This window comes from Clostridium mobile, assembly GCF_018918285.1.
GTDB classification, from domain to species: Bacteria; Bacillota; Clostridia; order Clostridiales; family Clostridiaceae; genus Clostridium_AW; species Clostridium_AW mobile.
Map to the genome: position 1 here is coordinate 345,248 of NZ_JAHLQF010000003.1, position 115,343 is coordinate 460,590.

The 115,343-nt window shown below is 30.9% G+C and carries 104 protein-coding genes, 21 tRNA genes and 3 riboswitches (2 of these 128 running past the window's edge); of the genes, 105 read left to right on the forward strand and 20 right to left on the reverse strand.

Going from position 1 to position 115,343, the window contains the following annotated elements; translation table 11 throughout:
• The 8 genes from KQI86_RS13360 to KQI86_RS13395 all read left to right on the forward strand — a co-directional run.
• Positions 1 to 415, forward strand: partial view of a 3-hydroxybutyryl-CoA dehydrogenase gene (locus tag KQI86_RS13360; RefSeq protein WP_216439879.1) — the final stretch only. Its footprint begins 434 nt before the window's first position; the window shows 415 of its 849 coding nt (coding positions 435–849); its start codon lies off the left edge, out of view; the stop codon is at positions 413 to 415.
• Positions 416 to 496: 81 nt separating this feature from the next.
• A complete protein-coding gene (locus KQI86_RS13365; RefSeq protein ID WP_246582809.1) occupies positions 497 to 1,522 on the forward strand; it encodes a sigma-54 interaction domain-containing protein in 1,026 nt (341 codons plus the stop codon).
• A 265-nt stretch (positions 1,523 to 1,787) separates the two neighbouring features.
• Entirely contained in the window at positions 1,788 to 2,957 is a 1,170-nt protein-coding gene (locus tag KQI86_RS13370; protein ID WP_216439880.1) for an iron-containing alcohol dehydrogenase, read from the forward strand.
• 186 nt (positions 2,958 to 3,143) lie between these two features.
• Entirely contained in the window at positions 3,144 to 4,037 is an 894-nt protein-coding gene (locus KQI86_RS13375; RefSeq protein ID WP_216439881.1) for a sulfide/dihydroorotate dehydrogenase-like FAD/NAD-binding protein, read from the forward strand.
• Positions 4,037 to 5,428 (forward strand): NADPH-dependent glutamate synthase, encoded by a 1,392-nt coding sequence (gene gltA / locus KQI86_RS13380; RefSeq protein WP_216439882.1) that lies wholly within the window; start codon positions 4,037 to 4,039, stop codon positions 5,426 to 5,428. Before KQI86_RS13375 ends, gltA begins: the two co-directional genes overlap by 1 nt.
• Before the next feature lie 62 nt (positions 5,429 to 5,490).
• Positions 5,491 to 6,381 (forward strand): DNA-3-methyladenine glycosylase family protein, encoded by an 891-nt coding sequence (locus KQI86_RS13385; protein ID WP_216439883.1) that lies wholly within the window; start codon positions 5,491 to 5,493, stop codon positions 6,379 to 6,381.
• Positions 6,382 to 6,562: 181 nt separating this feature from the next.
• Positions 6,563 to 8,050, forward strand: coding sequence for a 4Fe-4S dicluster domain-containing protein (locus tag KQI86_RS13390; RefSeq protein WP_216439884.1), 1,488 nt, complete (start codon positions 6,563 to 6,565; stop codon positions 8,048 to 8,050).
• Positions 8,051 to 8,258: 208 nt separating this feature from the next.
• On the forward strand, positions 8,259 to 8,960 hold the full coding sequence (locus KQI86_RS13395; protein WP_216439885.1) for a TVP38/TMEM64 family protein: 702 nt from the start codon (positions 8,259 to 8,261) through the stop codon (positions 8,958 to 8,960).
• On the opposite strand, the gene KQI86_RS13400 is transcribed toward KQI86_RS13395, so the two are convergent.
• The gene (locus KQI86_RS13400) at positions 8,957 to 9,583 is read right to left on the reverse strand and encodes a TIGR01906 family membrane protein (RefSeq protein ID WP_246582810.1); all 627 of its coding nucleotides are present in this window, start codon (positions 9,581 to 9,583) and stop codon (positions 8,957 to 8,959) included. The genes KQI86_RS13395 and KQI86_RS13400 overlap by 4 nt on opposite strands.
• Before the next feature lie 338 nt (positions 9,584 to 9,921).
• On the opposite strand from KQI86_RS13400, the gene groES reads away from it, so the two are divergent.
• Positions 9,922 to 10,206 carry a co-chaperone GroES gene (gene groES, locus KQI86_RS13405; RefSeq protein ID WP_216439886.1) on the forward strand — a complete coding sequence of 95 codons (285 nt, stop codon included), beginning with the start codon at positions 9,922 to 9,924 and terminating at the stop codon, positions 10,204 to 10,206.
• Between the two features lie 33 nt (positions 10,207 to 10,239).
• Positions 10,240 to 11,871 (forward strand): chaperonin GroEL, encoded by a 1,632-nt coding sequence (gene groL / locus KQI86_RS13410; protein ID WP_216439887.1) that lies wholly within the window; start codon positions 10,240 to 10,242, stop codon positions 11,869 to 11,871.
• A gap of 120 nt (positions 11,872 to 11,991) precedes the next feature.
• Here the strand turns inward: groL and KQI86_RS13415 are convergent, their stop codons facing one another.
• Positions 11,992 to 12,729, reverse strand: coding sequence for a tRNA lysidine(34) synthetase (locus KQI86_RS13415; RefSeq protein WP_216439888.1), 738 nt, complete (start codon positions 12,727 to 12,729; stop codon positions 11,992 to 11,994).
• A 140-nt stretch (positions 12,730 to 12,869) separates the two neighbouring features.
• A riboswitch (cyclic di-GMP riboswitch) is annotated at positions 12,870 to 12,955 on the forward strand.
• Between the two features lie 70 nt (positions 12,956 to 13,025).
• Here KQI86_RS13415 and KQI86_RS13420 point away from each other — a divergent pair.
• The 13 genes from KQI86_RS13420 to guaA all read left to right on the forward strand — a co-directional run bounded on the left by KQI86_RS13420 (position 13,026) and on the right by guaA (position 26,122).
• Positions 13,026 to 13,517 carry a prepilin-type N-terminal cleavage/methylation domain-containing protein gene (locus KQI86_RS13420; protein WP_343216173.1) on the forward strand — a complete coding sequence of 164 codons (492 nt, stop codon included), beginning with the start codon at positions 13,026 to 13,028 and terminating at the stop codon, positions 13,515 to 13,517.
• Positions 13,518 to 13,532: 15 nt separating this feature from the next.
• Complete coding sequence (locus tag KQI86_RS13425) at positions 13,533 to 14,036, forward strand: prepilin-type N-terminal cleavage/methylation domain-containing protein (RefSeq protein WP_216439890.1); 504 nt, start codon at positions 13,533 to 13,535, stop codon at positions 14,034 to 14,036.
• 18 nt (positions 14,037 to 14,054) lie between these two features.
• Positions 14,055 to 14,684 (forward strand): prepilin-type N-terminal cleavage/methylation domain-containing protein, encoded by a 630-nt coding sequence (locus KQI86_RS13430; RefSeq protein ID WP_246582811.1) that lies wholly within the window; start codon positions 14,055 to 14,057, stop codon positions 14,682 to 14,684.
• 109 nt (positions 14,685 to 14,793) lie between these two features.
• Complete coding sequence (locus KQI86_RS13435; protein ID WP_216439892.1) at positions 14,794 to 15,249, forward strand: type IV pilus modification PilV family protein; 456 nt, start codon at positions 14,794 to 14,796, stop codon at positions 15,247 to 15,249.
• A gap of 15 nt (positions 15,250 to 15,264) precedes the next feature.
• Positions 15,265 to 15,681 carry a hypothetical protein gene (locus KQI86_RS13440; protein ID WP_216439893.1) on the forward strand — a complete coding sequence of 139 codons (417 nt, stop codon included), beginning with the start codon at positions 15,265 to 15,267 and terminating at the stop codon, positions 15,679 to 15,681.
• Positions 15,682 to 15,702: 21 nt separating this feature from the next.
• Positions 15,703 to 16,944: a prepilin-type N-terminal cleavage/methylation domain-containing protein gene (locus tag KQI86_RS13445; RefSeq protein ID WP_216439894.1), complete on the forward strand. Its 1,242-nt coding sequence runs from the start codon at positions 15,703 to 15,705 to the stop codon at positions 16,942 to 16,944.
• Between the two features lie 18 nt (positions 16,945 to 16,962).
• Positions 16,963 to 18,639 carry a GspE/PulE family protein gene (locus KQI86_RS13450; protein WP_216439895.1) on the forward strand — a complete coding sequence of 559 codons (1,677 nt, stop codon included), beginning with the start codon at positions 16,963 to 16,965 and terminating at the stop codon, positions 18,637 to 18,639.
• A gap of 14 nt (positions 18,640 to 18,653) precedes the next feature.
• The gene (locus KQI86_RS13455; RefSeq protein WP_216439896.1) at positions 18,654 to 19,844 is read left to right on the forward strand and encodes a type II secretion system F family protein; all 1,191 of its coding nucleotides are present in this window, start codon (positions 18,654 to 18,656) and stop codon (positions 19,842 to 19,844) included.
• A gap of 22 nt (positions 19,845 to 19,866) precedes the next feature.
• The gene (locus tag KQI86_RS13460) at positions 19,867 to 21,291 is read left to right on the forward strand and encodes a type IV pilus biogenesis protein PilM (RefSeq protein ID WP_216439897.1); all 1,425 of its coding nucleotides are present in this window, start codon (positions 19,867 to 19,869) and stop codon (positions 21,289 to 21,291) included.
• Between the two features lie 19 nt (positions 21,292 to 21,310).
• The gene (locus KQI86_RS13465) at positions 21,311 to 22,042 is read left to right on the forward strand and encodes a hypothetical protein (RefSeq protein ID WP_216439898.1); all 732 of its coding nucleotides are present in this window, start codon (positions 21,311 to 21,313) and stop codon (positions 22,040 to 22,042) included.
• A 17-nt stretch (positions 22,043 to 22,059) separates the two neighbouring features.
• Positions 22,060 to 22,842 carry a prepilin peptidase gene (locus KQI86_RS13470; RefSeq protein WP_343216181.1) on the forward strand — a complete coding sequence of 261 codons (783 nt, stop codon included), beginning with the start codon at positions 22,060 to 22,062 and terminating at the stop codon, positions 22,840 to 22,842.
• A gap of 74 nt (positions 22,843 to 22,916) precedes the next feature.
• Positions 22,917 to 23,014, forward strand: a riboswitch (purine riboswitch).
• Positions 23,015 to 23,119: 105 nt separating this feature from the next.
• A complete protein-coding gene (gene guaB, locus KQI86_RS13475) occupies positions 23,120 to 24,574 on the forward strand; it encodes an IMP dehydrogenase (protein WP_216439899.1) in 1,455 nt (484 codons plus the stop codon).
• 15 nt (positions 24,575 to 24,589) lie between these two features.
• On the forward strand, positions 24,590 to 26,122 hold the full coding sequence (guaA, locus tag KQI86_RS13480) for a glutamine-hydrolyzing GMP synthase (RefSeq protein ID WP_216439900.1): 1,533 nt from the start codon (positions 24,590 to 24,592) through the stop codon (positions 26,120 to 26,122).
• 55 nt (positions 26,123 to 26,177) lie between these two features.
• Here the strand turns inward: guaA and KQI86_RS13485 are convergent, their stop codons facing one another.
• Positions 26,178 to 27,119 carry a LysR family transcriptional regulator gene (locus KQI86_RS13485; protein WP_216439901.1) on the reverse strand — a complete coding sequence of 314 codons (942 nt, stop codon included), beginning with the start codon at positions 27,117 to 27,119 and terminating at the stop codon, positions 26,178 to 26,180.
• Between the two features lie 221 nt (positions 27,120 to 27,340).
• On the opposite strand from KQI86_RS13485, the gene glsA reads away from it, so the two are divergent.
• Together glsA and KQI86_RS13495 are read left to right on the forward strand one after the other, a co-directional pair.
• Positions 27,341 to 28,273, forward strand: a complete 933-nt coding sequence (gene glsA / locus KQI86_RS13490) for a glutaminase A (RefSeq protein ID WP_425514385.1) — start codon at positions 27,341 to 27,343, stop codon at positions 28,271 to 28,273.
• A gap of 113 nt (positions 28,274 to 28,386) precedes the next feature.
• Positions 28,387 to 29,790 (forward strand): alanine/glycine:cation symporter family protein, encoded by a 1,404-nt coding sequence (locus KQI86_RS13495; protein ID WP_216439903.1) that lies wholly within the window; start codon positions 28,387 to 28,389, stop codon positions 29,788 to 29,790.
• A 90-nt stretch (positions 29,791 to 29,880) separates the two neighbouring features.
• Here the strand turns inward: KQI86_RS13495 and KQI86_RS13500 are convergent, their stop codons facing one another.
• Positions 29,881 to 30,453, reverse strand: coding sequence for a GNAT family N-acetyltransferase (locus tag KQI86_RS13500; RefSeq protein ID WP_216439904.1), 573 nt, complete (start codon positions 30,451 to 30,453; stop codon positions 29,881 to 29,883).
• 272 nt (positions 30,454 to 30,725) lie between these two features.
• Here KQI86_RS13500 and KQI86_RS13505 point away from each other — a divergent pair, with 272 nt between their 5' ends.
• The 16 genes from KQI86_RS13505 (at position 30,726) to gatB (ending at position 50,321) form a co-directional block, all read left to right on the forward strand.
• Positions 30,726 to 31,343 (forward strand): hypothetical protein, encoded by a 618-nt coding sequence (locus KQI86_RS13505; protein WP_216439905.1) that lies wholly within the window; start codon positions 30,726 to 30,728, stop codon positions 31,341 to 31,343.
• Between the two features lie 371 nt (positions 31,344 to 31,714).
• Entirely contained in the window at positions 31,715 to 33,061 is a 1,347-nt protein-coding gene (locus KQI86_RS13510; protein ID WP_216439906.1) for a glucose-6-phosphate isomerase, read from the forward strand.
• A gap of 12 nt (positions 33,062 to 33,073) precedes the next feature.
• A complete protein-coding gene (locus tag KQI86_RS13515; RefSeq protein WP_216439907.1) occupies positions 33,074 to 33,508 on the forward strand; it encodes a YaiI/YqxD family protein in 435 nt (144 codons plus the stop codon).
• Positions 33,509 to 33,706: 198 nt separating this feature from the next.
• Positions 33,707 to 35,710 (forward strand): triple tyrosine motif-containing protein, encoded by a 2,004-nt coding sequence (locus tag KQI86_RS13520; RefSeq protein ID WP_216439908.1) that lies wholly within the window; start codon positions 33,707 to 33,709, stop codon positions 35,708 to 35,710.
• A 98-nt stretch (positions 35,711 to 35,808) separates the two neighbouring features.
• The gene (locus tag KQI86_RS13525) at positions 35,809 to 36,384 is read left to right on the forward strand and encodes a lytic transglycosylase domain-containing protein (RefSeq protein ID WP_246582840.1); all 576 of its coding nucleotides are present in this window, start codon (positions 35,809 to 35,811) and stop codon (positions 36,382 to 36,384) included.
• Between the two features lie 75 nt (positions 36,385 to 36,459).
• Positions 36,460 to 37,179 (forward strand): pseudouridine synthase, encoded by a 720-nt coding sequence (locus KQI86_RS13530; RefSeq protein WP_216439909.1) that lies wholly within the window; start codon positions 36,460 to 36,462, stop codon positions 37,177 to 37,179.
• A gap of 314 nt (positions 37,180 to 37,493) precedes the next feature.
• Positions 37,494 to 37,802 (forward strand): YerC/YecD family TrpR-related protein, encoded by a 309-nt coding sequence (locus KQI86_RS13535; protein WP_216439910.1) that lies wholly within the window; start codon positions 37,494 to 37,496, stop codon positions 37,800 to 37,802.
• 192 nt (positions 37,803 to 37,994) lie between these two features.
• Positions 37,995 to 39,323, forward strand: coding sequence for an amidohydrolase (locus KQI86_RS13540; RefSeq protein ID WP_216439911.1), 1,329 nt, complete (start codon positions 37,995 to 37,997; stop codon positions 39,321 to 39,323).
• A 45-nt stretch (positions 39,324 to 39,368) separates the two neighbouring features.
• On the forward strand, positions 39,369 to 40,892 hold the full coding sequence (locus KQI86_RS13545; protein WP_216439912.1) for an AbgT family transporter: 1,524 nt from the start codon (positions 39,369 to 39,371) through the stop codon (positions 40,890 to 40,892).
• Between the two features lie 92 nt (positions 40,893 to 40,984).
• A complete protein-coding gene (locus tag KQI86_RS13550; protein WP_216439913.1) occupies positions 40,985 to 42,169 on the forward strand; it encodes a M20 metallopeptidase family protein in 1,185 nt (394 codons plus the stop codon).
• Positions 42,170 to 42,365: 196 nt separating this feature from the next.
• Entirely contained in the window at positions 42,366 to 44,603 is a 2,238-nt protein-coding gene (gene pcrA / locus KQI86_RS13555) for a DNA helicase PcrA (protein ID WP_216439914.1), read from the forward strand.
• Positions 44,604 to 44,646: 43 nt separating this feature from the next.
• Positions 44,647 to 46,638, forward strand: coding sequence for an NAD-dependent DNA ligase LigA (gene ligA / locus KQI86_RS13560; protein WP_216440238.1), 1,992 nt, complete (start codon positions 44,647 to 44,649; stop codon positions 46,636 to 46,638).
• A 32-nt stretch (positions 46,639 to 46,670) separates the two neighbouring features.
• Positions 46,671 to 46,934: a hypothetical protein gene (locus KQI86_RS13565; protein WP_216439915.1), complete on the forward strand. Its 264-nt coding sequence runs from the start codon at positions 46,671 to 46,673 to the stop codon at positions 46,932 to 46,934.
• 143 nt (positions 46,935 to 47,077) lie between these two features.
• Positions 47,078 to 47,371: an Asp-tRNA(Asn)/Glu-tRNA(Gln) amidotransferase subunit GatC gene (gatC, locus tag KQI86_RS13570; protein WP_216439916.1), complete on the forward strand. Its 294-nt coding sequence runs from the start codon at positions 47,078 to 47,080 to the stop codon at positions 47,369 to 47,371.
• 27 nt (positions 47,372 to 47,398) lie between these two features.
• Positions 47,399 to 48,856, forward strand: a complete 1,458-nt coding sequence (gene gatA, locus KQI86_RS13575) for an Asp-tRNA(Asn)/Glu-tRNA(Gln) amidotransferase subunit GatA (protein ID WP_216439917.1) — start codon at positions 47,399 to 47,401, stop codon at positions 48,854 to 48,856.
• Positions 48,857 to 48,890: 34 nt separating this feature from the next.
• Positions 48,891 to 50,321: an Asp-tRNA(Asn)/Glu-tRNA(Gln) amidotransferase subunit GatB gene (gatB, locus tag KQI86_RS13580; protein WP_216439918.1), complete on the forward strand. Its 1,431-nt coding sequence runs from the start codon at positions 48,891 to 48,893 to the stop codon at positions 50,319 to 50,321.
• 37 nt (positions 50,322 to 50,358) lie between these two features.
• Here gatB and KQI86_RS13585 read toward each other — a convergent pair whose 3' ends face one another.
• Positions 50,359 to 50,580 (reverse strand): hypothetical protein, encoded by a 222-nt coding sequence (locus KQI86_RS13585; RefSeq protein WP_216439919.1) that lies wholly within the window; start codon positions 50,578 to 50,580, stop codon positions 50,359 to 50,361.
• 169 nt (positions 50,581 to 50,749) lie between these two features.
• Between KQI86_RS13585 and KQI86_RS13590 the strand changes: the two genes are divergently transcribed.
• Positions 50,750 to 52,249: a peptide ABC transporter substrate-binding protein gene (locus KQI86_RS13590; RefSeq protein WP_216439920.1), complete on the forward strand. Its 1,500-nt coding sequence runs from the start codon at positions 50,750 to 50,752 to the stop codon at positions 52,247 to 52,249.
• 10 nt (positions 52,250 to 52,259) lie between these two features.
• Here the strand turns inward: KQI86_RS13590 and KQI86_RS13595 are convergent, their stop codons facing one another.
• Together KQI86_RS13595 and KQI86_RS13600 are read right to left on the reverse strand one after the other, a co-directional pair.
• Positions 52,260 to 52,418, reverse strand: coding sequence for a hydroxymyristoyl-ACP dehydratase (locus tag KQI86_RS13595; RefSeq protein WP_216439921.1), 159 nt, complete (start codon positions 52,416 to 52,418; stop codon positions 52,260 to 52,262).
• A gap of 100 nt (positions 52,419 to 52,518) precedes the next feature.
• Positions 52,519 to 53,913: a hypothetical protein gene (locus tag KQI86_RS13600; protein WP_216439922.1), complete on the reverse strand. Its 1,395-nt coding sequence runs from the start codon at positions 53,911 to 53,913 to the stop codon at positions 52,519 to 52,521.
• Between the two features lie 153 nt (positions 53,914 to 54,066).
• On the opposite strand from KQI86_RS13600, the gene KQI86_RS13605 reads away from it, so the two are divergent.
• From KQI86_RS13605 to KQI86_RS13840, 48 genes are all read left to right on the forward strand, one after another.
• Entirely contained in the window at positions 54,067 to 54,672 is a 606-nt protein-coding gene (locus tag KQI86_RS13605) for an XTP/dITP diphosphatase (RefSeq protein ID WP_216439923.1), read from the forward strand.
• Positions 54,673 to 54,674: 2 nt separating this feature from the next.
• On the forward strand, positions 54,675 to 55,148 hold the full coding sequence (locus KQI86_RS13610) for a metallophosphoesterase family protein (protein ID WP_216439924.1): 474 nt from the start codon (positions 54,675 to 54,677) through the stop codon (positions 55,146 to 55,148).
• A 105-nt stretch (positions 55,149 to 55,253) separates the two neighbouring features.
• A tRNA-Pro gene (locus tag KQI86_RS13615) sits at positions 55,254 to 55,329 on the forward strand.
• 6 nt (positions 55,330 to 55,335) lie between these two features.
• Positions 55,336 to 55,409: transfer RNA gene (locus KQI86_RS13620), tRNA-Gly, on the forward strand.
• A 5-nt stretch (positions 55,410 to 55,414) separates the two neighbouring features.
• Positions 55,415 to 55,491, forward strand: a tRNA-Arg gene (locus KQI86_RS13625).
• Between the two features lie 10 nt (positions 55,492 to 55,501).
• Positions 55,502 to 55,577: transfer RNA gene (locus tag KQI86_RS13630), tRNA-His, on the forward strand.
• Positions 55,578 to 55,588: 11 nt separating this feature from the next.
• A tRNA-Gln gene (locus KQI86_RS13635) sits at positions 55,589 to 55,663 on the forward strand.
• Between the two features lie 6 nt (positions 55,664 to 55,669).
• Positions 55,670 to 55,745: transfer RNA gene (locus KQI86_RS13640), tRNA-Lys, on the forward strand.
• A gap of 26 nt (positions 55,746 to 55,771) precedes the next feature.
• Positions 55,772 to 55,855, forward strand: a tRNA-Leu gene (locus KQI86_RS13645).
• A 35-nt stretch (positions 55,856 to 55,890) separates the two neighbouring features.
• Positions 55,891 to 55,965: transfer RNA gene (locus tag KQI86_RS13650), tRNA-Gly, on the forward strand.
• A gap of 5 nt (positions 55,966 to 55,970) precedes the next feature.
• Positions 55,971 to 56,044: transfer RNA gene (locus KQI86_RS13655), tRNA-Gly, on the forward strand.
• A 4-nt stretch (positions 56,045 to 56,048) separates the two neighbouring features.
• Positions 56,049 to 56,125, forward strand: a tRNA-Arg gene (locus KQI86_RS13660).
• 6 nt (positions 56,126 to 56,131) lie between these two features.
• Positions 56,132 to 56,207, forward strand: a tRNA-Lys gene (locus KQI86_RS13665).
• Between the two features lie 27 nt (positions 56,208 to 56,234).
• Positions 56,235 to 56,310: transfer RNA gene (locus KQI86_RS13670), tRNA-Pro, on the forward strand.
• A 6-nt stretch (positions 56,311 to 56,316) separates the two neighbouring features.
• Positions 56,317 to 56,390: transfer RNA gene (locus KQI86_RS13675), tRNA-Gly, on the forward strand.
• A 4-nt stretch (positions 56,391 to 56,394) separates the two neighbouring features.
• Positions 56,395 to 56,471 (forward strand) — tRNA-Arg (locus tag KQI86_RS13680).
• 6 nt (positions 56,472 to 56,477) lie between these two features.
• A tRNA-Lys gene (locus KQI86_RS13685) sits at positions 56,478 to 56,553 on the forward strand.
• Positions 56,554 to 56,559: 6 nt separating this feature from the next.
• Positions 56,560 to 56,635, forward strand: a tRNA-His gene (locus KQI86_RS13690).
• Positions 56,636 to 56,643: 8 nt separating this feature from the next.
• Positions 56,644 to 56,719 (forward strand) — tRNA-Lys (locus tag KQI86_RS13695).
• 25 nt (positions 56,720 to 56,744) lie between these two features.
• Positions 56,745 to 56,828 (forward strand) — tRNA-Leu (locus KQI86_RS13700).
• Between the two features lie 13 nt (positions 56,829 to 56,841).
• Positions 56,842 to 56,916: transfer RNA gene (locus KQI86_RS13705), tRNA-Gly, on the forward strand.
• 5 nt (positions 56,917 to 56,921) lie between these two features.
• A tRNA-Gly gene (locus tag KQI86_RS13710) sits at positions 56,922 to 56,995 on the forward strand.
• 28 nt (positions 56,996 to 57,023) lie between these two features.
• Positions 57,024 to 57,100 (forward strand) — tRNA-Arg (locus KQI86_RS13715).
• 343 nt (positions 57,101 to 57,443) lie between these two features.
• A riboswitch (purine riboswitch) is annotated at positions 57,444 to 57,545 on the forward strand.
• Positions 57,546 to 57,647: 102 nt separating this feature from the next.
• On the forward strand, positions 57,648 to 58,220 hold the full coding sequence (locus KQI86_RS13720; RefSeq protein WP_216439925.1) for a xanthine phosphoribosyltransferase: 573 nt from the start codon (positions 57,648 to 57,650) through the stop codon (positions 58,218 to 58,220).
• Positions 58,221 to 58,257: 37 nt separating this feature from the next.
• Positions 58,258 to 59,364 (forward strand): BMP family ABC transporter substrate-binding protein, encoded by a 1,107-nt coding sequence (locus KQI86_RS13725; protein WP_216439926.1) that lies wholly within the window; start codon positions 58,258 to 58,260, stop codon positions 59,362 to 59,364.
• Between the two features lie 41 nt (positions 59,365 to 59,405).
• Complete coding sequence (locus KQI86_RS13730) at positions 59,406 to 60,911, forward strand: ABC transporter ATP-binding protein (RefSeq protein WP_425514379.1); 1,506 nt, start codon at positions 59,406 to 59,408, stop codon at positions 60,909 to 60,911.
• Positions 60,904 to 61,980 carry an ABC transporter permease gene (locus tag KQI86_RS13735; RefSeq protein ID WP_216439928.1) on the forward strand — a complete coding sequence of 359 codons (1,077 nt, stop codon included), beginning with the start codon at positions 60,904 to 60,906 and terminating at the stop codon, positions 61,978 to 61,980. The genes KQI86_RS13730 and KQI86_RS13735 overlap by 8 nt, the downstream gene beginning before the upstream one ends.
• 1 nt (position 61,981) lies before the next feature.
• The gene (locus tag KQI86_RS13740) at positions 61,982 to 62,917 is read left to right on the forward strand and encodes an ABC transporter permease (protein ID WP_216439929.1); all 936 of its coding nucleotides are present in this window, start codon (positions 61,982 to 61,984) and stop codon (positions 62,915 to 62,917) included.
• 227 nt (positions 62,918 to 63,144) lie between these two features.
• Positions 63,145 to 64,068 carry an aspartate carbamoyltransferase gene (gene pyrB / locus KQI86_RS13745; RefSeq protein WP_216439930.1) on the forward strand — a complete coding sequence of 308 codons (924 nt, stop codon included), beginning with the start codon at positions 63,145 to 63,147 and terminating at the stop codon, positions 64,066 to 64,068.
• The gene (locus tag KQI86_RS13750) at positions 64,068 to 64,514 is read left to right on the forward strand and encodes an aspartate carbamoyltransferase regulatory subunit (protein WP_216439931.1); all 447 of its coding nucleotides are present in this window, start codon (positions 64,068 to 64,070) and stop codon (positions 64,512 to 64,514) included. The genes pyrB and KQI86_RS13750 overlap by 1 nt, the downstream gene beginning before the upstream one ends.
• The gene (locus KQI86_RS13755; RefSeq protein WP_216439932.1) at positions 64,502 to 65,704 is read left to right on the forward strand and encodes a dihydroorotase; all 1,203 of its coding nucleotides are present in this window, start codon (positions 64,502 to 64,504) and stop codon (positions 65,702 to 65,704) included. The genes KQI86_RS13750 and KQI86_RS13755 overlap by 13 nt, the downstream gene beginning before the upstream one ends.
• Positions 65,701 to 66,567 carry an orotidine-5'-phosphate decarboxylase gene (gene pyrF, locus KQI86_RS13760; protein ID WP_216439933.1) on the forward strand — a complete coding sequence of 289 codons (867 nt, stop codon included), beginning with the start codon at positions 65,701 to 65,703 and terminating at the stop codon, positions 66,565 to 66,567. Before KQI86_RS13755 ends, pyrF begins: the two co-directional genes overlap by 4 nt.
• A 20-nt stretch (positions 66,568 to 66,587) precedes the next feature.
• Complete coding sequence (locus KQI86_RS13765; protein ID WP_216439934.1) at positions 66,588 to 67,316, forward strand: dihydroorotate dehydrogenase electron transfer subunit; 729 nt, start codon at positions 66,588 to 66,590, stop codon at positions 67,314 to 67,316.
• A gap of 1 nt (position 67,317) precedes the next feature.
• Positions 67,318 to 68,211, forward strand: coding sequence for a dihydroorotate dehydrogenase (locus tag KQI86_RS13770; RefSeq protein WP_216439935.1), 894 nt, complete (start codon positions 67,318 to 67,320; stop codon positions 68,209 to 68,211).
• A gap of 12 nt (positions 68,212 to 68,223) precedes the next feature.
• Positions 68,224 to 68,796, forward strand: coding sequence for an orotate phosphoribosyltransferase (gene pyrE / locus KQI86_RS13775; RefSeq protein ID WP_216439936.1), 573 nt, complete (start codon positions 68,224 to 68,226; stop codon positions 68,794 to 68,796).
• A 98-nt stretch (positions 68,797 to 68,894) separates the two neighbouring features.
• Entirely contained in the window at positions 68,895 to 69,980 is a 1,086-nt protein-coding gene (gene carA, locus KQI86_RS13780; RefSeq protein WP_216439937.1) for a glutamine-hydrolyzing carbamoyl-phosphate synthase small subunit, read from the forward strand.
• A 12-nt stretch (positions 69,981 to 69,992) separates the two neighbouring features.
• The gene (gene carB, locus KQI86_RS13785) at positions 69,993 to 73,184 is read left to right on the forward strand and encodes a carbamoyl-phosphate synthase (glutamine-hydrolyzing) large subunit (RefSeq protein WP_216439938.1); all 3,192 of its coding nucleotides are present in this window, start codon (positions 69,993 to 69,995) and stop codon (positions 73,182 to 73,184) included.
• 143 nt (positions 73,185 to 73,327) lie between these two features.
• Positions 73,328 to 74,116 (forward strand): hypothetical protein, encoded by a 789-nt coding sequence (locus tag KQI86_RS13790; RefSeq protein ID WP_216439939.1) that lies wholly within the window; start codon positions 73,328 to 73,330, stop codon positions 74,114 to 74,116.
• Between the two features lie 235 nt (positions 74,117 to 74,351).
• Positions 74,352 to 75,644 carry a trigger factor gene (gene tig, locus KQI86_RS13795; protein ID WP_216439940.1) on the forward strand — a complete coding sequence of 431 codons (1,293 nt, stop codon included), beginning with the start codon at positions 74,352 to 74,354 and terminating at the stop codon, positions 75,642 to 75,644.
• A gap of 142 nt (positions 75,645 to 75,786) precedes the next feature.
• Entirely contained in the window at positions 75,787 to 76,371 is a 585-nt protein-coding gene (gene clpP / locus KQI86_RS13800) for an ATP-dependent Clp endopeptidase proteolytic subunit ClpP (protein ID WP_216439941.1), read from the forward strand.
• Between the two features lie 21 nt (positions 76,372 to 76,392).
• On the forward strand, positions 76,393 to 77,682 hold the full coding sequence (gene clpX, locus KQI86_RS13805) for an ATP-dependent Clp protease ATP-binding subunit ClpX (protein ID WP_216439942.1): 1,290 nt from the start codon (positions 76,393 to 76,395) through the stop codon (positions 77,680 to 77,682).
• Positions 77,683 to 77,795: 113 nt separating this feature from the next.
• Positions 77,796 to 79,478: an ATP-dependent protease LonB gene (gene lonB / locus KQI86_RS13810; RefSeq protein ID WP_216439943.1), complete on the forward strand. Its 1,683-nt coding sequence runs from the start codon at positions 77,796 to 77,798 to the stop codon at positions 79,476 to 79,478.
• A 175-nt stretch (positions 79,479 to 79,653) separates the two neighbouring features.
• On the forward strand, positions 79,654 to 81,969 hold the full coding sequence (gene lon, locus KQI86_RS13815; protein ID WP_216439944.1) for an endopeptidase La: 2,316 nt from the start codon (positions 79,654 to 79,656) through the stop codon (positions 81,967 to 81,969).
• Positions 81,970 to 81,985: 16 nt separating this feature from the next.
• A complete protein-coding gene (yihA, locus tag KQI86_RS13820; RefSeq protein WP_216439945.1) occupies positions 81,986 to 82,567 on the forward strand; it encodes a ribosome biogenesis GTP-binding protein YihA/YsxC in 582 nt (193 codons plus the stop codon).
• Positions 82,568 to 82,943: 376 nt separating this feature from the next.
• Positions 82,944 to 83,345, forward strand: coding sequence for a CPBP family intramembrane glutamic endopeptidase (locus KQI86_RS20215; RefSeq protein WP_246582813.1), 402 nt, complete (start codon positions 82,944 to 82,946; stop codon positions 83,343 to 83,345).
• Positions 83,346 to 83,487: 142 nt separating this feature from the next.
• On the forward strand, positions 83,488 to 84,093 hold the full coding sequence (locus KQI86_RS13830) for a hypothetical protein (protein WP_216439946.1): 606 nt from the start codon (positions 83,488 to 83,490) through the stop codon (positions 84,091 to 84,093).
• Between the two features lie 42 nt (positions 84,094 to 84,135).
• A complete protein-coding gene (locus KQI86_RS13835) occupies positions 84,136 to 84,417 on the forward strand; it encodes a hypothetical protein (RefSeq protein ID WP_216439947.1) in 282 nt (93 codons plus the stop codon).
• 69 nt (positions 84,418 to 84,486) lie between these two features.
• The gene (locus KQI86_RS13840; protein WP_216439948.1) at positions 84,487 to 84,912 is read left to right on the forward strand and encodes a hypothetical protein; all 426 of its coding nucleotides are present in this window, start codon (positions 84,487 to 84,489) and stop codon (positions 84,910 to 84,912) included.
• 32 nt (positions 84,913 to 84,944) lie between these two features.
• On the opposite strand, the gene KQI86_RS13845 is transcribed toward KQI86_RS13840, so the two are convergent.
• Positions 84,945 to 85,295 (reverse strand): bactofilin family protein, encoded by a 351-nt coding sequence (locus tag KQI86_RS13845; protein ID WP_216439949.1) that lies wholly within the window; start codon positions 85,293 to 85,295, stop codon positions 84,945 to 84,947.
• Positions 85,296 to 85,443: 148 nt separating this feature from the next.
• On the opposite strand from KQI86_RS13845, the gene KQI86_RS13850 reads away from it, so the two are divergent.
• Together KQI86_RS13850 and KQI86_RS13855 are read left to right on the forward strand one after the other, a co-directional pair.
• Positions 85,444 to 86,415, forward strand: coding sequence for a helix-turn-helix transcriptional regulator (locus KQI86_RS13850; RefSeq protein ID WP_216439950.1), 972 nt, complete (start codon positions 85,444 to 85,446; stop codon positions 86,413 to 86,415).
• Positions 86,416 to 86,643: 228 nt separating this feature from the next.
• The gene (locus KQI86_RS13855) at positions 86,644 to 87,894 is read left to right on the forward strand and encodes an ABC transporter substrate-binding protein (protein ID WP_216439951.1); all 1,251 of its coding nucleotides are present in this window, start codon (positions 86,644 to 86,646) and stop codon (positions 87,892 to 87,894) included.
• Between the two features lie 20 nt (positions 87,895 to 87,914).
• Here KQI86_RS13855 and perR read toward each other — a convergent pair whose 3' ends face one another.
• The 3 genes from perR to KQI86_RS13870 form a co-directional block, all read right to left on the reverse strand.
• A complete protein-coding gene (gene perR / locus KQI86_RS13860; protein ID WP_216439952.1) occupies positions 87,915 to 88,325 on the reverse strand; it encodes a transcriptional regulator PerR in 411 nt (136 codons plus the stop codon).
• 97 nt (positions 88,326 to 88,422) lie between these two features.
• Positions 88,423 to 89,214 (reverse strand): metal ABC transporter permease, encoded by a 792-nt coding sequence (locus KQI86_RS13865; protein ID WP_216439953.1) that lies wholly within the window; start codon positions 89,212 to 89,214, stop codon positions 88,423 to 88,425.
• Between the two features lie 30 nt (positions 89,215 to 89,244).
• The gene (locus KQI86_RS13870) at positions 89,245 to 89,880 is read right to left on the reverse strand and encodes a metal ABC transporter ATP-binding protein (protein ID WP_216439954.1); all 636 of its coding nucleotides are present in this window, start codon (positions 89,878 to 89,880) and stop codon (positions 89,245 to 89,247) included.
• 169 nt (positions 89,881 to 90,049) lie between these two features.
• Between KQI86_RS13870 and KQI86_RS13875 the strand changes: the two genes are divergently transcribed.
• The 9 genes from KQI86_RS13875 to KQI86_RS13915 all read left to right on the forward strand — a co-directional run bounded on the left by KQI86_RS13875 (position 90,050) and on the right by KQI86_RS13915 (position 98,533).
• Positions 90,050 to 90,970 carry a metal ABC transporter substrate-binding protein gene (locus KQI86_RS13875; RefSeq protein WP_216439955.1) on the forward strand — a complete coding sequence of 307 codons (921 nt, stop codon included), beginning with the start codon at positions 90,050 to 90,052 and terminating at the stop codon, positions 90,968 to 90,970.
• Positions 90,971 to 91,041: 71 nt separating this feature from the next.
• On the forward strand, positions 91,042 to 91,446 hold the full coding sequence (locus KQI86_RS13880; RefSeq protein WP_216439956.1) for an HNH endonuclease signature motif containing protein: 405 nt from the start codon (positions 91,042 to 91,044) through the stop codon (positions 91,444 to 91,446).
• Between the two features lie 177 nt (positions 91,447 to 91,623).
• Positions 91,624 to 92,601, forward strand: coding sequence for a tocopherol cyclase family protein (locus tag KQI86_RS13885; protein ID WP_216439957.1), 978 nt, complete (start codon positions 91,624 to 91,626; stop codon positions 92,599 to 92,601).
• A 49-nt stretch (positions 92,602 to 92,650) separates the two neighbouring features.
• A complete protein-coding gene (locus tag KQI86_RS13890; protein WP_216439958.1) occupies positions 92,651 to 92,797 on the forward strand; it encodes a small, acid-soluble spore protein, alpha/beta type in 147 nt (48 codons plus the stop codon).
• Between the two features lie 155 nt (positions 92,798 to 92,952).
• Entirely contained in the window at positions 92,953 to 94,428 is a 1,476-nt protein-coding gene (gene thrC / locus KQI86_RS13895) for a threonine synthase (protein ID WP_216439959.1), read from the forward strand.
• A 9-nt stretch (positions 94,429 to 94,437) separates the two neighbouring features.
• Entirely contained in the window at positions 94,438 to 95,301 is an 864-nt protein-coding gene (thrB, locus tag KQI86_RS13900) for a homoserine kinase (RefSeq protein WP_216439960.1), read from the forward strand.
• Between the two features lie 26 nt (positions 95,302 to 95,327).
• Complete coding sequence (locus tag KQI86_RS13905; protein WP_216439961.1) at positions 95,328 to 96,644, forward strand: aspartate kinase; 1,317 nt, start codon at positions 95,328 to 95,330, stop codon at positions 96,642 to 96,644.
• A gap of 21 nt (positions 96,645 to 96,665) precedes the next feature.
• Positions 96,666 to 97,961, forward strand: a complete 1,296-nt coding sequence (locus KQI86_RS13910; protein ID WP_216439962.1) for a homoserine dehydrogenase — start codon at positions 96,666 to 96,668, stop codon at positions 97,959 to 97,961.
• A gap of 77 nt (positions 97,962 to 98,038) precedes the next feature.
• Positions 98,039 to 98,533 (forward strand): metallophosphoesterase family protein, encoded by a 495-nt coding sequence (locus KQI86_RS13915; protein WP_216439963.1) that lies wholly within the window; start codon positions 98,039 to 98,041, stop codon positions 98,531 to 98,533.
• Positions 98,534 to 98,874: 341 nt separating this feature from the next.
• Here KQI86_RS13915 and KQI86_RS13920 read toward each other — a convergent pair whose 3' ends face one another.
• The gene (locus KQI86_RS13920; RefSeq protein WP_216439964.1) at positions 98,875 to 99,450 is read right to left on the reverse strand and encodes a flavin reductase family protein; all 576 of its coding nucleotides are present in this window, start codon (positions 99,448 to 99,450) and stop codon (positions 98,875 to 98,877) included.
• 106 nt (positions 99,451 to 99,556) lie between these two features.
• Entirely contained in the window at positions 99,557 to 100,057 is a 501-nt protein-coding gene (locus tag KQI86_RS13925; RefSeq protein ID WP_216439965.1) for a QueT transporter family protein, read from the reverse strand.
• A gap of 191 nt (positions 100,058 to 100,248) precedes the next feature.
• Between KQI86_RS13925 and KQI86_RS13930 the strand changes: the two genes are divergently transcribed.
• From KQI86_RS13930 to KQI86_RS13940, 3 genes are read left to right on the forward strand one after another with little or no spacing between them, the layout of a single operon-like run.
• Complete coding sequence (locus KQI86_RS13930) at positions 100,249 to 101,481, forward strand: M16 family metallopeptidase (protein ID WP_216439966.1); 1,233 nt, start codon at positions 100,249 to 100,251, stop codon at positions 101,479 to 101,481.
• A gap of 15 nt (positions 101,482 to 101,496) precedes the next feature.
• Positions 101,497 to 102,150, forward strand: coding sequence for a recombination regulator RecX (recX, locus tag KQI86_RS13935; protein WP_216440240.1), 654 nt, complete (start codon positions 101,497 to 101,499; stop codon positions 102,148 to 102,150).
• 9 nt (positions 102,151 to 102,159) lie between these two features.
• A complete protein-coding gene (locus KQI86_RS13940) occupies positions 102,160 to 103,320 on the forward strand; it encodes a transglutaminase-like domain-containing protein (RefSeq protein ID WP_216439967.1) in 1,161 nt (386 codons plus the stop codon).
• Positions 103,321 to 103,348: 28 nt separating this feature from the next.
• Here the strand turns inward: KQI86_RS13940 and KQI86_RS13945 are convergent, their stop codons facing one another.
• The 3 genes from KQI86_RS13945 to KQI86_RS13955 all read right to left on the reverse strand — a co-directional run bounded on the left by KQI86_RS13945 (position 103,349) and on the right by KQI86_RS13955 (position 105,403).
• Complete coding sequence (locus KQI86_RS13945; protein WP_216439968.1) at positions 103,349 to 103,714, reverse strand: tetratricopeptide repeat protein; 366 nt, start codon at positions 103,712 to 103,714, stop codon at positions 103,349 to 103,351.
• A gap of 160 nt (positions 103,715 to 103,874) precedes the next feature.
• Positions 103,875 to 104,672, reverse strand: coding sequence for an ABC transporter permease (locus KQI86_RS13950; protein ID WP_216439969.1), 798 nt, complete (start codon positions 104,670 to 104,672; stop codon positions 103,875 to 103,877).
• Positions 104,669 to 105,403 (reverse strand): ABC transporter ATP-binding protein, encoded by a 735-nt coding sequence (locus KQI86_RS13955; RefSeq protein WP_216440241.1) that lies wholly within the window; start codon positions 105,401 to 105,403, stop codon positions 104,669 to 104,671. Before KQI86_RS13955 ends, KQI86_RS13950 begins: the two co-directional genes overlap by 4 nt.
• A 395-nt stretch (positions 105,404 to 105,798) precedes the next feature.
• Here KQI86_RS13955 and KQI86_RS13960 point away from each other — a divergent pair, with 395 nt between their 5' ends.
• Positions 105,799 to 110,103: a 2-hydroxyacyl-CoA dehydratase gene (locus KQI86_RS13960; protein WP_216439970.1), complete on the forward strand. Its 4,305-nt coding sequence runs from the start codon at positions 105,799 to 105,801 to the stop codon at positions 110,101 to 110,103.
• A 47-nt stretch (positions 110,104 to 110,150) separates the two neighbouring features.
• Here the strand turns inward: KQI86_RS13960 and gltS (KQI86_RS13965) are convergent, their stop codons facing one another.
• The 4 genes from gltS (KQI86_RS13965) to KQI86_RS13980 all read right to left on the reverse strand — a co-directional run.
• Positions 110,151 to 111,344 (reverse strand): sodium/glutamate symporter, encoded by a 1,194-nt coding sequence (gltS, locus tag KQI86_RS13965; RefSeq protein WP_216439971.1) that lies wholly within the window; start codon positions 111,342 to 111,344, stop codon positions 110,151 to 110,153.
• Between the two features lie 425 nt (positions 111,345 to 111,769).
• The gene (gltS, locus tag KQI86_RS13970; protein ID WP_216439972.1) at positions 111,770 to 112,966 is read right to left on the reverse strand and encodes a sodium/glutamate symporter; all 1,197 of its coding nucleotides are present in this window, start codon (positions 112,964 to 112,966) and stop codon (positions 111,770 to 111,772) included.
• A gap of 656 nt (positions 112,967 to 113,622) precedes the next feature.
• Entirely contained in the window at positions 113,623 to 114,819 is a 1,197-nt protein-coding gene (gene gltS / locus KQI86_RS13975) for a sodium/glutamate symporter (RefSeq protein WP_216439973.1), read from the reverse strand.
• Positions 114,820 to 115,109: 290 nt separating this feature from the next.
• A protein-coding gene (locus KQI86_RS13980) for an ABC transporter substrate-binding protein (RefSeq protein WP_216439974.1) crosses the window boundary here: on the reverse strand, positions 115,110 to 115,343 show its final stretch. Its footprint extends 780 nt past the window's final position; 234 of the gene's 1,014 nt are visible here — the last part of the coding sequence; its start codon lies off the right edge, out of view; its stop codon occupies positions 115,110 to 115,112.

Below are 115,343 nucleotides of genomic sequence, written 5' to 3' on the forward strand. Positions count from 1 at the left end.
GATGAAACTGGTAGAAATCATAAGAGGTATGGCTACATCACAAGAAACTTATGATGCAGTTAAAGAAGTTTCAGTAGCAATTGGAAAGGATCCAGTTGAAGTTGCAGAAGCTCCAGGATTTGTTGTAAATAGAATATTAATTCCAATGATAAATGAAGCTGTTGGAATTTATGCAGAAGGAATAGCTTCACCAGAAGACATTGATAAAGCTATGATGCTTGGTGCTAACCACCCAATGGGACCTTTAGCATTAGGTGATCTTATAGGATTAGATGTATGTCTTGCTATAATGGATGTATTATATAGCGAAACTGGTGATTCAAAATATAGAGCTCACTCATTATTAAGAAAATATGTAAGAGCTGGTTGGTTAGGAAGAAAAACTGGAAGAGGATTCCATAACTACGCTAAATAGTTATGATAAAAAGCCATTGGATATCCAATGGCTTTTTAGGTATATAATTATTTATAATACCTTTTATAGGTGGTGATTGACTTGTCTTGTACTGGGGATTTATTAGAAAAAAATTTATTTGATATAGATATGAGCAATTCCATTTATACTGCCAGGTATACTTTTAAAGATATAATTGGGAAAAGTAATGCTATAAAAAAACTTATTAAACGAGGTAAAGAAATTGCAAATAGTCCATCAACTATATTAATACAAGGGGAGAGCGGCACTGGAAAAGAAGTATTAGCGCAAGCTATTCATAATTATAGTCATAGAAAGAATTATCCATTTATCGCCGTAAATTGTGGTGCTATTCCTAGTAATTTAATAGAGAGTGAGTTGTTTGGATATGAAGAAGGCGCTTTCACAGGAGGCAAAAGGGGTGGGCATGTAGGAAAATTTCAAGTGGCTAATGGCGGTACTATATTCTTAGATGAAATAGGTGATATGCCTTTAGATATGCAAGTTGGGCTACTTAGAGTATTACAAGAAGGTTATATAACTAGAATAGGAAGCAATGTGCCTACAGCTATAAGCGTTAGAGTAATAGCAGCTACAAATAAGGATTTAAAAGAAGAGGTATCTAAAAATAGATTTAGAGAAGATTTATACTATAGATTAAATGTTATACCTATGCGTATACCAACTCTTAGAGAAAGAAGAGAGGATATAAAAATTCTTATAAAACATTTTATCAAGATTAAAGCTAATAAATTAGATAAACCTATTCCTAAGATAGAAGAAAAAATGTATTACGATATTATTAATTATGAGTGGCCGGGGAATATAAGAGAGCTAGAGAATTATATAGAGAACATAGTTAATTTTAATGGAGAAAGCACTATAGAACTTAAAGTAGAAAATAATCAATATCATTATGATATTGAAAAAAATATAGTTAAAGAAGATGAAATGTATGTATGCTCCTTAGAGCAATTGGAGATAAAAGCAATATTGGCATGCAAGCATAAATATGGAAAAAATGTATCAAAAATATCAAGAAAATTAGGGATAAGTAGAAATACACTATATAATAAAATGAAAAAGTATAGTATAAGCTTAGAATGATGTATGTGAAAAAAATTTAACAAAGTTTATTAAAGAAATAGGACTTTTCAACAAATTTGAAGTGCTGAAAAATTTAACAGTGTTAAATTTTTTCACATATTAATATAAATAACTGCTCAAAAAGACAACAGTAAATTTAGGTATAAATCGAAAAAATCTGAAAGTATTGAATATAAGTCCTTTCAGTTGTGGCATGGAATTTGCTATATATAATAATGTTAAAAAAATATCAAAGTAGATACTTTAATATATAGGAGGAAGAAAAATGTATAGATTTACAATTCCAAGAGATATTTATTATGGAAGGGACTCATTGGAAGTATTAAAGAGTATTAAAGGTAAAAAGGCTGTCATAGTAGTAGGTGGCGGTTCAATGAAAAGATTTGGATTTTTAGATAAAGTAGAAGCTTACTTAAAAGAAGCTAAAATAGAAACCAAATTAATAGAGGGGGTTGAACCAGATCCATCCGTTGAAACAGTTATGAAGGGCGCACAAATCATGACAGAATTTCAGCCTGATTGGATCGTATCAATAGGTGGAGGATCTCCCATTGATGCAGCTAAAGCTATGTGGTTGTTTTATGAACATCCAGAATTAACTTTCAAAGAAGCTGCTGAAAAAGTATTAAGTTTACCAGAGCTTAGAAATAAAGCTAAATTTATAGCTATTCCATCAACTAGTGGTACAGCAACAGAAGTTACAGCATTTTCTGTAATAACAGATTATAAAGCAGAAATAAAGTATCCTTTAGCAGACTTTAATTTAACTCCTGATATTGCAATTGTTGATCCTGAGCTAGCAGAGACTATGCCTCCTAAACTTACTGCTCATACAGGAATGGATGCATTGACTCATGCAGTAGAAGCTTATGTAGCAGGATTAAGATCAAACTTTACAGATCCTCTTGCAATACACGCAATTGCAATGGTAAAAGATTATATTCTAAAATCATATGAAGGCGATAAGGAAGCAAGAGAAAGAATGCATGAGGCGCAGTGTCTAGCGGGAATGGCTTTCTCAAATGCTCTACTTGGAATTACTCATAGTATGGCTCATAAAATAGGAGCGGTTTTCCACATACCTCATGGATGTGCAAATGCTATTTTCTCTCCATATGTTATAGATTTTAATAAGAAAGTATGTAAAGATAGATATGCAACTATTGCTAGATACTTAGGATTAAGTGGAAATAATGATGATGAATTGGTGGATTCATTAACTGATATGATAAGGGAATTAAATAAGGCTATGGATATTCCTTTAACTTTAAAGGAATACGGTATAAAGGAAGAAGAGTTTAAACAGAAAGTTAAATTTATGTCTCATAATGCGGTATTAGATGCTTGTACTTCTTCTAACCCAAGAAAAATCTCAGAAGAAGAGATGGAAAACATGTATACTTATGCCTACAATGGCAAAAAAATAGACTTTTAAAACTAATGTGAACCTAAATAAAAACTCTCTTAATTAAATTTATTAAGAGAGTTTTTATTTAGATTTTAAATTCATGCATATTAGATATGTTAAAATAAATAAATAAAGTTGATAAAGGATATAAAAGTCTTATATAATCAATATTATAATTATCAAAATAATTTTAAAGAATTTGGAGGAGAAATTATGTACGAAATTTTAAAAAAGGAACTATTAGCTCCAAATATTTATAAGATGGTTGTTAAAGTACCTAGAGTGGCAAAGGCAGCTAAGCCGGGCCAATTTGTTATAGTAAGAGTTGATGAAAAAAGTGAAAGAATTCCACTTACAATTTGTGATTATGATAAAGATGAAGAAACGGTTACAATAGTATTTCAAACCTTAGGTGCTTCAACTATTAAGATGAGCAAGCTTGAAGTAGGAGATTATTTTAGAGATTTTGCAGGGCCATTAGGAAATCCATCTGAATTTATATATGAATCTATAGAAGAGCTAAAGAATAAAAATATAATTTTTATAGCAGGAGGGGTTGGTACTGCGCCAATTTATCCTCAAATAAAATGGTTAAACTCTAGAGGAATAAATGTGGATGTGATTATTGGTAGCAAAAATAAAGAGCTATTAATTATGGAAGAGGAAATTAAAAAAGAAGCATCTAATTTATATGTAGCAACAGATGACGGATCATATGGTTACAAAGGGTTAGTTACTGATCTTTTAAAAGATTTAATAGATAAAGAAAATAAAAAGTATGACTTAGTTATAGCTATAGGCCCTATGATAATGATGAAGTTTATAACTAAGCTTACTAAAGAATATGATATAAAAACAGTGGTTAGTTTAAACACTCTTATGGTAGATGGTACAGGTATGTGTGGAGCATGCAGAGTAACTGTAGGAGGAGAAACTAAATTTGCTTGTGTAGATGGTCCTGAATTTGATGGGCATCTTGTGGAATTTGATGAAGCTTTAAGAAGGCAGAGTATGTATAAAGGTGAAGAAAAGAAAAAGCTTTTAGTAGAAAAGCAAAAAGAAGAAGGGCACGTTTGTCGTATAGGATTAGGAGGGGAGGAAAAGTAATGGCTAACTTAAAGAGAACAGCAGTAGGAGAACAAAAGGCTGATGAGAGAGTAAAGAATTTCACTGAAGTATGTTTAGGATATAGTGAAGAAGAGGCAGTTAAAGAAGCGGAGAGATGTCTTAATTGTAAAAATCCATTATGTGTTCCTAAGTGCCCTGTAGCTATTAATATCCCGGAATTTATCCAATGCATTAAGAAAAAAGATTTTAAAAGAGCTGCAGAAATAATAAATGAATCTAGTTCCCTTCCAGCGGTTTGTGGAAGAGTTTGTCCTCAAGAAACTCAATGCGAAGGAAAATGTATTTTAGGTATAAAAGGTGAACCAGTAGCTATTGGTAAGCTAGAAAGATTCATTGGAGATTGGTCAAGAATTAATAACATAGATTTATCTGTTAAAAGAGATAAAAAACATGAAAAAGTGGCTGTAATAGGAAGTGGTCCTGCAGGACTTGCCTGTGCTGGTGATTTAGCTAAGATGGGATATGCTGTAACTATATTTGAAGCCTTACATGAACCAGGAGGAGTTTTAGTATATGGTATACCAGAATTTAGACTTCCAAAGGACACTGTGGTTAAACATGAAATAGATAATGTAAAAAAACTTGGAGTAGAAATAGAAACAGACGTTGTAATAGGAAAAACATTAACTATAGATGAACTTTTAGAGGAAGAAGGTTATAGTGCAGTATTTATTGGCTCAGGAGCAGGTCTTCCTAAGTTTATGGGCATACCAGGGGAAAATTTAAATGGTGTGTTTTCTGCAAATGAATTCTTGACTAGAAGCAATTTAATGAAGGCATTTAGAGAGGATTATGATACTCCAATTAGAACAGGCAATAAGGTTGCTGTAGTAGGTGGAGGAAATGTTGCTATGGATGCGGCTAGAACTGCAAGAAGACTAGGTGCAGAAGTACACATAGTATATAGAAGATCAGAAGATGAGTTGCCAGCGAGAGTAGAAGAAGTTCACCATGCTAAAGAAGAAGGAATAATTTTTGATATCCTCACCAATCCATTGGAGATAATTGGAGATGAATCCGGATGGGTAAAAGCAATAAAGTGTGTGAAAATGGAATTAGGTGAGCCAGATAGTTCAGGAAGAAGAAGACCAGTAGAAATTAAAGGATCAGAATTTGTAATGGAAATGGATACTGTTATAATGGCTCTAGGTACTTCTCCTAATCCATTAATAGCATCTACTACTGAAGGATTAAATATAAACAAATGGGGATGTTTAGAGGTAGATGAAAGCACTTGTCAAACTCCAAGAAAAGAGATATTTGCCGGGGGAGATGCGGTTACAGGAGCAGCTACTGTAATACTTGCCATGGAAGCAGGAAAAAAAGCGGCTAAGGGAATAGATGAATATTTAAAAGGAAAGAATAAATAGTAAAGTTGCGAGGCAATTTAATAAAAATTGCTTCGCAATTTTTTAAAAAGGAGGAATTTAAAATGGATTTTGAATACGTAGAAGAAACTGAAATAGAAAGTATACCCACAGTTGTGGTGAAAAATGTAGATAATTTTGAATTAGCTCATATTTTTGAATGTGGACAGTGCTTTAGATGGAATAAGACTGAAAGAGGTAGTTATATTGGAGTAGCCTTCGGTAAAGTTATTGAAGTAGAAAAAAATGGCGATGATGTATTGATATATAATACAAATGAAAAAGAGTTCAAGGACATCTGGGTAGAGTATTTTGATTTATATAGAGATTATTCAGAAATAAAGACTATTCTTAAAAAAGATAGTTTGTTAGAGAAATCTGTTATATTCGGAAATGGAATAAGACTATTACAGCAAGAACCTTTCGAAATAATAATTTCTTTTATTATTTCAGCAAACAACAGAATACCTATGATAAAAAGAGCGATAGATAATATAAGTAGAGAATGGGGAGAAACAGTAGAATACAAGGGCAAGACCTATTATACCTTTCCTACTATAGAAAAATTAAAGGATGCCACTGAAAAGGAATTGGAGCTTTGTGGAACAGGATTCAGAGCTAAGTACATAGCAGATACGGTAAATAGATTATACAATAAGGAATTTGATATAGATTATATTAAAGAAAAAAATGATGATGATTGCCACAAAGAGTTACAGAATTTTATGGGAGTAGGCCCTAAAGTAGCGGACTGTATAATGTTATTTTCTATGGGAAAATATTCAGCATTTCCAGTAGATGTTTGGGTTAAGAGAGCTATGCAGCACTTTTATTTGGCACCAGATTTATCATTGAAAAAGATTAGAGATTTTGGAAGAGATAAATTTGGAGAGTTATCAGGTTTTGCTCAACAATATCTTTTTTATTACGCAAGAGAAAATAATATATTAGTTTAAGAATGGGACTAATTTTATGCAAATGGAAGATAATTTGAGTTCTTTAAAGCTGACGTATAAATTTATGAGTATATAACTAAAAATGTGTATTAATTTTTTATGAGTTTCTGTTATAATGTATATGATAAGTTTTTAACAAATGCGATTAGTAATTTGTTTATATATTAGGAGGAGTTATAAAATGATAACTTTTGAAACTCAGTTAAAAAAATTAAAATATTTAGTATTAAAAGAAGTAGCCAAAATGACATTAGAACACAGATTAAATAAAGAAGAACTAGAGAGAATGCCTTTTGAAATAATAAATAAAGACAAAGCTGAATATAGATGTTGTGTATATAAAGAAAGAGCAATAGTTTACGAGAGAGCAAAACTTGCAATGGGTTGTTTACCTAATGGACAAATTGCCGAAGAACTTGTGAATGTTGAAGATGAGGATCAAATTGTATATATAATTGACCCCGCTTGTGATAAATGTCCTATAAATAGGTTTGTAGTGACAGAAGCATGTAGAGGATGTATACAACATAGGTGTGTTGAGGTTTGTCCAGCAGGAGCTATAACTAGAGCGGCAGGAAGAGCATATATCAATCATGAAACTTGTAAAGAATGCGGCTTGTGTAAAGAAGTTTGTCCATATAACGCAGTAGCTGAAGTAATGAGACCTTGCAGAAGGGTATGCCCTACAGGAGCTTTAAAAAGGAATGTAGATGACAATAAGGCAGAAATAAACAAGGAAGAATGTATTAATTGTGGTGCTTGTATGTCTGCATGTCCATTTGGAGCTATATCAGACAAAAGCTTCATTGTAGATGTTACTCGCGCTCTTATGGATAATAAAAAAATATATGCAATTGTTGCTCCAGCCATTGCAGGACAGTTTGGGCCAGAAGTAAAAGTAGAACAGATAAAAGAAGCTTTCAAGAAAATAGGATTTAAAGATATGATAGAGGTTGCTTGTGGAGCAGATGCAGTATCTGTTCATGAAGGCAATGAATTAATTGAAAGACTTAAAAATGGAGACAAATTTATGACTAATTCCTGTTGCCCTGGTTTCTTTAACTATATAGAAAAAAAATTCCCGGATTTAGTAGATAAAATATCAGGAACAGTATCCCCTATGGTAGCTACAGGAAGAATGATTAAGAAAATGGACGAAGATGCTGTAGTTGTTTTTATAGGACCTTGTACAGCTAAGAAAAATGAGGTTAAGAGAGCTAGTATAAAAGATGCTGTAGATTATGTTATGACTTTTGAAGAGATTGTAGCCCTTATGGGAGCTTATGACACATGGCCATCAGAGTGTGAAGGAATAGAAGTAAATGACGGATCAGTTTTTGGAAGAGGATTTGCACAAGGTGGAGGAGTGACTTCAGCTATACAAAATTATGTAAAAGGCTTAGGAACTGATTTAGAACTAAAACCAGTTAGAGCCAGTGGAGCAGATGAAGTAAAGAGAACTATGATTATGGCTAAGGTTGGAAGACTATCTGGTAACTTTATCGAAGGAATGATGTGTGAAGGTGGATGTATAGGTGGTCCAGCAACTATGGCACCAATGGTGAAAGTTAAATCTCAATTAGCTAAGTTCAGTAAGGAATCTGATAAAAAGGATGTAGTTGCAAACAATATGTTAGAAAAATTTGAAGGTGTAAATTTAGAAAGATAATTAAATTATAAAAAGCAAAGCTTTCAGCCCTATGAGTTGAAGACTTTGCTTTTTATATTATAGATTTCATCATTTTTATAATGTACAACGGTAGAAATATAATATTAATGTAGAATTAAGGAATTTTTATGTTCTTTTGAGTTACAATATTTAATATATAGTAAAATAACAGTTGGAAAAATAAATTTGTGATTAAGGATGTATAAAAATGGGGAAATTTGATATAAGAGATTATAAATCAGAAATAGTATTGGGAATTTTATTATTATTATTTGCTTGGATTGGGTATGAATATTATTACCAATATCGCTATTTGGTTAAAAATCCAAGGGAATTAAAAGAAATTATAATGTCTTATGGCAAGTATGGAATTTTAGTATTTATTTTGATGCAAATCATTCAGGTAATAGTTTTTTTTATACCAGGGGAAATAGTTCAAATTGCAGGAGGATACATTTATGGTACAATTTACGGAAGCTTAATATCTTTAGTAGGAATATGTTTGGGAGGATTAATTTCTTATAGTATAGCAAGGGTATATGGCAAACCTTTTGTTTATAAGATAATATCAAAAAAACAGGTTAAACATTTCCACAAGATATTGAGTTTAGGTAGCATAAACTATATAGTATTTCTGCTTTATTTAATACCAGGCATACCTAAAGATGCCTTAGGGTACATATGTGGTATTTCTAGTATTAGCTTTAAAAATTTTGCATTATATTCTACATTAGCAAGGATACCAGGCATTATTGTATCAGCTTATTTTGGGGCTAATATTGGGGAGAGAAATACTACTATATTAATTTTAATAGCTATATCTATGAGCGCATTATTTATAATAGGGGTTTTAAAAGGTGAGAAGATAATAAAAGATATATTAAAAAAAGATGAGAACCAGATAATTTAAATCTGGTTCTTTCTGTATAGTAAATGGCTAATAAAACTAAATATTATTATAAAGATATTTATTAAAATGCCACAATGCATGAAGAAATCTTGAGGGAGCATATTTATAACAGGATCTTTAACGGGATCAAATATCCAATAATCATTGCTAAAAAATAGTTTATGAAATATAACAAAAACCTTATCAAAATTTATTAAAAATGTAATAAGTAAAATTATAGGTATGCTTATTAGAACTATGCTTGTATATTTAAAAGCCGTATAAACTTTGTTCTTTTTACAATAATATAAAGCTATAATTGAGATTATGCTGCTAATAAAAAATAAGTAATCTAATTTTACGAATATATTTTTAACCTCTTCAAAATGTACGGCACCTTCTTGAGATGAAGGGAGGTTTGGTATTTTAAAATCTTCTTTATTGTGAGAGTTAATATATTTTATTAAATAATTATAATCTTCCTTAATATTTTCTATGGAAAAGCCAGAATTCTCTACTATATTTAAATGTTTAATATCAAAATAATAAAGGGATTTAAAATTAACAGTAAGTTTTATAGAGGAAGTTATAAAGAATAATGAAATAAATATGGTAAAAAACACATCTATAAATTTTTTCTTCATGATAATCTCCTTTGTTTTCGCTGGGTATTTATTATCTTAAGTTATAAAAATATATCTATTTTTAATTATAATGCTTTATAATATATTGTAAATATGAAGTTTTAAGATACTTTAAAGGGAAGATGAGAAAAAAATAGGAATAGGGTAAAAAACAAAGATATGTATGAATATTTTGCCATAATCGTGATATAATACAAAATAGCTTCGATTATTAAAGTTGATATTATAAATGGTATTATTTATTATTATAATTGTATTAGCACTCATAGTTGGTGAGTGCTAACAAAGAAAGTTTTAAATTTCATTATTATATATAAAAACATTAAGGAGGGGTTTAAATGAGAGTTAGACCACTTGGTGACAGAGTTGTTATTAAAAGAATTGAAGTTGAGGAAACTACTAAAAGTGGAATAGTTCTTCCAGGAAGTGCAAAGGAAAAACCACAAGAAGCTGAGGTTGTTGCAGTTGGACCAGGAGGAATGATCAACGGAAAAGAAGTTGTAATGGAAGTAAAAGTAGGAGACAGAGTACTGTTTTCCAAATATGCAGGAAATGAAGTAAAGATTGACGGAATTGAATATACAATATTAAAACAGGATGAAATTCTAGCTGTTCTAGAATAATTCCTAATTAATAGTATTAAGGAGGTTGTGTAAATGGCAAAGAACATATTATTTGGCGAAGAAGCAAGAAGATCTATGCAAAGAGGTGTAGATAAACTTGCTGATACAGTTAAGGTTACACTTGGACCAAAAGGAAGAAACGTTGTTTTAGATAAAAAGTTTGGATCACCATTAATAACAAATGATGGTGTTACTATAGCAAGAGAAATTGAGCTTGAAGATGCTTATGAAAATATGGGAGCTCAATTAGTAAAAGAAGTTGCTACAAAAACTAATGATGTAGCAGGAGATGGAACAACTACAGCTACATTACTTGCACAGGCTATAATAAGAGAAGGATTAAAGAATGTAACAGCAGGAGCTAATCCAATGCTTGTTAGACGTGGAATACAGATGGCTGTAAATAAAGCTGTAGAAGAAATCCAAAAGATTTCAAGACAGGTAGAAGGAAAAGAAGATATAGCAAGAGTTGCAGCTATTTCAGCTGGTGACGAAGAAATAGGTCAGTTAATAGCTGGTGCTATGGAAAAAGTGGGTAACGAAGGTGTTATCACAATCGAAGAATCAAAGAGTATGAAAACTGAATTAGATGTTGTTGAAGGAATGCAGTTCGACAGAGGATATGTAAGTGCATATATGTCCACTGATGGAGAAAAAATGGAAGCTAATTTAGATGAACCATATATATTAATTACAGATAAGAAGATAACAAATATACAAGAAATTCTTCCAGTTCTTGAGCAAATAGTTCAACAAGGAAGAAAGTTATTAATCATATGTGAGGATGTTGAAGGAGAAGCATTAGCTACTTTAGTTGTTAACAAATTAAGAGGAACATTTACTTGCGTAGCAGTTAAAGCTCCAGGATTTGGAGACAGAAGAAAAGAAATGCTTCAAGATATAGCTATTTTAACTGGTGGAGAAGTAGTATCTGAAGAATTAGGAAGAGAATTAAAAGATGTTACAATTGAAATGTTAGGTTCAGCTGAATCAGTTAAGGTAACTAAAGAAACTACTACTGTAGTTAATGGAAGAGGAAATAAAGAAGATATAAAAAATAGAGTAGATCAGATAAAAGCTCAAATAGAAGAAACAACTTCTGAATTTGATAAAGAAAAATTACAGGAAAGACTTGCAAAACTTGCTGGTGGAGTAGCTGTAGTTAAGGTTGGAGCTGCTACTGAAACTGAATTAAAAGAAAATAAATTAAGAATAGAAGACGCATTAGCAGCTACAAAAGCAGCTGTTGAAGAAGGAATAGTTCCAGGTGGTGGAACAGCTTTTGTTGATGTAATCAGCAAAGTTGAAGAACTAGATTCAGAAGTACATGACATAAAAGTTGGAATAGATATAATAAGAAAAGCTCTAGAAGAGCCAGTAAGACAGATAGCTTACAATGCAGGAGCAGAAGGTTCAGTTATAATTGAAAAAGTAAGAGAAAGCGAAGTAGGAACAGGATACGATGCATTAAATGAAAAGTATGTTAACATGATAAAAGCTGGTATAGTTGACCCAACTAAGGTTACAAGATCAGCATTACAAAATGCCGCATCCATTGCTGCAACATTCTTAACAACAGAAGCAGCAGTAGTAGATATTCCAGAAAAGAACAGTAATCCAATGCCAGCACCAGGAATGGGAATGGGAATGGACGGAATGTACTAAAAAATGCCTTGCATTTTTAGTTAAAAGTTAAGAGTTAAAAAATTAAGAATAAAGGAAGGAATTTCAGATTCACTGAAATTCCTTTCATTTTTCACTCTTTACTAAAAAATGCAGAGCATTTTATTTTTGTTTCCATATATTTTTAAAATCTACATTTGTTAATGATGTTAATAACTTTTTTTGGGCATCTGGATAACTTTCTTCTAATTTTATAAGAAGATTTTTCATTTCTTCCCTAGTAGTCTTTTTATCCACAGGGCATAAGCTTTTAATTACAGGAAGATTATTTTCCCTTACAAATTTTTCTATAAAATCTTCTCTTATATAGATTAAAGGTCTAATTATATTTATTTCTCTATCTTCAAAATGTATATTTGGGTGAAAAGTTCCTAATTTACCTACCTTTAAAACATTCATAAATAGGGTTTCTATAACATCGTCACTATTATGACCTAGTGCTAATTTATTTATTTTATTAGCTCCAGCAACTCTAATCAAAGCACCTTTCCTTAAAGTTGAACATAAGGAACAGGGATTTTTTTCTTTTCTATCATTAAAAACTACTTCTGCAATATTGGTTTTTTCTATAATCAATGGTATATGATTTTCCTCGCAAAAGGACTGCAATGGAGAAAAATCCATGCCTAAGTCCATGTCTATATTTATTCCTATTATGGAGAAGTCTTTAATGGCAGTAAGCTGAATAAGTTTTAGTACGAAAAGTAAAAATATACTATCTTTACCTCCAGAGAGACCTACACCAACCCTATCACCAGATTCTATCATATTATAAGTAGCTATGGCTTCTCTTACATTTCTAAGAAACATCCTATTAAATTTTCTTTCGAAATTTATCATATTTAATGCCCCCTAATTGTATTATTAGTTATGTAGAATATTATTAAATATATTACAAATTTATTAGTTTGTCTATATGTCTATATTTCTATATTGTACAAGTTGGAAAAAACTGATAGAATTGTAATTGAATAATATTAATTATTTAGGGGAACTTTGAAGTACACATCTAAATTGGGCATCTATGGTGTGTATGGAGTTAGTGATGCAACCCACCCTATATTCATACTTGTATGAATATAGGGTGTTTTATTTTACTCATTAAATATGTAAAAAAATGAAGGGATGGGATGAAGATGAAAAAAGTAAAGAAAGCTTTTACTCTAGTAGAACTTTTAGTAGTAATTGCAATTATAGCCATTCTAGCAGCAATTATTGCACCAAATGCATTCAAAGCAATTGAAAAAAGTAAAGTGGCAACAGCAGAGTCAGACTATAGAGCAATAAAAACGGCTACATTGAATTTTTATAGTGATACAGGAAGGTGGGTTCCTACAACCGATGGAACAAATAAGGACTCGGGACTTGTTACAGATATAACGACTACTTATCCAGGATGGAATGGACCTTACTTAGAAAAGTGGCCAACTAAAAATCCATGGGGTGGAACTTATACAATAGTAAATTCACCATCAGATACAGTCTCTTTATCAATAAGTAATGTTCCTAAAAATGCAGCAGAGAGAATAGATTTAGACTTAGACGGAGTAAAGAATCCAGGTGAGGGAACTGTAGAATATTCAACAAGCGGTGGAACCTATACTGTAACAATAAAAATTTCACAATAAGGGACGAACTTAATTATGAAAAAGATTAAAAGAGGCTTTACATTAGTAGAGTTGTTGGTGGTAATTGCTATAATAGCTATACTTGCAGCTATTATAGCTCCCAATGCATTTAAAGCTATAGAAAAAAGTAAAGTGGCTACAGTAGAGTCTGATTATAGAGCTATAAAAACGGCCACTTTCAACTATTATACGGATACAGGTAAGTGGCCATCTATGTATGATGCAACCCTAGAGGGATTGTTTATTACAGGAAAAGATAAGAATAATAACGAATTAGATAATTGGGATGGGCCATATTTAGAAAAATTGCCAAGCAAAAATCCATGGGGTGGAGATTATAAAATAAATGCAGTTGAAGATATTGTAGAACTAGAATTTAATAAAGTTCCATTAAAGGTAGCAGAGAAAATAGATTTAGATTTAGATGGAGTAGGGGAGAATCATAGAGGGGCTGTTATTTATGGACTGGATGGCGATACTTGTACAGTAAGAATTAGAATTACTCACAGGGTTACCTAATAAAAGGATGGGATGAAGATGAAAAAAGTAAAGAAAGCTTTTACTTTAGTAGAACTTTTGGTAGTAATTGCAATCATAGCAATTTTAGCAGCTATAGTTGTTCCAAAGGCATTCACTGCTATAGAGAAGTCGAAGGTAAGTAGAACATTAAGTGATATGAAAGCTTTTAAAACTGCAGTTCTTCAGTTTTATGCAGATGTAGGCTTTTTCCCAGGAGATGTAGGGGAAGGGACAGACCCTGGACTGGGATGTGGAAAGGACGATCTATCTAACATTCAGTATAAAGTAGAGTCTTTAAGAGCTATGGGATTTGCAAATCAAGCTGAGTTTTTAAAGAAAGTAGATGATGAATGGCAAGGACCTTATTTGGATGTTCCATTAAGTAAAAAAACTGCATGGGGTGGGGTTTACGATTATGAATGCTGGCCTCCAACATCTGATAATACAAATAATAATTCTAATGGAATTGAGGCAGGAATATATATAACCATCCATGGGGTTACTGAAAAAGGTGCAGAACAATTAGTAAAGCAAAGTCCTTTTGAAGTTGGTAAGGGCAAGGGCAAATATAGTGATGGTATACAAGATGACGATGTATCACCAGATAAAAAGAAGGTTACATTAAAAATAGCAGACTGGCCTTATTAATTAAAGAATTTAATACATGTGGGTTTTATATGATTCATAATAATTATATGGGATAAGAGATAGAAGATAGTGAATCTATCATTACAAAATGAAATAAAGGGCTGGTAAAATGATTAAAATAGAAAAATATAAGAGTGGATTTACTTTAGTGGAGGTCATTATAGCCATGGTATTAATAATTGGTACTGTGGCTATTTTTTCAACTGTAGCATATTCTTCTTTAAAGGCAGGTAATAGTAATAAACAAGGATTAGAGGGGACTATTATAGCACAAAATTACTTAGAACTTATTAAAGCTAAAAAGGAGAATGGAGAAATTAAAAATTTAGAAACATTAGAAGAATATATTAGGAGTTTAAGTTTTAATATGGGAGAATGTGGATATTACAAAGAAGATATTAAAGACGGTATAAAGTATGGTGTACACATAAAATTCACTTTAAAAGAAGATAGTGAAGTAGGTAAATTAGTAGATATATTAGTGGAAGTTAAACCTCAAGATAGTAATAGCATAAAATTGGGGACGAAGATATACATCCCTAATATAGAGAATAAGGAACTATAAGGAGGGGAGAGGAAAGTGAAGCATACTAGAAAATATAAAAAAGCATATGCTCTCCCCATTGCAATAATTACAGGGATAGTACTTGTAAGCTTAAGTGCAGCCCTTTTAATGTCTATCAATAACGAAATTATTATAAATAAGAGAAGCAAGGAAAAAATTATAGTAAAAAAACTAGCTGAAGCAGGAATAGAGGAGGGGTTATACACCTATAATAGTAAATTATTTAGGGAGGAAGAGATACAAAATTTTAATGGAGAAGGATCCATAGAAGGGATAGGAAAGTATATATATTCTTATCAAACAATAGATGAAGAAAATAAAATAGGGAATATTATTTCCCAGGCTATTATTAATGGACAAAGCAAATACACCATATTACTAGACTTTAATCTAGAAAATGGGGAAATAATCAACTGGCAAGAAAAAAATTAAAGGTGTTTTTGGAGGAATGCTATGGAAGATAGTAAGAAGCTTAAAAAAGGCTTTACTTTAGTGGAGCTCATAATAGCTATAGGCATATTTTCTTTTATTGTAGTCACAGCTTACTCAATTATGAATTCCTCTTCTATCTTTATTAATAAGCAAATTAACAATGTAAACAAACAAAATGATATAAGGGTTGCAATAGAATGGATTACTAAGGATTTACAGAGCAGTGATAGTCTTACATGTAATGAAACAGGAGAGGTTTTGTATTCTGTAAAAAATAATGGAAAAGAAGTTAAGTATATTAAAGAATATCAAGGAGTAATTAGAGAAGAAAATGTATATAAGATTATTAGAGAGGATAATAAGGATAAATTTATTTTAATTGAGAATATTCCTGTTGAAGGGTTTTTAATAGATAAATTAGATAACTTTTTTAGTGTAAAAATATGTATAAAAGATAAATTTAACAAAGATAGAGAAGAACAGTTTCATATTAGTACTAAGAAGAATGTGTTTGTAGTGAATAAGCCTGAAGATGGAAATGGTGGAGATTGGGGAAATTGCGTCATAGTGTCTAAATACTTAGATGTTTCAGGTGGTGCTATAATAGAGGCTCCTGATTCTACTATAATTGTTAGGGATGATAAAGATAGCATTATGAAATTAAATGGTGGTATAAATATTTTTGCGGCAAAAATATATATAAGCCATAGTTTGGATTTGGATGGTAGTGCAAAAATAGGAAATGCTGATAACTCTAGTTCTATTTATATTGATGGGGATATTAATTTAAATGGAAATGCCTATATCTATAAAAGTTTATATTACACAGGAAAATTGGATGTTAAACATTGGATCGATGTAGAGGGAAAAAAGGTTGATAAAATTAATTTTCCTAATGTATCAGTACCTTCATTAGAGTTAGATAAATGGTATATAGAGAGGGGATTTAAATATATAAAAAAAGGTTCTAGTATCCATGACTTAGCTAGTGATGGAATGAAAATTTTGTTTGAAGATAGCTATAGATTCCCCTCATGGAGTACCTATTCCAATGTGAATGTTGTAAGTAAAGAGGATATAACATTGAGTGGTAATGTTAATATAGATGGAATATTATTCGCCCCTAATGGTAGGGTTAATATTGCTGCGGGCTCATCTTTTACTGGTATTATAATTGCAAAGGACGTAGAAATATCTGGAGGTGCCCAAGTTAAATTTCAGCAGTTTAATATAAAGGATTTACCCTTTAAATTAAAAACATAAAATATAAGGAGAAAATCAATGGCGAAAATAAGAAAAAGACTAGGAGAAATACTTATTGACTCTGGACTTATTACAGATGAAATTTTAAATAGAGCACTAATTCTTCAAAAAGAAACAGGAGAGAAATTAGGAAATTTGCTTATTACAAAGGGATTTGCTACAGAAGAGCAGATTGTAGATGCTGTTAAAAGGCAACTAGGCATAGACTACATAAACCTATATGAAATAAATATAAGGCCTGAAATAATTGAAATAATACCAGAAGCTATGGCAAGAAAGTATGAGCTTTTGCCTGTGGATATAATAAATGGAAGATTGCTTGTGGTAATGGCTGACCCCTTAAATTATTTTGCTATAGAAGACATAAAAGCTGTAACAGGTTATGTAGTAAAAACATCCATATCCCTAAGAGATATTATACTAGAGAATATTGAAAGATATTATGGAAAGAGTAAGGCTGAAAAGGCAGCGGAGAACTATGGAAAAGTATATGGATACAAAAAAAATATTAATGAATTAGAAGAAGAGGTTTATGATGAAGAAGCTGCTCCAATAATTAAATTTATAAATACAGTAATAGATAATGCTATACTAAACAACGCTTCAGATATTCATATAGAAGCTGAAGAGGATGAGATGAGGGTTAGATACAGAATAGACGGAGTCTTAAGGGAGATGATTAGAGTAGACATTGGTATGATTGATGCTGTAATAAGTAGAATTAAAATAATGGGAGATTTGAACATTGCAGAGAAAAGAATACCACAGGATGGAAGAATCAACTATAAATCTAAAGGAAAAAATATAGATTTAAGAGTATCTATAATTCCTACAATATTGGGAGAAAAGGTTGTAATGAGAATATTGGATAAGAATAACTTTTCCTTAGGATTAAATAAGATAGGATTAAATTCTAAGGAAGAAAAAAAGCTGAAAGAAATAATTGCAAAACCTTATGGCATCATACTGGTTTGTGGTCCTACAGGTAGTGGCAAGACTACCACATTGTACTCTTTATTAAACATACTAAATGATCAATCAAAGAATATAGTGACCATAGAAGACCCAGTTGAATATAACCTTAGAGGAACAAACCAAATGCAGGTAAATAACAAGATAGGTTTTACTTTTGCATCTGGACTTAGAAGCATTTTAAGACAAGATCCTGATATTATATTGGTAGGTGAGATAAGAGACAACGAAACAGCAGAAATATCTGTAAGATCAGCATTAACTGGACACTTAGTACTATCCACCATTCACACAAATAATGCTGCAGGATCTATAACTAGACTAGAAGATATGGGAGTTGAGTCATTTTTAATATCATCAACGGTAATTGGGATAGTAGCTCAAAGGCTTGTTAGAAAAATATGTCCAAGCTGTGTTGAGGAATATATGTCGGAAGAGAATGAAATGAGAATATTAGGAGTAAAGGAAAAAGTAAAATTAAAAAGAGGAAAAGGTTGCAATATATGCAATGGAACAGGATATAAAGGGAGAACTGCAATTTTTGAAATTATAGAAATAAATAGAGCTATAAAAGATATAATTGATCTTAAAAAAGGGGAAAGAGCTATAGAAAAAGAGGCTATAGATAGTGGCACAATATTATTAAGAGAAGCTTGTATGGAGAAAGTTTTAAAAGGAATAACTACAGTAGAAGAAATGTTAAGGGTAACCTATGGTTATTAGAAGGTTGATGAATTATGAATAGATTTGTTTATAAGGCAAGTGATGAAAATCTAAACATTATAAAGGGTTATATAGAAGAACAATCCTTAGAATCTGCAATGGAACAGTTGCGCAGTAGGGGATTAAAAATAATATATGTTAAAAAGAGTGTATCAATTTATAATTTGAAGATTGGTAGGCAAACTTTAAAATATGAAGAAATAGCTGGCTTTTGTGGACAAGTAGCGGTAATAATAAACACTGGAGTAAGCATAATAAAGGGCTTAGAGATAATTGCAAACCAGGATAAGAAATTAAAAAAGCCCTGTGAAGAAGTTTTAATTGGATTAAGAAAAGGTGAAACTTTTGCTAATTCCATGAAGGCATCCGGAATATTTCCTCAATTATTGATTGACATGGTATATTCAGGAGAAATAAGTGGTAACTTGGATGAAGTATTATTTAACATGGAAGGTTTTTATAGAAGAGAAGGAGAAGTTAAAAGCAAGATAAAAGGGGCGGCTATATATCCTGCTGTTTTATTTGTTCTTACTATAAGTATGATGTTTTTCTTTAATTTCTTTATCTTATCTAAACTAAAACAGATATTTGAAGACGTTGACAACTTACCATTTATAACAAGATTCGTATTGGGAGCTATGAATTTTATAAATAATAATTCATTATTTTTAGCAGTAACTCTATTATTATTTATCATAATAATTAAATATATCTTAGATATACCTAAGGTAACAATGTATATAGATAGAATCTCTTTGTCAATTCCAATTTTGGGAGAATTAAAGAGGAATGTGGTAATTAATAGATTCTCAAGAAGTATGGGGATTTTTATAAAATCTGCTGTACCTATAATAAATGCATTAGAAAATATAGAGGATGTTATAGAAAATAAGTATATAGGATTTAAAATAGGCAATGCGAAAAGAGAAATAATAAATGGAATAAGCATAGGTGAGGCTTTGGAGGAACAGGGACTTTTTGATACCCTTACTATACAGATGATTAAAATTGGAGAAGAAACTGGTAAATTAGAAGAGATGTTCTTTAAATTGACTGATATATATGATAAAAAAGTTGAAACAAATATAAATAGAATGATGACCTTGGTAGAACCTGTATTTACCTTGATTATAGGATTATTTGTAGGAATAATCATAATAGCAATAGCAATGCCTATACTACAAATGTCAAATGGTATAAATTGATAAAAAGGTGGGAGAATTAACTTTGCCAAATAAAAAACTTGTATTCAGGTTTAATGAAGATTCTGTAGATATAGTACTAATGGAATATAAATTTAATAAAGCTATAATGGATAAATATAAAACCTTAATTATTAAAAATGGAGATAATTCTTCATATAAGGATGAAGTTACTATTAAGGATTCTAAGGATTTTATTGAAAAAGCTGAAATGAGCAGAAAAAAGGCTATAGCTATTTTGGCCTTAGATGGAGTTATTACTAGATTAGTAGAAGCTCCTTATATGAAGAAAAAAGAATTACAGTCCTTTATAAAAAACAATATAAATGAGTATTTTACAGTAAATATGCAAGATTACTATTATGATTATAGAGTGGTAGAAATATCTAAAGATAAGGTGAAAAAATTTAGTGTTTTACTAGCAGTAATACCTAAAAATATATTAGATGATATAAATGAATATCTTAGCAGTTTAGGAGTGAATGTAGAAAAGATTACTATATATCCAGAATGCTTAGCTAACTTAGCAAATAAAAAGGAAGAAAGTAGTATAGCAATAGTGGATCTTGTCAAGGATGTTAATAATATTACTATTCTAGAGGGAAATAAACTATTTTTACATTCTAATTCTCATTTTGATAGTAATGTTGAAGAAAACTACGATGAGATTTTAGATAATATAGGTTATTTTTTAAACTTTTATTCCACTAGACACTTTGGTAATAGGGTGGATAAAATATATGTACTGGGAAGTTTATTTGAAAATAAGGGCTTTATAGAAGAGTTAAAAAATCAAATCGATATTCCCATGGAATTCGGTATTAGATCACTTTGTGAAAAAGCATTTGCTAAAGAAGAAGTTAATCTAGAGCTTTTTTCAGATGTTTTTGGATGTAACTTTAATGGAATAGATTTTAGAAAGGCTCTTAAACTAAATAAGAATAAAGAAGAAGCTGACAATAATAAAATATACATAGCTCTATCTTCTATATTGCTGGCTATCACTATAGGGTGGGTTGTTTCATTTAATTACTTATTAAGCATGAAAATAGCTAGCTATAATACGGAAGGTCTAGAAGGCAGGATTAAATCTTTAGAAGATGTGAAAAAGGAGCATATTTCACTTAAGGATCAAAAGGCCTTATATGAAAAAAATAAAGAAGCTATTGAAAAAATAAATTCAGATGGAGTAGACCATATATACTATTTAAATGAATTAACAAAAGGACTGCCTTCTAATATTGTAGTGAATGATATTTATATTGATAAAGAAAATGTTAGATTAAAGGTAGATATTAAAGACAGTACCTTGGACAAGATTAACTTATATGTAGCAATAAATAACATGGATATATTTGAGCATGTAGAGATAGATAGTATGAAATTAGATGATACAGAGAATGAAGCTAGTTTAGAGCTGAAGATAAAGGAAAAAACTAAAAATCCTTAATAAGGGTGTGTAACATATTATGAAAAATAATAATAAAGGTATAATAATATTTTTGATAATTATAATTGCCCTATTCGTAAATTACAGCATATATCAGTATGTATTTGTGACCAAATTTAGTAATTTAAAAAGTGCAGAAAAAGAATATAATGATAAACAAAAAGAACTAGAAGAATTAATAAAAATTAAAGGAAATATTCATAGTGTAAGAAAAGAAAATGAAGCTTTAAAAGGGCAGGTTAAAGAGTTAGATAAACTGATTTTAGAAAAAATAGATACCGCAAAACTTGCCTATGATTTTTATAAATCTTGTAAAGATTTTAAAATAACAGGGGAAGAGATAAAGTTTTCTATAGAGGGATCTGATAAAAAAGAGGAAGAGGGCAGTGGAGAAGATGGCAAAACTAATGACAGCACCAATAATGATGAAAAAGAGAATTCAGATGATATAACTAGATTAGAGATTTACCTAAAAATTAGCGGGAAAAAGATAGATATAGAAAAATATATAAATAATCTAGATAAGATAACAGAGGGGAAACTTAATGTTAAAAGTATAAATCTTTCTACAAATAAAGCTGATGATGCTAAAGAGGAAGTAACTGTTGCAAATGAGGACTATTTACAAGGACAAATAGAGTTTTATCAATACTTAAAGTTAAATGATGAAGAAAAAGAAAATATAAAGAAGTATGATTTTTATCATAATAAGGTAGGTTTTGATTCTATTTCAAATATGTTTGGAAACTAAAGGAGCAGGTTGTTTTGGTGTATATAATATTATTTTATTTATTGATTTTTACAATAGGTCTATGCGTTGGTAGCTTTTTAAATGTATGCATATACAGGATACCAAGGGAGGAGAGTGTGATATTTCCTTCTTCCCATTGTACCAATTGTAATAATAGATTAGTTTGGAAGGATTTAATACCTATAGCTAGCTATCTATTGCTAAAAGGAGAATGTAGATACTGCAAAGAAAAGATATCTCCAAGATATGCTATAATAGAGCTTATTACTGCTATTTCATATGTATTAGTATTGATTAAATATGGCTTTTCTTTATATTCTCTTAAGTATTTAATTTTGATTTCACTATTAATTGTAATATCTTTAATAGATATAGATACCATGAACATTTACTTTAAAACCACTGTTTTTGGAGTTGTTTGTGGGATAGTAATTTTAGCTATTGAAGGAATAAGTAGCGGTTATGGAGTTCATAATTACTTATATTATTTCTTAGGAGGCATAATTCCTACCATTATAATAACATTAATAATACTAATGACAAGAGGTATGGGATGGGGAGATGTGGAGATATTCTTTATATGTGGTCTATTTCTAGGAGTTAAGCTTTCGATGGTTATGACATTTTTATCTTTTATTATAGGAGCAATTATATCCCTATTTCTTCTATATAGTAAGAAAAAAACTAGGAAAGATCCAATACCATTTGGCCCATTTATTGCATTGGGTGCTTTTTTTGCAATTTTAATGGGAGATATGATTGTAAACCTTTATATGAGCCTTTATATAAATTTGATATGAAATCTTTCAAAAAGCTTTCATAAAATAATTGACAAAATGCAAAATTATAAATAAAATAGTGTAAACAGTTCGTTTTAGTCGAATAATATATTACTCATATATCCCCTGAATATGGCAGGGAGTATCTACCGGGAGCCTTAAATTCCCGACTATGGGTGGAATTGTTGCATGCAAATAGGACATGCTAATTTCACTTATAGGAATTAGCATGTTTTTTTGTGTTTAGGCAAAAATAAAATATACTAATTTATAATATATAAAGGAGTGGAAAGTTTTTATGGCAATAATTTTAAAGAAGGGTTACACCTTTGATGATGTTCTATTAGTTCCTAATAAATCAGAAATATTACCTAAAGATGCAAGTCTAGCTACTAACCTAACTAAAAAAATAAAATTGAATATTCCATTAATGAGTGCTGGAATGGATACAATAACTGAATCGAGGATGGCAATTGCTATAGCAAGAGAAGGTGGAATAGGCATTATACATAAAAATATGTCAATTGAACAACAGGCATTCGAAGTAGATAGAGTTAAAAGACAAGAAAATGGTGTTATAACAGATCCTTTCTTCTTAGCCCCAGATAATTCTGTACAAGAAGCATTAGATTTAATGAGCAGATATAGAATCTCAGGCGTTCCTGTAACAGTTAACGGAAAGCTGGTAGGAATTATTACGAATAGAGATATAGTATTTGAAAATAACTATTCTAAAAAGATTTCAGAAGTAATGACAAAAGAAAATCTAATAACAGCTCCAGAAGACACTACAATAGAAGAAGCAAAAGAAATATTGATGAAACATAAGATAGAAAAGCTACCATTAGTAGATGCAAATTTCAACCTAAGAGGACTTATAACTATAAAGGATATAGAAAAAGTAAAGCAGTTCCCTAATAGTGCTAAAGACTCAAAGGGAAGATTATTATGCGGTGCTGCAGTAGGAGTTACTGCAGACATGTTAGATAGAGTTAAAGCTCTAGTAGAGGCTAATGTAGATGTAATAACAATAGATACTGCTCATGGGCATTCTAAGGGAGTTTTAGAAGGAGTTAAAAAAATAAAAGAAAACTATCCAGAACTTCAAATAATTGCAGGAAATGTTGCAACGGCAGAAGCTACAAGGGATTTAATTCTTGCAGGAGCTGATTGTGTAAAAGTAGGTATAGGACCGGGATCAATTTGTACAACTAGAGTAGTTGCAGGAGTAGGAGTTCCTCAACTTACAGCAGTTATGGATTGTGTAGAAGAAGCTGAAAAACATGGAGTACCTATAATAGCTGATGGTGGACTTAAATACTCAGGAGACTTAGTAAAGGCACTTGCAGCAGGAGCTAAGGTATGTATGATGGGCTCAATGTTTGCAGGATGTGAAGAAGCTCCAGGAGAAACAGAAATATACCAAGGAAGAAGTTATAAAGTATATAGAGGAATGGGATCACTTGCTGCAATGGCTTGTGGAAGTAAGGATAGATATTTCCAAGAAGATAATAAAAAACTTGTTCCAGAAGGAGTAGAAGGAAGAGTTCCATATAAAGGAGCGGTTGCTGATACAATATATCAACTTCTAGGTGGAATACGTTCAGGGATGGGATATTTAGGAGCTAGAACTCTTGAAGATCTTTATAAAACTGCTATTTTCGTAGAGCAGACATCTTCAGGATTAAGAGAGAGTCACCCTCATGATATATCAATTACTAAAGAAGCACCAAATTATAGTGTAAATCAATAAGATTTGGAGGATATTATGGAAAGAGAATTAGTTCTTGTCGTTGATTTTGGAGGCCAATATAATCAGCTCATCGCTAGACGTGTAAGAGAAAATCATGTTTATTGTGAAATAGTACCTTATAGTTATTCAGTAGAGCAGATTAAAGAAAAAAACCCTAAAGGAATAATATTTACAGGTGGACCTAACAGTGTTTATGGAGAAGATTCTCCAAAGATAGATAAAGAAATTTTCAACTTAGGAGTTCCAGTACTTGGAATATGTTATGGACACCAACTTATATCTCATACTTTAGGCGGAGTCGTGGAAAGTGCTAAAATAAGAGAGTATGGAAAAACTGAAGTAAAGATAAATAGTAGCTGTTCTCTATTTGAAGGAGTAGATATGGAAGAAAGCTGTTGGATGAGCCATACAGACTTTGTATCAAAAACTCCAGAAGGATTTACAATAGTTGCAGATACTAGTGTGTGCCCTGTGGGAGCAATGGCTAATGAAGAAAAGAAAATATACGGTGTTCAGTTCCATCCAGAAGTAGAACACACACCTTTTGGCAAAAAAATGTTATCAAACTTCCTTTTTAACATCTGCGGATTAAAGGGAGATTGGTCAATGGCTTCTTTTGCTGAAGAAAAAATCAGAGAAGTTAAGGAGTTAGTTGGAGATAAAAAGGTAATATGTGCGCTATCTGGTGGTGTTGATTCATCAGTAGCTGCTCTTATAGTACACAAAGCTATAGGAAAGCAACTAACTTGTATATTTGTTGACCATGGTTTACTAAGAAAAGATGAGGGAGACCAGGTTGAAGAAGTATTTAAACAACAGTTTGATATGAACTTAATAAGAGTAAATGCTCAGGAAAGATTCCTAGGAAAATTAAAGGGAGTATCAGACCCAGAGAGAAAAAGAAAAATTATAGGTGAAGAATTTATAAGAGTATTTGAAGAAGAAGCAAATAAACTAGGAAAAATTGATTTCTTAGTACAAGGAACTATATATGCTGACGTAGTAGAAAGCGGAACTAATACTTCTGCAACTATAAAAAGTCATCACAATGTAGGAGGACTTCCAGAAGACATTGAATTTAAACTTATAGAACCATTAAGAGAATTATTTAAAGACGAAGTTAGAGCAGTAGGAGAAGAATTAGGAATACCTCACAAATTAGTGTGGAGACAGCCTTTCCCAGGACCAGGATTGGCTATAAGAGTATTAGGTGAAATTACTGAAGATAAGTTAGAAATAGTAAGAGAAGCAGATGCTATATTCAGAGAAGAAATAGCTAATGCTGAATTAGATGAAGTGATTTGGCAGTACTTTGCTTGTCTTCCAAACATCAGATCTGTAGGAGTTATGGGAGATGAAAGAACTTATTCTCATACAGTAGCTCTAAGAGCAGTAAATTCAACTGACGGAATGACTTCAGATTGGTCAAGAATACCTTATGAAGTTTTAGATAAGGTTTCTAGAAGAATAGTTAACGAAGTTAAAAACGTAAACAGAATAGTTTATGATATAACTTCAAAACCACCATCAACTATAGAATGGGAATAAAAAACAGAAACCTGATAATGGCTAAAGATAGCTGTTATCAGGTTTTTGTTTTTTATTAACCTCTCTTATGTTCAGATAGTCTACGAAATCGTTCTGTAACATTGGTTATGAATTCCTGTGTCCTGTCATTTAATTGCGCATTGTTTCTTGTTATCACTTCAAAAAGGACACTATTTTCACAGCCTTCAATGGGAACTGATATAACATCGAACATTGCTTCCTGATTTTCGAATTCTCTAATTCCTATGGTATAGAAATTGCTTGTGGAAATGAGATTCATTAAGGTTGCTCGTCCATATACATAGATTATCTTACTTGAGTTGTTGAGATCCTTATGAGATCCTTTTTTCATGATATTGTATATGAAATCCTCATATTGTCCAAGGTATCGAACAAAACCATACTTTTTAAGGGAATCTAGTGATATTATATTTCCTTGCTGAATTAACTCATGCTGCTTTGAAATGCAGATTTCTGGTGCAAACTCTGCGATTTTTTTCCAAGTTAATCCGTTTTTTTCGATGAAAGAATGAATGTTTTTAGTTTGATGGATATCGTAATGGATGACTCCCACATCGGTGTATCCGTTGGCCACATCTATAATTACATCCCTAGTGGTTCCTTCATTTAGAAGATAGGTAAATTTATCGATATTTTCTGTTCTGCTGCAAACTTCATTGAAACTTTCCATAATGTGGGTAAACTTAGTCATGGAAACACGTAACTTATCTGAAATTTTAATATTTGCAGGTGTGAATTTTTTTAAAGCTTCTATTTCGTTTAGTATGGATTTGGAGTGTTTAAGAAAATACTCCCCGGCAGAGTTCAGATTTACTCCTCTGTTAGTTCGATTAAATAGTTCAAATCCGATAGCCTTTTCCAAGTCTTTGATTATATTGCTTAAATGAGGCTGTGATATGTATAATTTCTGTGCGGCTTTGTTAATGGATCCACATTCCGCAACTGTTACAAAACCTTCAAGTTGATTAACATTCAAATTATTACAACCCCTTTCTGATCTTGGTAATGGTAAAAATATGTAAATTATAAAGAATTATATTAGAGTTTATCATATTATAAAAAATATAGCTATAACTTTTTCAAATAATAGCTATATCTTTTAGATATTACCAGATATTAACCAAGTGGGTTAATATAATATATAATAAGGAAATTAAATATATTAGGAAGTAGGTTCATAAAATGGAAATCAAAAATATTGCCGAAGTATTAAATTATGCATTGGAATATGGTCGTAAGCATATAAATAAAGGAAATGTTGCAACGTATATTCCTGAATTAGCGAAAGTGGACAAGAATTTGCTTGGAGTTAGCATAGTGACGATAGATGGCAGGAGATACCATGCAGGAGATTGGCAGCAGGAATTCTCTATTCAAAGCATCTCGAAAACGATTTCTCTAATCTTTGCTCTAGAGCATTTTGGATCAGAATATGTGTTTAGTAAAGTAGGTATGGAATCTTCAGGGGATCCATTTAACTCCCTGGATAAACTTGAAACAAAGAATAAATATCCATCAAATCCTTTTATTAATGCTGGTGCCATCGCTGTAGCTGGATTGATTGCTGATAAATATGAATTTGAGGATTATCTGGCATTGGTACGTAGTCTTTGTGGAAGAGATTCAATTGAAATAGATGAAAACATATACATGTCAGAAAATGAGACAGGCATGTTGAATCGCTCTATGGCATATCTGATGAAGAATAGCGGGGTTCTTGACACGGATGTGGAAGAGACGTTGAAATTTTATTTCAGAATGTGTTCAGTCAAGATAAATACTAATGACTTGGCCAACTATGCATCAATCCTAGCAAACGATGGAGTGGAAGTTAAATCTGGAATTCGATTGATCGATAAATATACTATAAAAATAGTCAAGTCTCTTATGGTGACCTGTGGAATGTATGATGGGTCAGGAGAATTCGCCATTAGGGCAGGGATGCCTGCAAAGAGTGGCGTAGGCGGAGGTATCGTAGCTTCTGCTGAAAATAAAATGGGAATCGGAATTTTCGGACCTGCGATTGACGCTCAGGGAAACAGTATAGGAGGTTATCATATCCTTGAATACCTATCAAATGAGTTAGGGTTACATTGTTTTAGTAGAGAATTAAGCAATGTCGTGTATTAACTAAATAATTTTTGTTTCAATGTTATGGAAAGAAGGTGATCTATGTAGAACTAATTAAACAGCGGTTACAAAATAAGTAACGAAGATGTTACGAAATTTTAAGGAGGGGTCTTATGTACGCAAAATTTATTGGCAGTTTAAGTGGTTTTCTTTATACGTATATTTTACCAATACTATTAATTGGCGGTGGACTGTATTTTTCATTTAAAACTAAATTTGTTCAACTTCGTTTGTTAAAGGAATCTATAAAAATTGTAAATGAACCTGCAGAAAATGAAAAAGCCATGTCCTCATTCCAGGCTTTGATGGTTTCTACAGCTTCCAGAGTTGGAACTGGAAATATTATTGGTGTATCTACAGCAATTTGTATAGGTGGAGCTGGATCAGTATTTTGGATGTGGATTGTAGCTTTTCTAGGTGCATCATCTGCTTTCGTTGAAAGTACTCTTGCACAAATTTACAAGAAACGTGACAAGGACGGTGGTTCCTATGGTGGACCAGCACATTATATTGAAAATGGATTGAAGAATAAGACTTTAGGTATGATTTTTGCAATAATTTTAATTCTAACATATATGGTTGGCTTCAACATGCTAGCAGCATATAATATTAATTCTGCATTTGCAACATATAGTTTTTATAATCCAAAATCAACTCCAATGATTGTAGGAGTAGTTTTAGCAGCGTTGACTGGAGTTAGTATTTTTGGTGGTGGAAAGAAATTAAGTGAGATTGCTTCACTACTTGTTCCAATAATGTCAGTAATGTATATTATCATAGCATTTATCATAATATTTAAAAATATAGGTATTGTTCCAGCAATGTTTGCTGATATATTCTCACAAGCATTTGACTTCAAGGCTATATTTGGTGGTTTCGCTGGATCAGCTATAATGATGGGATTAAAAAGAGGATTATATTCCAATGAAGCGGGTATTGGTTCTGCACCAAATGCTGCAGCTGCAGCTGATGTATCCCATCCAGCAAAACAGGGATTGGTTCAGATGATGTCAGTATATCTAGATACATGGGTAATTTGTACAGCAACTGCAATAATGCTTTTAGCTTCAGGAATTTCTCCAGATCCAGAACTTGCTGGTGCAGCATACAATGTAGCTGCATTGACCAATAACTTCGGAGCGTTCGGACAGCATTTCTTCACATTTGCATTATTCCTATTTGGATTTACAACTTTAATTGGAAATTATTTCTACTCGGAAGCTAACTTGAAATATATATTTGGTGAAAAAACAAGCAAAACCACTTTGAATGTTTTCCGTACTATAGCAGTAGTTGTTATATTATTTGGTACAGGAATGGAATTCGGTGTTGCATGGGATACAGCGGATGTGCTTATGGCAGCGATGGCATTAATTAACATTCCAGCAATATTCATATTGAAAAATCCAGTAATTGCTTGTATGAACGACTATGTTGATCAGAGAAAGAATGGAAAGAATCCAGTGTTCAAAGCTTCTTCCATAAGCTTGAAAGATAAGACAGATTTCTGGAACTAGTCACTCAAGCAAATAAAAAATTAGATACTTGAATAAGGATAAAACCTGATAAAGGCCTAAGTAAGCTTTTATCAGGTTTATTTTATGATATTAAATAGTAGAACCTGTAGTCTTTTTCGATGTGTCATATCCTAATTCATAGTATTGATTATTGTTGAATTCAAAGGTTTTAATTACCTCAAGTCCAAGTTTCTTAGTATGTGCATTATAAGAACGTGGATTGATTTTATTAATAAAAGTAATTAAGATAGGGTATCTTTTATTCATTTGAATTCTTGAGAATTCAAAAAGATTTAAAAGTACTTCTGAACCGCGATAGTCCTTGTGAATGCAAACTGGTCCATATTGATAAGAATTTTCTGTAGAAAGAATTTGACCTAGATACTTTGTATTTGGTAGGTCCTTTATCATATGTTGAAACAGAGGCCACGCCGACCAATATTTCCAAGATGCAGCCATAGCATAAGCCACAACTTTGTCACCATCACAGGCTATAGCAAGTCCATTTTCCTTTTGGATTAATTCCTTAAATTGCTCTTCTGTAAATAAAGTTGTAACAAATCCATTAGCTTTATCCTCTTCGCTTATAGTTGACACATGATACTTTTGTTGTAATTCTGAAATAGCAGGAATATCTTCTAATGTAGCATTTCTATATTTCATTAAAATCTGCCCCTTCCAAATAAATGGTTAAATATCTATTTATTTCCGATTAATTTATATTGTAGTTGATTGTTAGTCTTATGTCTATGGTAATTTTCTTTATAGCAGGAATTTGCATGGGTGCCTTAGTGCTCATGACCTAATATTAATGCTGATTTATTTAGGAAATACTTTAAATCAGTATACAAAGGGAACTTTTAATATTTTCAATATGGACAAACTTGCCACTAAGTAGTAATATTTTCTATATACTACATATTATTGGGGGAGACATGAGTAACAAAAGCAAAGTAATTATATCACTATTAATTTTAACATTAGCAATTGGACTGGGCATATTTATAGGCGTTCTTGCATCGAACCATACAAGTAATAAGACTAATTATGAACTCACTCAGACTACAGAAACTCAAAAACAAGAAGATACATCTGATAAACAAAGTACAGTATCTAACGAACAGGATTTAACTTATACAGATAATGAAACAGATGGCATAATTCAAGCAGACTATTATGATCCTGAATCAGTATTTATGTGTTATACAAAAGAACGATTTACAATAGATTATAATACCATAGATGAGCATTTTAATGTCTATTACAATTATTTAATTGATTATGCTCTTGATAAGGTGGAAAGAGATAAATCTGATTATATTTATAAAATTAAAGCTAAAAAAGAAATAACTACAGTGTCTGAAATTGAAATAACTGAAAGAAAATTAAACCTAACTACTAATATAGAAGGAACCCTTAGAGAAGCAGCTATATATAGAGCTATAGTTAGGGTCAATACTAATGGCGAGGATAGAACAATTTTAGTTAAAGCCATTATGTATAGCTTCGAAGGTGTTTGGTATATAGCCTCCTATTATGAAGAAGAGATCTAGAACAAAAAAGCCTTCTATCACCTGAGTACTTAGCTAAGCTAATGAAACAGTTTAAAATTCCATCACAGGAAGCTTTAAGAGAATTATATAAAATAGTTGAAAATGAAGTGGTTGAAGTAGTAAGTTATAGATAAGTTTTTGATTAATATGCAACTATGGAAGAAGGATTGTATTATTGAAAGTTATCTATTTTTATTAAGTTAACTTCGTTTTTACTAGTGAATAATTGGGTGGGAATAAAATATAGAAAAAGAGCAGATTTTAATATAAGAGTAAAGTCTGCTCTTCTTTATATGCTTGATTAATTTACTCTAATTGGATATATTGCTATAATAAAGATTATAAGACAATGATTGTGGGAGGAGTTATATATGAATAAAATTACTTTAGATTTAAACTATGCAAAGCCTTATTTAAAGGATGAAGAAGTAACGTACTTTCAACCATATATTAATGAGGCTCATAAAATGTTACACGAAGGTACAGGGACGGGGAATGATTATATAGGATGGATAGACTTACCTATTAACTATGATAAAGAAGAATTTAATAGAATTAAGGAAGCGGCAGAAAAAATAAAGAAAAATTCTGAAGTATTAATAGTTATAGGCATAGGGGGCTCATATTTAGGGGCTAGGGCCGCTATTGAAATGTTAAGTAATACTTTTTATAATAACCTACCAGGGAATAAGAGGGAAACTCCAGCTATATTTTATATTGGAAATAATATAAGTTCTACATACACTTATGATTTAATTAATTTGATTAAGGATAGGGATTTCTCTGTAAATGTCATATCAAAGTCAGGCACTACTACAGAACCTGCTATAGCTTTTAGATTGTTAAAAGATCTAATAGAAAAGAAGTATGGTAAAGAAGAAAGTAAAAATAGAATATTCGTAACTACAGATAAGGAAAAGGGAGCATTAAAATCCTTAGCAGATAAAGAGGGCTACCAAACTTTTGTTATACCTGATAATGTAGGAGGAAGATATTCAGTACTTACGGCAGTGGGATTACTACCTATAGCTGTTTCAGGTGTAGACATTGATCAGATGATGAAAGGTGCTAGTGATGCTAGAGAAGATTTCATGGAAAGAGATTTGTATAAAAATCCATGCTATAGATATGCAGCAGCTAGAAATGCTTTATACAGAAAAGGAAAGACTGTAGAAATAATAGCTAATTTTGAACCATGTTTACACTACTTTGGAGAGTGGTGGAAACAGCTGTATGGAGAAAGTGAAGGTAAGGATGGAAAGGGTATATTCCCAGCAGCAGTGGATTTTTCAACGGACCTACACTCTATGGGACAATATATTCAAGATGGACTAAGGATATTATTTGAAACATTTATAAATGTTGAAAAACCAAGGCAAGAAATAATAATTAAAGAAGATAAAGAAAATTTAGATGGGTTGAATTTCTTATCAGATAAGAGTATGGATTTTGTTAATAAGCAAGCATTAAGAGGAACGATGTTAGCTCATAATGATGGAGGAGTACCGGCTATGATAGTTAACATACCAGAGTTAACTCCATATTATTTCGGATATGCTGTATACTTCTTTGAAAAAGCTTGCGGAATAAGTGGGTATCTTATGGGAGTGAACCCATTCGATCAACCAGGAGTAGAAGATTATAAAAATAATATGTTTGCTCTATTGGGTAAACCAGGATTTGAAGATTTAAAGAAAGAATTAGAGAGTAGAGCATAGAGAGGAAAAAGAGTGAGAATAATAGTAGATGCGGACGCTTGTCCGGGAAAAGATATCATTGAAAAAGCTGGAAAAGAAAACAATATTCCAGTTATAATGTATTGCGATATTAATCATATAATAAATAGTGATTATAGCGAGATTAAATACATGGATTGTGGATTTCAAAGCGTAGATATGGCTATTGTAAATGCTGTGAAAGAAAGGGATATAGTCGTTTCTCAAGACTTTGGCGTTGCAGCTATGTGTCTTGGGAAAAAGGCTTACCCAATTAGTCCTAAGGGATATATCTATAGTGATAAAAATATAGATAGATTATTATTTGAAAGGCATTTAGGAGCAAAGGTAAGGAGAGGCGGCGGCAAAACTTCTAACCCTAAGAAGAGGAATAAAGAAGATGATGAAAGGCTTTATAATAATTTAATATACTTAATAGAAAAACTGTGACGCAATTTTACAGATTGAAGAGTTAAAGATTAAGGATGAAGAGTGATGAATGTAATTTTTTTAATCTTCACTTTTCAATCTTAACTTTTAGCCAAATAAAAATTACATAATAATTTTTATCCTCCAAAGTCCTATTACAAATATATGGATACATAGTATAATATAGTCTAGGGATATTTTTATGAGGAGTGGATTCATATGGATGATATAAATATTATATTTAATTTAAATAGTCCTCAAGAAAAGGGTACGGATATAAATATAAAGGTTGAAAATAAAAGCGGTGAGGAGTTATTATATAAATTTTTTATTGGTTCTAATGGGGTTTGGGATATTATACAAGATTTTAACGAATTGAATTGGGTGAATTGGACTCCAGAAGAAGACGGCAAATACACTATAATGGTACAGGCAAAGAAAAAGGATAGCAGTAAGTTATTTGATTACGTTTTAAGAAACGACTATATAATTGGGAAGTCAGAAGAAGCTTTAATATCCTCTTTAAATATTGATAAGAAGGTAGTAAAAGTAGGTGACAAAATTACTGCTACAGTTGTATCTAATAAAGCTCCTATAATGTACAGATATTGGATCAGGGAAGAATATAGTTGGAATTTAATAAAGGATTATTCTACTGAAAATGTAATAGTATTTACAGCAAAAACTCCAGGTAAAAATGAAATATTAGTAGAATGTAAAGATATTAATTCAAAAAATAGTTATGATGATTTTGATAAAATAGACTTCGAGATATTACCATTGGAAAAGGTAGAAATAAAGAATTTCAAGTGTTTAACAAAGGAACTATTTGTAGATAGTGAATTAATATTTCAAGTTGATGTAAACTCTTCAGATAATAGGACAACCCTTTATAAATTTGTAAAAATAAATCCTGATTGTTCAAATGCTTGCATACAAGACTACTCCAATAGAAGAATGGTGAATTTTACTGAAAAAGAAAATGGAGATTATAAATTATTATGTTATGCTAAGGACATGTACTCTCAGAAAGAATACGATGATGTTGCAGCAATAAATTATAAAATAAAAAAGTATAAAAACATAGAGATTAAGAGCTTTACTACAGATAAAATCTCTCCTCAAATTTGTGAAACAGAAATTCTTTTGAAAGCTGTTGTTTTAGGGGGTAGAGATTTACTTTATAGATATATAATTGATGGAAACTATGGTGAAGATTCTGGATATATAAGAGGAGACAGTTATACCTGGATTCCTAAAATGTCAGGAAATTATAAAATAGCATTGTGGGTTAAGGATAATTCCTTTTACGGAAATTATGAATGTATGGAAGAAATTACTTTTGTCATTGACGAAAAGAGTAGAGATTCTGTTGCCATTGAAGAGGTTGTATTAGATAAGGGGAATAATATTATTGTAGGAGAAAGTATTGTAGCCAAAGCAATGGCTACTGGAAGCATGAATTTAAGATATAGTTTCATTATAAAAAAAGATAATGTAGTTAAATCTGTAATAGATTATGGAAATACAAATTGGGCAAGGTTTACTGCTACAGAGGAAGGAAAGTATGAATTAGAAATAAGGGTTAAAGATAAATATTCTACAAGAGAGTATGATAGCCATGAGATTGTATACATAAATGCCTATGAATATCTCCCTTCTACTATTGAATATGTTTTATATGCATCTAAAGATTATTTCTTATGTGGCGATAAAATAACTATGGATGTAGTAACTACTAATGGAAAAGATACATTAGTAAAATACGTGTTAAAAATTAATAGTCATAAGGTTGAAGAAAGTGACTATACTTTCAGCAAGAGATATAGCTTTATTCCAAAGCGTAGCGGAGTATATCTTTTACACATTTATACTAGAAATATAAAAAGTAAGGAATTGTTTGATAGTAAAAGGGACATAAAAATAGAAGTTAAAGATGCATTAATGATTACTGATACAAAGATTAAGTGCGACAAAAGAGAGATTACACTTAATGAACCTGTTATCTTTTCTGTGGATCATAATGGAGGTAAGGATGTATTATATGAATTTTATATGATGGATGACAGAGATTGGATTAAAGTTCAAAGTTATAGTAAGAAGAAGGACTATAGTTTTATACCATTTTCAACAGGAAACTTTAAAATATTAGCTTTATGCAAAAGTAGTTATAGCAAAAACTCTTATGAGGATTACGATGTTTTCGAGTTTGAAATAAAATAGTTAGATTAGATGATAGATAGTAAATAGCAGATGCTAGATAGTAGATAATAGTAGATGTGAGATAGGTGGAGCTTTAAAGGAAAGGATAGGTGATAGTATTGAATATCAATGATTCGCAAAAGGTGGAGAAGTTTGTTCAACTTCAATTATTTAAACAGATACTTGATAAGACTGTTGGAGATTCCCCTGCCTTTGCCATAGTTATGGAAAGTTTAACTAAGGCTATGGGAGGAGATAATAAGAGCTTAATAAATTATATAAATGAAGAAAGAAAAAGTAATGATAATATAGAAGAAATTGTGGAGAAAGCATCTAAAAAGTTTTCTATAGATAAGGATTTAATTATGGCAGTAATAAAGCAAGAATCTGACTTTAATCCTACTGTAACATCTACAGCTGGTGCCATGGGATTGATGCAACTTATGCCTGATACAGCAAAATATTTAGGAGTTAGTGACCCTTATGATATAGAGCAAAATATAAACGGTGGAACTAAATATTTAAGGGAATTATTAGATGTTTATGGAGATCGCAAAGAATTAGCCCTTGCTGCATATAATGCTGGACCTGGCACTTTACAAAATAGAGGTGTAAAAGAAGCATCTCAAATTGAAAGGCTTCCTTACGAAACTAGAGACTATGTTAATAAAGTTATGAAATATTATGGAAAATAAACAGTCAAAAGACTGTTTATTTTTTGTGAGTTTATGGCTATCATATAATTAATAAACAATTTGGAGGTAATAATATTGGAAAGATTAGATAAAATACTAGCTAATTTAGGATACGGTACAAGAAAAGAAGTAAAATCATTAGTAAAGAGTGGAGCTGTAGAAGTAGACAATGTGATAGTCAAGGATTCAGGAATGAATATTGATCCTTATTCATCTATAATAAAAGTAGATGGTGAAGAAGTAAAATATAGAAAGTATATATATTTAATGATGAATAAACCTGCAGGAGTTATTTCAGCAACCTATGATAATCATTGTGAAACAGTCATAGATTTGCTTCTACCAGAACATCAAGCCTTTAATCCTTTTCCAGTAGGAAGATTAGATAAGGATACTGTAGGATTAATTCTTATTACTAATGATGGAGAGTTAAATCATAAGCTAATATCACCTAAATGGAACGTTGACAAAATATATTATGCGGAAATAGACAAGAAAGTAAACGAAGATGATATAAAAGCTTTTGAAAATGGTATAACTCTAGATGACGGATATAAATGCATGCCAGGAAAACTTGAAATAAAAAATGCAAATGATGATGGATCTGAAGTATATGTTACAATACAGGAAGGTAAATTTCACCAAGTAAAAAGAATGTTTGAGGCATTAAATAAAAAAGTAGTATATTTGAAAAGAATTAAATTTGGTAAGCTGGAACTAGATGAATCCTTAGAAGAAGGGACTTATAGAGAAATTACAAAAGAAGAGTTTGAAATGTTAAATAATTTTAAATAGTTAATTAGATGTTTACAAATTAATAAAAAATGAATTTTTTCAAGCATGTTAATAAATTATTAATATTTTTTCTTGCATTACATCTTGAAACTCTTCAATAAATTTTATATAATGAAGTTGCAAGAATAAATAAAAGAATGAATAGCCCCCTTTTATTTATTGAACAACCCATGCCCCAATGGGTTGTTTGCTTTTTTTGTTCATTTTTTTGCAATATACAAAAAATTCAGCCAGTATAGTAGATATATTTTATAATTAATGTTAAAATTTAATTAGTACTATTAATTATTACTATTAATAAGGAGCTGAATGTTGTGAGTGGATATAAATCAAAAATTCAAAATGAAGAAATTGATTTTTTATACGACGCCATATTAAAGTTACAAACGAGGGAAGAATGCTATAGATTTTTTGATGATATTTGTACTATTAATGAAATACAATCGTTGAGTCAAAGAATGCAAGTAGCCAAGATGTTAAAGGATAGAAAAACATATCAAGATATATCCATAACAACAGGTGCTAGTACTGCTACAATAAGTAGAGTAAATAGGTGCTTAAATTATGGTAGTGATGGATATGAAGTTGTACTATCTAGACTAGAAGAAGATAATAAAAAATAAGTAGTATACGTAAGAGGATTGGTAAATTTACCAATCCTCTTTTTGTTTTATATGTATTATTTAATCACATTTATTTATGTAGGAATATAAATGTTAAATATTTTACAATAAAGGAAAATAATATTATCTGGCGAATAATTAAATATTAAATAATATTGTTTTAATATTCTAATAATTTGGGAGGAGAATTCTATGGGAAGCGACAAAACATTCTTAGATAACTATATAGATGATTTGGAAGAGGAAATTGTAGATATCCGAAGAGATTTTCATAAATATGCTGAATCAGGATGGACTGAATTTAGGACTGCCTCAAAAATAGCAAATTATTTAAGTAAATTAGGTTATGAGGTTAAACTAGGGGAAGAAATATTTAAAAAGGAAGATATGATGGGTTTGCCATCGGAAGAAGAGTTAAAACTAAATATAAAAAGAGCTTTATCACAAGGTGGAGCGGAAAAATATATAAGCATGATGAGAGAAGGTTATACAGGGGTAGTAGCAGTACTAGATACTGGTATACCTGGTAAAGTTACTGCATTTAGATTTGATATCGACGCAAATGATGGATTAGAGAGTAGCTCCTCAGAGCATAGACCTTTTAGAGAAGGATTCTCCTCAGTAAATAAAGATTCTATGCACGCTTGTGGACATGATGGACATGCAGCCATTGGATTAGGATTAGCTAAAGTTTTAAAAGAATTCCAAAAGGAATTAAGAGGTAAAATAATATTGATATTTCAACCTGCAGAGGAAGGAACTAGAGGAGCTAAATCAATGGCTAATAGTAATATTTTAGATAATGTTGATTACTTCCTTAGCGGCCATATAGGTTTAATGTCTAATAAATTTGGAGAGATAGCCTGTGGTACAGAAGGATTTTTATCTACAACTAAAATGGATATCATATTTAGAGGAAGGGGATCTCATGCTGGAGTATCTCCTCAAAAAGGAAAAAATGCACTTCTTGGAGCAGCAACAGCTGCATTAAATTTACATACATTGTGCCAACATGAAGAAGGAGTAGGAAGAATAAATGTGGGAGTTTTAAATAGTGGAAAGGGAAGAAATATAATTCCTGATTACGCAATAATGAAGATAGAAACTAGGGGAGAAACTAATAATATCAATGAATATATTACTCAAAGAGCTAAAGAAGTTATAAAAGCTTCAGCTCTTATGCATGATTTGGAATGGGAAATTAAAATTGTAGGAGGAGCAGAGAGCTCCAATAGTGATGAAGAATTATCTGAAGTTTTTAAAGAGGAAGTAAAAAATATTAAAGGGATAGAAAGTATAGTGGATCGCGTGAAACTTACGGGCTCTGAAGATGTAACTTACATGATGAATAAGGTTCAAGAAAAAGGGGGCAAAGCGGTATACGTAATTTTTGGGACAAAAATTGCAGCAGATCATCATAATAATTCCTTTGATTTTGATGAAGGAGTATTAAAAATAGCCATAAAAGCATATGCGCATACTGCAATAAAATTAAATGGAAAGGAGGACGGAGATAATTAAAGCTTGAACCTTGACATATTAATATTAATTATTGGGGGAATGAGCATGAATACTGAAAAAAGTTTAGCTAATCAAAAAAAAGCTGGAGGATTTCTTGGTTGGGTTGAAAGAGTAGGTAACAAAATACCTCATCCATTTATACTATTCATATGGCTTATAGTTATAGTATGGGTAGCTTCCCTTATATGTTCAATTATGGGGGTAAGTGTAGAGAATCCTGTAGATGGAAAAGTTGTTGCAGTTAAGAACTTACTTTCTGGTGAAGGTATAAGATACATGTTAGAAAATATGATTAAAAACTTCACTAGTTTTGCTCCACTAGGATTAGTTCTAACTATGACTCTAGGTATAGGCCTTGCAGAGCAGGTTGGATTTATGACAACTTTCATGAAAGAGACAATACTTGGTTCTTCACCAAAGGTAATTACTTTTATGATTATGTTAATTGGTATATGTGGAAATATAGCTTCTGATGCTGCTATAGTTGTTATTCCAGCTATTGCCGCAGTAATATTTGTTTCCATAGGTAGGCATCCACTTGCAGGTATAGCATTAGGCTATGCTTCAACTACAGCAGGATTTAGCGCTAACTTAATGATAGCGGGGACAGATGCATTGCTTGCAGGTATAACCACAGAGGCATTACAAATCGTAAATAAGGGCGGGGAAGTAACACCGGTAAGTAACTGGTTTTTCATGGCAGTCTCAACATTTATCTTAGCAATTATAGGTACAGTTATTTCAGAAAAGATTATAGAGCCAAGATTAGGGGAATACAGGGGCAAAAAGCAGATTAAAAATGAAGAAGTAACATCACAAGAAAAGAAGGGGTTAAGAAAAGCGGGAATAGGAGCCTTAGTCTATGTATTGGTGATATTAGCTGTAATAATTCCTAAAAATAGCTTCTTAAGAGATCCTAAAACAGGCTCATTAATACCATCTCCTTTCTTAAATTCAATAATACCATTACTGTTATTTTTATTCATTATAGTTTCATATATCTATGGTAAAGAGGTAGGTAAGATAAAAAAATTTGCAGATGTGCCCAAATACATGGGAATAGCTATAAAAGACATGGCTTCATATATTGTATTGGTATTTGTTATAGGACAGTTCATAGCTTACTTCAACTGGAGTAATTTAGGTTATGTTATAGCTGTAAATGGAGCTAATGGATTGAAAGCAGCTAATTTAACGGGAATTCCATTGTTTATATTATTTATACTATTCGTAGCATTTGTAAACCTATTTATTGGAAGTGGTTCTGCAAAGTGGTCATTACTTGCACCAATATTTGTTCCTATGTTTTACCTATTAGACTATAACCCAGCATTAACACAAATGTTATATAGAATAGGAGACTCTACAACTAATATTATATCTCCATTATTTCCATACTTTCCGATCATATTAGCACTAATTAATGAGTATGATGAAGAAGCAGGGGTAGGTACTGTGTTATCTTTAATGATACCTTATAGTTTAATCATGCTTGTAACTTGGATAGTATTTGCCATGTCTTGGTATGCATTAGGTTTACCACTAGGGCCAGGAGCTCCTATAAGATAATATTAAATTTATATTAGATGATATTTTAATCTAGATGATGATTAGTTAAAAATACAGAAATTTAGCGATTGTTCAATTGGGGGTGTTTTATTTTGACTAAAGAGTTAATCGATAAGTTAGTAGATAAAAATTTGGAGGATGTTATAAATATTAGAAGGGATATACATGCTCATCCTGAGATTGGAATGAATGAGCATAGGACTGCTGATGTTGTATATAAAAATCTCCAAGGATTAGGTTTGAAAGTAGAAAAAGGTATTGGTAAGACAGGTGTAGTTGCTCTTTTAGAAGGAAAAAAAGAAGGGAAAACAATTTTGCTTAGAGCTGATATGGATGCGCTTCCTATAAATGAGCTAACGGATCTACCATTTAAATCACAAAATAAAGATATAATGCATGCTTGTGGTCACGATGTTCATACTTCAATACTTTTAGGAGCGGCAAAGGTATTGTCAAATATGAAGGATAGCATAGAAGGAAATATAAAATTCGTATTCCAACCTGCAGAGGAATGCAATCCAACTGGCGGGGCAAATTACATGATAGAAGATGGAGTTTTAGAAAATCCTAAGGTAGATGCAGCTATTGCTCTTCATGTTTGGGATGTGCCCCTAGGTAAAGTAGGAGTAAAAAAAGGGGCTATTATGGCTCAGTCTGATAGAATATTTATAAAAGTAAAGGGGAAGAGTGCCCATGGTTCTGCACCTCATCAAGGAGTTGATGCTATTGTAGGAGCGGCGCATGTAATAACTGCTCTGCAGACTATAGTAAGCAGAAACATAAGCCCTCTTGATAGTGCTGTAGTTAGTTTAGGTATTATACAAGGAGGGTATAGGTATAATGTAATACCTGATGAGGTAAATTTGGAAGGAACAGTTAGAACCTTCGCACCACACATAGCAGCTATGATGCCAGAAAGAATTGAGAGTATAGTAAAAAGTATTTGTGAGGCATTAGGTTGTGATTATGAGTTTAAATATGTAAATGGATATCCATTAACTTATAATGATGAAGAGCTTACAGAGAAGGTTATGGAGTCTTTAAAATATTCTATAGGGGAAGAAAATTTAATTATACCGCAATATCCGGCAACAGGAGGTGAAGATTTTTCCTTCTTTAACCAATATATACCTTGTACCTTTATGTGGTTAGGATGTAAATCCGAAATAAATGAAGATTGTTGCGTAGTTCATAACCCTAATTTCATTTGTGATGAGAGAGCTATACCAGTTGGGATAAAGGTATTATGCAATACGGCAATAGATTTGTTAAAATAGAATGAAATCTAGTTTATATATTTATTGGATAAATATAAGATAATATAAAAGATTGGTTTAGAGGTAAATTTTAAACCAATCTTTTTAAACGTTTTATTAAAATAAATATTAAAGGTGATTAAAGAGGTAGTTAAGTGATATAATATAAACTGATTCATTATATTTGAGTTATTAGGAAACAGGGAGTGAAAGATTAATGGATTTAAGCAAATTATTAAATAAGGAGCAACTTGATGCTGCAACTACTGTGCAAGGTCCCTTGCTTATATTGGCAGGAGCAGGTTCAGGTAAGACTAGAGTTTTAACTTATAGAATAGCTCACTTGATAAAAAATTTAGATGTATATCCTTCTCAAATATTAGCTATTACCTTTACAAATAAAGCAGCAAATGAAATGAAGGAAAGGGTAAAAAATATTGTTGGAAATGAAGCAGATAATATGTGGATATCAACTTTTCATTCTAGCTGTGTAAAGATATTAAGAAGAGAAGCTGAAAAAATTGGTTATAATAAAAATTTTGCTATATATGATAGCTATGACCAAAAAACTTTAGCTAAGGAATGTTTAAAGGAATTAAATATAAGTGATAAAGATTTTGATGAAAAATCAGCTTTAAATAAAATTGGAGAGTTTAAAGATAATTTAATCTCACCAGAAGAGGTAATTAAAAAGGGAGAAAGTAATTATAGATTAAAAAAATTAGGAGATATTTACTCACTATATCAAAAAAAGCTTAAAAATAATAATGCCATGGATTTTGATGATTTAATATTTAAAACCGTTGAACTTTTTAAAAAGAATCCAGATGTTCTAGAATTTTACGGAAGAAAGTTCAAATATATAATGGTGGATGAGTATCAAGATACTAATAGATCACAGTATGAATTGACACGATTACTAGCTTCTTCTCATAAAAATATATGCGTTGTAGGTGATGATGATCAGTGTATTTATGCATGGAGAGGTGCAGATGTAAGAAATATTTTAGAATTTGAAAAAGATTACCCAAATACTAAAATAGTAAAGCTTGAGCAAAACTACAGATCAGTAAGTAATATATTAGATGCAGCTAATGGTGTTATAAAAAACAATAGCTATAGAAAAATTAAAGTTTTAAGGACAAATAATGAAAAAGGTGAAAAAATTAAAATCTATAGAGGGTATTCAGATATAGAAGAAGTACAATTTATTTCATCAGAAATTAAAAAGATATCAGGGGAAGAAAATAAAAGTTATAAGGATTTTGGAATATTATACAGAACTAATGCACAATCACGTATTTTTGAAGAAGCATTTATGAGAAATAAGATACCTTATAAAATTATTGGAGGATTAAAGTTCTATGACAGAAAAGAAATAAAGGATATAATGTCATATCTAAAATTAATAAATAATCCTCTAGATGATGTTAGCTTAAAAAGAGTAATAAATGTTCCTAAAAGAGGGATAGGTGATAGTACTGTAGACAAGGTTCAATCTTTTGCATCATCCATGGAAGAGTGTATGTATAGCGTTTTATTAGATGTAGACAGTATAGGACTATCAGCAAGAGCAGTAGCTTCCATCAATAAGTTTATAAGCTTAATAAATAGCTTTATAAGAAAAAGAGATGAAATAAACGTATCAAAATTAATAGAAGAGATATTGCAGAGCACAGGATATATGGAGGAATTACAAAAAACTAATAATATTGAGGATTTAAGTAGGATTGAAAATTTAAAAGAACTAGTGTCTGCTGCTGTGCATTTTGAAAGCAATTCAGAAGATAAAAGTCTATCTGCATTTTTAGAACAGGTTACCTTAGTTTCAGATGTAGATAATTATGATGAAGAATCTGAAGCAGTGGTATTGATGACAGTTCATAGTTCTAAAGGCTTGGAATTCCCTGTAGTATTTATGGCTGGAATGGAGAATGGAATATTTCCGGGGATACAATCCTTAGAAGATGAGGAAGAGATGGAGGAGTCTAGAAGACTTTGCTATGTTGGAATAACAAGAGCTAAAGAAAAGCTATATATGACATCCGCAGAAAGAAGAACTATTTTTGGTAGAACTGTAGCCTACGCTGAGTCAGAATTTATTAATGAGGTAGCTATAGATTTAAAAGAAAATATAAATTTAAATAAAAATAATTATAATACCTATTATAATAAAAGAAACGTATATACAAATAGAGAGTTTTCGAATATTAATAATACAGCATTAAATAAAATAGAAAATACAAATGAAATAAAGATTAAAGACGATAATGAAGAAAATAAATTGACTGCGGATCAAGTAAGGCCTGGGAAAAAGGTGAAACATGATAAGTTTGGAGTGGGAACTGTAGTGAGTGCTATTCCAAGTGGAGGAGATTTAAAGCTTACAGTAGCTTTTGATAAAATGGGAGTAAAAATATTGATGCTGAGTATGGCACCTTTAGAAGCAGTTTAGAGGGGGATGTATTTTGAGTAAAGATAATAAAGAGATAGACGGAATGATAGACAGGATATATTCTCTAGTAGAAGAATTAAATAAATATGCTCATGAATACTATGTGTTAGATAATCCTTCAATATCAGATAAAGAGTATGATAAAAAATATGATGAATTGGTACAGCTAGAGAAAGAAACTGGATTTATGCTACCATATTCTCCTACTCAAAGAGTTGGAGATAGGATATTAGCGCAATTTGAAAAATATCAACACAAAGGACCGTTGTGGAGTTTAGACAAATCACAGAATATAAATGGCTTGACTGAATGGCATAACAGAAATGTTAAAGCTGTACTTCAATATAATAGTACCCATGAAGACAAATTACCTCTACCATCATATATATTGACAAAAAAGTTCGATGGACTTACTATAAATTGTACCTATGATGAGAATGGTATACTAGTAAAAGCTGCCACTAGAGGAACAGGGGTAATAGGAGAGAATATTACAGAGCAGGCGAAGACAATTAAGTCCTTGCCACTTAAAATTAACAATAATTATGCTTTTGAAATTCATGGAGAAGCTATAATGACCAAAAAAGCTTTTGAAGAATATAATAAAAGTGCAGCTATTCCGTTAAAAAATTTAAGAAATGGAGCAGCAGGTGCTCTTAGAAATTTAAATGTTAAAGAGACGGCAAATAGAAATTTATCAGCATTTTTTTACGATATAGGTTATAGCGAAGGAGAACCCTTTGAGACGTATACAGAAATGTTAGATTTTATAAAAGAAATGGGTTTCCCTGTAGATACATATATTAAAAATTGTAACTCTATAGAAGAAATTCAAAAAGAAATAGAATATATAAACAGCATTAGAAATGAATTAGACTATGAGATAGATGGAATTGTAATAGCTATAGATCATATAAAAACTAGAGAAATATTAGGATACACAATAAAATTTCCTAAATGGGCTATTGCATATAAATTCGAAGCAGAGGAAGCTACTACTACTTTATTGGAGGTAGAGTGGAATGTAGGTAGAAGTGGACGAGTAACACCTACAGCTATTTTAGAGCCTATAGAGCTAGGGGGAGCGACGGTTAAAAGAGCTACTTTGAATAATATGGATGACATAAAAAGAAAAAATGTCAAAATAGGTAGTGAAGTATATGTTAGAAGATCTAATGATGTTATACCAGAAATAATGGGTGTAGTTGAGGATAGCATACATAATGGACTAGAAATTCAAGCACCTGAAAACTGTCCATATTGTAATAGTCAATTAATTCAAGATGGTGTACATTTATTTTGTGAAAATACTCTATCTTGTAAACCGCAGATGGTTAAAAGTATAGTGCATTTTGCAAATAGGGAAGCTATGAATATAGAGGGATTTAGCGAAAAAACAGCAGAGCAATTCTTTGAAAAATTAAATATAAAATCTATTGGAGATTTATATAGAATAAAAAAAGAAGAATTATTAACATTAGACAAGTTTGGAGAAAAGAAAGCTAGCAATATTTTAAATGCAATAGAAGGTAGCAAAAATCCCGAATTATCCTCATTCATATACGCGCTAGGTATTCCTAATGTTGGTAAGAAAACTGCTAAAGACTTAGTGAAGCATTTGAAAACTCTAGAAAATATAAAGAATGCTTCTTTTGAGGAATTAACATCTATCAAAGATATTGGAGAAAAAGTAGCTTATAGTATAATAGATTTCTTTAAACAGGAGAAAATAATTAATAGTTTAAATGAGTTATTGGACATAGGCATAAATCCTATAACTGATGAGATGAGTGTAGAGGAAGATAGTCCATTTAAAGATACAACAATAGTAGTTACTGGTTCTTTAGAAAACTATGGAAGAACAGAAATAAAGGAAAAACTAGAGGGTTTAGGAGCAAAAGTATCTAGCAGTGTCAGCAAAAAAACTAACTATGTTTTAGTTGGGAAAGAGCCTGGTTCTAAATATGAAAAGGCTATTGAATTGGGAGTTAAAACAATAAATGAAGAAGAATTCGAACAAATGATTAGAAATTAAGGACATATAGATAAAGAATTGGAGGAGTAGAGATGGGAAGAACTATTAGTATATTAGGATGGGTTTCTGTGTTTTTTACTACAGTAGCCATAATATTGACTATGCTTACAACTTATCAATTTGTTTATATTAAGTACTTTAATAGCTACTATACTTTGCAATGGTGTCTCTTCTTTACCATGGTGATCTGGACTGTAAAATTTATAGATTTAAAAAATATTAAAAAGATGTATCCTATCGTTTGTAGCATATTAGCAGCAGGAAGTATGTTTTTTATATTTATGAAAGTGTATTAAATGTAGCAAGATATCAACAAACTCTTTTGAGATGTTGATATCTTTTTGCATATGATTCAGTATGTAAAAAATAATTTTTATGATACAATATATATGTTATTTTTGAGTAGTTATAAAATTTTCTAAGAAAGTGAGGGAGTGGAATGTCGATTACTAAAAAAGATGTAGAACATGTAAGTGAATTAGCAAGAGTGGAATTAAAAGAAGAAGAAAAGGAAGCTTTAATTGAAGATTTGAATAAAGTATTAGCATATATGGAGAAATTAGATGAACTTGATACTGACGATGTAGATATAATTGTAAATCCATATTATGCAGAAAATGTATTTAGAGAAGATAAGACAGAACCTTCTATGAAAATAGAAGAGGTGTTATCAAATGCTCCAGAAAAATTAGAAGGATATGTATTAGTTCCTCAGATTCTTGATGGAGAATAATTTTAGAAGAGGGAGGTAATTGGAATTATGGAATTATATAGTCTTACAGCTCATCAGTTGAAAGACATGATTAAAAATAAAGAAGTAAAAGTAGAAGAAGTAGTTAATAGCTTTATAGATAGAATAGAAAGCGTTGATTCAAAAGTTGGAGCTTATCTTTATACAGGAAAAGAAGAAGCTATAGATACAGCTAAAAAACTTGATGAAAAAATATCTAAAGGTGAAGAACTAAAGGGATTAGGCGGGGTGCCTGTATCTATAAAAGATAACATAAGTGTTGAGGGAATGCAAAATACTTGTGCATCTAAAATATTAGAAGGTTATATTTCACCCTATGATGCCCATGTAGTGCAAAGAATAAAAGAAGAAGACGGTATCATACTTGGAAAGTTAAATATGGATGAATTTGCTATGGGATCTTCTAATGAAAATAGTGCATATAAGCTAGTAAGAAACCCTTGGGATTTAGAAAGAGTACCAGGAGGATCCTCTGGGGGATCTGCAGCAGCAGTTGCATCTATGGAGACACCGTTAGCACTAGGAACAGATACAGGTGGATCAGTAAGACAACCTGCTGCTCTATGTGGTATAGTAGGTGTTAAGCCAACCTATGGAAGAATCTCTAGATATGGAGCAGTAGCCTTTGGTTCTACCCTTGATCAAGTTGGAGTAATGGGGAAAGACGTAAGGGATTCTTCTTTAATAATGCAGCATATAGCAGGTGTGGATAATAAAGACTTTACTTCAGCAAAGATAGAAGTTCCTGATTATAGTGCTTGTTTAAACATGGATATTAAGGGAAAGAAAATAGGAATACCTAAAGAGTTCTTTGGAGAAGGCTTAGATGAAGGAGTAAGAAAGGCTGTAAATGAAGCTGTAAAAGTTCTAAGAGAAAATGGAGCAGAAGTTAAAGAATGTTCACTTCCATTAACAGATTATGCATTATCAGCATACTACATAATCTCTAGTGCTGAAGCTTCATCTAACTTAGCTAGATTCGATGGAATTAGATATGGAGCTAGAACAAAGAATTATTCAGATCCAGTGGATATATATTTTAAAACGAGAGATGAAGGTTTTGGAAAAGAAGTTAAGAGAAGAATAATGCTAGGAACTTACGTATTATCAGCAGGATACTATGACGCATATTACAAAAAGGCTTTAAAGGTTAGAAAACTTATAAAAGATGATTATGAACGCATATTTAAAGAATTTGATGCTATAATATCACCTACTTACCCAACTAAGGCCTTTAAAATTGGAGAAAAATCTGAAGATATAATGGCTATGTATTTATCTGATGCCTATACAGTTCCTGTAAGTGTAGCAGGATTGCCAGCTATATCTATACCATGTGGTATGGTTGATGGTCTTCCAGTAGGTATTCAAATAATAGGAAATTACTTTAGAGAAGACACCATATTTAATATAGCATATAGTTATGAACAATCCACAGATTGGCATAAAATGAGAGCTAAATTATAATTATCATTGGGTAAGAAAAGGAGTTGAAAAACATATGGATTTTGAAGCGGTGATTGGTTTAGAAGTGCATGCCGAACTTTCAACAGAAACTAAGATTTTTTGTGGATGTACAACAGAGTTTGGAGGAAAACCAAATACACATGTATGTCCTATATGCTTAGGATTGCCAGGTTCACTTCCACAATTAAATAAAAAGGTAGTAGAGTATGCTATTAAGGCTGGTTTAGCACTTAATTGTGATATAAATAAAGTTTGTAGAACGGATAGAAAGAATTATTTTTATCCAGATTGCCCTAAGAACTATCAGATTACTCAAGATGAAGTACCTATTTGTCATGACGGATATATTGAAATAGAACTTGACAATGGAGAAAAGAAGAAAATTGGAATAGAAAGAATACATATTGAAGAGGACGCTGGAAAGCTTCTTCATACTAAGGCAGGGACATTAGTTGACTTTAATAGAGCAGGGGTGCCTCTTATAGAAATAGTTTCAAAGCCAGATATGAGAAGTCCAGAGGAGGCCACTCTTTATTTGCAAAAGCTTAGAAGTATTTTAGCTTCAGTTCAAGTATCAGACTGCAAAATGGAAGAAGGATCTCTAAGATGTGATGGTAACATTTCTATAAGGGAAAAAGGAACTAGCAAATTTGGAGTTAGAACAGAAATAAAAAACATGAATTCTTTTAAGGCTTTAGAAAAAGCTCTTACATATGAATATAATAGGCAGGCAGAAGCAGTTGAAAATGGGGAAAGTTTATCTCAAGACACTAGAAGATGGGATGAAGCTAATAATGTTACTATAGTTATGAGAAGTAAGGAAAAGGCAAATGACTATAGATATTTCCCAGAGGGAGATTTAGTTACTATAAATGTATCTGATCAATGGATAGAAGAAATAAGAGAAACTATACCTGAATTACCACACGAAAAAGAAGATAGATTTGTAAGAGAATATGGAATACCTAAATATGATGCATCTGTATTGACCTTAACTATGGCTATGGCTCACTATTTTGAAGAAACAGCTAAATTAAGTGGAGATCCTAAGGCTTCTTCAAACTGGTTAATGGGAGATATATCTAGATTATTAAATGAAAACTCCATGACTGTTGAGGAATTGAAATTTACACCATCTCAACTTTCAGAATTAATCAAATTAATAAATTCCAATACTATTTCAAACAATATTGGAAAGAAAGTTGTAGAGGAAATGTTCAGTACTGGTAAGGATGCTAAAACTATAGTAGAAGAAAAAGGATTGGTTCAAAATAACGATGAAGGTGCTATATTAGAAGTAGTAAAGAAAGTTATAGAAGAAAATCCTAAATCCATAGAAGATTATAAGAGTGGAAAGAAAAGAGCAATTGGATTTTTAGTAGGTCTTATTATGAAGGAAACAAAGGGGAAAGCAAACCCTCAAATTGTAAACAAACTTGTAAATGATGAAGTTGAAAAACTTTAATAAAGAAACCTTGTGGATAAAAATCCACAAGGTTTTTTTATAAGTTAAATTCATCCTTTTCCGGTACAACAATTTGTATATTCTCTTTTAGTTTTAGATTAGTTGATAGATTATATATATGTAGATTTAGTTTTTCTAGCAAATAATTTTTGTACTTAAGTTGGTTAATTATTTGTTTTAAAATTATAAAGCCTAATACAGATACACTAATTAATACACACATAGTTACAATTCCAATAATTTCAACAGCAAGAAGCATATGTTCCCCTCCATATTATGAAAATACTAAATAATTACTAAATAGTTACAATATTATAAATTAAGTATATACCATAATAATATTTTTTAAAATAACTTGTTTTAATTTTTATGCAAAAGGGAATAATTATTAATATTAAATGGTAAAAATTTTATACGAGGGAAAAATAATGAAAAAATATATTGCGTTGATAATATGTATATTTGTGCTTATAAGTGGTTGTGTAGAAAAGAAAAAAGATATACATCATCTTGATAATAAAGATTCTATAGTATATGGGGTAGAAACTTTCCCTAAAGATTTAATTTTACTAGATGATACTATAGGAGAATATAATTACTTATTAGTTAACTTATTTGAAGGATTAGTGAAAAAAGATGATGAAGGTAACATTGTTCCAGGTTTAGCCTATAAATGGGATGTTGAAGAAAATGGTACTAAATATACTTTTAAAATTAGAAATGATGCTAAATGGAATAATGGCGAGAGTATAACAGCTAGAGATTTTGTTTATTTCTTTTCAGAAACGTTGAACGTAGGGGTAAATAATGTTTTTGATTATCATTTGTTTTATATAAAAGGTTTAGAAGAGTACAGAAAAGGAGATATTAATTTCTTAGAGACTGGCGTAAAAGAGGTTGATAAAAACACCTTGGAGATTACATTAAAATATCCCTGCAGTTATTTTTTAGATATTCTATCAAATCCCAGATATTCTTTAAGAAAAATAAATTATACTCTTAAAAGTTGGGAAAAGGATTATAATTATATAGCATATTCAGGACCATATATAATAAAAAATGTTAACAAAGATATATTAGAATTAGAGAATAATACTCAATATTGGGATAGTGAAAATGTAAAAAATGAAAAAATGACTATACAAAATGAGGGCAGCGAAGAGGGAGTTTTAGCAGCTTTTGCAACCTCTAAAGTTGATTTTTTAAAAATTTATGATTTATGGAATAATGAAAATATTAAAGATGGAAGTTATGTTATTGAAAATGATTCTTATATAGGGAAGGCTATAGCTTTTAATTTTAAAAGAGATAAAGTTAAAGATAATAAATTAAGAAAAGATATATATAATAGTATTGATAGAAATTATATAGTCAAAAATATTTTTAAAGATAGGGCTTCCCCTTGGAAATATTCTAAGGATAGAGTAGGCTCTTCTGGTAAATATAAAGATCTTTCTTTAGAACTTGTTTATATAAAAAATAAATATAACGATGAATTAGCAAAAGAAATAAAAAAGCAGTTAAAAAATGAGTTGAATATAAATATATTATTAAAAGGCTATAATGAAGTAGAAATGAAGGATGTATTGGAGAAGGATAACTATGATATGGTACTTTTAGAGATAATAAAAGAGTATAAAAACCCTATTTCATTTTATGAGAAAATATGCTCTAATAATTATTTTAATTTTTATAGTTATAAGAATAAAAATTACGACAACATAATATTAAATGCTAAAAAAGAAGGAGATACAGTGGAGCAAGATAAATTACTAAATGAAGGGGAAAAGATACTCATGGAGGAAGTGCCAGTAGTTCCTATATTATTTGTAAAGAATCTTATATATGCTGATAATAGTATTTATAATATATTTTTAAATTATAATGGTGATATATTATTCAATAATATTAGTTTTAATGATATTTAAAGCTTCCCAATTAAGTTCTATGGGAAGCTTTTTTGGTAGGTCCTTTTTTTACAAAATAAGCACAACTATAGTCATTGCTAATGAGATTAGAAATCTTTGATACATGGTTTAAAGTACAATTACCATTTTTACAATGAATACAATTTTCAGAGCAATTTATGTTCATCATATTTTACCTCCCTTAGTGTAAAGCAAAGGAAAAATATTAAAACTTATATTAACTATATTATATGCAATTACTTTATTTATATAGTAATTAAAATTTTACTTTATTGGCAACTAATATTATAGATATATATCATAAAGAAAAATGGTATTACGTTTCTGTCGCTATAAAATGAAGATTTACCTTGTTTAAATGAAGATTTTTTCTCGTTATATTTTACGCTCTTAATAAATACTGATGCTAAATTTAAATTTTCAGGAGATGCTATATATGATGGTTTAAATTCAGATTCATCTAATAGATCATCGGAATTTAAAGAAAAATTTTTATATCTTTCCCTATCATCTAAAGTAGGAGCTTCTGGCCAACTTAATATCATTCCTGAGTTTATTAATTGTCTTTTATAAACGCTAGCAATAATAGGAGATAGATTAGTAGAATCACAATCTAAATTTTCAGAGGATATCATAAGGCATAATAAATAAAGAGAAATGTCCATTGGAGAAAATTTTAAAGGGTCCTTTTCTTTTAATTTTACAAAAATTCCCCATTCTTCATTGTAACATTTAATTAATTCCTCATTTAGTCTATTCATTATATCCTTATATTTAATGAAGCCTGTATTTTTGTATAATAAGTATGAATTTATATAAGACAAACACAAATTTTCAATTTTTATTTCAGAATTTAGTTCAATATGATTAATATAATTTTCATTAATTAATTCAAAAATATCTAACATTAACAAATTAGCATCTTCATTTTTGGAATAACCATAAAATACATTCAGTGCAAAGCATAATTTTAGAAGTTCATCAATGGATAGAGTATATAATTCATGTCTATATTCTAAGAACATATTTAGTATGTCTAAAGAAAAATTTCTATAACCTAAAACATCCTCTGAGTCATCATCTAAAGATGCTTTGTAAAAAGCGGCCATTAATAAAGCCTGATCAGAGAATTTAAATTTATTATCTTTTGCTTCTAACTTGTAATCATCTGAAGAGGAATCGGTTAGGTCTATTTTATCAATAAAAACTCCTTCTTCATTTCTTAAATTGCTAGCATAAAATTGCAATTGTTTTTTCGCTATATTATCATATATAAGATGGTAGCAGTGTTTACGTTTATCAATATCTTCAAATTGTCTATAATAGTCCGCCAACTCTAGTAGTGATAAAGTCATAAATGCATTGGTTGTTATATTTATTTCTTTTTTAAATTTGTCATCAGCCCAATAAATTCTGTCATTTACGTTTTTTAGCTTTGGATTAGATTTTTTGTATATGGATATAATTGGGAAAGAGTGTTTCAATACGTTGACTTCACCTTCAGAGGTTTTTTTGTTTCTAAATTCTTTAGTATTCATGAGTATACCGCATTTTGAATTAAATAAGATATCTTTGAGAGATTCTTTTGATAGATGGAACAATTGATTTTTTATGTTCTCCTTGTTTAAAGTATTAAGTCTTAAGAAAGGTCCAATATATTTCAAACACAACACCTACTATAAAATTAATCCTTATATAAATAATATGATAAATATAAAGAAATAGTTCTAAGAAAATTTTAAATAGCAAAAAAATGTTATACTATTATATAATTGAGATTAAGAGAATTATATTTTTAACAACAGGATGGTGAAAAAATGAAAAAATTAATTATAGCTAGTAACAACAAAAATAAAATAAAAGAAATAAAAGAAATATTAGATGGTTTAAATATTGATGTAATATCCTTAAAAGAAGCAGGAATAGATATTGAAGTTGAGGAGACGGGGGATACCTTTATAGAAAATGCCTATATAAAAGCTTTAGAAATATTTAAATTATTTAAAGAAGATAATTATATGGTACTAGCTGATGATTCAGGTTTATCAGTGGAAGCTTTAGGAGGGCAACCAGGAATATATTCAGCAAGGTTTGCAGGTGAGCATGGAAATGATAAAAAGAACAACGAAAAATTACTCAATATGATGAAAGATGTTGAGAATAGAAAAGGAAAATTTATATGTGCAATGGTGCTAATTATAGATGAAAATAATACTATAAAAGTGCAAGGAGAAGTAGAAGGGGTCATTGGATATGAGGAAAAAGGTATTCATGGTTTTGGCTATGACCCTCTATTCTGCTATCCAGAGTACAATATGACCTTTGGGGAAATGGAGGGAAATCTCAAAAATAATATAAGTCATAGAAGAAGAGCTTTAAATGAACTTGAAAAAAAGATTAAAGAATATTTTCAGGGGGAATAGCAGTGTTAATCGGCGTTGTCAGTGATACCCATAGACATACTTGGATTTTAGATAGAGTTATGGATAAATTTACAGAGATAGACTTGCTAATACATCTAGGAGATAATATACAAGATGTAAAAGATTTTAGTAAGTTCTATAAAGGTGATATTATAAATGTAAAAGGTAATTGTGATTATTCTAATGCAGTTCCTTCAGAAATTATAACAGAAATAGGTGGATACAAGTTTTTTATTACTCATGGACACAACTATGATGTAAAAAATGGATTATCTAGACTGAAATATAAAGCTATGGAGTTAGAAGCTAGAGTAGTTTTATTTGGACATACTCATATTTCACAAATAGTATATGAAGAAGGGATATGGTTTATAAACCCTGGAAGCCCTGTTTTAGCAAGAGATGGATTTAATAGCGTGGCTTTGATACAAATGGATGGGGATAAGATAAATGCAAGTATAAAAGCAATTCGATAAAAAAAATTAAAAAAAATTAAAATGGGTATTGACGTATTAAAAGATATCGTGTAGAATAAACTATGTCGTCAGGAGTTAACAACGAAACGAACTCCTGAAACATAACGGGGTGTGGCGCAGATGGGAGCGCGCGTGGTTTGGGACCATGAGGTCGCAGGTTCAATCCCTGTCACCCCGACCACCATATGCGGGTGTAGCTCAATGGTAGAGTTCCAGCCTTCCAAGCTGGCTGTGAGGGTTCGATTCCCTTCACCCGCTCCATATAAGCGTCTTTAGCTCAGCTGGATAGAGCAACGCCCTTCTAAGGCGTGGGCCAGGGGTTCGAATCCCTTAAGACGCACCAAAAAGTTTTGGTGGATGTAGTTCAGCTGGTAGAGCGCCAGATTGTGGTTCTGGTTGTCGAGGGTTCGAGTCCCTTCATCCACCCCACAACATAATATTGGGATGTCGCCAAGCGGTAAGGCACGGGACTTTGACTCCCGCATTCGTAGGTTCGAATCCTGCCATCCCAGCCATAAAGCGATTCACTAGCTCAGTCGGTAGAGCACCTGACTTTTAATCAGGTTGTCCGGGGTTCGATTCCCCGGTGAGTCACCAATTAAATTATCTTAAATATTGAACATGCAGGCGTGGCGGAATTGGCAGACGCACTAGACTTAGGATCTAGCGCCTATGGCGTGGGGGTTCGACTCCCTTCGCCTGCACCAAACAATATTTTAAAAGATTTTAATATTTTATATTTGCGGGAGTGGCTCAGTGGTAGAGCGTCACCTTGCCAAGGTGAACGTCGCGAGTTCGAATCTCGTCTTCCGCTCCAAGTATGCGGGTGTAACTCAATGGTAGAGTGCTAGCCTTCCAAGCTAGTTACGAGGGTTCGATTCCCTTCACCCGCTCCAATTTGCGTCTTTAGCTCAGCTGGATAGAGCAACGCCCTTCTAAGGCGTGGGCCAGGGGTTCGAATCCCTTAAGACGCACCAAATAATGTGCCATTAGCTCAGTTGGTAGAGCACCTGACTCTTAATCAGGGTGCCCAGGGTTCGAGTCCCTGATGGCGCACCAAATGAATTTTAAACACATTTATAATAACGGGGTGTGGCGCAGATGGGAGCGCGCGTGGTTTGGGACCATGAGGTCGCAGGTTCAATCCCTGTCACCCCGACCACCATATGCGGGTGTAGCTCAATGGTAGAGTTCCAGCCTTCCAAGCTGGCTGTGAGGGTTCGATTCCCTTCACCCGCTCCAATTCGCGTCTTTAGCTCAGCTGGATAGAGCAACGCCCTTCTAAGGCGTGGGCCAGGAGTTCGAATCTCTTAAGACGCACCAAATTATGTGCTATTAGCTCAGTTGGTAGAGCACCTGACTCTTAATCAGGGTGCCCAGGGTTCGAGTCCCTGATGGCGCACCATATATGGTGAATGTAGTTCAGCTGGTAGAGCGCCAGATTGTGGTTCTGGTTGTCGAGGGTTCGAGTCCCTTCATTCACCCCATTTAAAGTGATTCACTAGCTCAGTCGGTAGAGCACCTGACTTTTAATCAGGTTGTCCGGGGTTCGATTCCCCGGTGAGTCACCAAATAAATTTTTAAAATATTAAACATGCAGGCGTGGCGGAATTGGCAGACGCACTAGACTTAGGATCTAGCGCCTACGGCGTGGGGGTTCGACTCCCTTCGCCTGCACCAAATAATATTTTAAGCGGGAGTGGCTCAGTGGTAGAGCGTCACCTTGCCAAGGTGAACGTCGCGAGTTCGAATCTCGTCTTCCGCTCCAAACATGCGGGTGTAGCTCAATGGTAGAGTTCCAGCCTTCCAAGCTGGCTGTGAGGGTTCGATTCCCTTCACCCGCTCCAAATTAATTTAATAGTTTTTAGGGCTTAAGCGCCCATAGCTCAGCTGGATAGAGTGACGGACTTCGAATCCGGATGTCGCAGGTTCAACTCCTGTTGGGCGCACCAATAATAAAGGTATTACGTATGGGTTGATATACAACAGACATTGCAAAACAAAAATGTTTTGCAATGTCTTGTTTTATATATTAAATATGATCAATAGAACCATTTTCATAATAGCTTATAAATTAGCTACAATAAAAAATGAAAGAAGAATTGTAGCTTTTATCCATAAAGGAATTTAAAAACAAGGAACTAATATAGAGTTAATAAGGGAAAATGGAGTTTTGCTATGGACTGTATAATTCTTAATTTGAATAAATAAAAATTGTTTCTCCCATTTTCTAAATAGGTGTTGATTTTTAATATAATATAGTATATCATATTAACAACGAATATTGGTTTGTAAAAATTCAAGAACATTCGCACTCATATATGCTTAGTAATATGGTCTAAGCGTTTCTACCAAGCAACCACAAATTGCTGGGCTATGGGTGTTTATGATGGTTTATTATTTTTTTTATAGTAGATCTTTATAAACTCCCTTGTCAAAAACAAGGGAGTTTTTATTTTACTCTAAAATCACTATTGAATATTAGAAAGGAAAGATATTATGCAATTATTAAAAGACAAGATAAGAAATGAAGGAGTAGTAATAGAAGATAGAATTTTAAAGGTTGATAACTTTTTAAATCACCAATTAGATGTAGAACTTTTTAATGAAATGGGAAAAGAATTTAAAAGAAGATTTAAAGACAAGAAAATAAATAAGATCCTTACTGTAGAGAGTTCAGGAATAGCTATAGCTTGCATTGTAGCTCAGCACTTTGGGAATATACCTGTAGTGTTTGCAAAGAAGCAAAAGCCTAATAGTATGGATGGAAGTATATATGAAGCTAGAGTGTATTCTTTTACTAAAGAGCAGGAGTGCTATATAAGGGTTTCAAAAAATTATTTAAATGAAGATGATTGTGTTTTAATTATAGATGACTTTTTAGCTAGTGGAAGTGCTGTAGCAGGAATGATAAATATTTGTAAGCAAGCTAATTGTTCAATAAGTGGAGTTGGCATTGCAATTGAAAAGAAATTTCAGGGTGGAAGAGAAATGGTACAAAAGGAAGGAATACAACTTGAGTCCTTGGCAATTCTTCAAGAAATGAAAAATGGTGAAGTTATTTTTGGTTAATTCATAAATAATTTTTAATAAGAAGGAGGAAATAAATATGAAAAAATTTAAAGGAATTTCTTTATTACTAATTTTTACTATGGTAATAACATTGTTTTCCGGTTGTGGAAGCAAAACAGGACAGGAAGGAAATAAAGATAAAAATGAAATAAAAGTAGGCTTTATTTATGTAGGTCCTACTACAGACGGTGGATATACATATACACATGATCAAGGAAGATTATATTTAGAAAAAGAGTTAAATGTACCAACTATGTATAAAGAATCTGTACCAGAAGATACAGCAAAGGCAGAAAAAGTTATTGAAGATATGATAAATCAAGGAGCTAATGTAATAATAGGTACAAGCTTTGGTTACATGGATGCCATGGAAAAGCAGGCTAAAAAACATAAGGATGTTAAGTTCCTTCATTGCTCAGGTAATAAAACTGCTGAAAATATGTCAAATTACTTTGGAAGAATATATGAAGCTAGATATTTATCAGGTATAGTTGCAGGCATGAAAACTAAAACTAATAAAATAGGATATGTTGCAGCTTTTCCATTACCTGAAGTTGTGAGAGGCATAAATGCTTTCACATTAGGAGTTCAATCTGTAAATCCAAATGCTAAAGTGGCAGTTAAGTGGACAAACACTTGGTATGATCCAGCTAGGGAAAAAGAAGGAGCTAAAGCATTATTAGATGAAGGTGCTGATGTTATAACACAACATCAAAATACAGCTGGTCCACAGCAGGCAGCAGAAGAAAAGGGAGCTTTTTCAATTGGATATAATACTGATATGAAAGATAAGGCACCTAACGCTTATATGACTTCAGCAGTGTTTAATTGGGGACCTTACTATGTTAGTCAAGTAAAAGCTATTCAAGAGGGAACATGGAAATCAGAAAGCTATTGGAAGGGATTATCTGATAACGTAGTAGGATTAGCAGAGTTAACTGAAAATGCTCCAGAGGGTGCAAAAGAAAAAGTAGAAAAAGCTAAAGAAGATATAATATCCGGAAAAAATAAAATATTTGTTGGACCATTAAAGGATCAAAGTGGAAAAGTTAGAGTAGAAGAAGGAAAAGTCATGACAGATGAAGAGTTATTACAGTTCAACTGGTTTGTGCAGGGAGTTGAAGGACAATTAGAAAATCAATAGGAATAGGTGAGGAAATGGAAGCGAAAACACCTTTTATTAAAATGGAAAATATAAAAAAGACTTTCGGCAAAGTGGTTGCAAATAATAATATAAACCTTTCAATATATGGCGGTGAAGTGCATGCTCTTTTAGGAGAGAATGGAGCAGGTAAGTCAACATTGATGAATATGCTATCAGGGGTATATACTCCTGATAGTGGTTCTATTTATATTAAAGGTAAAAAAGTAGAATTTAAATCTCCAACAGATGCTATACACTCAGGAATAGGTATGATATATCAACATTTTAAACTAGTTGACAATATGAGCGGAGAAGAAAATATTATACTAGGACAAAAAAATGGTATTTTTGTAAGTAAGAAAAGCATTAGAAATAAGATTAATGAAATTTGCAAAAAATATGATATAAGCACTGATCTAACAAAAAAAGTAGAAGATATGTCTGTAGGGGAAAAGCAAATAGTTGAAATTCTAAAGGTTTTATACAGAGGGGCAAACATTTTAGTTTTGGATGAACCAACAACAGTTTTCACAGTAGTAGAAGTGGAAAAATTATTTAATATTATAAATAAAATGAAGGAAAATGGATGTGCTGTCATATTTATATCTCATAAGATGGAAGAAGTTATGAGTATTTGTGATAAAATCACTGTGTTAAGAAAAGGAGAAGTTATAACTACTATTAATAAAGAAGAGGCTAGTCCTAAAATGTTAGCAGAATTAATGGTGGGTGAAGAGGTAGAGTTAAGTATTAATAAAGAAAAAGTAAGAATAGGGAAAGAAGTTCTTAGCATAAAAAACTTATCTTTATATAACGAAGACAAAATAGAAATTTTAAAAAATATAAGTTTCAACATACACAGAGGAGAGGTTGTAGGGATAGCAGGAATAGCCGGAAGTGGACAAAGAGAGCTTTGTGAAGCTATTGCTGGAATTACACCCGTTAAGCAGGGAGAAATAACAGTAGACAGTGAAAGCATAATTGGGAAAACACCTAGAGAAATAATCAATAAAGGAGTAAGTATGAGTTTCGTTCCAGAGGATAGGCTGGGAATGGGACTTGTTGCTTCTATGGATATGGTAGATAATTTGCTTTTAAAATCCTATCATCACCAAAAAGGGCTATTAATAAATAAAAAAGATATGATAGAAAAGGCTAATCAAATAAAAGAGGAATTAGATATAAAAACTCCAGATATTTATCATCCTATAAAGAATTTATCAGGAGGAAATATTCAAAAGATATTACTAGGAAGAGAATTAGATGTAAATCCAAATCTACTTATTATGGCATATCCAGTTAGAGGGCTAGATATAAACACATGCTACACTATATATAATTTAATTAATGATCAAAAGAAAAAAGGCGTTGGTGTTTTATATATAGGAGAAGATTTAGATGTACTAATACAGCTATGTGATAGAATTCTTGTTATGTGTAACGGAGAAGTTAAGGGAGAATTGATGAGCTTTGAAGCTACAAAAGAGAAGATTGGACTTTTAATGGGGGGCTCAAGGATAGAAAGAGAGGAGATAAAAGTTGTTTAGAGTAGTAAAAAAAAGTGAGGTTACAAATAAAGAGGCATTTATAATAAGAGCTACTTTCATAATATTTGCTTTTTTAGCTATAGGAATTTTTATTGCTTTTTTAGGTTTTAATCCTATAAGTGTTTACGCTACTATGATTAAAGGCGCTTTTGGTTCAAGCTATAGCTTTAAACAAACTTTAATAAAGGCTATACCTCTCTTAATATCAGCTCTTGGAATATCAGTAGCCTTCAAAATGAAATTTTGGAACATTGGGGGAGAAGGGCAAATAATAATGGGGGCATTTTTATCCTCATATTTTGCTTTGAATTTTCCTGAATTAAATTCTTTTTTACTTATTCCAATTATGATTTTAGCTGGAGTTATTGGAGGTGCCTTATGGGCTTTTATACCAGCGGTTCTAAAATGGAAATGGGGTACTAATGAGACTATTGTAACTCTTATGATGAATTATATAGCTCTTAAATTTGTTACTTACTTACAGTATGGACCATGGAAAGATCCAACGGCTCTGGGATTTCCTAAAATACCTAATTTTAGTGACAATGGGATTATTCCTGAATTTTTAGGAATTCATATAGGATGGTTAATTGCTCTATTGTTAGTAGCGTGTATGTATATATTTATGAATCGTTCAAAAAAGGGTTATGAAATTTCAATATTAGGAGAGAGTGAAAAAACTGCCCTTTATGCAGGTGTGAATATTAAAAATACATTGATATTCGCCATGTTACTCAGTGGAGGGTTATGTGGTTTAGTAGGCATGATACAGGCCTCAGGAGTTAGTAACACCCTATCTATAGAAGTTGCCGGTGGAGTAGGTTACACTGCTATAACTATAGCTTGGTTATCAAATTTAAATTCTATTGTAATTCTAATAGTATCAGTATTATTTGCTGCCTTGGTTGAAGGAGGTTCCTTTATACAAACAGCTTTCAATATTCCAGAGGCAGTTGCATTAATAATACAATCTACAATATTATTCTTCATACTTGGAAGCGAATTTTTCTTAAGATATAAATTAGTGAAAAAGGTCGCTACTCCTATAGATATTAAGGAGGTGGCTTAAGTTGAATAACTATGTATCATTTTTACAAGCTGCAATTGTAGCAGGTACTCCATTGTTATTTGCAACTTTAGGAGAAGTGATAACGGAAAAAGCCGGTAATTTGAATTTAGGCTTAGAAGGTATGATGACTATGGGAGCAGTTTTTGGATTTATGGTAGGGATAAAAACTAATAATCCAATTTTAGCTATAATGGGAGCAGCTTTAGCAGGAATATTTGGTGGATTAATATATGCTTTTTTAACTATAACATTAAGAGCTAATCAAGTAGTTTCGGGATTGACATTAACTATATTTGGTACAGGACTATCCAGCTTTGTAGGAAAAAGTTTAGTTGGAAACGTAGTATCAGATAATATAAAAGAGTTTTTCAAACCTGTTGCAGTACCAATACTTAGTAAAATACCTTATGTAGGTGAAATATTATTTACACAAGATTTATTCGTTTATTTAGGATATATTACAGCAATAATACTTGGAATTTATATGTTTAAGACTTCAAAGGGGTTAAATCTTTTATCCGTAGGTGAAAATCCTAAATGTGCAGATGCATCAGGTATAAATGTAAATTTATATAAGTATCTTCATGTTCTTTTAGGAGGGGCCCTTTGCGGAGTAGGAGGGGCGTACTTATCTTTGGTTTATGTTCCAGCTTGGCAGGAAAACATTGTAGCAGGAAGAGGATGGATAGCCGTGGCACTAGTTATATTTGTAGCTTGGAATCCATATAAAGCAATGATTGGTTCTTATTTTTTTGGAGGATTAGATATCATAGGCTTTAGACTACAAGGATCGGGAATACACATATCACAATATATAATAGATATGTTTCCATATATTATTACAATTATAGTTATGGTAATTGTATCTATAAAAAAGGATTCAAAGAATTCTCCACCTAAAGCATTAGGAGTGTCTTATTTTAGGGAAGAGAGATAAAAAATTAGAGATAAAAAATTATTGACTATAAAAAAGAATAGTGATATTATAAGTAAAAGAAAAAAGAATATATTGCCTTTAAAGAGGGGTCCTGTGAGGCCTAAAAGGAAAGTGTTGGATAAATAAAATTTGTCTATTGGTATAAGTATATCTATGCCTTCCTTTGAGGAAGGCATTTTTTTATTACCTTTAAAATTAGTACAGAGAGACTAAAAAGGAGGATTAACATGTTAAAGGAAAGACATTTAATTGACCCTATGGATCTAACAATTGAAGAGACTGAAAATTTATTAGAACTTGCTGAAAATATATACCTAAACCCAGAGAAATACTCAAAACTTTGTGAAGGGAAGATTCTTGCTACTCTATTCTATGAGCCAAGCACAAGAACTAGATTAAGTTTTGAAGCAGCCATGATGAGACTGGGTGGAAAGGTTATAGGATTTTCTGAAGCAAGTTTTTCTTCTGTGTCAAAAGGAGAAAGTATAGCAGATACAATAAGAACTATCTCCTGCTACGCTGATGTGGCAGTTATAAGACATCCAAAAGAAGGCGCACCTAAAATTGCATCCATGTATTCATCCATACCTGTGGTTAACGCAGGAGATGGTGGTCATCAACATCCAACTCAAACGCTTACAGATTTAATGACAATTAAATCCTTAAAAGGCAGCTTATCAAATTTGACCGTTGGTTTCTGTGGAGATTTAAAATTCGGAAGAACGGTACATTCTTTAATTAAATCCTTATCTCGCTATGAGAATAACAAAATGATTTTGATTTCACCAGAAGAATTAAAAATTCCAAATTATATAAGAACAGAAATATTGGAGAAAAACAATATAGAATATGATGAAAGAGAAAATTTAGAAGAAGTAATTGCTTTGCTAGACATCCTATATATGACTAGAGTACAAAAGGAAAGATTTTTTAACGAGGAAGATTATATAAGATTAAAGGATAGTTATATATTAGATGAAGAAAAAATTAAAAAAGCCTCTAAAAATATGAATATACTACATCCACTACCAAGAGTGAATGAGATTAGTTACGAAATAGATAAAGATCCTAGGGCTTGCTACTTTAAACAAGCAGAGTATGGAATGTATGTGAGAATGGCATTGATACTAAAGCTTTTGGGGGTGATGTAATGTTAAAGGTAACTAGCATAAAAAATGGAATAGTAATTGACCACATTAAATCAGGATATGGAATAAAAATTTACAATTACTTGGAGTTAGATAAGGCGGACTACTCTGTAGCTTTAATAATGAATGTATATAGCGAAAAGTTAGGTAAAAAAGATATTATAAAGATTGAGAATAATATAGACATAGATTTTACAGTATTAGGTCTTATAGATCCAAACATTACTATAAATATAATTCAAAATGAACATATAAAAGAGAAGGTAAATCTTCATCTTCCAGTTAGGGTAGAAGGCTTACTAAAATGTAAAAACCCAAGATGTATAACCTCAATAGAAAAATACGTACCACATATCTTTCACTTAGTTGATAGAAAAAAAGGTGAGTACAAGTGTGAGTATTGTGAAGAAGTGTACAAAGTTGAGGTGGATTATCTATGGAATTGTTAATAAAAGGAGCTAGGGTTGTAGATTGGTCTCAAGATTTTTATGGAGATGTTTATATAAAAGATGGAATTATAGATGAAATAGGTAAAGATATAAAAAAAGACTGTAAGATAATAAACGGACAGGGAAAAGTTTTAATGCCAGCTTTTATAGATTTACATGTACATTTTAGAGAACCGGGTTTTACTTATAAGGAGGACATTGAAAGTGGAAGTAGAGCAGCAGTGAGGGGTGGATATACTGCAGTAAATTTAATGGCAAATACAAACCCTGTATGTAGCAATATGGAAATAATAAATGGTGTATTAACCAAGGGGAGAGAAGTTAATTTAGTGGATATTCACCAAGTAGCTTCAATTACAAAGGACTTTGATGGTAAGACAATAAGTCACATAGATTCTCTAGATGATAGGGTAAGGATTATATCTGAAGATGGCAAGGAAGTAATGAATAGCAACATAATGCTTAATGCTATGCTAAAAGCAAAAGCTAAAAATATAACCGTAATGTGTCACTGTGAAAATGATGAGTTAATAGAAGAGAATACGAGATTAGCAGAAAATACAATGACATGGAGAAATGTAACTCTAGCTAAATATACAGGTTGTCCTGTTCATATAGCTCATGTAAGTACTAAAGAAGCTATGGAATATATAATAGAGGGTAAGAAAACTGGACATAAAATTACCTGTGAAGTAACTCCGCACCATATAGCATTAACAGATGAAGTAAATTATAGAGTAAACCCTCCTATTAGGAAAAAAGAGGACGTAAAATTCTTGATAGACTGTATAAAGGAAGGCTTGATAGATACCATAAGTACAGATCATGCACCTCATACCCTAGAAGATAAGTTAAAGGGAGCTCCAGGAATATCAGGAATAGAAACATCATTTTCAATATGCTATACAAAGTTAGTAAGAGAAGAAGGGTTAAGCTTGAATAAGTTATCAGAACTAATGTCAAAAAATCCCAGTGGAATTATGGGGATGAATAAAGGAGAAATAAAAATAGGATTAGAAGGAGACGTAGTTTTAGTAGATATAGAAAAACAATGTGAAATAGAAGTAGAAAAATTCATGTCTAAAGGAAGGAATACACCTTTTAGTGGTATGAAGTTTTATGGTGAAATATTAAAAACTATAAAGAGTGGAAGAATTGTATATGACAATGTTGAGGAGGAGCAGAAATGATTATAGATAGGTTATATGAGAGTGTAGATAAAAGAGGACATGTATGTGTGGGATTAGATACATCAATAGATTATTTGCCTGAAGAATTTATAAACAAATGTGGATCACAGGGAGAGGCAATATTTAGATTTAATCAAAGAGTAATAGATGCTACCTCTGATGTAGCAGCTTGTTTCAAAGTTCAAATTGCTTATTATGAGGCTTTAGGGTTAGAAGGATTAATGGCTTATAAGAAAACCTTAGAATATATTAGAAGTTTAAATATCTTAGTAATTTCAGATATAAAAAGAGGGGATATAGCTGATACTGCAAAAATGTATGCTAAAGCTCACTTTGAAGGGGATTTTCAAACAGATTTTATAACTTTAAATCCTTATATGGGAATGGATAGTATAGAGCCATATCTTCCATACTTAAAGAATAAAGAAAAGGGACTCTTTGTACTAGTTAGAACATCAAATGAAGGGGCTAAAGATATAGAGTACTTAAATGTTAATAATAATGAAAAAGTCTATGAAGCTGTTGGAGAAAAAGTAAATATCCTAGGAAAAGAATACATGGGTGAGAGTGGTTATAGTTCCATAGGTGGAGTTGTAGGATGTACTCATGTAGATGAAGCATTGAGCATAAGAAGTAAATTAAATAATACCTTTTTCTTAATACCTGGATATGGTGCTCAAGGGGGAAGAGCAGAAGATGTGGCGCTGTATTTAAAGAATGGAAATGGTGGTGTTGTAAATTCCTCAAGAGGAATACTCTTAGCTTATAAAAGAGCAGGTGGAGAATTTAATCATTTTGAGGATTACTCAAGAAAAGAAGCGATAAACATGAGAGATTCCATCTTAATGCATTGTAAAAAATAAGGTGAAGAAAGGATAAAATCATGGAATATAGAGAAGAGAAGGTTTTATATAACAAAGAAATCTGTAATGGAATATGGGAACTTAAACTTTCAGGAAAATTTCAAGGAAGGCCAGGACAGTTTTATATGTTAAGAGCCTGGGAAAATGAACCTTTGCTTAGTAGGCCAATAAGTATCTATTCAATAGATGAAGAGGGCATAAGTTTTTTATATAAAATAGTAGGTAAAGGTACTGAAATATTAAAAAAGCTCCAAAAGGGAGATGAGGTTAAGGTGACAGGTCCCCTAGGAAACGGATTCCCAATGGAGAAGATAAAAGGTAAAGTTGCTATAGTAGTTGGAGGAATTGGTATAGCTCCAATGCGTTACTTAACACAAGGATTAGAGGGGTGTGAGGTTCATCTTTACGCAGGCTTTAGAGATGAGTCCTACTCAGTAGATAGTTTTTCGCCTTATATAAAGAAGAGTGTAATAGTTACAGAAACTGGAGAAGAAGGGGAAAAGGGTTATGTAACTGATTATATAGATGTAGAGGACTATAATGTAGTTTTAAGCTGCGGTCCAGAAATAATGATGAATAAGTTAATAAAGCAATGTAAAGAAAAATCAATACCTCTCTATGTATCACTAGAAAAACACATGGCCTGTGGAGTAGGGGCATGCTTAGTATGCACATGTAAAACTAAGGATGGATATAAAAGAACTTGTAAAGAAGGTCCAGTTTTCTTAGGAGAGGAGCTAGAGGAATAATATGAAGGTAAACATATGTGGAGTAGATTTAAAGAATCCAGTAATAGCGGCTTCCGGTACCTTTGGTTTTGGAGAGGAATACAATGAGTTTTATTCTGTATCTAAATTAGGAGGTATAAGCACAAAAGGTCTAACAATAAATAAGAAAAGTGGAAACCATGGATTGAGAGTTTTTGAAACCACAGGAGGAATGTTAAATAGCGTAGGGCTACAGAATCCTGGCGTGGATGACTTTATACACTATGAATACCCAGAGATGAAGAAACTTGAAACAGTAATACTTGCAAACTTAGGCGGTGGAACAATAGAAGATTATTTAAAGGGTATAGAGCTTTTAAATAAAACAGATGTAGATATGATTGAATTAAATATATCTTGTCCTAATGTTAAAGAAGGTGGCATGGCCTTTGGTATAAAATCAAAAGTTGCATATGAAGTTGTAAAGGAAGTTAAGGATATATGCAATAAACCATTAATAGTCAAGCTATCCCCTAACGCAGAAGACATCGTAGATATGGCATATAAATGTTGTGAAGCTGGAGCGGACGGACTATCCTTAGTAAACACATTTAAAGCTATGGCAATAGATATAAATGGTAGAAGAACTGTGTTCAACAACATAACAGCAGGGCTTTCAGGGCCAGCAATAAAACCAATTGCCTTAAGAATGGTATATGAAGTATGCAAGGCAGTGGATGTACCTGTAATTGGATTGGGTGGAATAATGAACTGGCAAGATGCCATTGAGTTTATAATGGCAGGAGCTACTGCAATACAAATAGGGACGGTTAATTTTATAGATCCTAATGCAGGGATTACAATAATTCAGGGAATGGAAAGTTACATGAAAGCTGAAGGTATAAAGAGCTTAGAAGAAATAAGAGGAATAATTTAGGAGGGTTTAATTATGGAAAACACAATAATTCAGATCTTAAAAGAAAGTGAAGCGCTTTTAGAAGGACATTTTCTACTATCCTCAGGAAGACACAGTGATAAATACTGTCAGTGTGCAAAGTTGTTACAATACCCAGATAAGGCAGAAGAGGTATTAAAAACAGTAAGTGAGCAATTAAGAAATGTGGACTTTGATTTAGTAGTGGGTCCAGCAATGGGTGGAGTTGTGGTAGCTTACGAATTGGCTAGACAGTTAAAGAAACCAGGAATATTTTCAGAAAGAGAAAATGGAGTTATGACTTTGAGAAGGGGATTTGAAATAAAAAAGGGTGAAAGGATAATCATATCCGAAGATGTTATAACTACAGGAAAATCTTCCTTAGAAGTTGTTAAGCTTATAGAAGAATTAGGAGGAGAAGTAGTAGGATTGTGCTGCATAGTAGATAGAAGGGATGAAGGGGTGGAAATGCCTTTCCCAATATATAGTGCTGTAAAAATACATGTTAAATCTTATGAAAAAGAAGAGTGTCCATTATGTAAGGAAGGAATACCACATGTTAAACCAGGAAGCAGAAATATGAAGTAATAATATCCTTTTAATTAGTCCAGTGAGGCTAAAAAGGTTAGGGAATTTGGAATAAATCCATTTTTCCTCACCTTAAAATTTAATAAGAGGTGATGAAAATGAAAGGATTTTTATATTTAGAAGATGGAAGTGTTTATGAAGGGAATATATTCGGTAAAGAAGGAGTTGTAACAGGAGAGATAGTTTTTAATACTGCTATGACAGGTTATGAAGAGATATTGACAGATCCTTCTTATGCTGGACAAATAATAAATATGACCTATCCTAATATAGGTAACTACGGTACAAATAGCTTTGATATGGAAAGCAATAAAATATATGCAAAGGGGTTAGTTGTAAGAAACCTATGCAATATCCCATCCCATTATATGAGCGAAGAAAATATAGATGAGTTTCTAAAAAGGATGAATGTAGTTGGAATACATGGAGTGGATACAAGAAGCATAACTAAAAAAATAAGAGATGTTGGCACAATGAAGTGTGTAATATCTAATAAAGAAATGAGCGTAGAAGAACTTAAAAACAATATAGATAGCTACCAGTGGGACTTAAACTTTGTAGAGATGGTCAGCAGAAAATCTATTGAGGAAATCCAAGGAACAGGACCTAGAATAGGGGTAATGGACTTTGGAATTAAGGGTAATATTATAGAGAAGTTTAAAAAGTTAAACTGTAATATAACATTACTTCCATGGAATACAACCTTTGAAGAAATAGATAAGCTAAACTTAGATGGCATTTTTTTAAGCAATGGACCAGGAGATCCCGAAGTATTAAAGGATACTGTTAAAACTGTAAAAAGCATAATAAAGAAGTATCCCACCTTTGGTATATGCTTGGGACATCAAATAATAGCTTTAGCACTAGGAGGCAATACCTATAAGATGAAATATGGTCATAGAGGTGGAAATCATGGAATCTATGACGTGGAAAGAGATAAGACCTTTATAGCTTCTCAAAATCATAGCTATGCAGTGGATAGAGAAAGTATAAAGGATAAAAGTATAATAGTAACTCACTATAACTTGAATGATAATACAGTGGAGGGCATAAAACATAAGAGCTTGCCAGTGTTTTCAGTTCAATTTCATCCAGAAGGATCGGCAGGTCCAGAGGATACAGATTATCTTTTTCATAATTTCATTAAGAATATAAAGATAAATAAAGTTAAAAAAAGTGCTTAAGGAGGAAAGATTATGCCATTAGATAAAACATTAAATAAGGTAATAATATTAGGATCAGGCCCAATTATAATTGGACAAGGAGCGGAATTTGATTATTCTGGCACACAGGCTTGTAAGGCGCTAAAAGAAGAAGGAATAGAGGTAGTGTTGGTTAATAGTAATCCAGCTACCATAATGACAGATAATCATATAGCAGACAGGATTTATATAGAGCCTTTAAATGAAGAAACCCTAGAGAAGATAATAGAAAAAGAGAAACCACAGGGGATCCTCGCAGGCTTTGGAGGGCAAACAGCTCTTAACTTAGCTATGAAGCTAAAAGATAATGGAGTTTTAGATAGATATAATGTAAGAATGCTTGGGGTAAATTCTGAAGCTATTAAAAAAGCTGAGAGTAGGGAAGAATTTAAAAACTTAATGCTAGAAATAGGAGAGCCAACTCCTATGAGTATAATAGCTACAAGAATGGAGGAATGTGAGGAGTTTGTAGAAAAATATGGTTTCCCAGTCATCATAAGACCAGCTTATACTCTTGGTGGAACTGGAGGGGGAATAGCAAACAACCTTCAAGAACTTAGGGAAATATGTAAGTTAGGATTGAAACTTAGCCCAATTAATCAAATATTATTAGAACAAAGTGTGGCAGGATGGAAAGAGATAGAGTTTGAGGTTATAAGAGATAAGAAGGATAATTGCATAATTATCTGTAGCATGGAAAACTTCGATCCAGTAGGTATTCACACAGGGGATAGCATAGTGGTAGCACCTTGCCAGACCTTAAGAGATAAGGAATATCAAATGCTAAGAAAATCTTCTATAGATATAATTAGAAGTTTAAAGTTAGAGGGTGGATGTAATGTGCAATTTGCCCTACACCCTACAAGCATGGAGTATATAGTAATTGAAGTAAATCCAAGAGTAAGCAGATCCAGTGCCTTAGCATCTAAAGCCACTGGATATCCAATAGCGAAAATCGCAGCTAAAATAGCAATAGGATATAGCTTAGATGAAATAAAGAATTCTGTAACAGGAAGCTCTAGTGCTTGTTTTGAACCAGTTGTAGATTATGTGGTTACTAAGATACCAAAGTGGCCTTTTGATAAATTCACAAAGGCGGAAAGAACTCTTGGTACGCAAATGAAGGCAACGGGAGAGGTTATGTCTATAGGTAGGTCCTTTGAAAATTCTTTATTAAAGGGAATCATATCACTAGATGGTAAGTTCACCTCATTGAAAATGAAAGAATTAGAGAAGATAAATAAAGAAGAACTACTAGAAATAATTAAGTTAACAGATGATAGAAGAGTATTTGCTATAGCGGAAGGGTTAAAAAAAGGGTTAAGTAAAAATTTAATAAATGAAGTTACAGGAATTGATTTATGGTTCTTAAATGGAGTAGAAAATATAATCAATATGGAAAAAAGGGTGGAGAAAGAAAGTTTAAGTAAAGAGTTTTTAAGAGAAATTAAGGAACTTGGATTTACAGATAAATTAATAAGTGAATTAAAGGGCATATCCACAGAAGAAATTGAAAGATTAAGAGAGGAATATGCAGTCCATCCAGTGTATAAAATGGTAGATACCTGCGGAGGAGAGTTTAAATCCAGTACGCCATACTACTACTCATCTTACGAATTGGATAATGAAAATATAATTACAGAAGATAAAAAAGTACTTATTATAGGTTCAGGGCCAATAAGAATTGGACAGGGTATAGAATTTGATTACTGCTCCGTTCATGGAATATGGGGTATTAAAAAGGCTGGGTATAAAGCCATAATAATAAATAATAATCCAGAAACAGTAAGTACGGATTTCGATACAGGTGACAAGCTTTACTTTGAACCGATATATATAGAAAATATCATGGATGTAATAAGAGAAGAAAAGGTTGAAGGAGTAATATTAGAATTAGGGGGACAAACTTCCATAAACCTTGCAGAAGAATTGAATAGAAGAGGGGTTAAAATTTTAGGAACTTCATTTCAAGGAATAGACTTAGGTGAGGACAGGGATAAATTTAAAGAGTTTTTAGATGAATTAAATATATCTTCACCAGAAGGGATTGCGGTTATAAATGAAGAAGAAGCTTATAAAGCTGCAGAAAAAATAGGATACCCTGTGGTAGTAAGGCCATCTTATGTAATAGGTGGAAGGGCAATGGAAGTTGTGTACAACAAAGAAAGCCTTGAGAAGTATATAAAGGAAGCAGTGAGTCTATCCATGGATCATCCAATACTTATTGATAGGTATATAAAAGGTATTGAAATTGAAGTAGATGCTTTATGCGATGGGGAGGAGATACTCATACCTGGTATTATGGAGCATATGGAAAGGACAGGGGTTCATTCAGGAGATAGTATGATAGTATACCCTACGCTGAGCTTAAAGGAAGAAGTAATCAATAAGATTGTAGAATATACAAGAAAAATAGGAATAGGAATTAATATAAAAGGATTATTAAATATACAGTATGCATATGATGGAGAAAAGGTATATGTAATTGAAGTGAATCCAAGAGCATCTAGAACTGTTCCTATATTAAGTAAAATAATAGGAATACCAATGGTGAATATATCTGTACAAATTAAATTAGGAAGAACTTTGAAAGAATGTGGTTATGGGGTGGGGTTAGCTCCAACTAAAAACTTATATGCAGTAAAGGTACCGGTTTTTTCAGGGGAGAAGTTGAATAATGCAGATATATATTTAGGACCAGAAATGAAATCTACTGGTGAAGTATTAGGAATTGGGAAAAGTTTAGAGGAAGCCTTATATAAAGGCTTTATGGGGGCAGGAATTCCAGTTCATAATGGAGGAAATTTATATGTTTCGTTAAAAGATGTTGATAGACTGGAAAGTATAGATGTTTTTAAGGAATATATAAAGCTTGGATTTAAAATATATGCTACGTCTGGTACAGCTAGATATTTAATGGAAAATGGGATAGCTTGTGAAGAGAAAGATTTTGAGCAAGGTGAAATCATGATAAAAAATGGGGAAATAAGCTTAGTTATCAATACACCTACTAGAGGAAATGAACTCTATAGGGAAGGCTTCAAATTAAGAAGAACTTGTTCACAATATAGGGTACCTACATTTACATGTATAGATACAGCAAAAGCATACTTAACTGTAGTTGATATGGTAGCTAAGTCCAATACTTCCATAAGTTATAATACAATGGAGGAATATTTTAGCTAATAGAAAAGAAAGGGATTATTAATTCCCTTTTTTTTATTTATTATACGTATTATTTACAAAAAATTATTATTAATTCTAAGATAATTGAGTTATAATAAATATGACTTCTATAAATTTTATTATGGTAGTTAGGAGGAATTAGTGTGGGGAAACCAAGTATTTTCAGTAAAGATTATGAAAAAAAGATGAAAAAAAGAAGGATAAGAATCATTGGAACATTTTTAGCGATTTTGTTTATTGTAGTAGGAGCTTGGTTTTACCGAAGAGCTGATATAAAAAATATTCTATCTAAGAATAAGATTAATACAGAAAAAAACAAAGAAGATAATAAAAAGACTCTTACTACTGATAATGGGGACAAAAACAAAGAAAATAAGGAAAGCAAAGAGGAAATAAAAAAAGAAGAAGGGTATGATTTTAAGCTAAGTGATGGAGAAAATTTAAAAGTTATATATGAAATAAATGATAAAGATAAAAAGTTTAAATATATACATCCATTGGACAGTAAGACTATATATGATATAAGCCCTTCAGCTAAATTAATGACAATATATGATCCAAAAGTTCAAAGAATCTATCGTATGAATATTGAAGGGAAAGTTGAGGACATAACTAATCCTAGATACACATCTACTAATGGTGAGTTTTCTATAACAAGAGAAGAACATTTGAAAGCAAACCCCGATTATATATGGTGTTCCTCTCCTAAATTTATAGATGAGAATAATATAGCTTACGTAAGTCAATTACCTTGGTTTAATAGAAGCAAACAGTATATATGGATTGTAAACTTACAAAATAATACTCATAGGTATGTTCAAAATGTAGAAGGAAATGATATAAAATTAGATAGATTAAATGAAGAAGGATTGGGTATAATTGTAGATGGAGAAAAAGCTACGTTAAAGCCTAGCGGTGAATTAATAAAGTAATATATTATTAATTAATAGCTGTATTAATCAATAAAAAATCAATATAAAAACTTTACTTAATTTATAAAAAACTATTTGTAAAATATAATTTATTCCTATATAATTATAAATTGATATGCTAATTTAATAGTAAATTTAGCATTAATTGTTTTCCCTTGTATGTTAATAACTTTAAATATGTGTTATAATATTTAGGTTAATATAAGCAATTAGTTAATTTAGGAGGAATAATGCAATGAAGGCTACTATGGAAAAAATAGAAAAGAATATAGTTAAGTTAGAAATAACTGTAGAAAGTGAAAAATTCAATGAAGCTATGAAAAAAGCATATGCAAAGAATGCTAAAAGTTTCAACATACCTGGATTTAGAAAAGGAAAAGCTCCAATGAATATTATAAAGAGACAGTATGGAGAAGGAGTTTTCTACGAAGATGCAATAAATATTTGTTGTGATGATACATATCCAGAAGCGTTAAAAGAACATGATATAAAGCCTGTAGATTACCCAGCAATAGAAATAGTTCAAATTGGAGAAGGAAAAGACTTTATATATACAGCGAAAGTAACAGTAGTTCCAGAAGTAGAACTAGGAGAATATAAAGGATTAGAAGTTAAAAAGAACGACTATCCAGTAAATGAAGAAGAAGTTGAAAATAGATTAAAAGAAATGCAGGAAAGAAATGCAAGAATAGCTACAAAAGAAGACGGAGAAGTAGAAAAAGGAAATATAGCAGTTATAGACTTTAAAGGATTTGTTGACGAAGTTGCATTTGAAGGTGGAGAGGGAACTGACTATAGTCTAGAAATAGGCTCAGGAACTTTCATCGATAATTTTGAAGATCAACTAGTAGGTTTGAAAGTTGGAGAAGAAAAAGAAGTTAACGTTAACTTCCCAGAAGAATACGGAAGAGAAGATTTAAACGGAAAACCTGCTACGTTTAAAGTTAAAATTAAAGAAATAAAAGTTAAAGAATTACCAGAACTTGACGATGAGTTTGCAAAAGAAATATCTGAATTTGATACTATAGCTGAACTTAAAGCGGATATAAAGAGCAAAATGGAAGCTGAAGCTGAAGCTAGATCAAAGAGAGAATTTGAAGAAGCAATTATAGATGCTGCTTGTGAAAATGCAAAAGTTGAAATACCAGAAGTAATGGTAAATAATGAAATAGATAATATGATAAGAGACCTAGAAATGAGATTAAAATATCAAGGATTAGACTTACAGACATATTATCAGTACACTAATAGCAGTGAAGAAAAAGTAAGAGAATACATGAATGATGCTGCTATTAAGAGAGTAAAAACAGAGTTAGTTCTTGGAGAAATAGCTAAAGCAGAAAAAGTTGAAGCAACAGAAGAAGAGATGATGGATAGAGCTAAGGAAATGGCTAAACAATATGGCGACAAAGAAATAGAAAAAACTGCAAAATTAATCATGGAAGCTCAGAAAAATTTATTAAAATTAGATGTTATAAATGAAAAAGTGGTTAAACTACTAGTTGACAACAGTAAAGCGATAGCATAATATATGATAATTGCCAGGAGGATTTCTGGCAATTAAATTTTAATTATATTAATTAATATAAATTACGCAATAGTTACGTATTATATTAATAAGCAAACTATATACTAAAGTTCAATTGAGACTAAAAAAGGAGGAGAGAATTATGAGTTTAGTTCCTATAGTTGTTGAACAAACTAATAGAGGAGAAAGGTCATATGATATTTATTCTAGACTTTTAAAAGATAGAATTATAATGTTAGGAGATCAAGTAAATGATGTAACAGCTAGTTTAGTTGTATCTCAATTATTATTTTTAGAATCAGAAGATCCAGATAAGGATATACAACTATATATTAATAGCCCGGGTGGTTCAATAACAGCAGGCATGGCGATATATGATACTATGCAATATATAAAAGCAGATGTAGTTACAATATGTGTTGGTATGGCAGCTTCAATGGGAGCGTTTTTACTTTCCGCTGGAGCAAAAGGAAAAAGATATGCACTACCAAATAGCGAAATAATGATTCATCAACCATTAGGTGGATTCCAAGGTCAGGCCACTGATATAGGAATTCATGCAGATAGAATTCTAAAAACTAAAAAGAAACTTAATACTATATTAAGTGAAAACACAGGTCAACCATTAGAAGTTATAGAAAGAGATACAGAAAGAGATAACTTTATGGATGCTGAACAAGCAAAAGCCTATGGTCTGATAGATGAAATTATGACTAGGAAAAAATAACCTTTACTGTGAGGTGTGAATATGGCTAAAATCGATGATAAAAAACAATTAAAATGTTCTTTTTGTGGTAAAACACAAGACCAAGTTAGAAGGCTTATAGCAGGACCAGGCGTTTATATATGCGATGAGTGTATAGAGCTTTGTTCAGAGATTATAAGCGATGAGTTCGAAGAAGATATTAGTATAGAAATGGAATCACTACCGAAGCCTATGGAAATTAAAAATTATCTAGATCAATATATCATAGGTCAAGATGATGCAAAGAAGGCTTTAGCGGTAGCGGTTTATAATCACTATAAAAGAATAAATGCCTATAATTTTTCTGATGATGTTGAACTTCAAAAAAGTAACATACTATTGCTAGGACCAACTGGCTCAGGTAAAACATTGTTAGCACAAACACTAGCAAAGTTTTTAAATGTTCCTTTTGCAATTGCAGATGCTACAACATTAACTGAGGCAGGTTACGTAGGAGAAGATGTAGAAAACATACTTTTAAAGCTAATACAAAATGCAGATTACGATATAGAGAAGGCAGAAAGAGGTATTATATACATCGATGAAATAGATAAAATAGCAAGAAAATCAGAAAATCCTTCTATTACTAGAGATGTATCTGGTGAAGGGGTACAACAAGCATTATTAAAAATATTGGAAGGAACTATAGCTTCTGTACCACCTCAAGGTGGAAGAAAGCATCCTCATCAAGAGTTTATCCAGATAAATACTACAAATATATTATTTATCTGCGGTGGAGCATTTGATGGTGTGGATAAAATAATTGAAAAAAGAACAAGAAATAGTTCAATTGGCTTTGGAGCTGATATTTTATCTAAATCTCAAAAGGATGTGGGAGCTTTCCTAAAGGAAATAATGCCAGGAGACTTGTTAAAGTTTGGGTTAATTCCTGAATTTATCGGAAGACTTCCAATAATAGTAACATTATCCGCATTGGATAAGGATGCACTTGTAAGTATATTAAGTCAACCTAAAAATGCTCTTGTTAAACAATATAAAAAGTTATTCGAAATCGATAATGTAGAATTAGAATTTAAAGATGAAGCTTTAGAGGCTATTGCAGAAGAAGCAATAAAGAGAAGTACGGGAGCAAGAGGATTAAGGGCGATACTTGAAGATATGATGAAGGATATAATGTTTAAAATACCTTCAGAAGAAAGCATAATAAAAGTTGTAATTAATGAGGATACAGTAGAAAATAAAAATCCTGAATTAACTCATTCAGAAGATGGAAAGAGAGCTCCAATTAAAACTAAAAAAGCTAGAACTAAAAAAGGACCAGAAACTGCTTAAAGAATAGGAAGATTCCTATTCTTTTTTTTATCCTTTCAACTGGAATATGAACTGGGAAAATTGTACATAATAAAGAATAGTTTAGTAAGCATTTTAGATGGGAGGATAATTGTATGACAAATGTAATTGTAATTGTTCAGTTCATAATTACTATAATTATGGGGTTGTACTTTTTTAATGCATTAAAAGGGCAACAAACAAGTAAAGTTGTTATTAATAAAGAAAGTAGAAAGGAAATGGATAATCTTAAAAAACTAAGGGACATAAAGCTTTCTGAACCATTAACAGAGAAGAGTAGACCTTCTTCATTCCATGAAGTAATAGGGCAAGAAAAGGGAATAAGAGCATTGCAAGCTGCTTTATGTGGACCAAATCCTCAACATGTAATAATATATGGACCACCAGGCGTTGGGAAAACTGCTGCTGCTAGATTAGTATTGGAAGATGCAAAGCTGAGAGAATACTCCCCATTTGATAAGGAATCAAAATTCATAGAAATAGATGCTACTACTGTTAGATTTGATGATAGAGGAATTGCAGATCCTTTAATAGGCTCTGTCCATGATCCTATATATCAAGGAGCAGGTCCATTAGGGGTAGCAGGAATTCCCCAACCAAAACCAGGAGCTGTAACTAAAGCTCATGGAGGAGTGCTATTTATTGATGAAATAGGAGAACTTCATCCTATAGAGATGAATAAATTATTAAAGGTGCTGGAAGATAGAAAGGTTTTCTTAGATAGTGCATATTATAATGCCTCAGACCCAAATATGCCACTACACATAAAAGATATATTTGATAACGGATTGCCGGCAGATTTTAGGCTTATAGGGGCTACTACGAGAAATCCAGAGGAGATAACTCCAGCTATTCGATCAAGATGTGTAGAAGTGTTTTTTAGATCTCTATTACCAGAAGAAATAGAAACTATAGCTAAAAATGCTACAGAAAAAATAGGTTATTCACTAGATGAAAAAGCCTGTAAAACTATAGGAAGATATTGCAATAACGGTAGAGATGCAGTAAATCTCGTACAACTTGCTTCAGGGATAGCATTACATGACGGAAGAAAAGATATAACTATAGGTGATGTGGAATGGATAATAGAAAATGGTCATTATTCACCAAGACCAGAAATAAAAATTCATGAAGAACCAAGAATAGGTTATGTAAATGGATTAGCCGTTTATGGAGCAAATATGGGCACACTTATGGAAATAGAAGTAACAGCTAAAAGAAGCCATGTACTTAAGGGTGGATTAAATGTTACAGGTATTGTTGAAGAAGAACAAGTAAGTGCCTATGATAGGAAAATTAGAAGAAAGAGTACGGCAAGGTGTTCCTTCGAAAATGTTTTAACTGCTCTCCAAAATGTATTTGATATAAACTTTTTTGAATATGATATACATGTTAATTTTCCAGGTGGCGTACCAGTGGATGGTCCATCTGCAGGTATAAGTATGGCTACAGCAATTTACAGTGCTATAAATAAAGTACCCGTACATAATGAGATTGCCATGACAGGAGAGATATCACTTTATGGAGAAGTTAGACCAGTAGGAGGAGTAAACAGTAAAATACAAGCAGCTATAAAAGCTGGAGCTAAAAAAATAATAATACCGCATGATAATTGGCAGGATAATTTTGAGAGTATTGAAGAGGCTGAAGTTATAGCAGTAAAAGATATACGTGAAGTATTAGAAATGTCGTTGATTCAATGTGAAAATAAAGTTAAAAATTCATCTCTACAAATATCTGGTGAAGTTTTAGCGGCTACTGCTTTAAAAGTTCAGTAAATTTTTCCTGTGTAATAAAATCTCCTTTGGAAATTCAAGGAGATTTTATAATTTAATAATGAAGGAAAGGGCAAATTTGCTTTGATTTTTTTCATTGAAAAAAAATACTTTTATGGTTATAATATATTAGTCTAACTATAAATATTAGTACATTATGTAAAGTGAGGGGAAAAACATGGAAAAAGAATTAATAGTTCTTCCTCTAATTCCTTTAAGAGGTATAACCGTATTTCCTTATATGGTAATGCATTTTGATGTGGGAAGGGAAAAATCTATTTTAGCTTTGGAAGAAGCTATGTTAAATGGACAGAAAATATTTTTAGCAGCTCAAAAAGAAGCTAAAGTAGAAGAGCCAGAAGAAAAAGATATATTCCAAGTTGGAACTATTTGTAATATAAAGCAAATATTAAAGCTACCTGGAGATACAGTGAGAGTGCTGGTTGAAGGGGAAAATAGAGCTCAGATAAATAATTATACACAAAGAGAGCCTTTCTTTAAAGCAGAAATAGAGAAGTTAGAGGATATTATATGTGATGAAGGAAATAAATGTGAAGCACTTTTACGCTCTCTTAGAAAAGCTTTTGATGAATATATGAAGTTATCTGGCAACATACCTTCAGAAACATTAGTTTCAATAGATGATGTGGAAAGCCCAGGAAGATTTGCAGACGTTATAAGTTCCTATTTAATTTTAAAAGGAGATAAAAAACAAGATTTATTAGAAGCCTATTTAATTGAAGAGAGATTAGAAAAACTTTTAGTATTTTTAAATAATGAAATAGATGTTTTAAAAATAGAAAGAAAAATAGGAACAAAAGTAAAAAACAAAATAGATAAGGTTCAAAAAGAATACTACTTAAGGGAACAGCTAAAAGCAATTCAGGAAGAACTAGGAGAAGATGACGAAGATAAGAAAGAAATAGCTAGATATAAAACAAAAATAAATAAGGCTAAATTACCTAAACCAGTAAAGGAAAAAGCTTTATATGAATTAGACAGACTTAAGAACAGTGGATCCTATTCTGCAGAAGGTGGAGTTATAAGAACATATTTAGATTGGATTTTAGATTTACCATGGAATGCAGAAACAGAGGAAAATTTAGATATAAAAAGAGCACGAGAAGTATTAGAAAAAGAGCACTATGGATTAGAGGATGTAAAAAACAGAATAATTGAATTTTTAGCAGTAAAGAAAATGAGTAATTCATTAAAGGGGCCAATACTTTGCCTTGTAGGACCTCCAGGGGTAGGTAAAACTTCTATAGCTAAATCTATAGCACATGCTTTAAATAGAAATTTTGTTAGAATGTCTTTAGGTGGGGTTAGAGATGAGGCTGAAATAAGAGGACATAGAAAAACTTATGTGGGAGCTATACCTGGAAGAATAATATATGGATTAAAACAGGCTAAGTCAAAGAATCCATTATTTTTATTAGATGAAATAGATAAAATGAGTAACGATTTTAGAGGAGATCCTGGAGATGCTCTTTTAGAAGTTTTAGATAGCGAACAAAATAGTACTTTTAGGGATCATTATTTAGAGCTTGATTTTGACTTGTCTAATGTTTTATTCATAACTACTGCTAATACACTCCATACTATTCCGAGACCATTAATGGATAGAATGGAAGTAATAGAAGTATCAGGATATACTTCAGAAGAAAAATTACATATTGCAAAAGGACATTTAGTGCCTAAGAAATTAGAAGAACATAATATAGAGGAAGATAAGATTCAAATATCTGACCCAGCTATAGAGTTTATTATAGATGGCTATACAAGAGAGTCAGGAGTAAGAAACTTAGAAAGGCAAATTGCTTCTGTTACAAGAAAAGCAATTGCTGAAATGGTAGAAAAGAATAAAGAAAAAATAAGCATAAATGTTAATGGTATTAAAAAATATTTAGGACCAGTAGTATATACCTACGAAAAGAGCAATAAAATAGATCAAATAGGTGTAGTTATGGGAATGGCCTGGACTGGTTACGGTGGAGATACTCTTCCAGTAGAGGTAACAGTAATGGCAGGTACAGGTAGACTAGAATTGACAGGTAAACTAGGAGATGTAATGAAGGAATCTGCAAGAACTGGATATAGCTATATTAGAAGCAATGCTAGTACATATGGTATAGAGCCAGAATTTTATAAAAATAAAGATATTCACATTCATGTTCCTGAAGGAGCAGTACCTAAAGATGGACCTTCAGCAGGCATAACTATGGTGACAGCCATGGTTTCAGCATTAAGTGGTAAAAAAGTAAAACATAATGTAGCTATGACAGGAGAAGTAACCTTAACAGGGAGAGCACTACCTATTGGTGGATTAAAAGAAAAGACTCTTGCAGCATTTAGAGCAGGGATTGATACTATTATAATTCCTAAAGAAAACGAAAAAGATTTATTGAAAATACCTAAAACTATTAAAAATAATATTAGATTTATTTTAGTAGATAATGTAGAAGAAGTATTAAAAAATGCTTTGGCAGAATAAAAATGGAGGGATGAAAATGGAAATAAAGCAATCTGAATTTATCACATCTGCGGTAACTCCCTCACAATATCCTAAAGATGAAAGGTATGAAATTGCTTTTGTTGGTAGATCTAATGTAGGTAAGTCTTCATTAATAAATAGCCTAACTAATAGAAAAAAATTAGTTAAAGTAAGTGGTACTCCAGGTAAAACTAGACTAATAAACTTTTTTTTAATAAACAATGATTTTTATTTTGTGGATCTTCCTGGATATGGATATGCAAAAGTTTCAAAGCAAGAAAAACTTACATGGGGAAAGACAATTGAAACTTATTTAAATAATAGACCTCAATTAAAAAAGATGGTATTATTAGTTGATTGTAGGCATAAGCCAACAGAAGACGATAGAATTATGCATAGTTGGATAAAACATTATGGATATGATTACATAGTAGTAGCTACTAAGAGTGATAAGTTAAATAAGAATGAACTAGCTCAGAGTAAAAAAACCATAAAAGAGGCCCTAGAAATAAGTGATGATAAGATTATTTATCATTCTACTTTGAAGAAACAGGGTAAGGAAGAGTTATTAATAAATATTTTTTCAGCACTGAATTAAATTTTAGCCGGCATGTAATACTAATGTTTTGTATTACATGCCATATTTTATGTTTCTTAAGGAAGTGATATAAGTGTATTTAAACCTTATTAAAAATCTTATTATTTTTGTAATACTTTATATACCTCCACTAACAATGTTTTGGAACTTTTGGACAAGGAAAGGTAGAAATAAATTTCTACTCTTTATTATAAGTATTATATATTTAGCTCTTAGTTTGTTTACACAAAATCTGTTACCTTTCATTTTAGTATTAATATGTATTAAATACATAAAAGAGGAATGGGAAGATGATTATTATAGCTATGGATTTAATCTAAATAATTTTAAGTTACTTAAGGCTATAAAATATTCTATATTCTCTTATATTTGTACAATGATCATAGGCATGATTGCTTTAATTATATTTGATAGTTTTAAAATTTCTATAAAAGAGCAAGAAGTAATAACTAGAATGACGGAATTACCATTAAAAAGATATATTATAAATATGCCTATAATAGTTATTTTTGCACCAGTTGTTGAAGAGTTTATTTTTAGATGGTTATTTTTTGAAAAAATATTTAAAGATAGGATAGGTATATATATATCTGCCATATTAACTAGTTTAATTTTTAGTATGGTACATTTTAATTTAATGTCATTTCCATCGATATTTTGGATAGGTCTATTTAACTGTTATTTAATTCATAAACATGGATATTGGTATGCAGTCTTTAACCATGGATTTTTTAATTCAATATCGGCTTTTGTACTCTTATTTCAAAAATTAGTGTGATAAATTAAGAAATAAAAATAAATGAAATTAATTTCATTTATTTTTATTTTTTTATTTTTTTGTGTGTCAAAATAGAAAAAACAGAATAGTATATATTAGAAACAAAAGAAATACAAAGAGTCTTCTGAAAGGAGGAGGTATGGTGGATTTCAACAGCCTATTAAATGGATTACTTGCTGGAGATGAAAATACAAATCTAAAATTGCCAAAAGGATCTTTAGAAGCCTTAGGAAACTTTGGAAAGTTTGGAGACTTTGGAAATTTTGGAGGCGGCTCGATTATATTTATAATAATAATACTATTACTATTAGGCTGCGGTTGTAATCAAGGTTTTGGCGGATTTGGATTTGACGGGTGTGGATTTGACGGATGTGGATGTGGTGGATGTGGATGTGATGATTGCTGCTGCAAAAGAAAAAAAAGAAAGAAAAGAAGACGCAAACGCTGTAAATGTTGTTGCGAATGCTGCTGTGATCCTTGCTGCGAATGTTGTTGCGACCCTTGCTGCGAATGTTGCTGTAGAAGACGTTGCTGCGGATTTGGAAGCGGCTTTGGAAGCGGCTTTGGAGGCGGCTTTGGATGTGGATTTGGAAATGGATTTGGAGGCGGCTTCTTTGACAGTAACTTCATATTTATAATAGTAATACTATTCCTAGTATTCTGCTCATGTAGAAAAGAAAACGACCATTGTAGTAATAACATCCTAAGTTTAGATGCCGATACTTTAAGAACTGAAGTTGAGGAATAGAAAACAAAAATAACCATTGCCCAAAGGAAAGGGGGGTTTAGCATGTCAAAGAGAAGATGTTGTTCACGTAGATCTAGCTGTTGCTGTGATTCATTTGGATCATTTGGAGGATTTGGCGGATCATGTGGCTCAGGTAGCGGTCTGTTAATATTAATATTAATAGTTCTACAATTTAGTTGTAACAGAAGACGTCATCACGGCGACGACCACAATGATGATTGTTTAATAGACAATAGCTTATTGTTCATAATTGCATTCTTCTTACTAGTTTGTTGTGGAGGCAATTTTGATTTCTGTGGCGGAAGACGTAACTTTTGTTGCTAAAAAAAATTAATGGAGGGCAGAATTGCCCTCCATATAATAAATATAATCATGTAGTAGAGGAGGGGGAAGATGTCGAAGAAGAAACATAGAAGAGATAGGGACAGAGATAGGGACAGAGATAGAGATAGGGACAGAGATAGAGATAGAGACAGAGCTAGGGATAGAGATATAGATATAGATATAGATAGAGATAATGGAAATTTTATTAATAATAACAATAGTAATAATATAATGGATATGTTAAATAATATAGATCAGGAACAATTATCAAATTTACTAGCTAATTTTAATCTGGGTGATTTAGGTAATTTAAATAATTCATCCAATCCGGTGAACAATAGAGCAGTTGAAAGTAACATAAATTCAAGAAATAATAGTAATGATCAGACATTAGAACTACTATATGCAATAAAACCTATGGTAAATGCAGAAAAAGGAGCAATTGTTGATAGAATAATACAATTATATTCAATTGGAAGGATATTAACTAAATAAAATTATTTAATAGAAAGACAGAAGTCTTTCTATTACTTTATTATGCAGCATTTCCCATCTAATAATCCACCTTCTTTTACAATTATATTTCTAATTGATATATCACCTATGACTTGTCCGTTATCTTCTATTGTTAGTATCCCTTCGCAAGTTATATTACCTTCGATTTTCCCATTTATGTACGCATTTTTGCATATAATATCTCCTTTGCAATATCCTGTATTTCCAATTAGAATATCATCTTTCCATATAATATTGCCTTCTAAATAGCCATTTAATTTTAATAGGTTTTCGCCTTTCAATGAACCTATAATGCTACAGCCTTCACCTATTAAGGTCTCTATCTTATTGACATTTTTATCACGGTCATTTGACATAAACATAATAATACCTCCATTTAGTACTTTAAAATATTTATATTTAAGTAGATAAGTAAATATTACAAGTTCTTTTTATAAAATTATGAAAATTACTTAAAAATTCAAGTTTAATAACGACTTATCTATAGAGGAAACTTAGGAGGTATTAAATATGTCTAAATTAGGTCATTTAATTCAGCTACTTATTAACTTGCAATATAAAAAAACTGCTACAGCTTCAGAACTAGCAGAAATTTTAGATGTAGATAAAAAAACAATATATAGATATATAAATAACTTAAATGCTGCAAATATTCCAGTACATACTATAAAAGGAAGATACGGTGGTTTTTATATAGATGATAATTTGTATATTAGGCCTCCTAAATTAACAATAGAAGAATTACAATCATTGATTGCTATTGAGAATATATGTCAAAGTACTGATTTCCCATTTAAAAATTATTTAACTAATGCTGTATCAAAAATTAAGAATTCTTGCTTTAAGGAAGATTACGAACTAAAGGACCTACTTGAAAAAAGTTCTCCAAATGTAGAAGATCTAGGAAATGAAATCAATTTAGAAGATAAAATAAACATAATAAATAAATCCATAGAAAGAGGGAAAAGTATTAAAGTAGAATATTTTAAAAATGGAAAAAAATTTTCTATAGAAGAAACAATAGATCCTTATCTTATATTATTTAAGGAAGGACTATGGTTTTTAATAGCTTATTCTCAGCTATCAGATAAAGTAAATGCTTATGAAATTAATAAAATAATTAGTTTGGATCCTACACAAGATATTTATATAAAGCCGAGAAGTTTTTCATTAAAAGAATTTATGATGGAAAATTGGGGAGTTTTTGATAAAGGAAATTCTTTTATTAAAATAAAATTTACTAAGGACTATATTAAATATATAAAAAATAGCAAATGGTGTAGTTCTCAAAAATTAGAAGAGTTAGATAATGGAGATATAATATTAGATATATATACTGATGAAATAGATAGTTTAAAAAAATGGATATTGAGCTTTGGAGATGGAGCTGAAATATTAGAACCTCAATCATTAAAAGAAGATATAATGATTGAAATAAAAAATATTTTAAATATTTATAAAATAAATGAAAATAATGAATAAGATTTTGTAAAGTGGTTATCATAATAAATGAAAATGGAGATAAAATCTCCATAGCACTAAATGGAGTCACGTAACTTTATTTAATGCTAGAACCCCCCATCCCCCTTGGGACCGTATGGTCCCATTTGTTTTTTTTGTCTTTATTTGATAATTATAAATTATTAAAAAGATTATATATTTATTTCATTTTGCACAAAATAAGATAAATAAACTTTTGGGGTGAGATATATGTTTAATAAACTAAAGATTGTAAATTATAAAAAATTCCTATGTTTATTTATGATATTAATGCTTAGTTTGAATTTTGGGGGATGTAAAAATAAGAAGGAAACTCAAAGAGGCGAGAAAAAATTAAATATATTCATTGATATAAAAGATAAACAAAGTTTAAATATAATAAAATTTTTAGTAGAAGAATTTGAGAAGGAAAATCCTAAAATTAATATAACAATTAATAACTCTATTGGTATAAATAATGTAGAAGATGTGTCAAAAGAAAAAATAGGAGATATAATTGTTACTTCTAGAAATAAAATGATAGAGTTGCAGAAGAAGGGATATTTAAATGATTTATCGAACTATTATGAAAAAAACAAAATTAATGAAAAATATTATAATATATTTAAATCGTATGGAAGATACTGTGATAAATATTATGGTATGCCCATAATTCCATATACTATAGAAGTATTTTATAATAAAGAATCATTAGATAAACTAAAATTACCAACTCCAACAAAAATAAGTGATTTAGATAATCTCCTTAAAAATCTAAATCAATTATCTATTAGAGTACCTGTAATCCTAACAGAGGATTTGGATATCTATAACGCAATATCATCTCTAGTAGTTAGAGATAAAGGAAATATGTATAAAATAGATTGTATATATGATTTCTCACAGGATTTTTATAAGGAAAGAAAAGAATTCCAAAGTCTATTAGATGACATACAGGATTTATATAAAAAAGGAGTCATAAATAAAAATACTTTTGAATTAGGTAATGAGACTACAATAAAAAAATTTACTAATGGAGATATTCCTTTAATTATATCAACCTCTCATTATTATAATGAATTAAATAAACACAATATTGGACTAATAGAAGATTATGAATCTATGGTATCATTTAAAGGTAGTGTTCCAGTCATTGTTAATGCTTTGATATGCTTACCTGTAAATGGAGAAAGTGGTGAAGAAGTTGGTGAATTTATTAAATTTATATATAGCGATGAAACTCAAAAGAAGCTTTTAGAAAAAGGTCATATAACAGGAAATATAAATGCTAATAAAGAGCTTACAGGAATTGGAACTACAATGAGAAAACATTTAGAAGACAATAATGAGAATGGTATATTATTCGTCTATAATTTACCTGAAAATTTATATGTTGCACTAACATCTCAAATTGAAGAAATTTTATCTGGAAAGTATAATGGAAGGGAATGGGAAGATATTTTAAAAGAAGTCTATAAATAAAAATAGTGGTGAGATCACCACTATTTTTCCTTACAACCTTTACATACTCCATAGAAATAAACTTGATTTGTAAGAACATCATAATCTGTATGAGAAGAAATTTTCTCATTTAAATCTTGAAAGCATACTTCTATATCATCTACTTTACCGCACTGAAGACATTGAATATGAGAATGAGGGCAGGTATTTCCATCATATCTAAAATTACCTTCACCTACATTAATCTCTTGTACAAGATGTACTTCTACTAATGTTTTTAATGCTTTATATACCGTAGCTAAACTCATTGTAGGGTATTCTTCTTGTAATGCTTTATATATTACTTCAGCAGAAGGGTGTTCTTTTGTAGACTTTAAATATTTATACACTGCAATGCGTTGTGGAGTTAATTTTAATTTTTTATCTTTAAATATAGCAGTTATATTATCCATAAACACCATCCTTCCAATGTTATTTACACTATTATATAATAATTATTATTTGAAGTCAATTAATTTTAAATAAAAATTATTATTATAAAATTTTAATCTATGATTTGTTTTTTCTAAAAATAATTATTAGTAATAATAAAACTACAGATGTAATTGCGATAGTTCCACCTGGGGCACAATCTATATAAAATGATAATATCAAACCTAGTAATATGTCAATAAAACCAAATATGATAGATAGGAAAAAGGTTTGCTTAAATCCTCTTTTTAATTGTAGTGCTGTAGCTACTGGTATTGCAATTATAGATGAAATAACTAATATACCCATTATTCTTATGGATAGAGATATTGTCGCTCCTACAAGTAAAGAAAATATATAGTTTACAAGTTTAACATTTATGCCTAATACTTTAGCTCCTTCTTCATCAAAGGTTATATATAGTAATTTATTATATAAATAGTATAATAATATGAAAGAAATTATACTCAATATAAACATAGTATACAGGTCTACTTTAGAAACAGTTAATATGCTTCCAAACAAAAAAGAGTTTACATTTCCTGTTGCTCTACCAGAGCTTATTAATGTTATAGCCACTCCAACACTTAAAGTCATTATTATAACTAAGATAATTTCTTCATACCTTTTGTAGTAATTCCTAAGTAATTCTATTAGTAGTGCACAGATTGAAGTGAACATAAATGCAGATAATATTGGATTAAAATTTAATACAAGCCCTAGAGCTACTCCAGCAAAAGAAGCATGTGATAATGCATCTCCCATGGTAGAATATCTTTTTAAGACTAAAAAAGTACCTACTGAAGGACATATAATAGAAATAAGCAAAGTAGCTATAATGGCATTTTGTATAAAAGAATATTGTAACATAAATTCCTCCTTAATTACTTTTCCTTTATACTATTGAAGAAAATCCTCAATAGTATAAAAGTTCATTTCACCATTGGTCATTTTAACTATATGAGTAGAATTTTCTGTTACAGCTTTTAAATTATGTTCTACAGATACTATTGTAATACCATGGTTTTTGTTTAATTCTCTAAGGAATGTATAAATTTCATCTTGGCTTTTTAAATCTATTCCTGTGGAAGGTTCATCTAATATTAGTAAATCTGGGTGTCCAACTAATGATCTTGAAATAAAAACCTTCTGTTGTTGTCCACCAGATAAATTACCTATAAGAGAATTCTTTAAATCTAATATACACATTTGTTCTAAGCATTGATTGATTACATTTTTATCTTTTATTTTTAAATTTGCAGCATGACATTTTAATATTTCATAAACAGTAATAGGAAAGTCAGTATTGAAGTTAGCTCTTTGAGGAACATATCCTATTTTATTAGTATTTATACTTACACTTCCTTGACAAGGCTTTATAAGACCTAATATTAATTTTAACATAGTACTTTTATAGCTTCCGTTTTCCCCGATAATAGATACATATGAACCTTTATTAATATGTAAGTTAATATTATTTAGCCCATATGGAGTTGAACCATTATAGGAAAAACATAAATTATCTATATTTATCATAGTGAATGCCTCCATGGAAAAATTCTAACATTTACATTATATACCCATATGCAAATTATTTGCAACATAATTGTATTATATACTTGACAATGGAAAAAATTAATAATAATATGATATAGAGCAGATAATGCAAATCATTTGCATTAGTTCTTGCGAAAGGTGGTATAATATGAAAAATAAAATTATATTAATAGTAATCACAATATTTTTATTTACGTTAAATGGATGTGATAGTAAAGAGCTATCAAATGGAAGCAACGACAACTCTAAGATTGATGTAATAGTTACATTTAATCCTATGAGAGAGCTAGCAGAATACATAGGTGGAGATAAGGTAAATATAGAGGTAATAGTTCCAGATGGAGTAGAGGCCCATGATTTTGAATTAAAAGCAAAAGATATAATGAATATAAGCAAAGCGGATATGTTTGTTTATAATGGTTTTAACATGGAGCATTGGGTAGATAAACTATTAGAAACAATAGATAAAGATACAGTAATAGTTGAAGCCTCTCAAGGGGTTGATCCTATAATAGTTTCAGAAGAAGAGAAGGATAACCACGACAATGACCATAAACATGAGGGAGGCTATGATCCCCATACTTGGTTAGGATTAAGTACTGCCATTGTTCAAGCAAGGAATATAAAGGATGCTTTGGTTAAGGTAGATGGCAATAATAAGGACTATTATGAAAAAAATTTCAATGAGTTTAATAAAGAAGTCAATGAACTTTTAAATGAATATAAAACTAAATTTGAATTACTAGAAAATAAAAGTTTTGTTACCGGACATGAAGCCTTTAGTTACTTTTGTAGAGATTTTGGATTAGAACAAAGCAGCGTAGAAGGTGTATTTGCGGAAGGAGAGCCAACACCTAAAAAAATGAAGGAGTTAGTGGACTATTGCAAAAAAAATGGAGTTAAGGCTATTTTTGTTGAAGAGAATATAAGTACAAAAGTTTCTGAGACTCTGGCTAAAGAAGTTGGTGCATCAGTTGAAGTTATTCATACTCTAGAAAGTAGAGGAGAGAAAAACTATATAGATGCTATGAGAGAGAATTTGGAGAAAGTATACGATAATTTGAAATAATTAGTATTTTAAAATCCTTACTAAAAGTAGTATAATAATAGTGAAATATGAAATTAGAAGGAGGGAATTTATTGGCTAAATGTGAAGTATGCGGTAGAAGAGCCGAAATACATCATGTAGTTAATAGATGCCAGGGAGGAATAGACTTTAATTTAAATTATAAATACTTATGTTCCGAGCATCACAGGGGAGATAATGGTCCACATAAAAATTGGAAGCTAGACATACAGTATAAACTAGAAATGCAAGAACATTTATGGAGGACTTTATATAAAGAGTATTATACTCTCGAAGAAATTAGCGAGGTACTCTATATAAATAAGAATAGAGTTAAAAAACTTATGAGATCTTGCAAACTTTATAAAGAAGGGTATAAAAAAGAAGATATAATATTTAAATTAATGGGAAATGAAAAATATAATTCATATATGTTAGAAAAATATGATGATGATTTCATACCATTATTTGTTGGATAGTTAAGGTGTCTATTGTAGACGCCTTTTTTATTATATAAAATTCTAAATACTTCATATTTAGAAGATATATAGATATGAAATATATTTATTGTATAATTTAATTCAATAGGTTTTAAGGTTAATATTAAAGGATATTGGAAAAACTATCTATATAATATAAGAATGGAGAGAAGTTTAATGAGAAAAATACTGAATCCAGATTTATATCATGGAAGAGGCAAAAAAGGTAACTTTTTTGAAGGATGGTACTTTAAATTAGTAGATAGTAAAGAAGAAAGAGCTTATTCATTTATTCCAGGGATTTTTCTTGGAAATAATCAAAACTATTCTCATGCATTTATTCAATTATTATATGGGAAAGAAGTAGTGTATTACTACAATAAATATGATGTGAAAAAATTCAAATGGGCAGAAGATAAATTTTTAATAAATATTGAAGAGAATATATTTTCTATAAAGGGCATTAAGCTAAATATTAAGAATGAGGATATAGATATTAAAGGAAAAGTTTTGTTCAAAAATATCTTAAAGTGGCCTGATACAATAATAAATCCTGGAAGCATGGGTTTTTATAATTATTTATCATTTATGCAATGTTATAGTCAGGTCTGTGTTACAAGCATGAATCTTCAAGGAGGTATTAATATAAACGGAGAACATATAGATTTCACAGGGGGAAAGGGATATATTGAAAAAAATTGGGGGAGAGATTTCCCTTATGGGTGGATATGGGTTCAATGCAATAATTTTGTTAACAGTAAAGTTTCCATAAGCTGCTCTATAGGTCAAGTGCCATTTTTGTCCGGCAGTTTTGACGGATTTTTGATAGGATTAGCTGTTGGCAATAAGTTTTATAAATTTACAACTATTAATCGAAGCCAATTAAAAATATGGAGAAGTAATGAAGATTTTGTTATTGAAACTAAAAATAAAAATTATTCTTTATACATAATTGCAAGAAGTAATAAGGATAAATATTTTTTATGCAATGCGCCAAGAGAAGATGCAATGATACCTTTAGCTAAAGAAACATTAGCTGGGGAAGTATATTTAAAACTGAAATGCAATAAAACAGGGGCAATTTTATGTGAAGATAAAGGAGTATGTGCTGGAATAGAGTATGGTGGCAATGTAGAGGAACTAATAAAAAAATAGATATTGGTTAAATTATAATTGTGCATCATATACAGAGAGGAGAAATAAAATGGCACATAAGAACAATAAAAATAGTAAAGATAATAAAAAAGCTGGGCAGAAAACTAAAAAGGAACTGGCAAAAATGAGAGTAGAAACTGCAAATGAAGTAGGTACTTCAAATGAATCTAAAAAGTTAGGCAAGAATAAAAAATAACAAATTAGATATATTAAAAAGGCATGTAAAACATGCCTTTTTAATATATCCTCATTATGGCTACAATAAATATGTTTTTCTATAAAAAACACTTGACTATGATACACGAACAATATAATATATAATCTATAAGTATTTATTATGGGGTGGTAACGATGAAACTTTTATATAAAAGTACTAGGGGAAATGAAGAAGTAGGTTCTTCACAGGCTATTATTAATGGACTAGCTACTGACGGAGGACTATATATTCCTAAATTTTTTCCTAAAATAGATTTAGCCTTTGATGAATTGATTGAGTATGATTATAAACAATTAGCTGTATACGTGCTAAAAAAATATCTTACAGATTTTACTGAAGAAGAAATATTATATTGTGTGAACAATGCTTATGATAATAAGTTTGAAAGTAGAGAGATAAGTCCTTTAGTGAAAAAAGGAGATGAATATTACTTAGAGTTATACCATGGTCCTACTCTAGCCTTTAAAGATATGGCCCTATCTATACTGCCATATTTAATGAGGATTGCTTGCAATAAGGTAGGGATAAAGGAGGAAATAGTCATATTAACAGCAACATCAGGAGATACGGGAAAAGCGGCATTAGAAGGATTTGGTGGTGTTGATGGAATAAAAATAATAGTATTTTATCCTGAAAATGGTGTTAGTCCAATACAAAAGTTTCAAATGATAACTCAAAAAGAAGAAAATACTTTAGTTGTAGGCATAGATGGTAATTTCGATGATGCCCAAAATGGAGTTAAAGAAATATTTGAAGATAGAAAATTAAATAAAGAGTTAAAGGATAATGGATATATTTTGTCTTCTGCAAATTCAATAAATATAGGTAGGCTTCTGCCACAAATAGTTTATTATATTTATTCTTATACAAGCATGTTGAAAAAAGGTTATATTGCTTTAGGAGAGAGCATAAATATTTCTGTGCCCACAGGGAATTTTGGAAATATATTAGCAGCTTATTATGCTAAACAAATGGGATTACCAATAAATAAATTAATTTGTGCATCTAATGAAAATAATGTGCTTTGGGAATTTTTTAATAAAGGGAACTACAATAGGAATAGGGAATTTAAGATAACATCTTCTCCTTCTATGGATATTCTTATTTCTAGTAATTTAGAAAGATTGCTATATCATATAAGTGATGATGTAAAAGTAGAAAAAATGATGATAAATTTAAAAGAAAAAGGTGAGTATTCTCTATCAGAGGAAATGTTATCAAGATTAAATGAGTTTTACTCAAGCTTTGCAACGGATGAAGAAACTTATGAAATTATTAAAAAAATATATGAAAGTCAATCATATTTAATAGATACTCATACTGCAGTAGGATATAAGGCTTACAGAGATTACAAAGAGGGCACAAAAGATAATACAAAGACTGTATTAGTTAGCACTGCTAGCCCTTTCAAATTTACTAAGGATATATGTATTGCCTTAGGAATTGATGAAAATTTAGAAGCCTTTAAGTTAGGAGATAAATTATCTTCGTATACCGGAATACAAGTTCCATCTTCTTTGAAAAAATTAGAAAAAAATAATATAATTCATAAAACTAAATGTAAGAAAAAAGAAATGAAAAAGGTTATAAAAAATTATTTAAAAGTATAGGTGATATGTATGGTGGAAGTAATTGTACCTGCTACTAGCGCCAATTTAGGTCCAGGCTTTGATTGCTTAGGGGTAGCATTAAATTTTTATAATAAATTCTATATAGAAGAAAATGATTATTCAAATGACAAGGAAGAAAATAATTTAGCTTATGTAAGTGCAAAGAAATTATTTGACAAAGTAGGGTATAAAAATAAGGATTTTAATATTAGAATTGAGGGAAATATTCCTCAATCTAGAGGACTTGGAAGTAGTGCTACTTGTATAGTAGGGGGACTTATAGGAGCTAATAAGATTCTGGGAGATATTTTAAGCAAAGAGGAAATAATAAAACTGGCAACAGAAATAGAAGGTCATCCAGATAATGTTACTCCAGCTATAATTGGTGGAGTTACTACAGCTATATTTGAAAATGAAAAAATATACTATGAAAAATTATATTTAAAAGAAGGAATAAAATTTTGCGCACTAACCCCTGATTTTAAATTATCTACTAGTGAAGCTAGAAGTGTATTACCAAGTAAAGTAGATTATACGGATGCAGTTTTTAATGTTGGAAGAGTAGCATTAACTATATCATCATTAATAAATGGCAATTTTGAACAGTTAAGAGTTAGTTGTGAAGATAAATTACACCAACCTTATAGAAGTAAGTTAATAAGAAACTATGATAGTATAACAGCATACTGTAAAGAATTAAATAGTTTAGGGGTATTCTTGAGTGGTGCAGGACCTACAATTATGGTTATGCTAGAAGAGAGTAATAACTATTTTTTAGAGGAAATTAATAAATATCTAATCACCATAGAAGATAATTGGGAGGTTAGAGAGTTAGAAATTGATTATTTGGGAGCTAAAGTAAATGTTTATTAAAATTTATAAAGTGTAGGTGAATATTTATGAAAAATATTATTGTAGCTAAATTTGGAGGAAGTTCTCTTGCTGATAGTTGTCAATTTAAAAAGGTAAAACTAATTATAGAAAAGGACGAGAGAAGAAGATTTATTGTACCTTCGGCTCCAGGGAAAAGAAATAAAGAAGATCAAAAAATTACTGATTTGCTTTATTTATGCCATACCCATGCTGAGCAAAATATTTCTTTCGATTATGTATTTGAAATTATAGGAAATAGGTATAGGGATCTAGTAAAAGAGTTAAATATAGATTTAAATATTCAAACTTATTTAGATGAAATAAAAAATAAAATTAAAAAAGGAGCCTCAGCAGACTATACTGCTAGCAGAGGAGAATATTTAAATGGACTTATTTTAGCAAAGTATTTGGAATATGAATTTATTGATCCAGTAGAAATAATTTTTTTCAAGCCTAATGGTATTTTCGATGAAGAAAGAACTAACAAAGAAATATATATAAGGCTTAGCAAGGTGGAAAGGGCAGTTATACCTGGATTTTACGGAGCTATGCCTAATGGGGAAGTAAAGACCTTTTCAAGAGGGGGATCAGATGTTACAGGGGCCATTGTGGCTAGAGGAGTAGAAGCAAGTTTGTATGAAAACTGGACAGATGTCTCAGGGTTTCTAATGGCTGATCCCAAGATTGTAGAAAATCCTAAAAATATTAAGGAGATTAGTTATAGAGAATTAAGGGAATTATCTTATATGGGAGCAACAGTACTCCATGAAGATGCTATTTTCCCTGTGAGAAAAGTAGGAATACCAATAAATATAAAGAACACCAATAGACCAGAAGATGAGGGAACATTAATAATTGATGATTTAGACCCAGTTAGCTATAGCGGCACTATAACTGGTATAGCTGGAAAAAAGGACTTTGCAGTAATAACCGTTGAAAAGAGTATGATGAATGTAGAACAAGGTTACTGTAGGAAAGTATTATCAATCCTAGAAGATAATAATGTATCCTTTGAGCATATGCCTTCAGGAGTAGATACAGTATCTCTTGTAATTGCACAAAACCAACTTAATGGGAAGTTAAATAGAATATTAAAGGAAATAGAGTTGAAATGTTGTCCAGATTCACTGGAAGTCCATCCACATATGGGATTGATTGCTGTTGTAGGAAGAGGGATGTCAAGGACCATTGGTACATCAGCTAAAATTTTTATGGCTTTAGCTAAGGAAAATATAAATGTAAGAATGATAAGCCAAGGATCTAGTGAAATTAATATAATTATTGGAATGGAAGATAGTGATTTTGAAAGAGCTATAAGAGCTATATATAATTCATTTAATTAAAATTATGTAAGGGGGATAGAAATGAAGAAAGTAAATATAGGACTTTTGGGACTTGGAAATGTAGGAAGAGGAGTTTGGAATATAGTAGAAGAGAATAAGGATGAATTAAAAAAAAGATCAGGCTATGAAATTAATATCAGTAAAATATTGGTGAAAGATATAGATAAACAGAGGGAAGTAGATGTGCCAAAGGAGATACTAACCACTGACTTTAATAAAATATTAGAAGATGACAGTATAGATATAGTTGTAGAGGTAATAGGAGGAATAGAGCCATCAGTAGACTATATGATAAGAAGTATGAAGAAGAAAAAGCACGTAGTTACAGCAAATAAAATGGCTATAGCCACTAAGGGGAGCACACTCTTAAGAACTTCTAGAGAAGAAGGAGTAATGCTTTTTTATGAAGGAAGCGTAGGTGGAGGAATTCCAATAATAAATGGATTAAATGAAAATTTAGTTGCTAACAAGATTGAAGAAGTTATAGGAATAATCAATGGAACTACAAATTATATTTTAAGTAAAATGACTAGAGAAAAAGTAAGCTTTGAGGAAGCACTGAAGGAAGCTCAAGAAAAAGGATACGCAGAGGCAGATCCAACTTCTGATGTGGAAGCATTTGATCCAATGTATAAGCTATGTATATTATCTTCCTTAGCTTTTGATAATGTAGTTAATATAAGTTATATTCATAGAGAAGGAATAACAAATATTAAACCTATAGATATTGAATATGCGAGAGAATTAGGTTATGTTATAAAATTACTAGGAATAGCAAAGGATGTAGATGGAGAATTAGAGTTAAGAGTACATCCTACAATGGTACCAGCTAATCACCCTTTAGCTAATGTGAATGATTCCTTTAATGCAGTATTAATAAAAGGTAATGCGGTAGGAGAATTGATGTTATATGGAAGAGGAGCAGGTGAGTTGCCTACAGGAAGTGCGGTTGTAGGAGATATTGTTTCTATCTTAAGAAATAGGGACAATCCTCTATATTACTCAAAGTTTGAAGAGGCAACTATTCCACATAAAATAAGAGATATAAACAAAGTACAATGTGAGTACTATATTAGAATGACTGTTAAGGATAAGCCAGGGGTTTTAGGAGAGATATGTTCAATATTTGGAAAGAATAATGTGAGCATGCTATCTGTTATACAAAAAGGAAGAAGAGAAGAATGCGTGTCTTTAGTATTTATAACTCATAATACTTTAGAAGGTAATATAAGAAAATCTATGGATAAAGTAAGTCTATCAAATGATGTAGTTAAAGTTGAGAATGTTATAAGGATAGAAAACTTAGGATTACAATAAAGTACTATATAACAATATCATATTGCCACAATAATTCATAAGATATATTGTCATATATTTTAATAGAAGGTGATTATTTGAAAATAGGAGTTATATCGGATACGCATTTTACTAAACGCAGTGAAGATATCTTGAATATAATCGATAGATATTTCAGTGATGTAGATATGATAATCCATGTAGGAGACTTTAATTCTATTAATGTAATAGAAAATATTGAAAAGAAAAAAAGGTTTGCTGGGGTTTATGGTAATAATGATGGTAGTAATGTAAGAGAGTATTTAAGAGAAAAATCTGTAATAAATATTGAAGGGTATAAAATAGGAATGTATCATGGTCATGGAGATAAAAAGACTGCTATGGATAGGGCATACAATGAGTTTAAGGATAGTAAGATGGACATTATAATATTTGGCCATAGCCACCAACCAATTATTAAAACAAAAAATAAAATTTTAATGATAAATCCTGGATCTCCTACTAGAAAGTTAAAAGAAAGATGGTATTCTTATGTATTATTAGAACTAGATAGAAAAAAAATAGAAGCCAAAGTGGTGTTTTTCTCAAAATAGTAAAGTGAACAGTATATGTAAAACTATACTGTTCACTTTATTTTAATAAGGTTTCATAAGGAGTATAATGTGACAAAAACGAGATTAAATAACAAAAATTGAGATGAATTTTATTAAATTGCATCTCAATTTTCTAGAGAAGGGATTGAAGGTTCTAAAACCTTATCATTTCACAAAAATAAACTGTATTTATATGTTTATTTGAATGTTTATATCCTAAGTATATTAATATTATTTCAATTAGTAATATAAAAAGTAAAATTAATAGTAATTTTTTGAATTTTGACATCTCCATCCCTCCTAGTTTATTTTATGAGAAATGGAGTGTAGAAAGAATTAAATTATTTTTTCTTTCGTTTTTGTACTGAGAAACCAAATTTACCAATAGGTTTTTGTGGTATAGGAAAATATTCACCGTGAGAATAACATATTAAATTTGCATTTTCAAAATGTATTTTTCCCTTGTCGTCTATTAAGTTATCTTCTACGCTTACAGATGATACTTCAGCTAAAAACAGATGGTGAGATCCTAGTGGTATTATTTCTTTTAGTTTACATTCCAAGGCAATAGGACACTCTTTAATAATAGGTGCATTTACAGTATTAGCATCCTCTAATTTAAGGTTTAAATGCTTTATTTTATCTATACTTTTACCAGATCTTACTCCGCAGTAGTCTACTTCTTTTACTAGATATTTGGTAGGTAAGTTAATTACAAACTCTCTAGTTTCTTTGATATATTCATAAGAGAGTCTCTCAGGTCTTATGGATAGGGTTATCATAGGTGGATGTGTACATGCGGTTCCTATCCATCCTACAGTAAATACATTATCTTTACCTTCTTTATTTCTAGAAGTAACTAGAACTGCAGGAACGGGATTAAGCATTGCACTTCCTTTAAAAGATATTTTAGTCATAGTAATCAATCCTTTTTAATAATTTATTATTAGATACAAATAGTATTATATATTAATAGAAGAATTTTTCAAATATAAAAAATATCCTCAATTTGAGGATATTTTCTTATGTTAATGTGAATAACTTTTTAATTTCACTATTCTTTTCAATAGAAAGTAATAATGGAAGACCTAATCCATAACAGCATAATAATTGTCCCAAACCAACTTGAAGCATTGTTAGTAATAATGGCCATTTTAAAGTATAATGTAATAAAGGACCAACTATTATAGCATTCAAAACCACAGGTGGTAATGGAGCTAAATATTTTTTATACTTCAAATTACTTTTGCCTATATAATAGGTAGCAATAGCCGATAGCAAAGTAGCAAGAGAACCGAAGATAATATCTAAAGGTCCTACTGGACTTAATAAATTTGCTATAAGGCAACCTATAAAAAGACCATAAATTGAAGCTGATGAGAAAAAAGGTAATACTGTTAGAGCTTCTGCTATTCTAAATTGAGAGGCTTGATAGCTCATTGGATAAGTCAAATACATTGTTACTACTGCATAAATTGCAGCAATAAGAGAACTGACAACTAAATTCTTAGTATTTGTTTTCATGTGAAATTTCCTCCTCCATAGTTTTACTTAAGGACAGGATGGTTACGAACTGTCCATACCCATTTCAAGAGTACTTGTATATTTTAATATATGAAAATAGTTTAGTCAAATTTTTATTAATTATTTTATTTTAACTAAATATAAATTATAATAATTTAAGTATATTATTTTATTCTAAAGGAGAGTATTTAATGTTTGATTCTAATAAATATAGGTTATCTAATGGAGTTGAGTTGATAAGTATAAAAAAAGAAACTCAAATCTTTTCTATACATGCAGGAGTAAAAGTTGGGTCCTTATTCGAAACAAAATCAGAAAAAGGTATTTCACATTTTGTTGAGCATATGTTATTTAAAGGAACCATAAATAGAACTAATGAAAAACTTAATAATGATTTAGAAGCTTTAGGAGGAGAATACAATGCTTATACAGATCATAATTGTACCGTATATAGCGTTACTGCTCTTAAAGAAGAATTTAATAACTCAATAGAAATATTAAGTGATATGATAAAGCAATCTATTTTCCCAGAGGTGGAATTAGAAAAAGAAAGAGGAGTTATACTAGCTGAAATCAGGACAAGTAAAGATGATATTGAAGATTATAGTTTTAGAAGAATAAATGAGGTAGCATTTAAAAGTAGTCCGCTAAAATATGATATATTAGGAACAGAGAAGCATGTGAAAAAATTTAATAGAGAAGATTTATTAAATTTTTATAATACTTATTATAACGCTAACAACTGTTGTATAACTATAGTTTCACCTTATGAACATGAATATGTACGTGAAGTTATAGAAAATTATTTTGGAGATTGGAGAGAAGAAAAAATTCCTTCAAAGGATAATATAGTAGAGAAAAATATAGAGGGTACATTCATCTCACACAAGAAAGATATTGAGCAGAGCACTATTTTATATCTATATACTTTTCATGGATTGGATAAAAAAGAAGAATTGGCTTTAAGAGTATTAAATCATAAATTAGGAGATAGTACTAACTCAATTTTATTTAGAAAATTAAGAGAAGAAAAGGGACTAGTATACGATGTATATACTAGTTTAGATACAACAAATTATGTAAAAACTTTATATATATATACATCAGTAGAAGAGGATAAATTAAAGGAAAGTATAGAAGTAATTGAAAGTTGTATAGAAGATATAAATAAGAGAAATATTGTATTTGACGATAGCACTATAGAACTTATGAAAAAGGCTTTGAAAACAGGAGTAGTATTTACATTGGAAGATCCTACAGATTTGAGTAACTATGTTCTTCATCAGATGATAGATGGAGATAATATTTACGCCTTTATAGAAGATATGGAACAATTAGAGAATATTAAGAAAGAAAATATATATGATATAGGCGAAAAAGTGTTAAATCATCCTACTATTCATATTTTACAAAAGGAAGGTTAACAGCAGGTACAGAAGATAAGGAGGAGATATCATGGGGTAGTTACTAAGATTGAAGTTGGTAAAAGAAATAAGAATAGAGTAAATGTATATTTAGATGATGAATTTTCTTTTGCCTGTAGTGCTGAAATAGTATATAGATTCAACATTAAAACAGGTGAAAATATAAATTTACAAAATTTGGAGGAAATCGTAGAAGAAGATAACTATATTAAATGTAAAAGTGATAGTTTGAGATTTTTGGGAAAAACTTACAAAACACAAAAGCAAATATATGATAAACTATTAGGTAAGGGGTATGACACCAAAACTATAGATAGAGTAATAAATTTTTTAAAGGAGTACAATTTTATTGATGATGAGAAATATGCACAAATGTACATTAAGGAGAAGATAATAAAAGAAGGGGTAAATAAAATAAAATTTTCTTTAATATCTAAAGGTATTAAAGAGGAAATAATAAATGAAAAGATTAACGAAGTAGATTCAGAATGTCAAGAGGAAGCTATTTTAAAACTAGCAGAAAAAAAATATAACCAACTAATGAAAACAGAGAATGATAAGAGAATTATATATAAAAAAATAGGGGATTATCTGTTTAGAAAGGGATATAGTTGGGATATTATAAAAGTAGCTTTAAACCAAACCTTAAAAATGGATTTTTATGATTGAGGTGGTTAGATGCCTAATATTAATCCTATAACAGCCTTATTAGTTTTAATATTTTTATATCCAATTATAAAAGGATTATTACTTAAATTTTCTTCTAAAGATTTGAAGATAGATATAGAAGATTTAAATAAAACCCTTTCCTTTATTTTAGCACTTTTTTTAGGTATATATTATGGAAGGAAAATATTCATCCAACACGATGATGGAATATATAAGATAATTTATGAGTTGATTCCACAAACCATAATTAATTATATAGAAGACAAACCTTTTATAATATATATGCTTCTAATACCAATCTTAATGCTCATTTTATATAAAATTACATTTTTAATTCTACAGATATTTAATAATTTTACTTTTTATCCATTACTAGATAATGTTGAGACATTTTTAAAAAGAAAAGGTAATATGTTTAGAAGTGTAGCGGGAGCAATATTTCAATTACCTAGAGCAATATCTTATTTGCTATTAATAACCTTAGTGTTAAATTTCACATCATTATTTTATACTAATGATATGTTCAATCAATATTTGAGCTCTTCAAAAATTTATAGCTATATATGCTACAAAGTTGTTATACCTGTTACTAAATCAAAGCTAGCAAGAAAGCTTCCAAGTATAATAAATAATTCGTTTAGAATAGTAGTTGAAGAGAATTCTAAGGATATAGCCAATAATAAAACTATAGTTTATTATAATGGAGTAACTTTAAATGAAGGAATTAAATCAAATGATGACATTGATATTTTTGCTAAAAATCTAGTAGCTAAAGAAACTAACACAATAGATAAAGCTAAAATAATATATAATTGGATAGGAAAGAATATATCTTATGATTATGATAAAGCTGAAAAAGTGTTAAATAGTGACTTTAATATTAAATCTGGCGCTATATACGCTTTTCAAAGTAAAAAAGGAATATGCTTTGACTATGCCTGCTTGTTTGTGGCAATGAGTAGGGCCAATGGCATGAAGGTAAGATTAATAACAGGTGAAGGATTCAATGGAGTTAGTTGGGTTAATCACGCTTGGAATCAGGTGTATATTCCAGAAGAAGATAGATGGGTAAATGTTGATGCCACTTTTTATAATGGTGGAAATTATTTTGACAATAAAAATTTTGATGCAGATCACAGGGCATCGAAAATTGCAGGAGAATGGAAATAAAAAGCTTGTGAAGAATTTCTTCACAAGCTTATCTTTTTTTAGGATTATTTTTATAACTATTAATTATTAAATTTATAGCTTTTTCACAATCTTCATCTTCATTGTCTAAGGCCCATGCAGTATTAAAATATATTAAAGCTTTTTTATTATCCTTGGTCATAGCGTAACAATAACCTAAATTAAAATAATATTTACTATCTTCTTTTAAAGAGATAGCCTTTTTTAGAAGTGGAATAGCTTCATTATATTCTTTTAACTTAATAAAACAAACAGCAGAATTGTACATTGAAGCAGCCTCATTTTCTTTTGCTTCAATAGATTTTTGGTATAAGGATATAGCTTTTTTATAATCCTTCAAATTATAATAATCATTTGCTTTTTGAAAAAAATTCATCTGGAAACCTCCCTTAGTTTTCTAGACGTTATTTGTCATTGTGAAGTATATTATTATATAAAAAGTGTATTGTTATATAAAAAGTATATTGTTATATAAATAAAAATATTCATTAGAAATGTTATCCAGATAATAGATTAATATACATGTAAATACATTTTTATTGCCCTCTAACTAATCTTTTCTCTATAAATGCTACTATTTCGTACATTATATATGCAATTACTGATAGTATTATGATACTCATCATAACCATATCTAACTGAGATATTTGGCCACCAAAGATTATAAGAAATCCCAGCCCTTCTTTGGCTACTAAAAATTCTCCCATTATTACACCTACCCAAGAAAGTCCAACGTTTATTTTAAGAGCTGATATTAAAGTTGGTATAGATGCAGGAATTATTAAATGTATTAAAATTTGTAATTTAGAAGCACCAAAGGTTTTTAAGAGTTTTATTTTATCTTCATCAACTTCTTTAAAGCCATTTAGTACGCTAATTATTGTTACTACTATGGAGATCAACAAGGCAACTAAAATTATGGCCTTTATACCATTTCCAACCCAAAAAATTATTATTGGGGCTAAAGCTATCTTAGGGAGAGCATTCAACACAACTAAGTAAGGGTCTAATACTTTTGATAAAAAATCAGACCACCATAGAAGTATGGCCGCAAGTGTCCCGAGCAAGGTTCCCAACAAAAATCCTAATATAGTTTCGAAACAAGTTACCCAAATGTGGACAAATAGTGTACCTTCATTATAAATTTTTATAAAGCTTTTCCACATTCTTGAAGGAGTACTAGTCAAGAATGGATCAATCCAGTTGAGTCTTCCGGAAATTTCCCAAAGCAAGAAGAAGGATATAAGCAGTAATATTCTTACTAGGGTAATACTTATATTTCTCCTCTTTACACCACTAACAAAGTTTTCATGTTCTTTTCTAAAATCAATCATACTTCAGAATTCAACTCCTTCCATAATTGGTTAAAGTAAGTTCTGAACTGAGGAGCTTCTCTACATTTTAAAGGGGATATACTGTCTAAGCAAAAATCCATTTTGAATTCTTTTTTTATTTTTGCAGGTCTATTTGTAAGTACTAGAATTCTATCTGACATGGAAATAGCTTCTGACAGATCATGGGTTACCATAATTACGGTCTTTTTTTCATTTTTTAAGATTTCATATATTTCGTCACTTACATTAAGACGTGTCTGATAATCTAAAGCAGAAAAAGGTTCATCCAACAATAATACATCTGGATTTAGAGCTAGAGTTCTAATAAGAGCTGCCCTTTGTCTCATTCCTCCAGATAATTCTTTCGGATAGTGATTTCTAAACTCCCATAAATTATAGTTTTTTAGTAATCCCATTACTTTTATTTTATTTTCATCTGTTAGTTTTTTGTGAATTTTCAATCCGAGAAGTACATTATCAAATACAGTTAACCATTCAAATAGATGGTCTTTTTGAAACATATATCCAATCTTAGTGGATACGGTAGTAACTAATTCACCATCTATATATACTTCCCCGTAGGAAGGTTTTAATAAACCAGCTACAATATTAAGAATAGTAGACTTTCCACATCCAGAGGGACCTACTATGCTTACAAATTCTCCACTATCTACTGAAAAGCTAATATTCTCTAATGCTCTTGTGGAATTTTCTAGAGTATGATAGTTCATATAAACATCTTTAATGTCTACTTTCACTTAATTCAGCTCCCATCTTACTAGAATTAAAGGAATTATATTCTAGTATATGAAGGAAGTTAAGATATTGTTAAAGACTTTTAATATTACGGATAATGGGTTATAATTATGGCATATATTAGGAAGGAGTGAATAAAATGTATTGGTAAAGCAAAGAAAAATTTAAATAATAAAAGCCAGAATAAGATTATATTAGATGGATATATATTTATTTTAAAAAGCATGAATTTATGAGCTTATTAATGATAAATCCATCATTACTGTCATTTGATTAAATATTTTTTTAAGTATATAATAGCCATATATTTCATGTATATGGTGATTTTCATATATTCTATATAATTATATTGATAAAAGGTGATAGCATTATGGAAAAATTATTACATTTAGGTTTAGATGTTGGATCAACTACTGTGAAAGTTGTCCTACTAGGCAGTAATGACAGAATTATTTATAGCAAATATGAAAGACATTTTTCTGACATTAGAAGTACTATTAATAAAATTATGAATGAAGTACACAACATTATTAATAAAAAAAATGTTACAGTAAAAGTAACAGGATCTGGTGGATTAGCGGTATCTGAGTGGCTAGATGTTCCTTTTATTCAAGAGGTTATAGCTTGTACTAATACGGTTGAGAACCTCATACCTATGACAGATGTAGCTATAGAGTTAGGTGGAGAAGATGCAAAAATAACATTTTTCAGAGGGGGGATAGAGCAAAGAATGAATGGGACTTGTGCTGGAGGTACAGGAGCATTCATCGATCAAATGGCGGCATTACTTCAAACTGATGCTAGGGGACTAAATGAATTGGCAAAAAATTATAAAACAATATATCCTATTGCAGCTAGATGTGGTGTATTTGCTAAAACAGATGTTCAACCATTGTTAAATGAAGGAGCTGCCAGGGAGGATATTGCTGCATCAATATTTCAATCTGTTGTAAATCAGACAATAAGTGGACTTGCTTGCGGTAAGGTAATAAGGGGGAATGTTGCTTTTTTAGGTGGCCCTCTATATTTTTTATCTGAATTAAGAAAAAGATTTATAGAAACTTTAAATTTAAAAAGGGAACAGATTATTTCCCCGGAAAATTCTCAATTATTTGTTGCCATAGGTGCAGCAATGTCTTCAAAAGAAGAAAGTCCTATCATTTTTAAGGAACTTTTAAATAAACTTAATAATGTAAAATGTGAAGTTAATGAACATATTAATATATTATCTCCATTGTTTAAAGATGAAGAGGAATTAAAAAGTTTTAAATTAAGACATGATAGTTATAAAGTTAGAAGTAGAGAATTAAAAGATTATAAAGGTAGATGTTATCTAGGAATAGATGCAGGATCTACTACTACTAAAGTAGCGTTAGTTGATGATGAGGGAGCTTTGCTGTACTCCTATTATGGAAGTAATAAAGGTAATCCGTTGAAATCTACTATAAATGTTTTAAAGACATTGTATAGTATAATGCCAAATGATGAGGTGGAGATAGTAAATTCTGCTGTCACAGGGTATGGGGAGGGGTTAATTAAAGAGGCATTATCAATAGATGAAGGCGAGGTAGAGACAATAGCCCACTATAAAGGAGCGGAGTTTTTCTTGCCGGGAGTAGACTTTATACTAGATATTGGTGGTCAAGATATGAAATGTCTAAAAATTAAGGACAGAGTAATTGACAGCATTATGTTAAATGAAGCTTGTTCTTCTGGATGTGGATCTTTTATTGAAACTTATGCACATTCTTTAAACATAGATATAGAAGAATTCTCAAAAAGTGCATTATTAAGTAAAAACCCAGTGGATCTTGGGTCAAGATGTACAGTATTTATGAATTCAAAAGTGAAACAAGCCCAAAAAGAAGGGGCAACTATAGGAGATATATCAGCGGGATTATCATATTCAGTGATAAAAAATGCTTTGTATAAAGTTATAAGAGTTAAAAATTCAGAAGATTTGGGTAAAAAAGTTATTGTTCAAGGGGGAAGTTTTTATAATGATGCTGTACTGAGGGCATTCGAAATAATTTCTGGTACTCAACCTGTTAGACCTAATATTGCAGGATTAATGGGTGCTTTTGGAGCAGCTTTAATCGCTAAGGAAAGATATGAGAATGGGTATAAATCAAAATTAGCTACAATTGAAGATTTAATGAATTTTGATGCAACAGTTACCATGAGAAGATGTAAATTATGTAGCAATCAATGTCTGTTGACAGTAAATAATTTTGGAGACGGGAGAGAATTTATATCTGGAAATAGGTGTGAAAGAGGAGCAGGCAAAGAAATAAATAAAGAAGAAATACCTAACTTATACAGATATAAATTGCAAAGATTATTTAGCTATAAACCTCTATCTAAAAGTGAAGGGGTAAGAGGAGTGATAGGTATACCAAGGGTATTAAACATGTATGAAAATTACCCGTTTTGGTTTACTGTTTTTACTAACTTAAAATATAGAGTTGAGTTATCGCCTATTTCTTCAAAAAAAATATATGAATTAGGCATGGAAACTATACCATCAGAGTCAGCTTGCTATCCTGCTAAATTAGTTCATGGACATATAAATAGTTTAGTTGATAAAGGGGTAGACTCTATATTTTATCCATGTATACCTCTTGAACAAAAGGAAAATAAAGAGGCTAATAATCACTTTAATTGTCCTATAGTTACTTCTTATCCAGAAGTAATAAAAAATAATATGGATATATTAAAAGAAAAAAATATAAATTTTATGAATCCATTCTTACCAATAAATAATGAAGAGAAATTGGTAGAAAGATTATATGAAGAATTTATGGATTCAGGTATAACTAAAGATGAAATAGCTAAAGCAGTTTCGGAAGGATATAAAGAGGATAGAAAATTTAAAGAAGATATAAGAAAAAAGGGAGAAGAGGTAGTAGCGTATTTAAAGAGTACAGGTAAAAAAGGAATAGTATTAGCGGGACGACCTTATCATGTGGATCCAGAAATAAATCATGGGATACCAGAGTTGATTAACTCCTTTGGAATAGCTATTCTAACAGAAGATTCTATAGCTCATTTAGGAAAAATAGAAAGACCTTTAAGGGTTGTAGATCAGTGGATGTATCATTCTAGATTATATGCTGCAGCTAGTTTTATAGCAGAGCAAAAAGACCTGGAGTTGGTACAATTAAATTCTTTTGGATGTGGTTTAGATGCTGTAACAACAGACCAAGTTGGAGAAATATTGAATTCTTTTGGAAAAATATATACAGTTCTTAAAATTGATGAGGGGAGTAATTTAGGAGCAGTTAAAATCAGAATAAGATCCTTAATTGCAGCCCTTAAAGAAAGAGATAAAAATGGATTTACTCCTAGTAGAATTACAAAACCAAAGCAGAGAATAATATTTACCAAGGATATGAAGAAAAACCATACAATATTATGTCCTCAAATGGCACCTATACATTTTGAATTAGTGCAAGAAGCTTTTAATTCTTCGGGTTTCAATTTAGATGTATTACCTTCCGTTGACAAAGCAGCTATTGAAGAAGGGTTAAAGTATGTAAATAATGATGCATGTTATCCATCTATTATAGTTATAGGACAAATAATAGAAGCATTAAAATCTGGTAAATATGATATTAATAATACTTCTGTAGTTATGTCCCAAACTGGAGGTGGATGTAGAGCTACAAATTATATTGCGTTTTTAAGGAAGGCTCTAAAGGAAGCTGGATTTGAAAATGTGCCTATAATATCTGCTAATATGATTGGATTAGAAAAAAATCCAGGATTTAAGTTATCCCTATCATTAGCAAATAAAGCATTAATGGCACTAGTTTATGGAGACTTATTAATGAGGGTTCTATATAGAGTTAGGCCTTATGAGAAAATACCTAACTCTGCAAATATTCTCTATGATGAGTGGATGGAAAAATGCAAGAAAAATGTACGGAACGGAAATATGTTATTATATAAAGAAAATATATATAATATAGTAAGAGACTTTGACAACCTAGAAATAAATAATATATTAAAACCTAAGGTAGGGGTAGTTGGAGAAATATTAGTTAAATTTCACCCTACTGCAAATAATGACGTGGTAGATATTTTAGAAAATGAAGGAGCAGAGGTTGTTGTGCCTGACTTGTTAGATTTCTTTATGTACTGTGCATATAATTCTAACTATAGATATTGCAACCTTTCTGGGACTAAAACAGCCAAGGTTATTTCAACTTTTGCAATAAAGGCCATGGAACTATATAGAAAGCATATGAGAAAAGCATTAAATAATAGTAAAAGATTTTATGAACCTGAAAGAGTAAATAAGTTAGCGGAGATGGCATCCTCAGTTGTCTCTATTGGAAATCAGACGGGGGAAGGGTGGTTGCTCACAGCAGAAATGATGGAGCTTATAGAAAATGAAGTAAAAAATATTATTTGTATGCAGCCTTTTGCATGTTTACCTAATCATGTAACTGGTAAGGGGATGATAAAAAAGCTTAAGACTATTTATCCAGGAGCTAATATAGCGGCAATAGATTATGATCCAGGTGCTAGCGAAGTAAATCAGCTAAATAGAATAAAATTAATGCTTGCTGTTGCAAATAAAAATTTACAACATGAAAAAGAGAAAGTGTTAAAAGAAGATAAAGAAATTACCATATCAGCGTATAAAAATGGCTATGAAGTAAATTATTAATACAAAATAAAAGAACCAATGAAAACATTGGTTCTTTTATTTTCTTCTTATTTAAAGAAGTTAACAAAGGTCGTTATAATAAGTGCATTAGTAAAGTCAATTAAGAATGCCCCAACTATTGGTAGTACGAAGAATGCTCTTGGAGCAGCTCCAAATCTTTCAGATACGGAAGTCATATTAGCTATTCCGTTTGGAGTAGCTCCCATACCGAATCCACAGTGTCCTGCAGCCATAACAGCAGCATCAAAGTCTCTACCTAGTGCATTAAATGATATAAATGTAGCAAATAGTGCCATCATAATTGTTTGAGCTACTAGTATTATTAACATTGGACCTGCAACTGCAGCAAGTTCCCAAAGTTTTAATCCAACTAAAGCCATAGATAAGAATACATTTAATCCTATTGTTCCAAGAATGTCTGTACATGTTTGATTAATGCTCCATTTTCCTGTTGCTTCACCAACATTAAGAATTATGGCAGCTATAATCATTGAGTTAACATAGGATGGTAGAGTAAGTCCTAATTTTTTAAATTGACCTTCTAAAATAGCACCAAGGCCGATTGAAATTAATATAATTGCTAATGTTCTGAATACTTCACTATAATCAACTACGTCTTTGTTATCAGATGCTGATGAATCTTTACTAGCTTCAGCTGAAACAGAAGACTTTAAGCCTTTTTTCTCTATCAATCTCTTACCAACTGGTCCACCGATTATAGAACCTGCAACTAATCCGAAAGTAGCAGATGCCATTGCAGTAGCAGTAGCTCCTGCAAATCCATATTGACTTTCAAATAATGGACCAAAAGCACCACCAGTACCATGTCCACCTGTCATTGTAATAGATCCAGTTATTAATCCTAATAATGGATGTTCTCCAAGAGCTGTAGCTAATCCAACTCCTAATGTATTTTGTAATATACATAGTAATGAAGCTACTCCCCAGAAGATAAGAACTTGTAATCCACCTTTTTTAACAAGATCTATACTTGCTCCCATACCGATTGATGTAAAGAATACCATCATGAATGGGTTCTGTAATGTAGTATCAAGAGTTAATGATAAAACTCCAGTCTGATATAAGATAAGGTTTACAATAGCAAAAATAAGTCCTCCTACAACTGGTGAAGGAATACAGAACTTTTCTAAAATCTGCACCTTGCTTTTTACCCATGAGCCGAAATAGTAAACTGCTACGGCTAAAGCTGTAGTCTGCATCATGTCTAATTTGATGTCCATAAGTTTTAACCACCTTTCATGAAATTTTAATTAATAAAATAATAAAAATGAAATAAAAATTAATAGTGTTGATTAATAATAATTGATAAATAAATTATCGAAATGGCTTGGTCAATTAATCCATTCCATCAATGGATTGGTTGACTAAGTTTAGACAATTCATATAATAGCACAAGATTTTATTTAGTTCAACAATAAATTTTAATATTATGACAAAATAAGATAAAAAAATGGGATAAAATGTAATAAATTTATAAAAAACTAAAAACTAATAATATAATTTAAAAAATAATTATTGGCTTATAGATTACAATAAAACTTAGCTATATCAATATATTATGTACAAAAAAATAAAAAAGTTATTGGTAAAAACCAACAACTTTTTTATTTTTTTAATTTTTAAAAATTATCTTAAATTTTGAAAATTATTTTACTACTACATTTGCAAATGTAGTGATGATTAGTAAGTTTGTAAAGTCTATCAAAAATGCACCAACTATTGATAGTACGAAGAATGCTCTTGGAGCAGGGCCAAATCGTTCAGTTACAGAAGTCATGTTAGCTATTCCATTTGGAGTAGCTCCCATACCGAATCCGCAATGGCCAGCTGCAATTACAGCAGCATCGAAGTCTCTACCAATTAAGTTAAATGTTACAAAGTAAGCAAATAGTGCCATCATAGCTGTTTGAGCTAATAGTATTATTAACATTGGTCCTGCAACTGCAGCAAGTTCCCAAAGTTTTAATCCAATTAAAGCCATAGATAAGAATACATTTAATCCTATTGTTCCAAGTATATCTGTACATTTTTGATTAATATGCCATTTCCCTGTTGCTTCCCCAATATTAAGTATTATAGATGCTATAATCATTGATGTAACGTAGGATGGTAAATTTATACCTACCTTTACAAATTGAGCTTCGAAAACGGCGCCGATAGCGATCGAAATTAAGATTATAGTTAATGTTCTAAATAATTCTGAATAATCAACCTTTTCTTCCTTAGTAGCAGCTTGTAATTCTTCAGTATCATAGGCAGCAGCATTGGATTTTAATCCCTTGCGTTCTATTAATTTTTTACCAACTGGTCCACCAAGCAATGAACCCATAACTAGTCCAAATGTAGCGGATGCCATTGCAGTAGTAGTAGCGCCTGCAAATCCATATTGACTTTCAAATACTGGACCCAGTGCGGCACCAGTAGCATGTCCACCTGTCATTGTAATAGATCCGGCAACTAATCCTAATAATGGATGTTGTCCAAGAGCTTTAGCTAGTCCAATTCCAAGAGCATTTTGGAATACACACAGTAATGAAGCGATTGCCCAGAAGATAACAACTTGTAAACCACCTTTTTTAACAAGTTCTAAACTTGCTCCTAGACCTATTGATGTAAAGAACACCATCATAAATGGTTTTTGTAGTGTAGTATCAAGAACTATACTTAATATTCCACTTTGTTTTAAGAATAAATTAAGAAAAGCGAAAATAAGTCCTCCCACAACCGGTGAAGGAATACAGAATTTTTCTAAAACCTGTATTTTACTTTTTACCCATGCGCCGAAGTAGTAAATTACAACAGCTAGGGCAGCGGTTTGCATCATGTCCAATTTAATTTCCATAATAAGTCCACCTTTCAATAAAAAATTAAATAAGTATTGAAAACGTTATATTCAATACAATCCCATTATATATAATTAAAATACAAAAATCAATTTAAAAATTAAAAAAAATGAAAGTTTTTATAATTAAACTTCATTTTTTTGATAAATTTTAAAAATATTAAAATTAAAAAAAGAAATCGACAATATTTTTAAAATTTTTTAATTTATATTGAAAAAATTAAAAAATTAATTTTAAATTACGACAGTATTTTTAGCTGTTTTTTTATTTTAGATAATGAATTTATTTTAAATTTAATCTATAAAGGTAACTTTGTTAAATTATTGACTAGGTATTCAAAATAAAGCCTTCACCAAATTAGATTTTTATATACTATATGAGTATTTCAATTAATGAATTTGGGAAAATAGTTGAGAAGAGAGAGAAGTATAAGATTTTTTATTCTTTAATTATTTTATATTTGCATAAATAAAATTTATTAAAAATAATATGATATTTATCTAGTAAATATGAAATAAATAAGATTTTTTTAACAGATAAATGAAATTATGAACATTGCATATTTCATTTAATAGAAAAACATACAAACAATTAAATAAATAACCTGGTATCAGAAGTGATGTTGATACCAGGTTAATGATATAGAATTTATATATTATTTGCCAAAGATGTTTGCAAATGTAGTAATGATTATTAAGTTTGTAAAGTCTATCAAGAATGCACCAACTATTGGTAGTACGAAGAATGCTCTTGGAGCAGCTCCAAATCTTTCAGTTACAGAAGTCATGTTAGCTATTCCGTTTGGGGTAGCTCCCATACCGAATCCACAATGGCCAGCTGCAATTACAGCAGCGTCAAAATCTCTACCAATTAAGTTAAATGTTACGAAGTAAGCGAATAGTGCCATCAATACTGTTTGACATCCTAATATTATTAACATCGGTCCTGCAACTGCAGCAAGTTCCCAAAGTTTTAATCCAATTAAAGCCATGGATAAGAATACATTTAACCCTATTGTTCCAAGTATATCTGTACATTTTTGATTAATATGCCATTTTCCTGTTGATTCACCAACATTAAGTATTATAGATGCTATAATCATTGATGTAACGTAGGATGGTAAATTTATACCTACCTTTACAAATTGAGCTTCGAAAACGGCACCGATAGCGATTGAAATTAAGATTATAGTTAATGTTCTAAATAATTCTGAATAAATAACTTCTTCTTCTTTAGTAGCAGCTTGTAATTCTTCAGTCTCATAAGCGGCAGCGTTGGATTTTAATCCCTTGCGTTCTATTAATTTTTTACCAACTGGTCCGCCAAGCAATGAACCCATAACTAGTCCAAATGTAGCTGCTGCCATTGCAGTAGTAGTAGCGCCTGCAAATCCATATTGATTTTCAAATACTGGCCCCAGTGCACCACCAGTAGCATGTCCACCTGTCATTGTGATAGAGCCGGCAACTAATCCTAATAATGGATGTTGTCCAAGAGCTTTAGCTAGTGCAACTCCAAGAGCGTTTTGGAATACACATAGTAATGAAGCAACTGCCCAGAAGATAACAACCTGTAATCCACCTTTTTTAACAAGTTCTAAACTTGCTCCTAGACCTATTGATGTGAAGAACACCATCATAAATGGTTTTTGTAGTGTAGTATCAAGAACTATACTTAATATTCCACTTTGTTTTAAGAATAAATTAAGAAAAGCGAAAATAAGTCCTCCCACAACCGGTGAAGGAATACAGAATTTTTCTAAAACCTGTATCTTACTTTTTACCCATGCACCGAAGTAGTAAATTACAACAGCTAGGGCAGCGGTTTGCATCATGTCCAATTTAATTTCCATAATAAGTCCACCTTTCAATAAAAAATTAAGTATTGAAAACGTTATATTCAATACAATTCTATTATATGAAATTACTACACGGAAATCAATCGGAAAATTAGAAAAAATGAAGGTTTTTAATATTAACTTTCAATTTTCGCATAAATTTTAAAAAAATTAAAAATATTAAAATAAAAAGATACTTTATTTGTTTTTTATTAATTTAATATAAAAAAACAGAAAATAAATAAAGGTAGTCATTAGAAGAAATGATAATAGGCGACTACCTTTAGTTAAAAATATATTTCAATTTACTTTAAAGCTTTTTCGCTAAATGAATTATTAACTATATCATTAAACTTTGGTCTTTCAGGGATTAGGTCATTATTATATGATTGTATTATATCCATTAATCTATTTAAATTTTCTTCTTTTAATACTGGATTTTCTGCATAGGCATTTATCTTTTTATAATTTTGAATTACATTAGTTATTACCTTTTCATCTGTACCAGGAAAGAATGAAATTATCTCCTTTGCTACTAC

Coding starts and splice junctions, on each gene's coding strand:
- clpX (WP_216439942.1), top strand. CDS start 76,393: ATGGCTAAAATCGATGATAAAAAACAATTAAAATGTTCTTTTTGTGGT.
- KQI86_RS13430 (WP_246582811.1), top strand. CDS start 14,055: ATGAAAAAAGTAAAGAAAGCTTTTACTTTAGTAGAACTTTTGGTAGTA.
- KQI86_RS13505 (WP_216439905.1), top strand. CDS start 30,726: ATGAGTAACAAAAGCAAAGTAATTATATCACTATTAATTTTAACATTA.
- KQI86_RS13455 (WP_216439896.1), top strand. CDS start 18,654: ATGAATAGATTTGTTTATAAGGCAAGTGATGAAAATCTAAACATTATA.
- groL (WP_216439887.1), top strand. CDS start 10,240: ATGGCAAAGAACATATTATTTGGCGAAGAAGCAAGAAGATCTATGCAA.
- gltS (WP_216439973.1), bottom strand. CDS start 114,819: ATGGAAATTAAATTGGACATGATGCAAACCGCTGCCCTAGCTGTTGTA.
- KQI86_RS13770 (WP_216439935.1), top strand. CDS start 67,318: ATGAAGGTAAACATATGTGGAGTAGATTTAAAGAATCCAGTAATAGCG.
- perR (WP_216439952.1), bottom strand. CDS start 88,325: ATGGATAATATAACTGCTATATTTAAAGATAAAAAATTAAAATTAACT.
- pyrB (WP_216439930.1), top strand. CDS start 63,145: ATGTTAAAGGAAAGACATTTAATTGACCCTATGGATCTAACAATTGAA.
- KQI86_RS13870 (WP_216439954.1), bottom strand. CDS start 89,880: ATGATAAATATAGATAATTTATGTTTTTCCTATAATGGTTCAACTCCA.
- KQI86_RS13845 (WP_216439949.1), bottom strand. CDS start 85,295: ATGTTTATGTCAAATGACCGTGATAAAAATGTCAATAAGATAGAGACC.
- KQI86_RS13755 (WP_216439932.1), top strand. CDS start 64,502: ATGGAATTGTTAATAAAAGGAGCTAGGGTTGTAGATTGGTCTCAAGAT.
- KQI86_RS13395 (WP_216439885.1), top strand. CDS start 8,259: ATGGGGAAATTTGATATAAGAGATTATAAATCAGAAATAGTATTGGGA.
- tig (WP_216439940.1), top strand. CDS start 74,352: ATGAAGGCTACTATGGAAAAAATAGAAAAGAATATAGTTAAGTTAGAA.
- gltA (WP_216439882.1), top strand. CDS start 4,037: ATGGCTAACTTAAAGAGAACAGCAGTAGGAGAACAAAAGGCTGATGAG.
- KQI86_RS13855 (WP_216439951.1), top strand. CDS start 86,644: ATGTTTAATAAACTAAAGATTGTAAATTATAAAAAATTCCTATGTTTA.
- KQI86_RS13590 (WP_216439920.1), top strand. CDS start 50,750: ATGAAAAAATATATTGCGTTGATAATATGTATATTTGTGCTTATAAGT.
- carB (WP_216439938.1), top strand. CDS start 69,993: ATGCCATTAGATAAAACATTAAATAAGGTAATAATATTAGGATCAGGC.
- gltS (WP_216439972.1), bottom strand. CDS start 112,966: ATGGAAATTAAATTGGACATGATGCAAACCGCTGCCCTAGCTGTTGTA.
- KQI86_RS13720 (WP_216439925.1), top strand. CDS start 57,648: ATGCAATTATTAAAAGACAAGATAAGAAATGAAGGAGTAGTAATAGAA.
- clpP (WP_216439941.1), top strand. CDS start 75,787: ATGAGTTTAGTTCCTATAGTTGTTGAACAAACTAATAGAGGAGAAAGG.
- KQI86_RS13385 (WP_216439883.1), top strand. CDS start 5,491: ATGGATTTTGAATACGTAGAAGAAACTGAAATAGAAAGTATACCCACA.
- KQI86_RS13375 (WP_216439881.1), top strand. CDS start 3,144: ATGTACGAAATTTTAAAAAAGGAACTATTAGCTCCAAATATTTATAAG.
- KQI86_RS13905 (WP_216439961.1), top strand. CDS start 95,328: ATGAAAAATATTATTGTAGCTAAATTTGGAGGAAGTTCTCTTGCTGAT.
- KQI86_RS13960 (WP_216439970.1), top strand. CDS start 105,799: ATGGAAAAATTATTACATTTAGGTTTAGATGTTGGATCAACTACTGTG.
- KQI86_RS13850 (WP_216439950.1), top strand. CDS start 85,444: ATGTCTAAATTAGGTCATTTAATTCAGCTACTTATTAACTTGCAATAT.
- pcrA (WP_216439914.1), top strand. CDS start 42,366: ATGGATTTAAGCAAATTATTAAATAAGGAGCAACTTGATGCTGCAACT.
- carA (WP_216439937.1), top strand. CDS start 68,895: ATGAAAGGATTTTTATATTTAGAAGATGGAAGTGTTTATGAAGGGAAT.
- KQI86_RS13940 (WP_216439967.1), top strand. CDS start 102,160: ATGCCTAATATTAATCCTATAACAGCCTTATTAGTTTTAATATTTTTA.
- gatB (WP_216439918.1), top strand. CDS start 48,891: ATGGATTTTGAAGCGGTGATTGGTTTAGAAGTGCATGCCGAACTTTCA.
- KQI86_RS13750 (WP_216439931.1), top strand. CDS start 64,068: ATGTTAAAGGTAACTAGCATAAAAAATGGAATAGTAATTGACCACATT.
- KQI86_RS13865 (WP_216439953.1), bottom strand. CDS start 89,214: ATGTTACAATATTCTTTTATACAAAATGCCATTATAGCTACTTTGCTT.
- KQI86_RS13565 (WP_216439915.1), top strand. CDS start 46,671: ATGGGAAGAACTATTAGTATATTAGGATGGGTTTCTGTGTTTTTTACT.
- KQI86_RS13950 (WP_216439969.1), bottom strand. CDS start 104,672: ATGATTGATTTTAGAAAAGAACATGAAAACTTTGTTAGTGGTGTAAAG.
- KQI86_RS13400 (WP_246582810.1), bottom strand. CDS start 9,583: ATGAAGAAAAAATTTATAGATGTGTTTTTTACCATATTTATTTCATTA.
- KQI86_RS13765 (WP_216439934.1), top strand. CDS start 66,588: ATGGAATATAGAGAAGAGAAGGTTTTATATAACAAAGAAATCTGTAAT.
- KQI86_RS13725 (WP_216439926.1), top strand. CDS start 58,258: ATGAAAAAATTTAAAGGAATTTCTTTATTACTAATTTTTACTATGGTA.
- KQI86_RS13415 (WP_216439888.1), bottom strand. CDS start 12,729: ATGATAAATTTCGAAAGAAAATTTAATAGGATGTTTCTTAGAAATGTA.
- KQI86_RS13890 (WP_216439958.1), top strand. CDS start 92,651: ATGGCACATAAGAACAATAAAAATAGTAAAGATAATAAAAAAGCTGGG.
- KQI86_RS13420 (WP_343216173.1), top strand. CDS start 13,026: ATGAAAAAAGTAAAGAAAGCTTTTACTCTAGTAGAACTTTTAGTAGTA.
- lon (WP_216439944.1), top strand. CDS start 79,654: ATGGAAAAAGAATTAATAGTTCTTCCTCTAATTCCTTTAAGAGGTATA.
- gatC (WP_216439916.1), top strand. CDS start 47,078: ATGTCGATTACTAAAAAAGATGTAGAACATGTAAGTGAATTAGCAAGA.
- KQI86_RS13545 (WP_216439912.1), top strand. CDS start 39,369: ATGAATACTGAAAAAAGTTTAGCTAATCAAAAAAAAGCTGGAGGATTT.
- KQI86_RS13445 (WP_216439894.1), top strand. CDS start 15,703: ATGGAAGATAGTAAGAAGCTTAAAAAAGGCTTTACTTTAGTGGAGCTC.
- KQI86_RS13925 (WP_216439965.1), bottom strand. CDS start 100,057: ATGAAAACAAATACTAAGAATTTAGTTGTCAGTTCTCTTATTGCTGCA.
- KQI86_RS13370 (WP_216439880.1), top strand. CDS start 1,788: ATGTATAGATTTACAATTCCAAGAGATATTTATTATGGAAGGGACTCA.
- KQI86_RS13540 (WP_216439911.1), top strand. CDS start 37,995: ATGGGAAGCGACAAAACATTCTTAGATAACTATATAGATGATTTGGAA.
- KQI86_RS13595 (WP_216439921.1), bottom strand. CDS start 52,418: ATGATGAACATAAATTGCTCTGAAAATTGTATTCATTGTAAAAATGGT.
- KQI86_RS13835 (WP_216439947.1), top strand. CDS start 84,136: ATGTCAAAGAGAAGATGTTGTTCACGTAGATCTAGCTGTTGCTGTGAT.
- thrC (WP_216439959.1), top strand. CDS start 92,953: ATGAAACTTTTATATAAAAGTACTAGGGGAAATGAAGAAGTAGGTTCT.
- KQI86_RS13840 (WP_216439948.1), top strand. CDS start 84,487: ATGTCGAAGAAGAAACATAGAAGAGATAGGGACAGAGATAGGGACAGA.
- KQI86_RS13605 (WP_216439923.1), top strand. CDS start 54,067: ATGAAAAAATTAATTATAGCTAGTAACAACAAAAATAAAATAAAAGAA.
- gatA (WP_216439917.1), top strand. CDS start 47,399: ATGGAATTATATAGTCTTACAGCTCATCAGTTGAAAGACATGATTAAA.
- KQI86_RS13435 (WP_216439892.1), top strand. CDS start 14,794: ATGATTAAAATAGAAAAATATAAGAGTGGATTTACTTTAGTGGAGGTC.
- lonB (WP_216439943.1), top strand. CDS start 77,796: ATGACAAATGTAATTGTAATTGTTCAGTTCATAATTACTATAATTATG.
- KQI86_RS13885 (WP_216439957.1), top strand. CDS start 91,624: ATGAGAAAAATACTGAATCCAGATTTATATCATGGAAGAGGCAAAAAA.
- KQI86_RS13465 (WP_216439898.1), top strand. CDS start 21,311: ATGAAAAATAATAATAAAGGTATAATAATATTTTTGATAATTATAATT.
- guaA (WP_216439900.1), top strand. CDS start 24,590: ATGGAAAGAGAATTAGTTCTTGTCGTTGATTTTGGAGGCCAATATAAT.
- KQI86_RS13520 (WP_216439908.1), top strand. CDS start 33,707: ATGGATGATATAAATATTATATTTAATTTAAATAGTCCTCAAGAAAAG.
- pyrF (WP_216439933.1), top strand. CDS start 65,701: ATGATTATAGATAGGTTATATGAGAGTGTAGATAAAAGAGGACATGTA.
- KQI86_RS13510 (WP_216439906.1), top strand. CDS start 31,715: ATGAATAAAATTACTTTAGATTTAAACTATGCAAAGCCTTATTTAAAG.
- KQI86_RS13585 (WP_216439919.1), bottom strand. CDS start 50,580: ATGCTTCTTGCTGTTGAAATTATTGGAATTGTAACTATGTGTGTATTA.
- KQI86_RS13930 (WP_216439966.1), top strand. CDS start 100,249: ATGTTTGATTCTAATAAATATAGGTTATCTAATGGAGTTGAGTTGATA.
- KQI86_RS13730 (WP_425514379.1), top strand. CDS start 59,406: ATGGAAAATATAAAAAAGACTTTCGGCAAAGTGGTTGCAAATAATAAT.
- KQI86_RS13875 (WP_216439955.1), top strand. CDS start 90,050: ATGAAAAATAAAATTATATTAATAGTAATCACAATATTTTTATTTACG.
- KQI86_RS13920 (WP_216439964.1), bottom strand. CDS start 99,450: ATGACTAAAATATCTTTTAAAGGAAGTGCAATGCTTAATCCCGTTCCT.
- yihA (WP_216439945.1), top strand. CDS start 81,986: ATGGAAATAAAGCAATCTGAATTTATCACATCTGCGGTAACTCCCTCA.
- guaB (WP_216439899.1), top strand. CDS start 23,120: ATGGCAATAATTTTAAAGAAGGGTTACACCTTTGATGATGTTCTATTA.
- KQI86_RS13425 (WP_216439890.1), top strand. CDS start 13,533: ATGAAAAAGATTAAAAGAGGCTTTACATTAGTAGAGTTGTTGGTGGTA.
- KQI86_RS13495 (WP_216439903.1), top strand. CDS start 28,387: ATGTACGCAAAATTTATTGGCAGTTTAAGTGGTTTTCTTTATACGTAT.
- KQI86_RS13500 (WP_216439904.1), bottom strand. CDS start 30,453: ATGAAATATAGAAATGCTACATTAGAAGATATTCCTGCTATTTCAGAA.
- pyrE (WP_216439936.1), top strand. CDS start 68,224: ATGGAAAACACAATAATTCAGATCTTAAAAGAAAGTGAAGCGCTTTTA.
- gltS (WP_216439971.1), bottom strand. CDS start 111,344: ATGGACATCAAATTAGACATGATGCAGACTACAGCTTTAGCCGTAGCA.
- groES (WP_216439886.1), top strand. CDS start 9,922: ATGAGAGTTAGACCACTTGGTGACAGAGTTGTTATTAAAAGAATTGAA.
- KQI86_RS13945 (WP_216439968.1), bottom strand. CDS start 103,714: ATGAATTTTTTTCAAAAAGCAAATGATTATTATAATTTGAAGGATTAT.
- KQI86_RS13955 (WP_216440241.1), bottom strand. CDS start 105,403: ATGAACTATCATACTCTAGAAAATTCCACAAGAGCATTAGAGAATATT.
- thrB (WP_216439960.1), top strand. CDS start 94,438: ATGGTGGAAGTAATTGTACCTGCTACTAGCGCCAATTTAGGTCCAGGC.
- ligA (WP_216440238.1), top strand. CDS start 44,647: ATGATAGACAGGATATATTCTCTAGTAGAAGAATTAAATAAATATGCT.
- KQI86_RS13450 (WP_216439895.1), top strand. CDS start 16,963: ATGGCGAAAATAAGAAAAAGACTAGGAGAAATACTTATTGACTCTGGA.
- KQI86_RS20215 (WP_246582813.1), top strand. CDS start 82,944: ATGATCATAGGCATGATTGCTTTAATTATATTTGATAGTTTTAAAATT.
- KQI86_RS13910 (WP_216439962.1), top strand. CDS start 96,666: ATGAAGAAAGTAAATATAGGACTTTTGGGACTTGGAAATGTAGGAAGA.
- KQI86_RS13390 (WP_216439884.1), top strand. CDS start 6,563: ATGATAACTTTTGAAACTCAGTTAAAAAAATTAAAATATTTAGTATTA.